Consider the following 115,343-nt stretch of genomic DNA (forward strand, 5'->3'; position numbering starts at 1 on the left):
ATAGGCTACACTGGAGTTGCCACAGTTCAGAACATTAACTACATAATCACCTGAAAGCGGGTCTTTGCCCAACAAACGCCGGGTAGTATTCACCAGGGAGTCCGGTTGAAAAGTAAGCTCATTCTCAAACCTGATTTGGTATTCATTTTCGGCTATCTTTTTTACCGGGAGCACCCTTGATGTACTGTCGCCCGACTGTAAGAGCAACTCATGCCCTATCCTGCGGAGCAAAACTTCCCTTCTGGAAATATCAAAATCGTCATTACCCGTCATACTGAAAGCTGCGCAGATCACAGAAATAAACAAAAGCAGCATCCCTCCGAACAGGTACTTGCGTTCCCCAGACAGGATATTTCGGCTATCTAGCATAGTGTCAATATTTTATTTACAAAGTTTACATTTTTATTTACAATACAAGCTCTCTGCGTTGAAAAATATCAAAGTAATTTTGTTGAATCAAATTTGATAAGATATGAAAAATAAAAATACGTCTTATGCAATCTGATTTATCAGTAGAATCTCTATGTTATTTAATAAACCCAAAAAAATATGAAAAAAGTAATTTATGCGCTGATGTTACCACTGGTTGTGGTGAGCGGACTAGTATTTACAAATCCTGAAATCAAAAATGAAACTACCAAGAAGTCACCCCAAAAACCACTTTCAGTTGCTGAAAGGAAAGCCGAAAGGAAAAAATGGGAGGCTACACCTGACGGTATAAAGTACAAAAAATGGGAGGCTTCTCCAGAAGGTAAAAAAGTGCTTACCGGTGCTGCTAAAATAAGGAAGCATATAACTGCTTTTACCAATATGGAGGCTGTTGTAACCTCTCTTTCTCTTCCGCCAGGATCAAGATTAGGTTTCGGTGTTATGGCCAGGATTAATGGTGACGATTATATTGTAAAATTTGAGCCGGAAAAGTCTCAACTTGAGCAATTGCATAGCCTGAAAGTTAACGACAAAATAATTATAAGAAGCCATAGCGTATCGCACGCGCCTAAGTATTCATATCCAATAGTATCGTGCGAATATGTAGAACGAGATAGTAAAGTAATTTTTAAACGTGTCCCCCGAAAAGGCGGTTGCTGAGTAAATAAATTATGAAATACATACACTTATATATTTTGTTGTTGATGTTCGTTTTTTGCACTTCTTGTGGACAAAATCAAACAAGCGTACCAAAACAAAATAACAGGAGCCATAGATCAGGATTATCCGAGTCTCAACTTAAAGAGGCGGCCGCTTCGAAGGTACCTATGAGTATGGTTCGGAATGTAAGGCAAGCAAAAAACGGGGACATTTTAATTGCTTCTTATGTAGGTGTTTATCGATACGATGGAGCATCTTTTACCAATATGACAAGTACAATAGAGTGGCCGACCTTCTGGGATGTGTTGGAAGATAGAAAAGGAAACCTTTGGTTGGCTTCCCAAGATTCGGGTGTTTACTTCCAGCCTGCCGAACAGAACGGCTTTATGCATTTTAAAGCAAAGGATGGGACTGGCATTAGTTCAGCGCTTCATATTTATGAAGACAGAGCCGGTAATATTTGGTTCGGAGCAAGCCGTTACGATGGGAAATCTTTTCGGACCTTTACCACAAAAGGTGGATTTCCCAGTAACAATATTCGTTTACTCCTTGAAGACAAAACCGGCAAGCTTTGGTTTGGCGCACAAGGAGAAAATATGTTCGTTTATGATGGAAAAACATTTACCGTTTTAAAGAACAACGATGGCAAAGCATTTAAAAACGTTTGGTCAATAATCGAAGATAAAAAAGGAAATATTTGGTTCGGTGATGTTGATGGTCTTTGGCGCTATGACGGCAGAACCTTTACGAAGGTATCACAGAAGGGTGCTTATGTTATAATCGAAGATAAGAAAGGAAACATCTGGACTACTGGTGAAGTCAAACTCTATGGGAACGTCTGGGCACTTTCCCGTTATGATGCAAAGTCCTTGTACAATGAAAAGCCCACTGTAACCGAAATAATGTTAATAAAAGAAGGGGCGCTTTTGGGGCTTCTGGAAGCTAACGATGGAAGTATTTGGGTTGGATCTATGAACGGAGTGTATCGGTATGATGGAAAGACCATTTCGGACTTTAAAAGTAAAGAGGGTCAGAAATAAATGCATAGAGCAACTAACTTGAAGATGTAGTTGTGTTCATAATAGAATTGGAAAGATAAAAAACTACTTCCAGAACATAAGCTTAAAACCAAGTCGGATGGATGAGCACTTGACAGATATTCAGATTTAATGCTCGTAGAGTAAAATGGAATGAATGAGGTAATTATAACGGCCTTAAAATAATGTAGTATCTGTATACGGTAATGGCACGATATATTTCAGTTCTGACCCACTGTTTCGACTTTAATCCTGTTTTGATAATTCAGAAAGTGGTTTTCAAGTCAATAAAGTGGCAATTTTCTTTAAATCTTCAATAAAATGGTTCGATAATAATCCTGTTTGGAATACTAAAAAGCCGGATTGAGTTCTAATTTAGTTCTCATTCCGGTTTTTTTGCGCCATAAATCGCTGTTAATCCAATAGATAAGCAAGGCATCTTGATTAACTTTTCCGGTTCGATGTTCTCCATTTTGAAAAACCCATTTTTCAGGAAAGACTGAACCAATAATTTCTCTTTTGCCCTTAATATTTGCTCTGACATACGATGGTTATTAATCCTGGCTCCTGTTCAGAAAATCATCAAAAGGTTTTAGTGCTTTAAAAACGTCCGCCGAATACGTTACAAATTCTTTTGATAAAACAGTTTTATCATCGAGTTTATGAACGGCCAGGTAACTTTTATATTTAAGCAGTTCAATATCGGGGTGATCTTTAGGAACCCCCTTAGGTGCCTTTACCAGCTTCTCTCCTTCGATTTCTTTGAAATATTTTTTAAAAGCAGCACTTGTAATTATTTTCTTTAATTCCTCCCCATGATAATCAATTTCAGCACGTATGTTTTTCAACCATGGTGCCGGAGGAAGATAAGCGCCACCTGCCAGCATGGAATCACCGACAGCGAGATGAATATAATAACCAGCTTTTGTATGGATTTCTGACTTGCTTTTTGCTGAAGTAATGTGCGCGCCGAAGTTGGTTTTGTACGGAGACTTATCTTTTGAAAATCGTACGTCACGGTAAATCCTGAATATGCAATCCTTAGCCTGCAAATGACTTATGCCTTTATCATACTTGGAAATTTGCGAGATCAGGGAATTAATATATTCTTCAAAATCTGCTTTTGCTTCTTCAAAGCGTGATTTATTATCCATGAACCAGTCTCGATTGTTGTTCTTTTTCAGATCTTTCAGAAACTGGAAAGTAGCTTTTGATATCATATCATTATAGTTTGTGGAAAATTATAAAGAAGGGAGAAAAAATTCTCCCTTCAGATTTTAGCTCATTGAATGCAGTGCCACCCGGTTGCCTTCGGTATCGGTAAAATGAGCCATGAATCCATTTTCGCCGATCGACGTTTTCGGCATCAGAATTTTTCCGCCGGCATTCTCTACCTTCGATAGGGGGACGCTTAAATCTTCACCTCCGTTCAGATAAACTACACTTCCTTTACCGGAAGGTTCGTATCCTTCACCTTGTACTACTGCTCCTCCTACCTCATCGGGTGAAAAGCCGGGAAGGAAACCGTAGTTAAGACCGCGAGGAGAATCCATTTTGTGTACGTCTCCTCCCAATACCTGCCCATAAAATGCGCAGGCTCTCTCGAAATTTTTTGCTGGTATTTCAAACCAATTGATAACGTTTGCCATAATGTGATTTTTTTGGTAAATAATTTTTCTTTGCCTGAACAAAGATATGAGCACAGGTTTTACCGTCCTAGCTTAAAAATTTAAAAAACGTAGACTTCTAAAATATATAATAGTTAGATATTGTATTAAATTCTATCTTTATTTAAATAAATACGTGAAATTCAATGATCAAAAAAGGCAACTTGTTTTTACTTATCAAATCCCTTTCAAAAAGTGAAAAACGGTATTTCAAGATTTATGCGGGAATGAGTGGAAGAGATACCAATTACCTCCAGTTATTTGACGCAATTGACGCACAAAAAGAATATGATGAAGAGGAAATACGAAAGAAACTCAAAGGAAAAAAATTCTTATCACAGCTTCATGTTACCAAGATCTATTTAACAGAGCTTATTCTGAAAGCACTGAAAAATTATCATTCCGATACTTCCGTGCATTCCAAGCTTCTCGATCTATTAAAGGATATTGAACTGCTCTTCGACAAAGAGCTGTATGATCTCTGTTATTATAAAATACAGAAAGCGGAAGATCTCGCAGGCAACTATGAAAAGTTATCCCTGCTTACTGAAGTCTCTTTCTGGAAGAGAAAACTCGCCTTGGCGGTTTCAGGCGACCTGAAAGACATTCATTCTTTGTTGGTAAAAGAAAGGGAGGCGATTGAGCAAATGAGCGTCCTTAATACCTACTGGCAACATACCATTAATATAAGCAATCTTATTAATGATGATCATTTTATAAGAAAACTTACGGAAACAAAAAGCAATATTGCTTACGCGCTTCAATCGCAGGTATTACATTACCATATATTATATGGTCTCCATTTTATGAAAGGAGATATTAAAAAAGCCGAAAAGCATATTTCCGAACTCATTAAACTCTTAGAAGAATCTCCTGATCACATAAAAGAAGATCCCCATTCCTATGTCACAGCCATCGGGAATAAAATCGGATTATATCTTTCAAGTAAACAATGGGATGAGATTCCGGCTTTGATCCATAAGATCCGTGAAGTGCCCCTGAAATATAAACCGAAAAATGAAAGCAGGTTTACCGTTCGTCTATGGCTGAGAACGTTTAATGTTGAGCTTGAAATGTATCGAGATTCCAGGCAACTAGAAAAAGGGATTGCGCTGATGGATGAAATTCAGCAATTTATAGAAAAGCGGCGGAAAGCGATACCCGCTGATTACATACTATTATTCTACTATCAATTTGCGAATATATTTTTTCTTAAAAAAGAATACGCAAAGTCGTTGCGCTGGTTGAATGAAATACTAAATTCCAACTTTGTAAACATAAGAGAAGACATTCAATCCTATGCCCGCATCCTTAACATTATCGTACATTTTGAACTAAACAACATTATTGTATTAAGGTATGCTGTAGACAGTTGCCGTAGATTTCTAAAGAAAAAAAGTACAGAAATCAGTTCTGGTAAAAAATTATTGAATTTATTTTCAAAGCTTAGCCATGCTTATCCGGAAGAATATCAGGCAATTTTCAAGAAAGCACATACTGAACTTTTCCCGCCTCATTTCAGGCAAACTCAGGATTATATTGATATAAAAGGCTGGTTGGAAGAGAAAATAAAAATCTGAACTGTTCTGTCTTAAAAAGTACAATGAAACCGACATGATTAAAATAATCATTATTCACATTCCTGTCTATTTTTAACTGCGTTCATGAATACTTCTCAGTTAAACCCACAGGGGTCCGCCAGCTGGCGGATTAATCATCAAAGGTTCCATCCCGCTAGGCGGGACAGGTACTGACCATTGAACCGAGCTTGCGAGCTCATTGATGCCTTGAAAAGTCAAATAATGACATCAATAAAATTAAAAATAAACAGATGAAATCAATGAACTTACACCCTATAGTAAATCGTTAAAAAATATTATCGAAACACTCCGGGTATGGGGTGTTGAGCACAAAAACCACATCATTAAACTCCCCATGGTCTCTCGCCTCAAAATGGTTGCTTTTTTTAGGCAATGTGGCCAGCACTGTTACACCACTGCAAACAATATGCTGGCAACAATCATCCAAATGCCCACAACCAAGCCCAAGACACCAAGCTTCCCTTGCTTAGGCGCTATTTTGGCACGTAGCTGCTCGGCCTTATTTTTAGCCTCTTGGCTTCCCGATAACAATAACTTGTTAATCAGCCCATATCCGAGCATAAAGCCCAACGCGGCTTGGATAGCACTGCCCACAAAAAGTGTTGTCCACCATATGGGGGCCGATGTAAGCCATCCGAGGTTTAATACGGCACTAATGATACCCCATATCCCCCATAAGCAAAACACAAGGCCGATCCACCCTTGATACGGTTCGATTTTAGCCAATAGGTCTTTTGCATCAGGTTTCTTTGATAGTATCAATGACGGTACAGCTAAGATACTCAACAGGATAAGTGTAATTCCCCAAATCATAATGTTATATTTTAATACGTTAATTAATAAGACCAAAACTACTTGTTTCAGCAATGGCGGTCAATCCCAGTTTTCAGGGGTTTTTAGCCCAAATCGGCTTGGTCTGCACATTCGATAGTAATGCTTGTTCCAATCCCTTTCTCGGCGTGTATATCGATACTGCCATTCAGGAATTCCACCCTTGCTTGAACGTTAATAAGACCGGCACCTTTCTTCTCGTTCAATCTATCCATATCCAACCCATTTCCATCATCTTCAACCGTTAAAAAAATCATGCGGTCTACTTGCTGTAATTGAATAAGTATTTTTGAAGCTTGAGCATGCTTGATGGCGTTGTTTACCAGTTCTTGCATAATCCGGTATAAGACAACCTGCCGGGAATGAGGCATCTCATCCACATAATGGAATACTTGGCTTTCGATATTAATGGCAGGTGTGTTGAGCTTTTGGCAATATTCCCGAATGGCTTCGGCAAGACCAAATCTCATCAAGATTTCGGGCATCATGCTATGGGCAATATGCCGCAATTCATTCACCGCATCGTCTAGCCCTTTCATGGTTTTCTCAATCAATTGGCGATGAAGGGAATCCTTCAGCATAACCATGATACCCGACAATTCCATTTTGATGCCCGAAAGCAGGCCCCCCAATCCATCGTGCAGATCCTTGGCCAGCCGACTTCTTTCCTCTTCCTGTCCTTCAAGCATGGCAGATAATAGGGAAATGCGATGTTCTTGTTTCATCTTATCTATTTCCATCTGATGCAGCTGTTCCTGTTGTTTCATCGCCTTTACCCTATTTTTATAGGCATAAACGAGAAACAATGCGGCTAATAGAAAAGCTGCCACCAAAGCCACATACACTTGGCTAAGCTTCCGATTATAGGCTACCTTTTCCTGCAGCACCGCTAGTTCTCTTTCCTTTTTGCTTGCTTCATACTGCGCCTCAAGTTGTTTAGAAAGGTTCATTTTTTCGATGTCAAACAGATTGGTATATGCATCGACGTACTCTTTATAATAGTGCAACGCTTCCCCCAAGTTTCCCTGTTTCTCCCGCATGACAGAAAACGACTTTGAAATTTTCAACGCTGTTTTATTGTCAATGATTGGTTCTTGATATAGGGTAAACACCGCATTGGCAAGGCACAATTCAGCATGTTGGTAGTCAGCTTCCGCTATGGCATCATCCCCCAGCCGGATATAACAATTGGCTAACGTAATGTGTGCGTTGGTTCGTTTCGCCTCATCCATGGCCATATCCAAATAGTGGGATACGGTATCCCTAGGCGTGGCAGGTATGTAGTCACTGTATACCTCAGCAATTCGGTAAGCTGTAGCGGCCAGTTCGGTGAGGTGCACCAAACGATCGCGATACCGTTGCATCACAGGGATAGCGCGTTTATAATAAGAAAGTGCCGAGTCTATCCCAAACCGTTGGGTGCTGTCATTGCGGTAGCCATTCATGAAACTATTGGCCATGGTATGGTAGGCAGCAACAAGCACATCCGCATTATTGCTCCTCATTGCCGATGATAGCGCCATCCGTGCATATTTTTCCTGATTGAGTAGGTCATTCCACTGTCCGAAAAGGCCCGACAGCTCTCCGTATATACTACTTTCATAAGCGTAGGCTTCCGTTCCTTCCAGCAGGCGCGCACCTTCCAGAAAGCTCGCAATGGCTCCTTGTGGTTCATTCTGCCGGATTTCCATCCAGCCCTTGTTATATTGCACATAGCCTTTTATGGCCTTGTCGTCAGTAAGTGCATCATAGTGCAAAGCGCTGTCCAAACATTGTTGGGCCAATACGGGGTTCTCACTCTCACTGTATTGGCTGGCGAGCAACGAATAAAGATAAGCCTTATGCTGGGGTTCCCCGTGGATATCCGCTCGTTTCAACGCATCTTCCAATAGGGTGCGTGCTTCTTCAGGGTTTTTTCTATAGTATACAATGTGGGCCAGTTTGCCCATTGCCATAATTCGTTCACCCTGTGGCAAATCAGGCTTTGAAAGCACCAGTTTCAATGAATCCGCTGTGATGTGTGCCTTTACCGCTAGGCAACTAATGAAAACGAAAATCCCAACCAAGATAGTTTTCAATAAACCGCATGGATTATGCGATTTGACGTCGGTATATTCATTATTCATCTTCAAACAGTTTGGTATATAAAACAGGGACAATATGACATTAAGGCCTCCGCAAAAATAAAGAAACACTTGACGATGGACAATCCCTGAAAACAGCCAAAATCTACTCGATTGTGAATGGAGTCAAATCGATAGGTTCTCTTACGGTAAACGTCTGTGTACGCAATACGATGGTTTGTTGCTTGATTTTCTTCTCCGAAGCGAGGACAATTGCGCCTGGCCCAGCATGCATGTTTTCGGCAGGTAATTCATTGAAACCCCATTGCCGCCCTTCAGACCACAAGGTCACCGTCCTCCCATCTTCGTATTCCCAGGTTGTACATGGATGTCCGAGTACTTGAGCTGCTTTCGGACCATGGATGCCTGTTTGGGTGAGTTTATGCAGCTCTTCGGGGGTGGGGCGGCCCGACAAGGAAGCGAATTGCAACGCAAAGGCTTCCGGTATGCCAGCTTCTTGTTCAGCCACGGTACTATCGCCAAGGTTGTACGTCACCGTATTACCCGGAGTCTTGATTTCCAATGTCCCCGCATAGGTTATGGCAAACCGGCATTCGCCTGGATGATGGTATGGACCACTCATGGTAAAACCCCATGATTCACGCCTGAGGGCAACCCGATCTCGGGTAATAGCCAATTGATAGCGTTGGGTTCCCAACGTTTCCAATTCATCGCTTGTAAGTTCTTGCACCAAAAGGCCGGAAGATTTAGCTGATTCAACAGCACGTAAGTAGCTCGACTGCATGCTATTCACTCCGTCCATCAATGCTTGTACCGTTTGGTCGACATAAATGTCGGGATGCGCGTTGCCCTTATCGGACTGGCATCCGCCCAATAGAAGCATCAATCCAAAAACGCACACGAAACACGTTGCTGTCCAATGACCGATCATGGGCCAAAGTTATCCTTTTCCAGTTATATAATCAACGGAATAAGCATAGCGCCTTGACGCCCATCACCTGCCATCCCCCTTGCTAGCACATTATTCAATCGGTGTGCAGGTCGTATCCTCGCCAAAAAATCAATTGCTGTAAATCTTTAAGATGATATTGTCATATAAATGTCATTACCACGCTATCTATTTTTAACCGGTCTAAATAACTCTATTTTTGCGGCGTTTCAAATTAACACCATTTATCAGGATGAAGCTACGCTACACTTTTGTCGGTATCCTAACCCTCCTTTCCGCCTTACTGCTTGCACAAACTCCCCAGAGCAAACTGGTGGGCCACATTGCAGATATCAATGGATCCGCCTTGGCAGGAGCAACGGTTCAACTCAACGGTACTACAGGCAGCAGCGGATTAAAGGTCGAAACCAACGCCAACGGCGATTTTTTACTTGAATTATCTCCCGACGAATACAGTGTGAAGTGCAGTCATATCGGTTACCGGTCAACCCATGAGGACATCCGCCTAATTGCTGACAGTACCATACATATGGAGGTAACGCTGGCACAGGATGTGACACTCGATGAAGTGGTCGTTACCGCTGGCCGCATCGCGGAAAGTATCGATGAAGTCCCATCATCTATCAGCATACTGAATGCGAAGCAAGTCCAGGAGCAGGCCAACATCAACCCCTCGGTTGCTTCCATCCTCGGAAATACCATCCCCGGACTTGGGACAGGCACCAACAAAGCCACCAATAGCGGGCAGACACTTCGGGGCCGACAGGTATTGGTGCTCATCGACGGCGTTCCGCAATCGACCCCTTTAATGAACGGCAGCAGGGACATCCGAACGCTTGATCCCGCGGTAATTGAACGCGTGGAAGTCATCAAGGGTGCAACCTCCATTTATGGTAATGGATCTGGCGGAGGCATCATCAACTTCATTACGAAACAACCGGATTCGGGCAAGTCTTTCGGGGGAACAAGTAGTATCGGCACCGGTGGTAACCTCGCCCATCCGTCGAATACCATGGGTTACCGGTTTTCTCAATTGTTTACCGGTACGGTCAATAAGTTTTCCTATGTATTCAGTGGCACCTATAACTATACTGGTGTATTAAAAGATGCCAAGGGCAACGTAAATGCACAGGCAGATGGCCTGGGCGAAAATTCATTGTATAATATTTTCACTAAACTGGGGTACAGGCCAAACGACAAGAGCGCGTTTATGGTTTCTTACAACCTGTTTCGGAGCGTCCAGCACAGTGATTACATCAATACGGTTGGCAAATATGGCGAAGACCCCTCCATCGGCGTAAAGGGTGAAAATCTGGGTGAGTCCGCCGGAACACCGTACAATCATAACATATTGGTGTCATATCAGCACAGTGCCCTCCCCTACAACACCGTGCTTGATGCGACGGCTTACTATAATCGATTTGTTTCCATGAATCGCTATGTAGAAAACGGTACGGCGTGGTACGGACCGGGGCAAACAAAGATCCAGTCGTTTAAAAAAGGCATTCGTGTAAACCTCCATACCCCCTGGAAAATGAGCGATCGATTCGGCGTTGAATTCACCTATGGGTTGGACTTATTAAATGACCTTACGAACCAAATATTGACCGATGGACGTGTGTACATACCAGACATGGACATGGTTAACCTCGCGCCCTATGCGCAACTAAAATTCGATCTATGGGACAATTTGGTGCTCAAGGGCGGCTTACGCTATGAAAATGCCAGCGTAAAGGTGCAGGATTTCAGCACCATCGCAACAGGACCGAATGGCGAAGGTAGCGTGGCCATCAAAGGTGGAACGATACCGTACCATGCTACCATGTTCAATGCAGGCCTGCGTTATAATAGGTATGCCGTTTTTAACCCCTTCGTTAGCTTTTCGCAAGGGTTTGCCATCAACGAACTGGGACGTATCCTGCGACGTGCGCAAGAAAACACGCTGGATCAAATTGAAACCGATCCGATTATCACCAACAACTATGAAGTGGGCTTCAGCAGCCGTATCCGCATGTTCCATTTTACAGCGGCTTACTACATTAGCACATCAAAATTCGGCGCCAACCTGGTGGACGTAGGCGGTTATTTGACGGCACAGCGCGAACCTGAACATGTTCAGGGCTATGAAGTAACCGCCGATGCGTATCTCGATGAAAAATGGACGACCGGCGCCAGCTATTCGTTTGTAGAGGGCAAAGCCGAACAGGATGACGGCACCAAGGTATACCTAAACGGTATCCGTATCGCTCCGCTAAAGGCAACGGCGTACCTGGCTTTCCGCCCGTCGTCGATTACCGAGCTGAAACTCAACTGGGTCTATACCGGAAGCAGGGACCGGTTTGAGCCCCGTGCGAATGGTACCTATGCCAATAGCGAAGGTCCGATAACATCCGTAAACCTGCTCAATTTCTCGGCCATGTACCGCATCAGCAGCAAGATCCTGATTGGATTGGGTGTCGAAAACCTGCTGAATACAGCGTATTACCCCGTGGTGAGCCAATACCGGGGCATCGATGCGGAATACGTGCGTGGCAACGGCGCATCTGTGAACGTGAACCTATCTTACAGTTTCTGAAGCCATGGCCCGTAAGCTCTTCCGCTACCTACACAGATGGCTGGGCTTAACCACCGGGCTCATTGTCTTTATTGTCAGTGTCACTGGATGCATTTATGTTTTTTCCGATGAGCTAAAGGGGCTATTTTACGGCAAGCGCCTGTTCATCGTCGAACAGGAGGCTGCCTTCCTACCGCTGAGCGTCCTAAAAGACAATGCACAGCGCGCATTGGATCCATCGCATCCGATTACCAGGTGCGATGTCTTCCCCAAGGGAAACCGCTCGTGGATATTCCGCGCAGCGAAAACCAAGCCAGGGGCCATAGGCTATTGGAATTACTACCCATATTACTATCGAGTTTACGTCAACCCCTACAACGGAGAGATCGTCCATATCGAAAATAGCAAATGGGAGTTTTTCCAAGTGGTACTAAGCCTACACATGAACCTGTTGCTGGGTGAGCGTATAGGCAAACCCCTCGTGGGCTACGCTGTTGTCGGTTTCCTATTCATCCTCATCAGCGGGGTAGTGCTTTGGTGGCCTAGGAAATGGAAAAAAAAGAAACTGAGGCAACGCTTTGCCATCAAATGGAAGGGATCCGTGAAACGCGTCACTTACGACTTACATAACGTGCCGGGGTTCTATATCCTTATACCTGTGTTCATCATCGCGACGACAGGGTTGGTTTTCTCCTTCAATTGGGCGGACCAAGCGGTGCAATACCTCTTTAACGGAGGCACGCCTGCAATGAAAAGAACCCTACCCGTTTCAGCTCCCTCCGCCCAATACGCCGACAGCGCGCTGGACACTGCGGTGAGATCCGTCATGCATGCGCATACCGGCGCCGATATGCTTTCCATCCGGTTCAGGGCGGGGGAAACCTCGCCCATCGATATCCAAACCCGTTTGCGGAAAAGCCGGACCAGCACTTTCGTATGGTATTATTTCGACCGTAATGACGGTCGACTGCTCACCAAATATGGCCACCGGGATATTACGGGAGGCGAAAAGGTGCGAAGCATGAACTATGACTTACATGTGGGCTCCATTGGAGGTACCGCCACCAAGATATTAGCCTGCTTTTGCTCACTCATCTGTGCGAGCCTGCCGGTAACTGGTTTTCTGATCTGGTATAACAAAAGACGCAAGCGTGGTATTGCCAGGGTCGGCGCCTAAAAACAATGACTACCCCTTAGCAAGCTGTTCTTTCTTGAGAATATCTTGATGTTTGACAACATAGGCAATGGCCTCTTTTACCAAATCGTTGAGTGACATTTGGCGTGTAGCAGCCACCATAGCCGCATCTTTGTGGAGGTCGCTTGGGATACGCACGTTGAAGCTGCCTTTAAACGTTTTTTGCGGCGATTTACCAATCGCTTCGCAGGTAGCGATATAGTCGTCAACAGCTTCATGAAATGCATTTTTCAATGCTGGTGTGGATGTCGCTTCATAGGTTACCAGATCATCAATTCCCAAAATTTTTCCATGCAACACCTCGTCCTCCGCTTGATAAGAAACGGTTCCGCGATAGTCTTTATAGGTCAATATATCGTTCATAATCTGTGTAATTTCTTTAATATAACGATAGTTTCTTCAATGGCATACCGCTTTACAATATTCCGCGGATGCGGCTTGTGTAGGCTGATGATATGCTTTTCATCATCAACAAATTTTCTACGGGAACCACCCGTTTTGCCGGTCTTCAATTCCTTAAAACCAAAATAAGCTATTACATTAATAAACTCTTCCCAAGTAAAATCCTTGGGTACTTCGATAAAACGCTTAACTAATTTCTCTGATCGACTCAAGGGCAGATGCAACTATAATATAGTTGCAAACTTAGATAAATTTGCTTTCTTCTGCAAATATATTTGGTTGCGTAAAAAAGCAAAGTTATCGGCCTGCTCGGCTGCCACTAAGAAGCCTTAATGTTTTCAAAGGTAATTAAAATGCCCCCTACCGTCTATACCGGAAATCATCTTTGAGGATGACGAGTGGGCACTGCTACCCATGTAAGGACAACCTTTCCAAAATGTTTCCCTTCATCAAAATAAGTCAATGCCTCGGACAATTCCGATAATGGAAAAACCCTGTCTATCACAGGCGTCATGTTATTAACTTCTATTGCCCTATTCATATCCTCAAATGCGGTTTTTGAACCAACCTGGACACCAACAATGGACAGGCATTTTTGTATTATATCAAATACAGATAAATTTGTACTTGCACCACCCAACAAGCCAACAACCGCAATTCTGCCACCGAGTTTCATCGCTTCTATGGTTTTTCCTATTTCTGCCCAAGACATTTCCAAAGCTAAATCGACACCCTTCCCTCCTGTCAGTTCCAACACCATTTTCCCCCAATCCGGATTAGTTACATAATTGATGGTTTTATCAGCCCCTAACTGTTTCGCTTTTTCCAGTTTCTCGTCTGAACTTGAAATAATAATGACTTTCGCGCCGATTGTTTTAGCAAATTGCAATGCAAAAATGGAAACCCCACCTGTCCCTTGTAGCAAAACGGTTTGCCCTGGCTTCAATTGTCCCGCATTAACAATAGCTTCCCACGCCGTAAGCCCGGCAATTGGTAAGGAAGATGCCTCTTCGGCGGTCAGGTTAGATGGAATTTTCACCAGTGAGCTTTCCGGTAAAGTAATGTATTCCGAAAACACGCCTTGTACCGCTGTGCCCAAACGACTTTTCAAATCAACTGGCTTCAGACCTCCCGATTGCCATGATTGGATAAAATGTGTCGCAACCAAATCTCCAACGTTAAGTGTTAAAACATCGCTTCCTATTTGCTCAACAATACCAACGGCGTCAGAACCTAAGATATGTGGCAATTTAGTCCCAAAAGCCCCTTTTGCAATCATTAAATCTAATTGGTTGAACGATATTGCGTTAACTTTTACCAAAACTTCATTTTCCCGAATGCTTGGAATCGCCTGCTCTTCTATGGTTACATTTCCCAAACCATATTCGTTTTTAATAAGTACTGCCTTCATAATTCTTTAGTTAAACATGAAATGCAAAAGTAGTTTTACACTATCTTTGTGTCAAGTATGCACTTTTTTGTATGCTAAGAACCAAAAACATACTATTGTTGATTATCAATGCTATAAAAATTCACAATGAGGAAAATAAATTTGGATGAGCCTATTTGTTCTGTTGATTATGCCTTCAAAAGAATAGGTGGGAAATACAAAGGGCGTATTATTTGGTATTTAAACGCACATGTTGTAATGCGATATGGAGAACTTAGAAGAGCGATAAGGGACATAACTCCAAAAATGTTGACGCAGACCTTGCGTGAGTTAGAAGATGATAAACTCATCACACGAAAGGTATATCATGAAGTACCTCCAAAAGTGGAATACTCGCTGACGGAAACAGGAGCGGAACTCATTCCGTTCATAGACCACTTACGGCAATGGGGCGACCGACAAATTGAGAAAGAAAAATTAAATCCCATACTATGCTGAAAAGTACGAATACCCAACATCGGCCAGTTCAAGCAGGAGATGTCAATTAATTCAACTATCTTTCGCACCACTATTTTTCAGTTGTTATGCCGTTCCATTACGTTATTATATATTGCTTTGTATCTATCGTTCTTCTTGCTTTTTGCCCTATCGCCGTAGCCCAGCTCCCTACCAAACCATCCAATGAGCAAGCAGCTACGATTGACAGCTTTTATCATGAAGGCAGCCAGCTGTTGTTAAGCGGAGACCTGGATGCGGCTCATCAGCGGTTCAGCGAAGGATTATCGGTCGCTAAAACGCAAGGGGATTCCCTAAACATCGGTCGGTTTTACCACGGATTAGGCACCGTGCTGCAGCACCAGCAGGCCTATGAAGAGGCCTTGCTCCATTATCACAAAAGTATAGCGTTTATCCAGGAGGACCAATATCCTGACGAAGTGGGAAAGACCTATGGAAACCTCGGCGCGCTCTATGCCCAGCAAAAGGATTTTCAGCATGCAAGGCAGTACCTTGAGCGTGCATTGGCTACGATAAAAGAAGAAAATGTCAGGCGGCTCCATATCATGGCCAACCTTGCTGCACTATACCTTGACCAAGGCGATTTGGAACAAGCTGAATCCCTAACCCTTGAAGCGATTACATCGGCAAAAACACTTAACCAGGCGTATATTGAAGCCACTCTATACACCAACCTAAGTAAATTATACACGGAAACAAACCAGTGGAAACGGGCCATTCCGGCCGGCGAGCGGGCTTTGCACATCAAGGATAGTATTAAACAGGGCAGTTTGGTGGCACCCCGTGTTAATATCGGGTATGCGTATGAAAACCTAGGAGCACTTGACACGGCCATGAAGTACTACCACGATGCGCTGGGAGATGCCTCTGGAACGGAACTGTTGGGGGTATTGCAGAACCTGAAACGCATTGCTAAAAAAGTCGGGAATCTACGCGAATCACTGCGCTATTATGATCGCTATGACCAGGTAAAAGACTCCATCGCAGAACTGAATCGCCAGGCGCAGGTAGCCGAACTCACGGAAAAATACGAATCGAAACAAAAGCAGGGCGAAATCGACCATCTACAAGCTGAAAGTAAATTGCAAGGAAAATTGATTGCCCGGCAACGGGTTTTAGTTGGTATTTCGTTGGCTTTGCTCCTGCTGTTCGCTGTATTGGTGTATGTATGGCTCAAACAAAACAAGACGCGGCAGGCATTGGAAAAATCCAAGATGCAACAGCGGTTTCTCCTTACCCAGCTCAATCCCCATTTCATTTTCAATGCGCTGCAGAGTGTACAAAGCTACATTTTCAAAAACAAACCGGAAACTTCCATGGAATACTTGAACAGCTTTGCCAAGTTGATCCGGTCTGTTCTGGAGCATTCAGACCACGACACCATTTCCCTGGAAGAAGAAATGGAAATGATCCGCAATTTTTTGCACCTGCAGCAACTCAACCATCAAAATGACTTTACGTATGAAATTACACCTGGTGAACCCCCTGCGGAGCTAGATGGCCTCCATATACCGGCTATGTTAGTCCAGCCCTTTGTAGAAAATGCGGTAATCCATGGGATGCGAGACGTGCCTGAAGGAAAAATATCCGTTAATTTTAAACAAGAGGAAGGCCTATTAAAGATCACGATCTGCGATAATGGCAAGGGCATACAGCTGCAAAAAAGACAAAAGGCCAATGCCCTACACCGTTCCATGGGGACGGAGATCATCCATAAAAGAATACGTGAATTCAACAAGGTGAATGAACGGAAAATAAACGTGCAGATAACGCCGTTTAGGGAGCATCCGGAGTTTCCTGGCACGAAGGTGGTGCTGGATATACCGGTTCTAACCTATAAAAATACATGATGAATAACCCAAGGCCAGATAAACCGTTATCCTGTCTCCTCGTAGAGGATGATCCACAATCCATGGAATACATGGTTGGTATTCTACAAGCCCATGCTCATAGCTTAGCTTGCTATCAAGCCAAAACCCTTAAAGAAGCCGAAGCATTGTATGCCGCTCATGATCCGAGGCTACTTATATTGGATATCAATCTTCCGGACGGGGATTCCTTTGAACTGCTAGCCAATATCACTGAGCAACAAGAAGCGCCCATTCCTTTTAAAGTCATCTTCACTACCGCCTTTGCCAACTATGCTGTAGAGGCGTTTAAAATCAGCGCACTCGATTACCTACTGAAACCGTTTACCCCCCATGAATTGACAACAGCCGTAGACAAGGCGTTGATTGACTTGGACATGGAACAATACCGACAACAACTCGATGCTTTTTTCCACAACCAGCAACAAGAAGACCCACAACATAAGAAAATCGTACTCAAAAGTGTGGACAATATCCATGTGGTAAAGATTCCTGAAATCAGTCAGGCGGTGGCCGACAATAATTATACGGTGTTCCATTTGATTGACGGTCGCACCATAACCGTTTCCCTGCCCTTGAAATCATACGAACAAAAACTTTCACCTTGCGGCTTTATGCGTGTCCACCAATCGCATTTGGTCAACCTCAGCCATATCAAAACCTTCCAACGAAAAAACAACATGTTGATTTTGGAAAACGGCATCGCCATACCGGTTTCCCTTAATAAAAGACCATTGCTACTGGATTACCTAAACACCTTATAACCTATCGGCAAATTCTCATCAAGTATAGGCAAATCCTAAAAGCACAGCCATAATCAATGCTGTTCAGCAATAGCTTTTGTAATTTTATGGGCCGGTTTATGCGGTTTTATAATCTTAGTAATCTTTTAAAAATAACATAACATGATGAAAACATCCCATATTTTTACAATAGTTTGCATAGCTGGAGGCCTATTAACGTTCACGATCGCCGAAGCACAGCTACTGAAAAAAATCGGAAAGAGTATCACGAAAAAGGTGGAAGACAGGTTTGAAAAAGAAGCCGACAAGGCAATGGATAAAATACTCGGCGAAGATACCGGCGTGCCCGGCTCAGGCGCATCGGACGATCCGCTGCGGGAACTCCCTCCCACGGTGTATGACTTTACACCGGGCACTACAGTTATTTTTGAGGACGATTTCAATAACGATGCCGTGGGTAGCATGGCCAGGAAATGGCGAAGCAATGGCAGTGGCACGATAGCGGCCGCTGAGCATGGAGGAGCAGAGCAATGGTTTCAGCTTACATCGGGAAATATCTACAGAATCGCAAACCTTGAAGAGCTACCGGAAAACTTCACCGTAGAATTCGATTTGATTACCCGTTGCGAAGACGCGGATAAGATCTATGGTGGTTCCTTTGGGTTAACACGAGACAATCAGACATCGGGCGATGGGTGGAACCAATCCATTGCTGCGGTCGGTTTTGGGTGGTGGTCAGGGAATCCTGTAAAGTTCAGTAGTGAATCAGGAGATAAAAAGAGCCTTGGTTTTCCCATGAAAAATTATGCCAGGCGCACCATGCGGGTTGAAATCCAGATTACCAATGGCAACTGGATGAAGGTCTATTTCGACAAATATAAAATCCTTGATACGGACATGATGTACGCTGATTCACCGAAGTATTTTTACATAACTGCTCCAAAACCTGACGGTAAATACGACCGGACATATATCGACAATGTGCGTATTTCAGCATTATAATTGGTGATCCCTCCCATATCCGGGTTTGGTATTCGAGCAGGGGTAATTGATATTCGTAAGCTATCGGTTTTTAGAAGCGCTCGGATATGCTATATCACCGTACCGGTGATCACGTTGGTATAGGTGATGGCCGGCTCCGTCCCGATATACGCCGCGCGGAACCCGTATTCCCTGAAACAAAAATCACACCAAATCGTACACCGATGTGTACCTACGGGCTACCAGTGGACGGGCCACAGCACAAAGACTTCAGAAAAAGTAGTACATTCGTATGGCCGAACATGGAAATATACCAACATATCCCCAAACATCCCTTATCAGGTTTCATCCAGCATATTGTTTATGTAAATGGCGCATTGCCCATCCCCTACATCACGGAACTGCCGGAGAGTGGAATAAACTTGGTGATTGAATTGAATGAAAACACCGTCAATACCGTTTTTCCTGAGAAGACCCTGGGAATCAAGATCGATATGAAAAACGCATGGATTTCAGGCATACAGAAACAAGCCATCACCTATAAAAACAATCCGGATTCCACCATTATAAGCGTCCGTTTCACAGCCGGGGGCTTTTTTTCGCTAACCAAAATCCCGGTTACGGCAATAGGCCACGTGGGTATTGAGGCAGAGACCCTCTTGGGGAATTCGTTTAAACACCTATACCAGCAACTGCTCAACACGGCCACCGTGCCAGGGAAGTTTGCGCTTATTGAACGGTATTTTTTACAATATGCCATTGAAGAAACCATGGAGCAGGATATCGTGCGGTTCGTCAACCAGCATATCGACAAGCCCATCGACTGGTTGATCCACAAATCCGGCTATTCCCAAAAACATGTTATCCACTTGCTCAAAAAACATACGGGCTTTTCCCCCAAGTACCTGCAGCGGATCCATCGGTTCCATCAAGCGGTGAAGGAAATCCAGCACCATAAACACCATGTCAATTGGTTTTCGATCATCCATCGGTATGGGTATTACGACCAGGCCCACTTCATCAAAGATTTTTCGCATTTCGCTGGCATAAAGCCCATGGAGTATTTGCAATCCCAGTTGGCGTTAGCGGAGAATAGCTTGGTCCCGGATATGATCTTGAATCCCACAGAAACCGCGTCAAAGCAAAGGTAAATTTTTTACAATGGTGGGATTCCCGTACCAGCTACCTTTGTCTTAAACAAAAAATAACAGCTATGACACCCTTTCAAATTGAAGTACCGCAGAACGTATTGGATGATTTATCAATGCGATTGAAACAATCCAGGTGGACGGATGAACCGGAAAACGCCGGGTGGAACTTTGGCACCAATCCGCACTATTTACGGGAACTGGTAAACCACTGGCAGACCGAATACGATTGGAGAACCCACGAAGCAGCAATTAACGAACTACCCCAATACAAGACTGAAATCGATGGCATCACCATTCATTTCATTTATGTAAAAGGAAATGCAGAAAATGCTTCCCCGATCATGTTGAGCCACGGGTGGCCAGACTCGTTCTACCGCTTTCTCAAGATCATTCCTACATTGACCAACGGTACAGACAAGCGTCCGGCTTTCGATCTGGTGATCCCTTCCATACCCGGATTTGGCTTCTCCCAGCAAACGGCTATAGATAGTGATAAAACGGCGGCATTGTTTAATAAGCTCATGACCGAAACGTTAGGCTATTCATCCTACTTTGCCGCAGGAGGTGATATGGGCACGTTGATCACCAAGTCGCTGGCGGTTCAGTTTCCGGATGTTGTAGAAGCCATTCATTTAACCGATGTGGGCTATCCCAATGGTAGTGAAGACTGGAGCACGATGACACCCGCTGAGCAGGAGTTTGGGCAACAGATCCAGCATTGGTTCTTCACCGAGGGAGGATTCAACATGATCCAATCCACCAAGCCACAAACATTGGGCTATGCCCTCAACGATAGCCCGGTAGGCTTGGCCTCTTGGATCATCGAGAAATTTTACGCTTGGAGTGACAATGATGGCGACCTGGAAACCTGTTTCACCAAAGATGAATTGATCACAAACATCATGATTTATTGGGTAAGCCAATCCATCAACTCGTCCATTAGAACCTATGCCGAAAATGCACGCGCCGCTTATATGGGTGGCTTGCAGTCATCCCAACGTGTCGCCGTGCCTACGGGTATATCACTTTTTCCCAAAGAAGCGCAGTTTCCCAGAGAATGGGCTGAAAGGATGGCCAACGTCACCAGTTTCAACAAAATGGACAAAGGCGGTCATTTTGCGGCCATGGAGCTGCCAGAGCTATATGCCAAAGAACTTGCCGACTATTTTGGCTAGCCATGTTCATAAGCGGGCCAACGAATAGGAAGAGGTAGGTACGCCTACCCTTCCTATTTACTACCAACAGCCAAGGTATCCGCCACAAATTTCTTCGGACTTTTCCCATAGACTCTTGTAAATGACCGCGTAAAGTTTGCCGGTTCAGTAAACCCGACGCTATAAGCAACCTCAGCCACCGTAAGGTCGCCAGCAATCAGTAGGGTTGCGGCCTGGCGCATGCGAATACCGATCACGTATTCCTGGGGCGTATAACCAGCTACTGCCTTTAATTTACGGGAAAGCTGACGACGGTTCATCTTGAGCGTTTCGGCTAAACTGTCGATATCAAACCGCGAGTCTGAGAGGTGATGTAATACGGCCTCTTCGGCACGCCTCATAAATTCCTGATCCATCACCGCCAAATTGGACAAATTGGCTTCAAAGTGATAGGCCTTTGCTTCGTTCGCATACCATTCACGAAGTGTTTTACGAGAGGCCAATAGACTCTTCACCTGGGCCGCCAGCACATCCGAGTTGAATGGTTTGGTGATATAGGCATCGGCACCACTGCCATATCCTGCAATTTTGTGTTCATCCCGCTGTTTTGCTGTCAGCAATATCACCGGTATATGGCTTGTTTTCTCGTCAGCCTTTAGACGACTGCAAAGTTCCATACCATCCATCTTAGCCATCATAATATCACTGATGATCAGATCGGGCACAAGGGACATCGCTTGCTCAAGGCCATCCAGGCCATTGGACGCCTCTTTCACAACATATTTTCCGGTCAGATTTTCACGGAGATAAGCCCGCAGGTCTTCGTTATCTTCGACCAGCAGCAGAATAGGGCAATCCGCGCTACCGTCTTCGAAATCACTAGGCTCAATCGGTTCACTATTCTCCATTGCCGACAATTCCGGTTTTTGATCGTCGGGATAATCATCTATATCGGCTTCTATCTCCACTTTGGCTGGTAAGGAGACAACGAACCTGGCGCCTTGTCCCTCACGCCCATCCTCGAAAACCTCTCCTTTCAGCAATAACGTCAGCTCCTTAACCACCGCCAGACCTATCCCTGTCGAATCCATATCAAATTGCCCCAATTTATCGACCTGAAAAAAAGCTTCGAAAATCCGGTCTTTATACATCCGCGGTATCCCAGGTCCCGAATCCTCAATCTGTATTTTCAAAAAAGCTCCACGCTGATGGTCATTACCTGTCTGCGTCAGCACCACGATCTCCCCATGCTCGGGTGTGAATTTTATCGCATTGGACAGCAGATTACTGAGTATTTTATCCAATTTATCCAAGTCGGTAAATACGACCGGAAAACTGGTCTGAAACCGGAATGACAAGCTTATTTTCCGTTCGTCGACTCTATTTTGGAAACGTTCCGCAAGTTCACCCACAAATTCGATAATGTTGAACGAACTGATATGTACCTTCAAATTACCTTCCGACTTGCGAAAGTCTAATAATTGGTTGACCAGATTGAGCAACCGCGTTGCATTTCTATAGGCCAATGCCCCTAATGATTTTGCCTGCGTTTGTGATAGATCGTTGCTGACAATTTGCCTCAACGGATCCAGTATCAGCGACAGCGGTGTACGAAGCTCATGGGATATATTCGTGAAAAAGTTAATTTTAAGCTCATTTAACTCCGCAATCTCCTTGCTGGCCAGTTTCTGGTAAAAAATATCGCCCTTTAGCCGTTCGCGTATACGTATTTCTCGAAACAAAAAATACAATCCGGAGGTCAACAAAATGGCATAAACAACATAAGCATAACCGGATTTCCATATCGGTGGTTTGATGATAATTTTGAGGGATACGCCCTCTTCATCCCAAGTTTCCCGGTTATCCGACACCTTAACCCGGAATATATATTCCCCAGCATCCAGGTTGGTATAGGTTGCTTCCGTCCTATTCCCGTTGAATATCCAATCCTTATCAAACCCTTCCAGCTTATAAGCATATTGGTTGCGCTGCGCAGAAGTATAGCTCAATGCGGCAAACTCGATGGTAAAGACAGTTTGATCGGGGTCGAGTGTTATTTCATGCGCAACGCTGATATTTCCCACCCGTTTATGCAGCACCCCATTGCCAACATCACTATTGGGTAAACGGAAATCGGTGATTACTACCGGAGGCGGGTTGCTACGCACATGTATGTTATCTGGGTCAAACATATTGAATCCATCCACTCCACCAAACAGAAGGTCCCAAAAGGGGCCGACCACCCCTGCACCCTGCACAAACTCATTCCCTTGGAGACCATCTTCAACGCCGTAATTTCTTATTTCCAAGGTATTGCCATCGAGGAAACTTATTCCCCTCACTGTGCTCACCCATAGATTGCCATTGCGATCCTCCAGGATATGGTTCACAATGTTGTTTACTAAGCCGTCGGTTTCTGTGAAAACCGTAAAATTACGCTGTTTCGAATTGTACAGATAGAGCCCTCCACCCATGGTACCCACCCAAATACGCCCCTTTGAGTCCTGATGGATAGCATAGACGACATTGGAACCGAGGTTTGAATTTCCTTTATTCAGGTACGTGAAACGTTCGGTATCTGGGTGGTAAATGTTTACGCCATAGTAGGTGCCAATCCAGATATTTCCGTCTGCATCTTCCATCAATGCCCTGATCGTCTCATTGTTCAAGCGTTGCGTATCTACCCCATAGCCGAAATGCTTGGCCACACGACCATTGGGATCCAGTACAGTTACCCCTCCGCCATTGGTGCCGACCCATAAATTGCCCTTCTTGTCTTCCAATAAAGCATAAACTGCGTTGTTCCGTAGTTTGCCGTTTTCTTTATGATAAACATCCAGGGTATGCCGGGAGGTGTTTAACCGGACAAGGCCTTCGTCGTACGTGCCTACCCATAACGATTCCTGACTGCTGCTCATCAACAGGGAAAGGATGACGTCACTTGGGAATGAAGCCGCCCCCGATTGCTTATTATAAGGCGTATAACGATTTGACACCATGTCCCATAAATGTAAGCCGCCGCCATCTGAACCCATCCAGATTTTCTCATCTTTATCCACAGCAAATGAGGAAACCACGTTGGTATTGGTGTTGATATCTACTGGATTGCGGATTTGGTACTTACGGAAAAACAACTGATTCTTGGCAAAGACGTTTACGCCACCAGCGAATGTGCCTACCCATAGGACCCCTTGCCTATCATAATATAACGAGTAGATGGAATTGTGGCTCAACGACTGGACGTCATTGGCATTTCGTTGGAACAAGGTCGACTTTCCACTTCGCCGATTCAACAGCACTAAGCCTTGCTCCGTTCCCACCCACAAACTATCACTGCCGCTTTGGCATAGCGTATGGATGGCTGTATTACCAAGCGAAACGGGGAGATTGGGCGACGCCGTTCGGGGAATACCCTCCTTATCCATCATAAACAGTCCATTTCGGGTACCTACCCAAATGCTTCCTTCGGAGTCTTCTAATAATGTCGTCACTTCAACGGCTCCGCCCAGCATTCCGTTTGCGGCTGTCAATGGAATGGCGGACAACTGTCCCGCTCCCTTTTTCAACATGAACCCTCCTTGTGACGTCCCTATCCAAAGCGTCCCCTCGGAGTCTTCACATATCGCACTAACTGATAGATGCGCTATCTCTTTAAATCGTTCATCATTATGGGAGGCAGCAACCACCCGATTTTCCTCTCTATCAAGCACATATACTCCGGCAAAGGTACCTATCCACAAGACGCCCATGCTATCCTCATACAGTGTATTGACGGCTCCGCCTCCGTAGGTAACGAACGAGTCATCCTTGCGGTTATATCGAGCAATACCTTCGCCGCGCGTTGCGACCCATAAGGTACCCGACCGATCTTCGAGCAGGCTACTAATATGGTTGTAGGAAATTGATGTACTGTCTGCTGGATTGTGCTTATAGACCTTAAATTGGTAACCGTCGTATCGATTGAGCCCATCCTGCGTGGCAAACCACATAAAACCCATCCTGTCTTTTAGGATAGACGCTACCATACTTTGCGACAACCCATCCTTCGTACCGATATGCTGGAAGTGGATGGGGAGCCCAGCTTGGCTGAACGCCAAACCTATAACGCTAAATACCGATATCAGAAATGTCCAAATACGCTTCATACGCCTCCCACGTTAATGACAAACTTAGATAAATCCGCTTTTATATGCAATTTAATCGCGTTGCATATAAAAGTGGATTTATCGGTCTCTCCTCTGCCATTGAAAGACAACTTTTATAGAGGAAATATAGATAATATGCCTTCACATATCGCACAATTGTCATTCCCGTATCTTCACAATCCTGAAGTTGTCCCAAGCCAAATCGACGTCAGCGGTTTGTGTTCCTTCCCCATTGTCATAAAAAATATTGAACCCCAAGCCTTTGATGCTTTGGTAAGTGCCAGGGTTATTGTTCAATTTAGACAGTGATATCGCTACCGTTTTCCACCCGTTCGTTTGCAAGGTTTCATTTTCGGCTGGCTCCCAAAACATGGCAAACTGCCAGTTGAAATTAAACTCCACGTTACCATCCTTTAAGCCTTCCCCTGGCACATTTATTTCAAATTTCAGCGCCAGGTTTGTAATCGGTTCACCGTCCGCAATATCATCCGGATATTGCAGTTTAGCCCCATCCGTCGGCGTAGCTAAATCTTGGCACCACCATGTACCCGGTGTGACGTTGGGCATATTCCAGTATAGGTATTTGTCTGCATATGGAGGTATCGCCGCGTATGAATCGGTAATGATTGGCTTCGGTCCCCAAGGTGCGAACCCGTTCTTATCGTCGAAATTCAAGAATACCTGTGAGTCGTCATGCCAAGTCGCCATGGGCGCGCTGCTGCTGGATCCCCCTTCGTTGACCAACGTAAGCGCACCAGCTTGCGTAGCCCCCGGTGGAACCTTCACTGTCGCCAATAGCCCGTCATCCGATCCTGCAAATTCCGTGGCTTCAATACCCCCGGGAAAGGTAATTGAACGAAGCAGGTAAAGGTATTGCCCTTGCAGGAGGATGGTTTCTCCGGGCATTCCAAACTCGTTGCTGATGGCAGAAACAATCGGTTCAGGTGGCACAACGGGGAAATTTACCTCAGCCAAACCATTTTTAGTAACCACTCGAACCGTGTTGAGATCTTCTGGATTCAATATACCAAACGGCATGTTTCCCGGAATCGTCACCACCAAGGTTCGGTCGGTAGCGAGTGCTGGATTAAACACCGTCTCATATCCGTTAAAAAACACGCCGGTTGCATGGCTGAAACCAGTCCCCATAATTACCACCGTTTCACCGGGCAATGCCCGGGTAAGCAAGCTGTCGTTAGGGGCCGGGCTAATGGCCCGGAGGCCGGTAATAGTAGGCCTTATGGATTGGTCTTGCTTTTCGCAGGCCATCATCAGAAAAAGGCCAAAAACGACACCGATAACAACGGTGCTAAAAATCATTCTATCGCGTAACATAGCAGTCGATATGGTTTAAAAATTAATCGTTTAGTTTGCTAAAATCAAAAGGCTCCGGGTCTAAAGACAGGTTAGGCGCCGCCAGCTTTTCAGCTTCCGGAATGGGCAGATAAATGCTCTGTTCCGAAGCAGCATAATAGGCGGGCTCATAGGTCACATCATACAACCGTGGGTTTTTCGAACCCGACACGTATGAAATCGTATACGACCCTTTATCCTGTTTGGCAATGTAATCCAATGCGCCGGCCTTATCAAAATAATACCACCGCATCACGTCATACCAGTGGATGCCTTCCATCACCGTTTCGACGCGTTTTTCCTGGAGGATATCCATAAAATCAATCGATGATTTTGGCAGCATTTTAGCGCGTTCGCGGACGACATTAAAGTATGTCAGCGCTTCGGCGTCTGACGTGGATGATGCATTTCCCAATATGGCGTCGGCGGCAATCAGAAATACCTCCGGCAATCGCATCATATAGGTGTTGACATAGGCCGTCATAAATGCTCCTTTACCCCCATTATCCTCCGGTGTGCCGATGATGTACTTTTTGACATTGGCAATGGAAGTAGACTCATAGGTCAATCCTCCTGATTGCTGGTTGATTTCCGGGTAATGATCCTGGTTGAACATAAACGTGGCTTTCCGCCGTATCGAATCCTGTGGATTGTCCATGTAGTAACGGATTAGGTTTGCCGATGCGCCATGGGCCGCTCCCCATCCATCGCCCGTTCCGGTTACTTGTGGATCGAACGCCATATAGGCTTGATAGGAGTTATTGACACCCCAAGGGGTAGAAACGGCCATCCATTGAATGGCAAACAGACCTTCTTGGTTGTTGTTCGAGCTATTATTGTTTTTGGATAGGAAAAGATCGGCGTAATTACTCTGCATGGCATAGTTACTTTGATGGATGACCGTACGTGCATAATATGCAGCGCTATCCAGATCATCCTGCGTTCTGTTGCCGGTTGCCTTGCCCAGTCCTGATCGGGTCAGATACATCCTGGCCAGCATTCCCGCTGCTGAATACTTGGTTAGCCGACCTTGTTCACGGGGTATTGGCGGGAGATGTTCTTCTGCAAACCGAAAATCCCTGATGATGAACTCCCATATACTTTCCTTTGTATTTCTCCTGATTTCCGAATCAGCCATTTGTTTCTCACTGTCATAGATAATGGGTATCTCTCCCCAGTTCATAACCAAGTAGTAGTATGCCAGTCCGCGCATAAACCTCGCCTCACCGATGCCCTCGTTCCGCTCCGCTTCTGACACGCTGACCGCACGGGTCCTAATATTGTGCATAACAATATTGCTTTGGGCCACAATCTTATAAAAGGATTTATAAGCAGGAAGCAACGTATTTTGGTCCGTTGCAGGTACGGCAAATCGATAAAACATTTCGCGGTCGTTGGAAATCATATTTCCCGCCCGGGCATCACCAATGGCCAATGCCGCTTTATCGTTATAGTCAAACCAAACAATGTTGTATAACGGACCTGTGGCGGCTCTTAGCTCTTCGGCCGTATTGTAAAAGTTCGCTTCCGTAATTTGGTCTAGCGGCGGCCGGTCCAAAAAACCCTTTCCGCAGGATTGCAATAGCAGAAATGAGATAAGGAAGGCACCTGTATTTTTTATTCGTATCATCGTGTTAGCTATTTTTTATCTGAAAATGCTTATGAACAATTATCCTTAGTTATTGGCCGACTAGAAGTCGACGCTCAGGTTGAATGAATACATCCGGGTGGGCGGATACCTACCATTATCAATACCGGCCACCAAAGACCCTCCATAGGAAAACATTCCCACTTCCGGATCGTATCCTTTGTATTTTGTAATCGTAAAGACGTTCTGTACATTGATTCCCGCCTTGATATTGCCAATGAAAGCGATATTGCGGTAAAAGCTTTTGGGAAACACATAGCTTAGTGCGGCATTTTTCAGGCGTATATAGGAACCGTCTTCTATGTGGGCATCGTTAATCCGCCCATTGCCGTTGGGGTCGCCGACGACAATACGCGTGATGTTATGTCCCGGATTGGTCAGATAACCATCGGTGGAACCCGCGTCGAGCGTGCTCGGACGCGCAAAATTGGCTACTTCCTTGAAGTAATTGTTAAATACGCCGCCGGAGCCCGGGCGTCCATACGTGGCGCGTGTAAAGTTATAGACATCATTGCCATATGCCCCTGTAAAGAAAATGTTCAACTCAAACCCTTTATAGGCCAATGCATTGTTAAACCCGAAGGTAAACTTCGGCCATGGATTTCCAATAACTACCCGATCTAATTCATCCACTACACCGTCGTTATTGACATCCCTGAATTTGATATCCCCTATCCAACTAGCCTGTTCAGGATGTGCTTTTACCGGGTTCGTCGTTTGCGCAGCGTGGTTTTGTATCTCCTCAATACTTCCGAATAATCCGTCATGAATATAACCGGTAATCAGTGCCGCGGTATGTCCAACCCGAGTTTGCGTAATCACGCCCTCATAATTGATTAGCATGCCATTTTCGTCACGCAACATGGTTATTTTGTTCCTGTCAACCGAAATATTGGCACTGGTACGCCATTCGAAATTGTTTTTCCGGATATTCACTGAATTTAATGTAACGCCGAAGCCTCTATTCCGCATGGATCCAACATTCGTTGTTGGGAACTGGATATATCCCGGCGAGTAGGCGATATCTCCACCAGAATAATAAGGATATTGATTGGTTGTCAGCAAATCGCTTATATTTTTAACGTAGGCATCTGCAATCACTTCGAGCCGGTTATTGAACATATGCAAGTCAAAACCGACGTTGAAGGTTTTCGCCGTTTCCCAACCGAGCGTCGGATTGGCAAAATTCTGCGCGAGCAAGCCTGTTCCCCAAGGGGTAGGCACGGTCTGCAAGCGTGCAAAATACCCACTACCCTGTGAATTGCCGGAGAGCCCGTATTCGACACGAAGTTTCAGTTCATCAATGCGCTTCACTTCGCTCATGAAGTTTTCATTGGAGACCCGCCAGGCCACCGAACCGGAAGGGAAATATCCCCAGCGATTATCCGGACCGAAATCAGACGACCCGTCGGCCCGGTAGGTAAGCTGAGCGATGTACCTGTCATTAAACACATAGTTCAACCGTCCGAAAAACGATTCCCTTGCACCATCACTCCGACTACTTCCATTGGTTGCAGTACTGGCGTCGCCATACCCGAGTTCAGGAATCAGGTTACTCACAAATTGTTCCCGCGCAGCGGAAAGTCCTTCGCTACCCCATTCCTGCGCCTCGTGGGCTACCATCGCATTTAAACTGTGCTGCCCAAACTGTTTATCGTATTGCACACGGTTGTGCACGTTGTACCAATACGAGTTCCCGCTATCTCTGGACGCTTTCGTAACATCATTTACATAGCCCCCAAACTGGTAAGAGGGATTAAAGGAATAGCTGTTCGTATACTCAATCCGACCATTCACTTCACTGTGCCATACGAGTCCGCTGATGATATTGACATCGGCATATGCCCCTCCCCAAAAAGCCCTTGACCGATTTCTGTTGTCATTGATACTGGCCAATGCGATGGGGTTGCTCGATTGGAACTGCGTACTGATGGGCCCGCCCCAAGAGCCATCGGGATTTCTGACCGGGATGGAAGGATTCTGTGAAATCGCCGTATGCAACAGGCGTCCGCTTGACACATTGATCACCTCCTTAGCCTGGTTTACATTCATGTTGGTTCCGATTTTCAACCATTGCCGGGTTTGGTTATCCAGGTTCAAGCGAACGGAAGCACGATCAAATCCGGATCCAAGCACAACACCTTCCTGTTTGAAATACTCCGTTGAGAAATAGAAGGTAGTCTTATCGTTCCCTCCGCTCAGGTTAAGCGAATGCTTTTGCAGCAGTGTTTTACGGAATAATTCACGCTGCCAATTGGTGCCTTCGCCCAAGACCGACGGATCAGATAACTCCACATCGGCAGCAGCAGCACCGGCAGCGGCATAAGCATTTCTAAACTCGGCCCATTCGCGAAGGTTCATCACTGGCATATATGCCGGCACGTCCTGCATGGTCATCAGCGTTGAAGCGTTAATCTTGGTCTCACCCGATTTCCCGCGCTTCGTGGTAATCATGACAACGCCACTTGCGCCGGCAGACCCAAAAATCGATGTGGCTGAAGGCCCCTGTAATACGTTGATCGACTCGATATCATCGGGATTTATCCCGGCCAGCGAATTAAACCCCGATGTTTCGCCAGGGTTGCTAGGCTTGATCTGCACACCATCGATGACATATAAGGGCTGGTTATTCCCCGTCACTGAATTGAGCCCTCTGATAATGACCGATGGTGCGGCTCCGGGTTGACCGCTTGATGTGACCAAGACATTAGCGGCGCGGCCCTGCAGAGCCTGTTCAAGCGTGGTGTTTACCGTCCGCTGAATTTGCTCCGCACTGATGGATACCTGCGAACTGGACAAGTCGGTCTTCTTCATCCGTCCGTACCCTACAATGGTGACTTCGTCCAATGCGCGGAGGTCTTCCGTCAGTTCAACTTCGACGTACCCTTCCGCCCCAATACTTACTTCTTGTGTTGCGAAGCCAAGGCGCCGAAACTGCAACTGGTTGCCCTGTCTGGCCATGATGGAAAACAAACCGTCGCCACTGGTATGCGTCGAGCGGTTCGTCCCTACGACCACTACCGTCACGTCCGGCATGGGTTCGCGCCCCACGCTATTGACAACCTTCCCCCGCACCTCACGCATATCTTGCGCATGAAGATTGCTGAAAGGCAGCACCATCATCAGCACCCAAAAAAACAGCCTAGCATCGAGGGGAAAATAAACCCGAGTTCTTCCCGCGAAAAACAAATTTGTACAAATTTTCGTCATAAAATAAGTTCATTAAATAGTTGTTAATAAAGGTCTGTATTACCATTGGTCCATTATTTAATGTTAGCTTTATTAGATTCCATGATGTTATGTGCGGAATTGAAAAAAGCTATAATTGGTTATTCAGGGCAATATTAAGCTAAAACAAGAAAAACGACTTATCATTTTTCCGCAAAAGCTTATCATATTAGGCACCAAAGAAAAACTCGTATGGTACCTGCATAAAACTGGCAGGATTGAGCAATCAGATAAAGGAATACCGGGCTGTATTTAATGCATGCGTGGAGGCCTTTATCGCCAGCATCCCCGAAGCGCCTTCAGGTCATTAACCCCAAGGGGTTCGGTAATCGCGCACATGCGATTGATCCCGGTGTGGCCATGGCCACACCGGGATTTTTTGTTAGCGTCCGTCCGTGATGCACGTGCCTAGGCCGGTACCTCTTCCCCCAGATTCAGTGTTTGCTGGCGGCAAAGTTCGTAATATGCCCCTTTCGCTTTCAGCAAGTCCGCATGCGTCCCCTCTTCGATTACCGCTCCGGCCTGCATGACCACGATGTTGTCGGCTAATGCCACTGTGCTCAGTCGATGGGCAATGAGGACGATGGTTTTCCCCCCGTTGCGCATGGTGGCTATGGCCTGTTGGATGTATTGCTCGGCAGCCGGGTCGAGCGCTGAGGTTGCCTCATCCAAGATCAGTATCTCAGGGTTGCGGTACATAGCCCGTGCAATAGCCAGGCGCTGTCGCTGCCCGCCCGATAAGGTTGCGCCGTTCTCCCCGATGTAGGTATGGAAACCGGCCGGCAACTTTTCGATGAAATCCATCATGCCCAGCGCGGCACACACTGACATCACGCGGTTCATATCGGGTTCGAAATCACCCACGGCGATATTTTCGACAACATTACCTGCGAAAAGGTCGATTTGCTGCGGCACCACGCTCACCACACGGCGCAAGCTCTCGTGGCTGAGGTAGCGGATATCCAAATTCCCGATGGTGATACTTCCCGCTTTTATGGGGTAAATCCCCTGCAAGATCGACAGGAGTGTGGTCTTCCCCGATCCGCTTTCGCCTACCACGGCGGTGATCTTGCCCTGGGGGATCAGCAGGTTGAGCTGCTCGAAAACGCTCACCTGCGAACCGTAGCGGAAGCTCACCTCTTTAAAACGGATATCGCCCACCAGTTCCCGGCTCAGTTCGGCCTTTTTCCCCGTCTCCTCCCGCTCCAGGTCCATGATCTCGAACAAACGGTCGGCGGCGATCAATGCATCCTGTATCGTCCGGTTCATACCGATCAAGCTACTGACCGGGGTGGTAAAATAGCCGATGATGGCGTAAAAGGATAACAGCTCGCCCGGGGTAATGCGGGTATCCAGCACAAATCCCGCGCCCACCCACAGCAGGATGATGGTGAACAAACCGGTGGCGAAGCTACCCGAATTGCCGATCCAAAGGGCATTCACCGACGAACGGTACACCGTACCCAGAAAGCGTATGAAGCGGTTTTCCGTCTTCATGTTGGCATAGTCTTCCAGTCCGAAACGCTTCACCGTCCCCACGGCATTCACCGACTCCACCAGTTGCGACTCCAATGCAGCCGAGTGTTCCATGACCTTGCGCTGGGTCTTCCTGTTCACCTTATTGGAAAAGAAGTAAATCAGCGCATACAACGGTACCACCAGGAGCATCACCAGCGCCAGCTTCCAGTAATAGCTGAACATCAATGCGAATGAAAAGACGATGATGAAGATATTCACAGCGAACGTAATCAGCACATCATTGATGAAGAGCCTGATCTTCATCGCGTCATTGATCCGGGAAATGATCTCGCCTGTACGCATCGTATCAAAAAAGCGCTGGGGCAGCCTGAGCAGGTGTTTGTAATAGCCGAGAATGAGCCGTGCATCTATCTGCTGGCCGGTCTTGATGGTAAGGAGCGTCTTTGCATGATTGATAAAGGTCTGCAGAAACAACAGGGCTATCATCACTACCCCCATCAGGTTCAACAAATTGCGGTTGGCGCCCGGGATAACCTGGTCCACAATTTTCTGCAGGAATATCGACGTGGCCAACCCCAGCACCGTATAGCATACCGCCCCCACCAGCACCTGCACCAACACACTGCGGTGGGGACGCAGCAAAAACCAAAGCCTGCTCGCAATGGGTATTTTTTCGTTCCCCGCCTTGAATTGCTCATTTGGCGCCAACAAGAGCAGTACGCCGGTCCACCGTTCCTTGAAATCCGCATGCCTGAGTTGATGCATGCGTCCATCTGCCGGATCCATCACCTCGATGGCAGTTTTCGTCACCCGGTAAACCACCACGAAATGATGCAACCCTTCTCCCACCACCACATGGGCGATGGCCGGTAGTGGCACTTGGGACAGGCTTTCCCACGGGCATTTCACCCCTTTGGCAGCGAAGCCCAACTGCTCGGCCGCCTCGATCAGTCCCAGTACGTTCGTTCCCTTTTTGTCGGTCGATGCATACTGGCGGATACGGGCGATGGGCAGCTTTAGCCGGTAATGGCCGGCCACTGACGCCAGACAGGCTGCCCCGCAATCGGTCATATCGTGTTGCTTAACGTTAATCTTTGCCATAAACACAAATCATTTACAGGTTAGGGTTGAGCCAGTCATCCGCCTTGTCATATAAGAGTTGGAAAAGCGTACGCTCGGCCACTTCGAAACGCGCCCGGAAACTCATCCCCTTCTTGAGCTTACCGGCGTATCCGTTGGGTAAATACAGCACATGCTTATCCAGTTGGCACCGCACCAGAAAGGCAGGTGCTTGATGCTGGCTTACCGCGACATCGTCCGAGATATCGATGATATGTCCATCTACCATTCCCCATTGGTTGTAGTTGAAGGCATCGATCTGGAACCGCACCGGCATGCCCTTGGCCAGCAAGCCGATATCCTTGGGCGACACCCTCACTTCGGCCACCAAACCCGAGTCGGGTGAAATTTCCGCAAGGGTTTCCCCTATGGCCGCGAAACTGCCCGGCAGCACACCATTGAAGTTTTGTATCGTTCCGTCCACCGGCGCCCGTACCGAATAAAGTTCCTTCTCCTTGTCGAGCTGCTGTTTTTGGGCAACAGACTCCCGGAGTTCCAGCTGCAGCCGGTTCAGCTCGGTTTGCCATTGGCTCATCTGCTTATCGTACAACAGGTGCCGTTGCTTCCTGGTCTTTTCCAGCTCATACACCTCCCGGTCAAACTCGGCATTGGATATCATCTTTTTATCATACATGCTTTTCTGGCGGTCGTGGCGCGTTTGTACCTGCGCTAGTTCCAGCTGCGCTTCGGCCAGCTGCTGCTTGAACAGGTGGTATTGTTGCTCGTAAAGCGGGGTGGCCAGCGACACCGGCGGAGGCTCCTCGGCCATGGGAACGGCGACCAGCTGCTGCAAATCACCCAGCCGCTGCCTGAGCTCGCGTTGCCGGTCGCTGGCATACCCTCCCTGATTTTCCAAGATATCCGCTTCGAGCGTAAACAGCAGCGTCCCGGCCTTGACATGTTGGTTTTCGGTCACTAATACGTTTTCAAGCCTCCCGCTGACGGGCGACTTCACCATGTTGCGCTCGTGGATGGGCCTTACGATGCCTTCGCCGCCCACACTCACCGCCACCCGGATAAAAAACAAGGAAACGAAGCCCAGGATCAGGAACAGCAATACCGCCTGGTAGACCACCTTTGTCCGTGTATGGTGCTGCTGGAAATGGTTTTCGACCGTGAACTCCATGATTTCGGTCGGGAAAATTCGGTTCATTCGCAAATAATTTAATCCTCAGTTGCCTCATGGAACCTGCATTTTCATCGGCACTTTTTGCTTTCATCGGTGATGAAGCTTGCGTTCGCCTCCGGCTTCCGCAGGTTTCATCCCGCTAAAATAGGTGCCGTTAGGGCTTCCATAAAAATCTTCCCCCAATCCGTCTGCATCGGGTTACTTTCCGTCCGGCGTAAAAAAGTATCCGTTTATCCGCAGTTCTTGGCTTCAACGGCAGTGGTCGGAACGGATACTAACCCGATGCATGCGGATATGGGTTCCTCCATGCAATCCGCTGTTACAAGCCCTATGTTAGAACTGTTGTACAACAATGTGTTTATTTTTTAACCTTTAAAATTCAAAAACTATGAATTTAGAAAATTTAAATGTCCAGGCGCTCACAGAACGTGAGGCCATGGAAACGACAGGAGGCAATTTAACGTCCTGGATTGTTACCCCTGACATGATGTGGGCGATTATCGATGCCTGGATCGAGACCCTTCCTGAAGCTCCCAGGTAGTTGATGACGGGGTAGTCAGAGAAAGCCCTTGTCCATACGGCACAAGGGCTTTTCTGTAAGCTTACGTTTGGCAGCCGCATCATCTCCTCAAGTAGTGTGCGGCAAAATACATCAAATTCTAAATGGTTAGCCGCCATGTTTATAATAGCTTCCAGGCATTTGCTACCCCTCACCTCGCCCGTTCGTTTTCCTGCGCGCCCGTCGACCGGCTTCGGTAGGTGGATGTGGTAAGTTTACCGAAATTGTAAGTGACGATTACGCCAAAATTATTCTGGGTATAATCCCTCCGGTAATAGATATCCGTTTGCAGCCGATGGGGAATGGCAGACTGTTCTTACCCATAAAAGCAGCCATCAGAAAGCAAATAGGCAAACAGGCGGGTGATTTCGTGAATGTGGTTTTATTCAAAGACAGCGCGCCTTTGGAAATCCCGGATGAGCTTGTCATGTGCTTATCCGACGAGCCAACTGCTTACGAGAAATTCAAGCAACTAACGGAAGGCGAGCAAAAAGCGTTTATCGATTGGATTTATTCCGCGAAAACTGACGAGACAAAAGTCAATCGGATTGCAACTACAATAAACAACCTGCTAAACGGGCAAAAATAACAAAGCAGCCAAAGTCAGGATAGCTGGCAGACCTTGCAGAAATAAGATTTTCTTGCTTGCGGTAACCGCACCATAAATCGCCGCAACGGCAACACAGGAAACAAAGAAAATGGCAATGTGCCGGCTCCACATGGGGTCATCTATCAGTAGCGACCAAATAAGCCCTGCCGCCAAAAAACCGTTGTACAGCCCTTGGTTGGCTGCCAACGTCTTGGTTGGTGTAAAAAGATGGTCGGGCAGGCTCCCTTTAAATGTCTTCTTGCCCACCGTCTCCCATGCAAACATCTCGATCCACAAAATATACAAATGCTCAATAGCCACTAACGCCACCAGTATTTTTGCTATAAGCGTCATATGCGTATCCATTTTAATTCATGAAGATGGGTTTTCATTTTCAAACTTAGATAAATTTGCTGTATATGCAATATAATTGGTTTGCAAAAGCAAATTATTTGTTGTTGTTTGTTTTTAGCAGTACTCATGAATACTTCGCAGTCTATCGATCTACTACAACCCAAATACGGTTCAGGTATATTCCATTGCTACGTAACATCACGTGGGAACGGTATACTTCCGCATCGGGACGGTTTACTTTGTGGTACACGTGGTGAAACGGCATGGCAAAATCGTATTCCGGGTGGCATAAACAGGCTTAAGATGCATGAAAATAGGCTTTTAATGCGCCGACCGCAAATGGTTCGGCGCCCGATAGGCATCGTTGTACGTCAAACGGGTCTGGGTTTTCGTGGAAGGGACATGCCGTGGGGTCGCACCTTTTTTCACTTGTTCGATATGTATTGTCCTTTTGATAAAAACCGGTTTGGTGTTAACTGACCTAATATACTTTTTCGCTGGCAGGGAAAAGACGTGCCGTGGAACCGTATCTTCAGTAGTGCAAATAGACCCCAGATGTGCGTGCATTATTTCGTATGAGATATCTATTGCATCATAGATAAGTCGCGTGTGATCTAAATATGTGTGCATTGTTTTTGCATGAGCCGCAGGTACTCCCCTTTTGATTCATGCTGCATCGTTATGCTCGGATCCAATGCGCTTCGGATTGGGTACCGGATGCTGTCGCGGTGGCCCTATATTGCCTTTTCTGGGTATCGGGCGCTGCCGCTTGGAAATAGCTATCGGCTTTATCGGAGGTGCTTACTTTTTATGAGAATAGATACGGTTACACGCAAACCCGGTATTGTTTTCCAGCAACCCAGGATTGTTCCATTACGGCAACGGATAGGTTTTGTTGGAGACAATACCGTTCCGCCGCAGAATCGTATTTCGTCACAGTGTTTGTTTTTTCCTATAAAGAATGTTGCGTAGCATTTACACGGAAGTGCTCACTTCCTGCACTGCATGGGCCATGTCACCGGGCGAGATGTGCCGGGGCCAAGAGTAAACGAGTATGGCTGGGCTACCATCGGGCCGGTTAGCCGGAAAACAATCCTGTTTGCCATATTTGCGGTATACCCTGCTTTAGCAAATTGATATTCCATGTCTTCCCGGTACGACTTCGTGCGTCGACCGCCCTTCCACGCGTTACCGCTATTCAACCAGCCGACACCGGTATATTCGTTACGGGGATGGCGAGTTGCCGGTCACTGCCGGACGGATTGCCAAGGCCATGAAAGAATCCGCAGCGTACGTACACCCGAAGCCTACTCTTGAAGGGATGGAAGCCGCTTATGCGGATTACCAACCGAAAGCTGTCGAGGCAGCCATGGGAGGCCGTGTCTACACCACTGCCGAGCGGGAAAGTAAACGTAGGCCGGCAGGCCTGTCGGTTGTTGTGGGCGCATGACAAGGTGTGCTTTGGCATGGAAATGGTCCAGTACCTGTATGCCATGGGCGGCAAAAAAATAGTTATCAAACGTTGTCCAATTTTGAAAACTCGATTGTCATTAGACTTTAACAACAAAAAATTCAAAAAAATGGAACAAAGACTAAATTTCAACGAAACAGGAGTAGATGCTATGAAAGCGCTGTACAACATTGCAGTGCACTTGGGTAAATCGACTATCGAGAAAAACCTATTAGAACTGATTTATTTCAGGGTATCACAAATCAATGGCTGTGCGTTTTGCTTAGATATGCACTCGAAGGATCTACGGGCCAAAGGCGAAACAGAGCAACGCCTATATGCGCTAAGCAGTTGGCGGGAAACACCCTTCTATTCCGAAAAAGAACAGTCGGCATTAGCTTGGGCAGAAACCCTTACACAACTTAATAACGGGCTTTTACCTGATGACATCTATGCCGAAGCAGGCAAACATTTTACCGAAAAAGAATTAGTAGATTTGACCTTGGCCGTTACGACGATCAACACCTACAATCGATTCAATATTGCCTTTGGTGCACCGGTGGGCACTTACAGGGTTGGACAATTTGGAGGTTAGGAAAGCGATAGTAAAAGATTAACAATTAGAATTAATAAAATGACTGAGTTCTTATTAGTGTTCCGTAGGGACAATACAACAAAGGAAGAGCAACCCTCCCCAGAACAAATGCAAGCAGCAATAAAACCTTGGCAGGACTGGATAGGAGGAATTGCAGCTCAAAACAAATTAGTTAGGCCTCCGCAAAGATGGAGCGCGGAAGGCAAAGTTGTAAGGGCAAACAACCTGGTCACAGACGGACCCTATGCCGAGATCAAAGAATCAATAGGCGGCTTAATTTTTGTGAGGGCAGCTGATTTTGACGAAGCGGTAGAAATCGCAAAAGGTTGCCCAGTTTTAGCATGGGGAGGAAATGTTGAAGTGAGGATGGCCGTTTCACCTGCGGAAAACAGTTAAAATAGCGGATGCCTTTGCGCTTATGCAAAGGCATCCGTTTCAAGTTATGGAAGAGGAAGCGCTTTTACCGCATTTATTCAGGACCGAGTATCGAAAAATGGTTTCGGTACTTTGTTATCTGTTTGGCATTAAACACCTAGAAATTGCTGAAGATATCGTCAGCGATACATTTCTTTCGGCAACGGAATTATGGGGCATGGATAAACCCCCTGAAAACCCAACTGCCTGGCTTTATACCGTTGCTAAAAATAAGACCAAAAACTACCTGAAACGAAATGCTCTTTTTGAGCAAAAGCTTGCGAAAGAAATAACATACACGGCAAACGAAGCTGATGAAATTGAGATTGACTTATCGGAAAAAAATATTAACGATAGTCAACTGGCTATGATGTTTACGGTTTGTAATCCATGTATATCGGTCGAAGCGCAAGTTGCCCTTGCCTTAAATTTGCTTTGCGGTTTTGGCATACAGGAGATCGCAGACGCATTTTTAACCAACAAGGAAGTAGTTTATAAAAGGATAAGTCGGGCGAAAGAAAAATTAAAATCGGCAAACATAAAAATCGCACAACCTTCGATTTCTGCGATCGACGAACGGCTGGAAAGCGTCTTGACAACCTTATACCTATTGTTCAACGGGGGCTATTATTCTGTTTCACAAAACACCACACTGCGCAAGGACCTTTGTGCCGAGGCGATGCGACTAACCTATTTGCTGGTAGAAAACGAACAGACAAATACCCCTGCCGTAAATGCCTTGCTAGCTTTGATGTGTTTTCATTCCTCACGATTTGACGCACGACTCACTGATAATGGGGAAATCATTCTATATGAAGATCAGGACGAAACACGTTGGAATAGCGCACTCATTGAAAAGGGCACCTATTTTTTAAACCAAGCTGCTACAGGAAATCGAGTATCAAAATACCATTTAGAGGCAGGGATTGCTTATTGGCATACACACAAAGAAGACACCAATGAGAAGTGGGAAAATATCCTGCAACTTTACAATCAATTGCTGCAAATCGAATATTCACCTATAGCTGCATTGAACAGAACTTTTGCGCTTTCAAAAGCCAATGGAAAAAAGACAGCCATTAGGGAGGCGGAAAAGCTTAAGCTTACAGATAATCACTTCTATTATTCACTATTGGGTAGTCTCTACATCAACTTGGATAGTGCACAAGCCTTGCAACATTTTCAAACCGCTTTTAAGCTTGCAAATTCAATCGCTGACAAGGCGACCATCAGAAAAAACATCGACTGGTTGATTACCGAGAAAACTGTTGCTAACAATAAATAGAAAACTAAAAATCGTGACAAAGGTGCATATTTTATACGGTCACACTATCCACGTTTACGCTGTGTGCTTTCCGTTTCAACAATAACGCGCTGATCAATGAAATTACCAATCCCAGTGGGAATACCTCAGAATAAGTGATCAGTACCACCATCACCGGATTTTTGTACAGGTCCTTGAACTTGGCCATTTCTTCAGTCTTTTTGGCCAATTCGGTGGGATTGGCACCATCAGATTCGGCGTTGCGAAGCACATAGTCTGTATACTTATCCATGAAATCAGGGATAAAGCCATAGTAGTAAACTAACCACACCAGCACATAGATGGTGGAGGCCACCAAGGTGATGTATAGCCCTGTTTTGAAGGCTTTGCCAAAGGAAATGATACCATTGAGGTACTTGTTCCGGTAGTTTCGTATACCAACGAAAATGAACGAGAATGCGACGATCATCGCCGCATAGCCTGCGATATCGTTGCCTTTGAAATCTTCACTATGGTAGCATAAATTGACGGAATACACCATCATTCCGGTGATAATCAATCCCGATATCAGTCCGAATACAATTACATTTTTCTTCATCTTTAAAGGCTGTTATTTGGTGTAAAGATGAGCGATTCGTTCCATGTTTTATTCATACTTTTGGGTGATTTCAGCAATTAGCTAGTTATTCACCCTTAAGGATGACCCATCGTTAGGGAATGATACCTAGCTTCTTACCCATATCTACCGCTTGAGTCCGACGTTTCACGTCCATCTTTTCAAAAATCCGCGAATTATGTGTTTTCACGGTATTCAATGAGACAAATAGCCTGGCTGCGATTTCTTGGTTGCTCAATCCTTCCGCCATTAACCTCAATACTTCCAATTCCCGAACGCTCAAACCGAGCTGTACAAGTGCTTTTTCATTTAAGGTGAAAGTCTCTTGGTTCTGTACATGGATTTCCTTTTCTATGATGACAATTCGCTCCTTAGGTTTGGTCAATTTCAAGGCAAGCCATATCCCTAGTACCGTAAAGATAATGGCAATGGCGCCCACATAGATTTCGAAATAGTGGTCAATAATGACGAGACGTAGCTTAATCCATTGCAATAAAAACAACAGCATTGCCAGCGAAATGCCGTAAAGTAAGGGTATCTTATATTTGGTAATGAATTTTGTAGGCATCTTTTCAACAGCTACCGAAAACAAACTTATGAAAATATGTGGACTTACAAAGATACTGAGGTTTTTGTCAGCAGTCATTAATCAATTTTTACTATCTTCCCGCATGTTTCTGTCCCAACCCATTGTCCAGGCCTTGGAAGCCGCCATTAAAGGGGTGGTGCCAAATGATTACCAGATCAAGTCCATAGTGTCAGTTTCCGGTGGTGATATCAATCGTGCATACCACATCAAAACCCAATCGGGCCAATATTTCGTAAAGGTCAATGATGCTAATCGGGCCATCCAACTATTTTTGGCCGAATCAAAAGGGTTAATGTTGCTACGGGAATCGTCGTCCAGCGTCAATGCCCCGCATACATTCACCGTAGGTCAAGCCCATGGCGACACTTTCATTCTCATGGAATGGATAGACATGGGAAGCAAAAATGATGCAGGCAGCCAAGCGTTATTGGGCCGCATGGTGGCTGCACTGCACCGTCATCATGCGAACGACTTCGGCCTCGATCACGACAACTTTATTGGTAGCTTGCTACAAATCAATACCCAATCGGCTGATTGGACAGATTTTTTTATCCAACAGCGACTGCAAAAGCAATTGGATATAGCACAAAAGCAGTTACTCAATACCAGTTTGCAGCGGCAGTTCGATCAATTGTTCGCCCGCTTGGATACGCTTTATCCCCAAGAACCCCCATCCTTACTGCATGGTGACCTATGGGGTGGCAACTACCTAATAGGCACAAATGGCCAACCTGTATTAATCGATCCGGCGGTATATTATGGGCACCGTGAAATGGATATCGCCATGACCAAGCTATTCGGCGGCTTTTCACAACGGTTTTATGCGGCTTATCATGAGGATTATCCTTTGCAGGATGACTGGGAAACACGTATTGACCTTTGGAACCTCTATCCCTTACTGGTGCATTTCAACCTGTTTGGCGGCGGTTACCTTAGTCAGTTAAAAAATTGCCTGAAGCAGTATATATAAAAGGTTTTTTAAAATAACCTGGTCAACCAGCTTTCTTCCAGACCGATAAACCATCCTTCAGGCCTTTGCTCAAGTGGGTACACGTGTATGTAATCGCCCTGCCCCTCGTCGCCTTTGCCACTTTCCAAATCAAAGGCGTGCCGATGGTATGGACAAATTAGCCTACCCTTTTCACACCATCCTCCGGAAAGATCGGCTCCAGCATGCGGGCAACGTACTGAAGTCGCATATAACTTATCGTCATGGCGGATGATGCAGACATTCTTGCTGTCTATCCTTGCTTTCCGGATACCATCTGTTTGGGGGATGGATGAGTTTTCTATTTTTACCCATTTCATGGTATTCCAAAAATAAGAGTTCTTGTCTCATTATTATTATAAACCTTCTATCGCCTCTTTTTAAGCCAATTACTCACCACAGTTTTTATTCAAATGTCGTTCGTGAATACCATGCATTTTATCTAAGTTTGCACCGTTTTATAAAAATCCAGACTTCATGGCATTACAATGCGGCATCGTAGGCCTACCCAATGTAGGTAAATCCACGTTATTCAACTGCCTTTCCAACGCAAAAGCGCAGGCAGCCAATTTTCCCTTTTGTACCATCGAACCCAATGTGGGGGTCATTACTGTACCGGATGAACGGTTGAATAAGCTGGCAGAATTGGTAATCCCACAGCGGGTGGTACCCAATACGATTGAAATCGTTGACATCGCCGGCTTGGTGAAAGGTGCGAGCAAAGGCGAAGGCTTGGGAAACCAATTCCTTGGGAATATCCGCAATACAGATGCCATCATCCATGTATTGCGTTGTTTTGATGATGGCAATGTGGTACACGTTGATGGATCTGTAGATCCCGTGCGTGACAAGGAAATCATCGATACGGAATTACAATTGAAAGACCTGGATTCGGTGACCAAACGCCTCCAAAAGGTAGAAAAGCAGGCTAAAACCGGGGGAGATAAGGAAGCGAAGCGGAGCTACGAAATCTTATCTGTAGTGAAAAACCATTTGGAATCTGGCAAATCAGCCCGTACAGCGCCTATTTCAAAGGAGGATTTTGAATTTATCGATGACTTGGCGTTACTTACCGTAAAACCCATCCTATACGTCTGCAACGTGGATGAGGCATCAGTCAATACAGGCAACACCTATGTGGACCGGGTGCGTGAAGCCATCAAAGACGAGGATGCTGAATTACTGGTCATTTCCGCGCAGATTGAATCGGAAATCGCACAACTGGAAAGCTATGAGGAGCGCCAGCTTTTCTTGGAAGACCTTGGCCTCAACGAATCGGGTGTGAACAAGCTCATCCGTGTAGCTTATAAACTGCTGAAACTCGCCACCTACTTTACGGCTGGCGTACAGGAAGTACGTGCGTGGACCATCGAAAATGGGTTTACCGCCCCTCAAGCTGCGGGTGTAATCCATACGGATTTTGAAAAGGGGTTTATTCGTGCCGAAGTTATCAAATATGAGGATTTCATCAAATACGGCTCAGAAGCCGCGGTAAAGGAAGCAGGCAAGATGGGTGTAGAAGGTAAGGGCTATATTGTGCAAGATGGGGATATCATGCATTTCCGATTCAATGTATAGCTTTGTATAGCTCTGCATACAGCTTGATGTAAATATACCTATCCAAACAAGAGTTTAATCCCGAGCATCCATACCAAAATAGCTGAGCCAACTAGGCCTAGCACTTTTGCCAATGCCGTAGTGAGGCCAATAACGGCTTTTTTACGACTATTAATAGGCCATACCCCTATAGGATTTACTTGTTCCTGAAATGTTTTAAGTACAGTTTCATTAGTGGGTTTGCCAAAAGTCATACCAACAACCATACCGACCAAACTGGCCAACGATGTATAGATAAGTTGTGCTTCAAATGGAATATCAAGGAAAAATACGACTAGCAATGCGGTAATCAACCCAAATCCCATACTTGCCAGCTCGGCCGTGGCGTTGACTCTCCACCAAAGCCAACGCAATGCTGTAGGAATACCCAATGCTGCACCAATGAACGCTACCCACCGCCATGCCTGTTCAATGGTATTAATTTGAAAACTCACCAAGATAGCCATACAAGCAAATCCCAGCACAGCCAATCGGGCTGCCCAGAATTTTTGGCGTTCGGTTGCCTTTGGATGTAACCGCAGGAAGATATCGTTTACCACGTATGAAGCGCCCCAGTTAAAATGTGTATCTACCGTACTCATAAAGGCTCCTAAAAGGCTGACAATAACCAACCCCAATACTCCTGAAGGCAACAATTCACCCATTAGCACGGAATAGGCCAGCTCTCGGTCAGCCGTCCCGTCTTTTACCATTAATGGATAGGCACTTTCCTCACCGAGTGGTATAAGCACCAATGCGGCAATAGCTACAATAAACCAGGGCCATACACGTACAAAATATTGCCAAAATATAAAAAGCAAAGCTGCCTTCTTTGCATGTTTTTCGTCTTTGGTGGTGCTGAGCCGTTGCATGGTGAACCCTCCCCCGTCGGAAGGCACATTAGCATACGACTGCACCAATAGGTACATGCCAAACATAAAGGCTCCCATTCCAATCGCTTGTAACCATCCGTCACCGGCGGCGGGAAAAAATGTTAAGAACTCATGATCCTCACCATATAGGGAAGTCAACCCTGATTGGATGCCTGATTTTCCGCCTACCGCCTTCCATGCGGTAACAGCAAACCATATACTCCCAATTATTCCGATGGCAAACTGAATTAAATCGGTAAAGATAACCCCTCGTATACCACCAAGGGAAGCATAAAAAGTAACGATGGCGATGAGGGCAAAAATGGTCAATACATCGCTTGGGGAACCTAACGCCGATTCCCCGGGCATAAAATTTCCAACGATAGCCACCAATCCAGGCGTCCATTCCTCCCAGTGGAAAAATGGCTCTACAATCTTGCCCATGGCACGCAACACCCAGCCCAAAATGATGGCATTATAGACAAACCCATACAGGGTGGCCCGAAACCACCGTAACATGGAAGCCGTCTTCCCTGAATACCGCAATGCGATGAATTGGGCATCTGTTATTACCCCGCTACTGCGCCACATGCGAGCAAAGATGATTGCCACGGCCGCGTGCACTGCAATCCACGACATCCACACCCAGTTGCCCGATAATCCCCTGGCGGCCACGATACCGGTAATCGCCAGCGGTGTGTCTGCTGCAAATGTGGTGGCTGCGATGGATGTACCGGCCCACCACCAAGGGAGAGACCTATCGGCAAGGAAATAGCTTTCCATACTGGTGCCAGCCTTTTCCTTTACCCAAAAACCCACCCCTATTGCGAACAATAAATAACATGCTATGAGCAACCAATCAATAAATTGAAGCGACATCATTAAATAACTGGATTTATGCGATGAAAACCAATCGCAGCGAAGTAGGCAAATTTATAAATAATAATTTAATCAAAAACCTCATCGGTTTATCGCGGACGCACGGCAAACCTAAGAAGCATCGCTTGCGACGTGAGCTTTAGCGGTTTTGCGCCTTCGCGAGAAAACAGAAAACTGCCATGCATCCATAGGAATCACTTAATAAAGCCCGGTCTGTCAGTAAGCCTCGATATATACTTTGATGGAATCGGCGTCCAAGCGTGAGCGGAACCATTGTTCCAATTTTTGTTTTTCAGCATTGGTCTTGCGGGAATTCGTTGATCCCACAATCAACGCTTGGTAAATGCTCGATCGGAGGGAGTCGCCAAAAATAACCTGCTCGCTCGCGCCACAGGTTCTGATTTCCGGAAAAATCGGTTGCAGCTCAGCCAACAACTGCTTCCCCAGCTCCTTCTGTCTGGCAATGCTATCTTGTCGTTGGAGGTGTTTGGCAAGTTCGCCCCTCAATCGGCTGATTTCTGATTGGCTCCTTCCCATCGCCTGCAACTCATCCTGCCCGTCGGATATGGAAAAACCCTGTTGGATGATCAATGTTGTCCCCTCCAGTGGATAATTATTGATTTTGCTTTCTAGTCTGCTTTTCTCCTCATCCGTGATTGGCTTTCCCCCGTATACCAATCGAATGCTTCGTTGAGAAGGGTCTACTTCTGATGAGAGCAGGTAATCATCTTCGATATAGGTTTCGTTGCGGATGAATGTATTCGCATGTTGGTTAAAACGCTCTTGCTGAACCAAGATATAACCAAAATAAAGACTCGGGATCATGGTGATGGTCACGATAAAACTCACCCACCTATTAGCCGATTTCTTTAAACCCTCTTCGGTTTCATGCCAGATCGGGTACTTTAGGAAACGGACAATCACCAGTGTCGCCGCGGCAATGAAAACGGTGTTGATGGTGAAAAGGTAAAAAGCGCCGAAGAAATATGGCCAATTAGCTGTAGCAAGGCCATAACCAGCGGTACACAATGGAGGCATCAATGCAGTGGCGATAGCTACTCCGGGAATCACATTCCCCTTCTGCTTACTCGAAAGCGCTACAATACCCGCAAGCCCACCAAACAGCGCAATCAGTACATCATATATATTCGGTTGGGTACGGGCCAAGAGTTCAGAATGTGCCTCATTGATGGGGGTGACAAAAAAATAGCAAGTGGAGGCCACCAAGCTGGAAGCCACAGCGAAGCCGAAATTGGTCAACGCTTTCTTCAATAAGCTAAATTCATAGGTGGCCAAGCTATAGCCGATACCCAATATCGGGCCCATTAAGGGAGAAATAAGCATCGCACCAATAATCACAGCTGTGGAATTGACATTAAGCCCCACACAGGCAATGATGATTGCAAAAATCAATATCCAAAGGTTTGTTCCCCTGAAATAAATCCCTTTCTCTACCGTGTCATGGATGATGTCGTAATCCTCCCGTTCGGAAGCAATGTTGAATTTCTTGATGATGGTAATGATATTCATAAACGGCATTTTATTCGGTGCGCCATCACCATCAGGTATATGGCATGCACCAAATATAAGCGAAAATAATAAAGCTATTATCTGCCAATGGGTGATTATTTGGAAAAAACCATCACTATAGGTGAACGATATGGGCCATCATGATTAAAAATTTCAAGATGCAGTTCAAATAAATAAACCAAATCAATATCTTTGCACTCCCGTTCCCGTAGTTCAATGGATAGAATTTCAGATTCCGGTTCTGAAGATAGGGGTTCGAATCCCTTCGGGAACACAAAAGACCACCAAAGACGGTCGGTCAGATTCAAAAGCAGCCTTTAAGACATCTTAAAGGCTGTTCTTAATTTATTGCAATTCAACCAAAACCACCCGAATTCGACAAAAAGAATCCCCAAAAGAACCCCGAAACCCTTGTTTATCTCAATGGTATTTGCTACCTTGCATTATTGTTAAAGCTGTTAAAAACCAATTGATTATGAGCAGGACGATCAAAATCGAATGCGGCATCAATTTCCGGTTGAGGGAAGCAAACGCCACCAAACCCACACCCATCACGTGTTTTGTGGAGTACAACGGCAAGCCAGTGGTAAAAATACCCACCGGAGCAAAGGTACTCCCCGCCAAGTGGAACACGGAAAAGGAACGGCCCATCGGCGGTATGAAAGGATTGGAAAAGGCCGAGGCAAACACCATCGTCGAAAAACTGACCTCGGTAAAGGCCGCTGTGGAAACCGAGTACCGGACATATGTAAACCGGCACCACGCCTATCCGGACAAAGCGCTATTCAAGCAACAGGTCATGCAATCGCTTAGCGGGGGTTCCATTGATAATGCATCCGAACCCACCCAATCGCTACTTTCCTTTTTCGACCGACAGATAGAACTAAGCCGCCAAGGCAAGCGCGTCATCCTGAAAGGAAAACGCAGGGGGCAGCGATATCGGACGGGTACGATAGGTTCGTACGAGGGGAGCCACCAGCTACTGCTCGAATACGTAGATGACAGGAAACTGAAAGGGCTGAACTTCATGGACATTACGATGGACTTCTATTACGACCTACAGGACTACATGTTTTCTGTCAAGGAGGTTTCGCTGAACTATTTCGGCAAGATCATCAAGCACGTCAAGCTGTTCATGGGTGAGGCCGAGGAATTGGGGTGGCATTCCAACGCGGCATACAGGTCCAAGGCCTTCATCAAGATGCAGGAGGAAACCGATGCCATCTACCTGAACATCCAGCAACTGGAAAAGATACGGGCGCTTGACCTCGCGGGGCATCCCGGACTTGCCAACGCACGCGACCTGTTCCTGCTTGGCGCATGGACGGGCCTGCGCTTCCAGGACTATTCGGTGATGGCCAAGAAGGCGCGTGTAATGGGCGACTTCATCCATATCGAAACAGAGAAAGTTGGCGTATCAGTCGCTATCCCGATATTACCGGCCACGCGGGAGATACTGGAAAAATACCGCTTGGAGGATGGCACATACGCATATCCCAACCCCATCAGTAACCAGAAGCTGAACGACTACATCAAAACCATCGCGAAGATGGCGAAACTCGACCATGCCATTATCCTTTCAGTGCCGGAGGCTGGCAAACGGGTACAGGTGACCATACCGTTTTACCAAGCCGTGGACACGCACACGGCAAGGCGTTCGTTCGCGACCAATATGTACAAACATTACAGGCTTCCCGCCCTTACCATCATGAAGATAACGGGGCACTCCACCGAAGCCAATTTCTTCAAGTATATCCGGATGACACCGGAGGAAAACGCGCAGCTGATACTGGATGCGGTAATGGCAAAAGCAGAGTTAGAACCGGTCGGATGACCAAAACACAGCATAGATGGACTTACAGGACTTCAAACGCCTAAACAGCCTACTTAACGATTACACTTGGTACGGCTGGACATTCCTGCAAACGGGCATGGGGCTGGAATGGGATGCCATGCCCGGACGCGACTATTTTGCAACCCGTTGGATGGAATTTTTCAGGGGCATCAACGATGGCACCTACCACCGTTTGGCCGGAGCCATCACCGATACGGCATACCTACCCCGTTTCAGGGAGGAAGTGCGCACGAGACTGGCCCCGTTGCTTGCGGAGCTGGAGGCGGCAACCCCGGAACGCGGCATGCGGAAGATACGGGTGCGTATCGACGTGGACAAATTCAGGCGTTACGAAACGGGGTTGAAGCAGATGAGCAGTGATAACATCATCTTCGATATGATACAGGACGACGACGATATAAGGGATACCTATTTCATAGACGGCGACCCCGACCAGATCCGATCCTACCTCATTCAGGGCATTAGGGGCGTCCTCGACCAATACAACTCCGCGGAGCGCGAAAGGATAAGGGAACTTGAAAACGCGCTAAAGGAAATGGAAATCGCGATGGTGGAAAGGAATATGCTATTGGCTGTCAAGCAGACGCAGCAGCAAGACCTTGCCCTCAAAGTCAACGAGCAGCAGGCTGAAATAGCCACCCTCGCGGAACGTAACCGCGCCTTGGAGGAAATACTAACGAAATACCAGCAGGAAGAAGAAGCGGACGGCGCCGGAGCCGACCAATCCGGCCCCATCAAGGACGGTAAACTCCGGATGTACTACCTTTACAAACTGGGCTTCCTCGACAATGCCATCTGGAACGACCAGATCAAGTATGGCCAACGCGCCATAATACTACGGAAAATCCTTGGCGGCGGCCCCATCGAACAGGGCACCGCCCTGCGGTACTACAAACTGTTCAACAGCATGGGGAGCACCGAACTGCGGAGTTACGAGGCCGACAATGAACACAAAGTGCTTGACTACCTGAAAAGCATCTGCCCCGGCGTGAAATTTACCAAGGGAAAATTCGTCAATAGCATCAGGAAAGCATAGTGCCAATGTAGCGTTATGCTCCGCAATCCCGTTCATCGTGTATATACCAACAAACTTTATTCTTTATAAACCATGAAGCATATTTATTTACTCTTTGCCATCCTTGTCCTTGCCGCTTGCTCCAAAGAGGAAGTCCACGGACCTTGGAACCTTAAAAATGGGCAGGAAGTGGAAGTGCTGGTCAGCCATCGCTACGGTGCGATAGGTGACCAATTGCTGCTACTTCCCCGAAATGAACCCGGAAGCATGCACCTCTCCGGCTTTACCGAACGGGAACCCGGCTATAACTACCGGGTGAAAGCAAGGATGGTCGCACCGGAAGTCCCGGCGATGGACGGCCCCGCTTACCATCTTGAATTCATCGGGGTCGTCAGCGAAGAGAAATACGAGGGCAATGAGCCTTTCGAAATAGCGCTTATCCAGTCCCATGTGCCTGGAGGCCCGGTAATCATGCTCCGGAAACAGGATGGCCACTACCATTTTATCCCCGAAAGGCTAACCCTCACCCATGCCAATGAGGAAGTGGGGAGCCAACTGGAAGAAATATGGCAGCACAACAATGAACTGCTTGAAAACTATCAAACACACGGAACGCCCCCTGTGATAAAATGGAGGGCAATCAAAGCCACCGTGACCCACGACCCGGAAAACTTTGGAAAATCCTATTTGGTGTCACATATCGAGTTTACCGAATAGCAGCCCACAATCTGGTCTAATCAGTTCCCTGTCCGGCCTGCGGTGTATTCCCCAAAAGGACGGAGTATCGTGCAAACCTGACAAATATGAAATAGTGACCAATCCCCCTTTGAATCCCCACGAACATTGCTCCATACAAATACGTTTGATATGGCGCAGATATTCACAAGCTATTCGGACAGGGAGTTCAAGGAAATCCTATCCGAGCAGGTAAAGGGGGCCGTCAGGGAGGCACTCCACGGGGAAACAGCAGAAAAGCAGACCGCACCCACGCCCAATCTCGGGTACAGGTCAAGGGCAGAGACAAGGCGGCTGCTTGGCGTGGCCTATTCCACCATGCACTATTGGGAAAAGTCAGGCATCCTCGTGCCCGACCGTATCGGCCGCAAGGTCTACTATTCGGACGAAGCCATTGCGGGCGCCCTAAGCAGGAAAGGGGGGCAATCCAAATGAGGACACCCTTCGTATCGGCACATCTGTCTATACATATATCCGGCTATATGGAAAGCCCCGGAACGCCGGCCTACCCTATCCCCACCGACCGCACCCCTATTAGCAGACTTGTAGGGAGCGAGTTTATTTTTTTGCAATGCAAAAAACCCGATTGCCACGCCCATGCGGTGGCAATCGGGCCGATGCTCCCGTTGGTCGCAATCTTCAGAATTGGAAGGAGGAGACCATGACAGGGCCGGCGAAAGAAGAAAGAAACGGGACAAAATCACGTAAACGCGGACGGCCGAAAAAGGCCATCACGCGCAGCGGTTCGCTGGTGGTGCGGCTGACCCCGATAGAGCGGTTGGCCATCGCGGGAAGGGCAAGGGATGCGGGCATGCGGATAAGCGACTGGTTCAGGCAGGCGGCGAAAAACGCGGTGGTGAAACCACGGCTATCCAAAGAGGAAGCCGGATACCTGCGCATGCTGTCCGGTATGGCCAACAACCTCAACCAGCTTACCAAGCTGGCCCATACCGCCGGGCTGGTATCCATCATGGGAAACTGCCGTGAACTGCTCACGGCCGTTGAGGGGTTAATCAAAAAGATTGGCAGCGATGATAGGTAAGCAGATAACGGGGAAAAGCTTCGGCGGGTGCATCCGCTACCTGCTGCAAAAGGAAAAGTCGGCCGTACTGGATGCTAAGGGCATACGCGACTACGACACCAAGGCGATCATCAATGACTTCAACGCGCAGCGCAGATTAAGGCCGTCATTGGGCAAGGCCGTGGGCCACGCCGTATTGAGTTGGAGTAATGAAGACCGGCCAAAACTCACGGTGGAAAAGATGGCGGCGCACGCAAGGGAATACATGGAAAAGATGGGCATCACCGATACGCAGTACCTTGTGGTGCTTCATACAGACCGGAACCACCCACACCTGCATATCGTGTACAACCGCGTGGACAATTCAGGCAACACCGTAAGCAATTACAACCTATGGGAGAAGAACCACAGGGTGTGCAGGGAGATGACCGAGCGCTATGGTTACCACATGGGCAAGGGTAAGGAACAGGTAAACAGGCAGGCATTGCGAGGCAGGGAAAAGGTACGCTACGTGATTTACGATGCACTGAAGCCGGCCGTAGCCAAGGCTACTTCATGGAAGCAACTTGAAAAGCTGCTTGCAGCCAGAGGCATCGGCATCCAGTACAAATACCGTAGCGGCACCAAAGAGGTGCAGGGTATTTCCTTTGAAAAAGACGGTGTGAAATTCAAGGGGTCGGCCATTGACCGGCAATTCAGCTTTGTGGGTCTTAACAAGCAGTTACAAAGGAATAGGGGTTTGGAACACTCCACGGCCGAAAACCTTATGAGCAGGCGTACATTGGGCGAGCAGATCAGGGAGGTGCTGGATACGCACCACGGGCGGCAGCAATCCCATGAGCCATCGCACGGCGCGGGCCTGCTCGATATACTATTTGCCCCGGTATACATCGCTCCGGAACCCGACCCCGTAGGCGATGCGGAGAAACGCAGGCGGAAACGGAAAAAACAAGAAGCGGAACAATCACGGGGAATCAGCAGGTAAAACCATAACAGGCATGAAAGAAATACAGGAACTCGAAAACAGATTAAAGGACACCGCCGATTTGCAGTTGCAGCAGGAGCGGCGCATCACGGAACTGGAAAACCGGAAGGTGGAGGTGCCGGACTACGGGGACCAACTGGCCGAAATCCAAAGTGCGTTGCAGCAGATACGGGCGGCACTGCCCGATCACGCCGTGACGCATGAACTCGGACAGCGCATGGAGCGGCTTGCGGCCAAAATGCCCGACACCATGAAGGTGACCCACCAGCATGATTTCTCTGACCGATCAAGGGGTACCATCATCGGTGTCTTTCTTCTTTTGGCAGCATTTGCCGCCACGCTTGCCGTAGCCTTCCACCTATGGCAGCGGAACGGTGAGCTACAGGCCAACGATGTCAAATACCGCATGGTACGCCAGTATTACCCAACGGCCGCTGCATGGGCGGAGCGCGCCTACACGGCCAATCCCGATTCGGCACGGATGGACGTTGAGCGGCTGGAAGCGGTGCAGGAGGCGTTTCGGCTGGCCGAGAAAGCGGCTTTAAAAAAAGAAAAAGAGGCCGAAAAGGCACGGAATAAAGTAGATAGGATGAGGGAAAAGTAAGCTGCGACGCCATAAGACCGGAGACTTTCGCCTCGGTTTTACGCTGTCGTTATTTGGAAAGAAGGGGCGGTATCACTATCTTTGTACTTAGGTTTAGGTTGATAGCCCCTAATCCCATTGGGGCGAGTCCCTGTTCCGGTAAGGAACAGGGATTTTTTGCGTCAATTAATGCGGCTATGGATCAGATCGTGCCATGGCGAGAAAGAGCGGACAGCCATGCCGGTAATCAAGGTTACAGAAGTTTGGTCAGCATCCTGTCCCACTCATCGAAAAATTCAGGCGGGCGGTGGCTAAGTTTTCCTTTGTCCTTCAAGATTACGGAATCGACCATTGGCAGGATTCCGTTGTTCGATCTGATATTCCTGATATGGATAAACTTTATTTGCCCATCCACCAAGATATTTTCCCTGAAGGAGAGCCTCACGCTGTTCAGGATATGGTCACTATGGGATTCGATGATGATCTGTACCCCATTGGCAGCCGCCAACGACAGCAGGCGGCCTATTTTCACTTGGGCAGATGGATGCAGGTGCGCTTCGGGATTTTCCACGATGACCAGATCGCCTTTTTTCGCCCGCAAAGCGGCCAATATCACCGGCATGCTAAACGTGAACCCAAACCCGACCTGCAAGGCTGAATATGCCATACCTTTGGCTCCTTCGAATTGGTAGGATAGCTTCACGCGCGATTCATCCAATTCCGTTACCCTTGTCTTTACGGGCAACGACATGATATCGGATAACCAGGCATTCAGGTTTTCATACAAGTCCGGCGACGAGAGCGAAGGATGCATCAGCTGTTCCATGCCGATCTGCTCATTGTTCAGCAACGCATCATTGATATAGGCGGGTGCAAGTTCGCCCTGAATACCGAGCTTCGTGTTATAGGCCCGTTTTTCCTTCTTGTAATACGTCTCCCTCGGCCCCCAGCGCTCCGCATCGAGAAACATGAAATCTTCTTGGAATAATGCTAGCTTTTCCAAAGGGCCAGTTCCCGTGTGGGTACAATTAAGCACTTTCGATTTTGGATTCGTCGCGTCAATATCCCACACATGCTTATCCCCATCAATGGTTTCCAGCCCAATGGCAACATTCGTCGCATCAGTCGTTTCCAACGCATACAAGAGGGCTTCGGCACTTTCAAGGTTCACATAGTCGTTCGATAGGTCCACCTTGCTTTGGGAGGTAAGGTAACCGATTTCGTAACTCTGTTTCAGGAGAAGGAGCGATTGGATGATGCTGGATTTACCCAGGCCGTTTAACCCTGATATCAAGGTAAGCGGCGCTAGTTCAAACTCTTCTTCTCTGAATATCTTGAAATTTTTTAGGTGTAGTTTGGTTAACATGGTATAGTTCTGTTTGCCTAGTATTGACGTAGATAGTTGATCTGCATGATACTACTTCAGCAATTTTCTGATCTCGTTGGCTTCAGGCAAGACCTTTTTTAAATTCTTTGGTAATTTTTTAGTCAAACTGTATTCAGCTACCCCAATCGGCTTATTGGATATTCGCAAAGCATATTCTACTTCTAAGTTGTCCTTTTCCGCGCACAGCAATATACCGATCGAAGGGTTTTCATGGGGTTGTTTTACCGTATCATCCAAAACCTCTAAATAATAGTTCAGTTGGGCTGCATGTGATGGCTCAAATTTTCCGGCTTTGAGTTCGACAGCAACCATGCATTGGAGATGGCGGTGATAAAAAAGCAAATCAATGAAATATTCATTGCGGCCAAGTTTGATTTTGTATTGGTTCCCCATATAGGCAAACCCATACCCAAGTGCGAGCAACACATCCCTGATGTTCTCAATCATTTTGTTTTCCAATTCTCGTTCTTTGACGGGTTTCGTGATGCCGAGAAAGTCCAAACTATATTCACTCCGAATGGTTTCTTCCGCTTGTTCTGCTAGGTGTTCGGGCAATGTCACTGCGAAGTTGTGTTGTTTCTTTTCAACTAAGCTTGCGTTATAGGTGTCAGCTTTGATAAAGTTGAGCAAAACATTCCGGCTCCATCCATTCAGAGTGGTTTGTTTTATGTAAAACTCGGCTTCTTCTATTGAATTGGCTTTACTCATAATCAATAGGTTATGCCCCCATGGAATTTCTGCAACAAGCTGTTGCAGATTTGGATGAGCCGAATACTGTTCATAGAATCGGCGCATATTCCACAAGTTCCGGGTCGAAAAGCCGCTATCATTCGGAAATTGTTTCTGCAGATCCGAAGCTAACCTTTCCACAATTGACTTGCCCCAACCATATTGCTCTTGCCGCTCAATGATTTTCTGGCCCACCGAAAAATAACGTGCTATTTGTTCCCTATTAATAGCTCTTATGGCCGTGATACGCCCGGCTAGGAATTCATGTTTTACTTCCTCAAACAGTTTCTGGTATTCTTTTTCGTGAATGGGTTTCATGTATCTTACTAATATAGACCGTCAGTAAATTCTGCAACAAGCTGTTGCAGAATTTAATTTCCTGTTCTTTACCGGCAGTTGGCCCTTGTCATCCACACCGATCAACATCCTGCCCCCCTTGCTGTTGGCAAAAGCCGTCAGCGATTCGATCATGGCATCGGTAAACGAACTTTTAAATTCGGTATGTATATCCTCTTTGTGTTTTGACTTAGGCATTACTAATTGTTACGATTTATCTCCTTACCCGATTCTCGTATCGCCGATACGACAATTTGCTCATTTGAAAATATCGGCCTTGTTATTCACTGGCTTCGCCATCGTCACATTCACCGAGTATGCGATAGAAATCATCCTCATCCGGCAGATATTGCGCAATCTCTTTTGGCAGTTGTCGATAATGATAAGTAGATACCCCCATCGGCTTATTGACCAATTCGAGCGCATATTCTACGGTTAGCGTGCTTTTGCTCTTGCAAAGTAGAATCCCGATACTTGGGTTATCCTCCGGGTATTTTATGATTTTATCCAATAAATGGAGGTACCAATTTAACTGTTGGCTGTGTTCCGGTTTGAATTCCGTTGCTTTCAGTTCCAAAGCAATCATGCATCTTAGTTTACGGTGATAAAACAAAATATCGATAAAATATTCTTTGCCATCCAATTCCAAGCGGAATTGGCGGCCCATGAATGCGAAATTGTTTCCGAATTGGCCTAAGGTTTTCGTGACGTTATCTATCAGTGCGTTTTCAAGTTGCTTTTCAGTGTGGGTGTCTTCCAATCCTAAGAAAGAGAGATTGTATTCATCCTTGAATTCCAATCGATAGGTGCTAAGGTCGGATTCTTTCAATGCTACGGAAAAATTGTTTTGGAATTGTAGGCGTTTACTGTACGCGTCAAAGCGTATCTCCTCCTCTAAAACGCTTCGACTCCACCCCCTTTCTCCACACATTTGGAGGTAAAATGTGCGTTGGTCGGAATCTTTTACCTTTTCAAATATCAGGCTGGTGTGCCCCCATGGGATTTTGGCCACAAGCTGTGGCCAAAATTCGCTTTGGCGTGTCTCCTCAAAAATAAGTTTCATCCTCCGCAGGTTCCGCGCCGACAAACCTTTCACACCCGGATAGGCTGCCTGTAAGTCTATTGACAATGTATCGATAACACTCATTCCCCACCCACCTTTTACACGTTCAGACAGCACATGGCCAAAATCGAGATACATCAAGATAAGCTCTTGGTTTACCAACGAATAGCTTTTGTACTGTGCCGTTGCTATCCGTTCTTTCAGGGTAGCTAATGTCTGATGATAGTTTGATGGTACCATTAAGTATTTGTCTCTTTCTGAAAATAGCTAATCAGCGATTACTCCTCGCTCTTACCAGCACTTTTCTTACGCGTTCTTTTAGGTTTTTGAGCCAATCGGCTTACGAGATAGTTACATCAGCCATAACAAAATGCGTTATGATTTATCCCCTTGCTCCACCTTTTTCTCCGGCCACACGATATCAGGTTTAATGGCTGAAATCAGATCTTTTACTAGTTCGGCTAGGCCTCTATCGGCGTTGTATACAACCTCCTTGATATAACCATGATTGCTGTTACTATAAGTGCCAGAGCCAATATTAAGATGTGTGGCAGAATCTCCTTCTCTCAGAAACTCCCCAAAGGGGATGTCATATGCTTTGGACAATTTCTCGGCGTCTTCAAAGCTTGGGGGCGTTACGCCGGTGAAAATAGACATATAATGATCCAATTCCATATTTGCCTTTTCTGCAGCAAGTGGTAAATCCCATTTCAGCTCACTGTTCTTTGCTTCTAGGATATGAGGTGTAATCATAAGTCAAAGTTTTTTGTTGTTGATCAGTTTTTCAATTAGAGTAGTGAATATTTTTCGCTCTTCTTTTGCACTTTTTAATTCCTCACGCAGCAAATCTACCAATTCTTTGGGTACGTTGTTGTTTTCATACTTCTCAATTGTTCCGTTATTCGAATTACTGTAACTCCCGCTACTGTAGTTGTTGTGGACAACCGACGCTTCAGTCGAATAAAAGTACTCCGGATCTATATCGTATATTTTGGCAAGTTGCTTCGCGCGATCCACGCTAAGTCTAATTTGCTGAACTTCAATTTTATGATAAGCTGCCTGACTAATACCAAGTTCCGTGGCGACATATTCCTGACTGAAACCGTATTGTTCCCTTAACTTCCTTAATTTTGGTCCTATTTCCATGACAGTAATAAAAGGTTATTATTTAATAACAATATGTTGTTGCCTATATTTATTAATTATCAGAGCTTTACAGCATTAAATGACTGATTAAACAAAAGCAAATATATACATAAAAGAAAACAAACACGATATTTTTGTTATAAACGTGAATATTGTTTGAAAGTAAAGTGAAAATTAAATAGTTCTTTTTATCTTGTGGCTCTTTTAAAGATAATTTAGAGCCTTTACGAGCCTCGTTCAGCGAATCTGGTAATTCACACCTACGAGCGTAAGTAAAGTGTCCGGCCCCTATATTGCTATAGGGCCGGTGCTTGCTTAGTTCTTTTGTAGGTGGCCAACTCTTCGGAGTTGGTAGGCTTTACCAGAGCCTGCTGACATTAGACTTTGTAAGTTACCGGCCCTATAGCTAATTACCGATAATGTAAAGAAGTTCGAGGCTCATTGTTGAAAAACGATAATGAGCGATACCCAAAAGACACGAAAATTTTCTGTCTGCTTACCAAACGGCAAGCGGCAGGGATTTTTTTGTTTTTGCCCGCTTCCCATCCAGTCATTTTCGGCCAAAAACCAATATAAAAATATCATCAAAAGCCCTGTTTAGTGCATCTCGTACCTCTGAATTTCTCGGACTAACTTACTTATTATCCAATGACTTACCTAACAGGAAATGCACGTTTTTACACGTACCGGGCAAGCCATGCCCAAAAATATCCAAACCAATAGCACCCACATAAAAGAAACGGGCGGTGCTGCACCGCACCGCCGAAAAAATCATGTGTTTGGAAGCCGTGCAGGGTTCCGCGTAAGCGGGGCCTCATTGCACGGCGATACCCATGCATCCTCACTATCGGGCCCAATCCTGAACCACACCAAGAGGCCTATACCAAGCCTCTCGTTTTTTGCTGCCTTACTTATAGGAGTGACACACGCATCAGCCAACGTGCATCCGACCGACACCACAAAAATCGGCATCCAAGCCCTGCAAATCGGTGACCCCATACCGGAAGAAGTGTGGAATATGCCGCTGCAAGTGGTGAACCACCCAGAGGGCAAGGAAACCATTACGCTTGCTGATTATAAAGGCAAATTGATCCTACTGGATTTTTGGGCCACATGGTGTTCTTCCTGCGTTGCACAGTTTCCAAAACTCGAACAACTGCAACAAAAACACGCCGACAGCTTCAATGTCCTTTTGGTTTCGAATCAAAGGGAAAAGGAAGTGCTTCCCTATTTTGAAAGATATAAAAGCCGGAACAACGTCAAATTAGCACTCACTTCCGCAATTGACGCTAAGAACATCGAAACCTATTTCCCGTTCATATCCGTACCGCATTACGCTTGGATAGGCTCAAATGGGACGGTCTTGGCAATTACAGGGGCTGCCGAAATCGGAACTGCCCAATTCTCCCAACTGCTGAGAAACCGAGTCCCGAACATTCCGACCAAAAAGGATATTGATACAGGAAAGCCGCTGTTTATGGGTGATGACCTGCCGTTGGACCAGCTTCAGCAATATTCGATTTTCATAAAGGGCTACCATTCCGGTGTTGGCACCGGAATAGGTCCACGCAAAACCAACGGAATTGTTCATGGCAAATACCTTTCAAATTACAGCATTTATAACCTATATGCCGTTACGGTAAAGGAAATATTCCCTGACTTCAACAAGGCAAGATGCGTTCTCGAAGTGGAAGATACCGCGTCCATCGTGATCAGCCAATCCGAGCCGTTTAACCGCGACAAATACCACTCCTATGAACTGATCGTTCCTGTCGGGATTGCAGATTCACTCCATCATATTATGCTCTCGGAGCTTAACCGTTACACGGGCTACAATGGAAGAATCGAAAAAAGGAAAATCAGATGCCTGGTCATCGAAAGGAATGGCACCAATACCTTGGCATCAATCGAAACGGGCGGGGGACAGCCAATTGAATCCTTAATAAAACACTGGAACTGGGCGAAAGACAACGGTACCGAATGCTACCCCGAGGCCATTCCCCTCATTGACGAAAGCCACTATACCGGACTATTGCCCAAAGAAATAGTCCGCATAACGGAAACGGAGCGACTGAATGCCGCTTTGATACCATACGGTTTAAAAATAACGGAAGCGGAACGCGAACTTGATATGTTCGTCCTAAGCGATAAAAACCACCGATAACCAAACATCCATACTTTTTCATTCTCAATGTTATGAAGTACTTTATATTGTATTCTTCTTTACTGGTTTCACTATTCCTTGTCCACACAAATCCGCTGTCAGCACAAAAGCTGCTCCGCGGAACCGTGCTTTCACAGGAAACTAAGCAACCTTTGCCGGGCGCTTCGATTACGAATATCAATACCAAAGAAACGGTTTCCACTGACATGCAGGGGCGATTTTCCATCCGCTTGTCCGGCAACACGCCCTCACTTACCGTGAGTTTCGTGGGATACCGGGAGCATACGCAATCCTTACCATCCCCCTTTCCCGACACATTGCTGGTCTACCTGACAGCCGCAGAAAATTTAATCGAAGAAGTGACCGTCTCAACGGGGTTCCAGCAATTGCCACGTGAGCGGGCCACGGGCTCCTTCAGCCACATCAATGGAAACAAGCTCCAGCAACAGGTCAGCACAGACATACTAAGCAGGCTTGAAGCCGTTGCGAACGGTTACATGGTAGACAGGAACAATAACACAAGCGGGAGGGCATTGGTCCGTGGTGTAGGAACGTTCAGCGGCCCGACCGACCCCTTGGTTGTTGTCGATAATTTCCCTTACGAGGGCGATATAAACAACATTAACCCAAATGATGTGGAAGGCATCACCATACTGAAAGACGCATCGGCAGCATCGATATGGGGCGCACGTGCCGCAAACGGTGTCATTGTCATCACCACAAAAAAAGGGAGTTTCAACCAACCCCTGCGGATCAATTTCAATGCAAACGCAACGCTGGGTAACAAACCGGACCTTTATTACCTGTCCCAAATGACCTCGTCGGATTATATCGAGGTGGAAACGATGCTTTTCGATGCGGGATATTACAATCGGCATATTAACAATGCCAACAAACCGCCACTCACCCCGGTCGTGGAGCTTCTCATCAAACGGCAAACCGCAAATGCCACGGAACTGGCCGCCATTGACCAACGGATCGATGCCCTGCGGCAAATCGATGTGCGGAGGGACTTTTTGGACCATTTGTACCAACAGGAGTTCAACCAGCAATACGCGCTTACATTACAGGGTGGAAGTGATCGGTTGGCGTGGAACGCATTGGCGGGATATGACCGCAACACAGATAACCTCGATGCCACTTTCCAAAGACTCAATCTCAAATTGGCAAATACATACCGCCCGTCCGACAATCTGCAAATAAGCACGTCATTGCAGTATACACAGAACAATGCGACCAACGGCAGGCCGGGTTATGGGCAGATAACCTACTACGGATCGTTGTACCCTTATGCGGAATTGGCCGACCAAGCGGGCAATCCTTTATCCCTTACCAAGAATTACCGGCAAACCTTCATTGACGAAACCAATGAAACGGGCAGATTACTCGACTGGAGTTACATACCATTGGAAGACTACAAACATTCCGGGCTGTCGACCGTCACACAGGACATTCTCATAAATACCGGAATAAACTATTCTTTCCTTAAAAGCCTTGATCTGGACGTAAAATACCAATATGAAAGGCAAGATAACAAGGGCCGTAACCGGCAGGGATCAGGAAGTTTTTTTACCCGTGACATCATCAATTATTATACACAGATAGACCAGGAAAACAACGTTGCCAGACCTGTGCCGATAGGCGACATACTTGATCTATCCAACGAAACGCTGCAAGCCCACCAAGCCCGGATACAAACCAATTTCAACGAGTCTTTCGGTCCGCACAATATTACTGCGTTGATTGGGGGCGAGGTACGCCATGCTAACGTAAACCGCAACAATTACCGCATTTATGGCTATGACGATGCGGTCCTTACATTCGGCAATGTCGATTATACCCGACAGTACCCGAACTTTGTAAACGGAAGTTTGAGCTTTATCCCAAACAGCCAGAACATGGAAAGCGGGACAACACGCTTCGCTTCTTTTTTCGCAAACGGCGCTTATGAATACGATCAAAGGTACACGGTATCTTTCAGTGCGCGGAGGGACGCTTCAAACCTTTTCGGCTTGAATACAAACGACCAATGGAACGCCTTCTGGTCCGCAGGAGTGGCGTGGGAAATATCAAATGAACAATTCTACAAAATCGATAATCTGCCCTATTTGCGGCTTAGGGCTACTTACGGGGCGTCCGGCAACATTGACCCAAGTATGGTTGCCGCGACCACCATTGCCTATAACGCTGGTGTAAGCGCAGGTACGGCAACGCCTTGGGCTTCTTTCAGGAATTACTACAATCCGGACCTGCAATGGGAAACTTCACGGATGCTGAACATAGGGATTGACTTCCGGTCAGCACGCCAACGGATCACAGGCAGTATCGAGTACTTTCAGAAAAACTCGGTCAACCTTTTTGGAACGGCAGAAATAGACTATACAGGCGGGATAGGCTATTCGATAACGAAAAATGTTGGCAGTATGGTCGGGAAAGGCATGGATACCGAAATCGTTACGAAAAACCTGACGGGGAAATTTTCATGGCAGACCAACCTCAATTTAAGCCATTATACAAGCGAAGTTGTCGAGAACAATATCCTTGACCGCGTGTCATCGATTGTTGGCGGCCAGTTCGGCACAAGGGCAAACACAAGTATCCCCGGAAGGCCAGTCAATGCCCTATTTGCCTACCGTTGGGCAGGGCTATCAGGCGATGGGGGGCATCCGTTGGGCTATTTAGACGGGGAACCGAGCAATGACTACAGGCAGCTTACCGGAAATGCAAGGACCGTCGGGGACCTCGTTTATATTGGCCCATCCACGCCTACGTGGTTTGGTAATCTCGGCAACAACTTTTCCTATGGAAATTTCAATTTACAGGTGGCATTTAGTTTCCGCTTGGGCTACTACTTCCGTAAGCCGTCCATCCAATACACAGGTCTCTTTAACAATGGCTCCAATCAACATTCGGATATAGCCCTGCGATGGAAACAACCCGGAGACGAAATGAGGACTCACGTCCCGTCAATGGTCTATCCGGCCAATACCGCACGCGATAACTTTTACACAGGTTCAGAGGTGCTTGTAGAACGGGGAGACCAGATAAGATTCCAATACGTCAATTTTTCATACAATTTCAGCCCGCTGGTACCGGCGAGGTTTTCAAACTTAGAGGCTTTTGTGTATGTCACCAATTTAGGTGTCATTTGGAAGGCCAGTAACAGTGGGATCGATCCGGACTTTTTCAGGGAGGGAATGATACCTAACGCAACAACATATAGTTTTGGAATACGAGCATCGATCAAATAGACAACCATGAAAACAGTAAATAATTCATTAAAAACAATTCTTCTTTATCCATTTTTTGCAGCGCCCTTCTTGCTTTCAGGGTGCGGGGATTTCTTTGACGAGAAGTCCGATAAGAAACTCGTACTTATGGATAAATTGGAACATCTACAGGCACTCTTGGATAACCCTGCATATGTTAATTCCAATTATTGCACCGCAGGGGAAGCGAGTTCTGATAACTTCTATCTTACCGACGGAAATTTCCTGACGTTAAGGGAAGACGAACAGAATCAATACACTTGGAACGCAAGCCATGTATTCAGTGAGGCGGCGTTATCCGCAAATACTTGGAGGGGAACATACAGTTCCATATATACCTGCACTTCCATTCTTGATGCAATCGAAAAGATTGAGAAAAATAGCATAAACGAAGCGCAATGGAGCTCAATAAAAGGGCAAGCCTTGGCTATCCGGGCATACCGTTACCTCGACGCGGTTTTGATATGGTCACCGGCTTATGACCGGCAAACCTCGTCAACTGATTTGGGGATACCCTTACGGCTTGACCCGGACTTCAACCTTCCGTCCATCAGGGCCTCAGTCGAGGAAACATATAACCAAATAATCAGGGATGCAAAGACCAGCATCCCATTGCTTCCCGTTGCCAACATCAATGCGTACCGCGCCAGCAAACCTTTCGCCTATGGATTATTGGCACGGACATATTTGGCGATGCGCGAATACGAGCAGGCAGGATTGTATGCAGACTCCTGCCTGCAATTGCGGAATACGTTGCTGGATTTTAATACGATAAACCAATCCACACCGTATCCGTTCGCTGAACTCAATGAAGAAACGATTTTCATGGGCGTTGCCTTTTATGATATGATCACTATGGATTTCAATGCCAGGATCGATCCATCGTTGTACGATTCCTACAGCAATAATGATTTAAGGAAAACCTTGTTCTTTGCACCGAATGATGACAGCTCGATCAGGTTCAGGGGTAGCTATATAGGCGCGCCTACCCTTTTCATGGGGTTTTCGACCAGTGAGCAATACCTGGTCCGTGCCGAATGCCTTGCACGTTCCGGCAGGATCGACGAAGCGATGGAAACCCTCAATGCCTTGTTGGATACAAGGTGGTCAGGTGACACATTCACCCCACTTGGGGCCAATTCGAGCGGGGAAGCCTTGCAGATCATTTTGCAGGAACGCAGGAAAGAGTTGGTAATGCGCGGCCTTAGGTGGATGGACCTGAAGCGGTTGAATAAAGAGGGAGCGGATATAACGCTCACCCGTACAGTGGATGGACAGACCTATCAGCTATTACCCAACGATCCCCGTTATGCCCTTACCATACCGGAGGATGTTATTGCCCTTTCAGGGATGCCCCAAAACCCGCGCTGACTAAAGAAAAAAGGGGGTGCAAAACCATTTCGCACCCCCTTTTCCGTTTACCGCAAAGTTGGACAACACCATTAATTGGTCGCCCGCATTCCGGCATCTTCCAATAATGCGGTTTCGTCTTCCCCGTAGGAATCAAGGACGTCCTGCAGGTCCTCGGTTGGACCGATGGAAAGATGGCAGGGACGTGGCACGGCAATGGCACAGTTGCCACCTTCGTTAGTGGTATCCCAATTGCCGGCTTCAAAGAAATCTTCCGCTGTCGTACCATTGTAATACCAGTCCTGATTTTGAACGCCACCTATCCATGAGGACATTCCTACCAGTAAAATGAAAGACGTAACTATTGATAAACTGAATTTTAATGCGTTTCGCATGACAGTTTGTTTTAGTTGTTAACACCTGTATTTATTATCCTCTTATCCGTTTCATGGTTGATTTCCGGATAAATAAACCCCACCTTGTGAGATCTATGGTAATTTGATATCAAGTTTTCTTTTTCCGTATCCTCCTTTCCTTAAGAATAATTATCAGCGCCATTAACGCTATAAAAAGTAACACCGCATTGGTGATAAACACCCCAAGCCATCCTTGATTTTCCAACCAACCGATACATGAACATGGGGAACGTCCAAGTAGATTAAACAATGCCAATTCAGAATATCCTGTATATACCGCTAATACCAGAACAGCCAGACCAAGGCCATAGATCAGGAAAGTTTTCCTGAAGAAGCCAAGGGTTAATAGCACTCCTATTGCGAAATGTGAAGCAATATTAACAATTGTTAAAATGGGAACCCACCTGTCCCGAAATACCTGGTCACGCATCTTTCCCAACGATTCCGAATAATCAGTTGCGCCCAGATAAGCAATCCAAAGGAATATTCCAGCCAGGAAAATCGAGGTAACATAATACGTCGCCCTATTCCAACTGATGTTGGACGTAAACAAAAGACGTTTCCCAGACGGTATGTAAGCAGTTGATTTCATCACCTTAAATTTTTCATCGCTTATAATTTATCTTATACACGCAAAGTAGCCTATATTCATTCCGCAGGTATGACACAATATGTCCCATTTTGGGTCAAAATTGGAAAACCCTTTGTGCTTTCACTACAAATCTCGGCATCATTCCTCCCCTATTGCAGAACTAAAAGGACAAAATTCAAGGGGCTTTCGCCAAAAAGTGTCCTTTTAGTTCCGGTTTTGCCGGATCATGAAAAAAAATGGTATTTGGTGTGCACAGGATATCTATCCACGGCGGGGTGGATGGCCGAATAACTTCACGAACTCCTTGCGGAAACTGCGCTCGTCCCGGTAACCTACCATCGGGTATACCTCCTTTACTTGCAGGTCAGTGGATTGGAATATATCCCTCGCATTCCACAGCCTGACTTCCATGAGGTATTGGTGCGGTGTCTGGCCGAATTCGTTTACGAAATTGCGGGTAAGGGTTTTGGGGATGGTATGGCAGGTATCGGCCAGCAGCGGAATGGACAGGCGGTTGTCCCCGAAGTTGCTGCTGATGTGGTGCATCGCCTTATAAGCTGGAGTACCCAGCTTATATCCGGCCAGCCTGTCATAGTAGGCAAGGATGTAGCTTATAAAGGCCATCATCTGGCTGCCCTGCACCCAGGGGATTTCATGGTACTGCCCATACAATGCCTCCAGCCACTCATGCACGGGCTTTCCCATCCGGCAATTGGGCATGACGCCATAAGGTTCCACACCATTGAGGTAGCGGCTTATGGTACCTTCAAGATGGGGGCACATCGTCGTATCGATGTCCGCAAGCCATGCGGGTGAAAGTGTGACAGCCAATGCGATGTGCCTACCGGAGTCACAGCGCGCAAGGTAGGTGCCCGCCGCATTGTGCGTCACATAAAACCGGTTGCCGCGCGGGCGGGATATGGGCCTGCCTTGCTCCGTAGCAAAATCCACGCCCCCCTGAAGCATGAAGTACAGGAAAAAGTGGTTATCGGCAAGACCGTAGGAGAAATCGAACGGCGATCCGGTATCCAGTTGCAGGAGGATGGCATGGAACAATTCACTGGCAAAGGATTGCCGGAGCAATGAGGCATCGCTGAAATTGAGCTGCCGCTTATCCGCGTACGGCAGGTGGAATTGCCCCCATGCGGGGAACTCATCCATGCCGAGGGTTTTCGTGGAAATGACCTCCGAATGGAAATGGAATGTATAGGGATCTACCATCATAGCTGTCTGTTTTAGTGGGTAGCGCATGGCTGTACCGCAAAATTACGGGGTATGTTGCGGAAAAAGGTGTGACGGCCGTCACACTTTTCGATGAAATGGCCGATCGGGGGAAAAAGCGAAGAGACTTTTATTTCATCAGCCCAGCCCTGTATGCATTGATCACATCCCGCTTGTACCTGTTCACGGTCTCCCGGCTCAGGCCGCCGAGGTAGTCACCGATGATCCGGTCGCTGAAGACCGTGAAGCAGTCGGGCCATTTATGCATGAACCACAGCAAACGGTCGAACGCGGATTTGCGGAGGGCCACTTCGGCTTGGTCTGCCATCCATCCCTGCTCCACCCTATCACGCCATCGGTTGGTGAGCTCCACGGCCTGCGGATATTTCCGCAGCATCCGGCCATATTGCTCCGCACTGATGGACAGCAGCCGGCAATCCTGTGCAAGCTCGATACTCAACGGGTTGGGATCCTCCGAAAACAGGTTTGGCGGTAGGATAAACGAACGGTCGCGTAGGATGTACCGTGCCATCCGTACCGGGATACCATCCTGCATAAGCTCAAGGAAATATACCGCGGAGCCTTCGACGATGAAATAAACCCTGTCGGGCTGCCTTCCCGGTCCGAGCAAAATGTGCCGCCTTCTGAGTTCTTGCTCCCGCAGTTTCCGGTTGAGCTGCGCCCCGAATCCGGTGTGGAGCTCAAACCCGTTGGCATAAAGGCCTTGCAATGCCAGATGGAAAGCATCAAGGCTATGCTGGCTTGGGGGCAGCAATCGGGGTTCTCGGTATTGCACGGGTTTCATGGGCAAATGGTCATGGGCCAGCGGGATTTCCGGTACCGGATATCCCACGATTTGGTTGGCCTTGGTTCGCTGGCGCCAATATACGGAAAAACGGGCAAAGTGGGTTTTTAAGGGGATTTTGATGTAATGCCCTGTAAGAAAGGAGGCCGATAACTTGCTTTCAAATCCGCTTTGTAACTTGTATATAAGCAGCAATTTAGCTAAGTTTGTTATTGGGACGCACAAGCTCCCATCAGGATAGGGTGAACACAGACCTTCCCCATTACATGCCGTAGCCCACCGTCCCTATCCTGGATGGAATACACTTGCAGCAATCCGTATCGTGCCATGAAAAAGAAAAGCAGGAAAAATACGAACGGCAATGACATGAGGGCAAGGCAGCGGAAGGGCTTCTACCGGCGGCTGGGCACCATCTGCGAAAAGATGGTTGGAGCCGGGTATTTCGAACTGTTCCCCGAAAGCAGCCTGCGGCTGATGTTTGCCCATCGCTATCCGCCCATCAGGGTGGTGCTCGGTGGCAATCGGGTAATGACCGAAGAAGAGGCAGTAAGCTACAGGCGGTCGTTGGTAAACCTGTTTACCGGCCACCATGTGGAAACACTGACCGGCGAACGGATAAGCTACGCCCGTTTCCTCACTGATGCACTGGTACTCATCCACCACGTCCAGTTCGGCATAGCGGACCGGTTCAGGGCCGCGTCCATATTGATACGGACATTTGCCCCATATTTCACCGATGGCGAATGGTATGGCCGGTCGAAGGCCGGGGCACTGAAGCTGATGGGCGTTGCGGATATACAGCTATATGATTTCTACAAGGGTACGTTGAGGTGCCGTGCGGATGGCATGGCAGTGGTCAACCCCGGCGAAAGGAATGTGATACGGGTGTACAGGTTGGGCCACCAAACCATGTTGCAGGACATAGACGGCAAGAAACGGGTGATTGCCAAACTCGGTGTACCCAGCCAAAAGGAAATAAAGGTATTTGACTGGCCGTTGCTTCGCCCCAGCCAATTGGGTTTCGTGGATATGGACGACAACCTTGCGATGCCGCTGTATGCGCAGCAGCATGCGCTCAACCGCTTCGAGGAACGCACTTCTTTCCCATCGGGCTATGTGCAGGCATACCTTGCGGATTTGTTCACCAAGGACACGCCGCGTTTCCAATACTATGGGGGTCGTTCCCTGCTGGAATGCTATATCGGGAAGCACAAGGTGGGCTATTTCGTTATCACCCCGCATGACGGCAAATGGGTGGTGCGCACGTTCCTGTTCCTCACCAACGACGGCACCCCGGAGGGGCGCAGGCTTGCAGAACTCACCGACTGGCAGAAGCTGGACAGGAAATACCTGATGGTGGATAGGATGGATGCATTCTTCGCCTACGACATTTCAGGCGATGCAGGGCTGCGCAAGCTGTTCGTCAAGGCGGGCTGCGGCTCACTTCTGCGGTTTGCGGACGAGGTGGGATCCATTGCGGGCATACAGCCGGAAAGCGCAGATTTCATCTACAGGTATCTGGCCAAGGTCAGGTGACTTCCCCGTATGGCGGGTCGCTGGAAGTTTGCGGCCTTTGGCTGGCTCGTATGGTGGATGCAAATACATCTCGTTCTCGCCACGCGGCGGGCATCGCCTGCATCGGTGCAATGACGAGTGTGTGTTGTTACCGGCAATTGGCCACCGCGCATTTGCGGCCCGCGGAACCCCTCCGCTCATGGCTACAACAGTTCCCGCTCTTTGCTTCTACAGTAATGAAAAGGAAATCAACACCTTCACTCCCTTTCTCCGCACCCTTCAAGCGGCGCCTTTTCGTCCACGAAACAAAATGGCTTTCAGCGATCGTGTTTGCGATAGCGCATTCTTTTGCAAGAAACAACGAACCAGTAGACAGATGACACGGAATATCGATTATTGGAAATCAACAGGACTACACTGCGCAAATGGTATTTGCGCGGTGATTCCAAATTTATGATCCTTAAAAAAGGATTTCATTAGGGTCTCAAACGTCTGAGCGGTCGATTCGTCGATTTGACTAGATAAGAAATTATAAACATAGTATTCAACGTTTCCATGTTTATCGACATAGAATCTATTAAATATCCGTGTAGGATTCTTCCACTCAAATCCTTTGCCACTTAAGTACAAACCTATTTCCTTAACAAATGATTGATAGGCTTCAATAAATTTTGCTTGTTCCTCCTCTGTTTTAAAAACCGCCAGAGAGGTATCGGTGTGAACGGCACTTTTATACCGTGCGTCCAAATCCGTCATTGATAAACCATTGGCTTTACCTTTAGCGAAGGAAATCACTTTCGTTTGCGCCTGAAGAAACGGGAACAATGAAATGTTCAGAATTATAAATGCTATGATAGTTCTCATAAATTCAAATTTATGAACTATTTTTTTAGTTTACAAATAAGTGAAAGCCACACTCAACCGTGGTAGGACTATTATCCTCACAACCATATCGGCATGTTGCGGGCTAGTACCATTCCTTATTGACGGTCCAAAGGAAGTTTTTTGGTTTTCCTTGGCGGTTGGGACCATAGGCGGGTTGGTGGTATCCATGTTCGCAGTTTTCATCGTATTGCCAGTTTTGTTATGGCGGAAGTAATTAAACGCAATTTCGTTCAGTATGATATTTATGATATTTAATATTTCTGCTTAATTTAGGTTTTTTAAAGAATGTGGCCGATTTTTCAATAAGTGAAAAAGAAACGATATCATTTATATTCCATCACAAACACTCGTTTTTCATCTGTTACCAGATGATATCCAGACGATACTTGCTGCCTTAGCCTCCAATTCCTGTTCTAATTATTCCTATTCTTTGCCTTTCCCATTCTTTATTTCTGCCGTGAAAGATGTGATGCTTTGGCTGTTCTTACTTTCCTCAGAGAATCTCCTTGTCGGCCCGATACACGAGACAGTAAAAAAGAACCACGAAAAGAACCCCATATTTCCAAAAAACTGCATTAATATCATAATAAAGCAATATTATCAATCCCCTTCGGGAACACCAAAAAGGCCTTAATTGGCCTTTTTTCGTTATATCGTTGTCGGTTTCGTTGTCGGTTTGAATATAGAAGGTCAATTTTGGCAATAATTCCGTACCTTTGAATCGTAGCCGTGAGGCTGTAAATTTTAACCGAAAAAAGATAACCCTCAAGATTTCTGTCTGGGGGTTATTTTCTTTATAACGGTTTATACAGTGAGATTTACTGTACTTAAGGATTCCTGCTCTCTCTCTTCCTTATAGTCATTCAGTATTGACCGCAATTCGTCGTTATTTATGTTTTCTCGAGCGTACTTACCAGTCTTAGGAAATACGTAAAGAAATGTAACAACAAACGTCTTCGAATTTGCAACCAGTATTAGTCTAAACCCGGCACTCTTTCCTTTAATACCATCAGAAACTCTTACCTTAATAATCTTTGCTACCCCGGAATTCTGTATGACGTAACTTTTATTGAATACGTCCTCAAATGTTAAGCCTCTAAATTCGCGTTTAATGCATTCTTCGATTTCAGGATATGGCTTTTTAAGTTTTTTGACAGCAGCTCGATACGAAGAAGTAGCGTTACAGGCAAAAGACACTATTAGGCAAGGTTAATTATCGAAAAAGTCATCGGAAACAACTTTATTTCCAGAAATGACATAATTGTTTAAATCGCTTATGTACTCGTTGAGTTGGGAGTTTTCAACCTCCAGTTGGTCTATACATCCCTTAAAGGAGTTAAATATCAATTTGTTGTTTCGTACTTTTCCAATGAATGTAGTAAGGGAACTGTGCAACAATTGCATTATAGGCTTAATATCTTCGGCAATTTCCTTGCTACGAGGAAAGTGATTTTCCATGTCATCGTTGGTTTTCGCTATCAAGGTAATCAGCTTTTTAAGCTCCTGTGTCTCCCTGGAAATCATATCGAGGTGTTCATCGGAGCCAATAATTATCTCTTGAAGAGGTTTCTTATTAAATTCCTCACTGAGGTCATAAGCCTTCCTTACTTTGCGCTTTGCTGATTTTTCCCCAGAATTCTTATTGTTCGTCGCTATCATAAAACCGATGTTTTTAAACTTTTGAGTAAGCGGTCACTCATTTTTATTGTAAAAAAAACAGCTTTAAATCTTTGTTTTCAATCCTATTCTCACAAATATTAGAAAATTTTTCTTAAAATTGGTTAAAAATATTTTCACAAATACTTTGCCAATAAATACGCCCATTAAACTGGTTGCCAACCACAGATTTTAAAAATTTGGCTATTTTTAATACATACAATTGATTAACTATCCCTAAACGACCCCTCACTATCAGGAACCCAACAAAGCTTTTACAGCCAGCTATATCCAATAATAACTAAACATCGGACGGTAGCTTTAATGACAAAATAATGACAATTTATTTAGCCTTACAATGGTGTTTCTCCATAATTCAAGGTTTATCCAAAATTGAACGGATCTAAACCACACCTTTCTCCTCAAGGATTTCTAAATAACGTTCTTTGCTCAAAGGGCAATTCACCAGATCCATAAATTCTTTCTTGGAGAGTTTACATTGTACTGCCATTTGGGTAATCAATGGCAGGCCCAAATCTTTTTTACTGCCATGACTAAGCTTTGTGTAAAAATGGATTTTTCCGTCATGTTCAAACTCAAGATACTTGTGATCATCGCTTTTTGAAAACGAGTCAGAAAAGCCCTTCTTTTTTAGGCTTTGGTAGGCTTTCTTTCCATTAGCAACCATTATTCGTTATTCTTTTCCTTTACGGTTAGGTTTAAAATATTCTTTATGGCCAAGAGCCTCAATGATAATTTAGATTCATTAATCCCGTTCAACCAATCATACAGATGGTCAAACTCTTCCTGAAAGCTATCCCTTGCCTCGTCTTCAGAATCTCCGGTGCCAACAAGGTCAAACATATCATACTTGATGATGTGAACCCCATCTTCTATTTGATAAGAACAAAGTAGATTATGATTCAAGTTATACACAACGGCGTTAAATGATATTTCACTAAACGTGACGGATAAAGCATGTGTGTCTCCTGTATAAACTTTCTTAATTGTTGTCCTTGGCTTCTTGTCTTTCCTTTTAGTGACTTGAACGGTTGCAATTGCTGTTTCCTTTGTTGGCTCTTCGATAACATGATCGGCAACCGTCACTAAAAGATTTTTTTTGATTTTGTCTGTAAGCTTACGAACCCTATACCTGTTTTCAAATTGCCCCTGACCTCTATAAACCCCTACGCGGACAGGAGAATTACCAAAAGAGTTTGTAAAGGCGTGCAGCTTCATGACCATGTCATTTCTCCTTTCGGCATCGGGATACATATCCTTTATTTTTCCGAAATCACCCGAACCTGTTATCTGAAATATGCCATCGAGCTTCTCTGATAACTCTTTCCTTTGCTCATTTACATCATGAATGGTAGGACTTATCCTTGGGGTCAGTGCAAATACTGGCACGGCACTGCTTTTGATGAAATCGGTGATTTCGATCTTGAAATTATCGTAATGGATAAGGTCCTTTGCTGTAATATCATACTTTGCAACCGCTAAAACCAACTCCTGCAATGTTTGGGCGATATTGATGAGGTTTTCAATAGGCAAAGTTTGAAACTTCCCTATTTCGCCTTCTACCTCTAATGATATACCTTGCTCTATATTAAGATCCATTGGTCGGTTGCATAACTACGTTGCAAACATAATCAAATACTTTCCAAACAGAAAGCCCCGCGCCGGGGAGACGCAGGGCTTTCTAACTAACCAATTATAAACTAAATTATGAAAAGACTATTCTACGCCTAAAGATGACCAAACGCCATGCCGTACTAAGGCCGAAACCGTTAAGAATTGTTAAACCTCAACGCAAATAACCCCGATGTAGAACCGAGGTGGCCCGCTGGTAGTACAGGCACTTTGTAACATATTCAATAAAACCGCCGTCATCATCGCGGGACTGCCTTTTGCGGTGATTATTTTGCTCATGTGCTACAGTCTGCACAAAGGGCTGCGTGAGGAATATCGTAAAAAGAAAACGATATAGGAAAACGTACATCAATACCCTTGGTTCTGCACCAGATAGCCCTGCACATTAGATGCCCCGTCGATGGCCGATTGCGGAATCGGGAACAGACGATGGTTTACATCGGTGTCGGTCTTTTCGGTCCAAGAGTCTTCGTAATGGCCGAATCGGATCATGTCCGTCCGTCTGGACATCTCCCAGTAGAACTCAAAACCACGTTCGCGATACATGATATCCAAGTCGATGGCGTTAAGCGCTGCGGGAATCGGCGCCCGGGCCGTTCTGGAGGTCCGCACCGTGTTGACATCGGCCAGCGCGCCAGCGTTGTCGCCGTTCCGCAGTTTCGCTTCTGCACGCATCTGGTAAATTTCGGCGTAGCGCAGGAGGACAAGGTCCACACTGCTGGCGTTATTGCCGTCCGGTGAGGTGTGGCTGAACTGGTATTTCGAAACCCGGTAACCGCTCGCATACCCGTTGTTGGCGGTGAAGTCGATATCCAGGGTATGGTCTACATAATATTCCATGTTGGCTTCCCTTCTTTCGCCGACGGCGTAAATCCGATACCCGCCATCGCAGCGGTAGAAATTGCCTGCTGCGTCTTTGCGGGGCCCCCATGGTGTACCCCGCAGAATTCCCCGGTCAATCTCGAAATCCTCGGCCGCCACACAGATGTAGCGCTCCTGGTCGTTTTGCGGGGTAAATCCGGCAAGGTCTTCAAACGCCTCGGGAACATTGACATTTTTCTGATAGAACCTCGCATCCGCATCGGCAGGATCGGTATCGCCGTAGGCATCTACCCAGGTTTGATAAAATTCCGGAGTGATCGCCGGACCGTCGGTGCCGTCGGCGTTCGGAAATTCAGGCCGCGGGAACAACGAGCCGGACATGGACCAGTAGGCCCAGCGGCTATGGTCGTTTCGCAGGACACCGCGCAAGTCCAAGGCAAAGATCAATTCCGGATTGTCGTGGTTATTATCGTTGAACAGGTCGAAGTATTCAGGCGACAGGGAGAAAGCGCCGGAATTGATGATGTTGTCGGTGTATGCAATGACCCGGTTCATGTCTTCCGTGGTGAAGTTCGGCGTTCCGTATGGATCGCGGTAAACCGCGGCATTTAAGTGCAATTTAGCCAAAAACCCCCAAACAGCGGCCTGTGTCATTCTGCCCGGACCCCGGTCGGTATTGATCACATCCACTACCGACAGAAATTCACTGTCGATATAGTCAATGGCTTCCTGCCCGCGCAGGACTTCCGACGTCTCCGCCGCCGATTCTTTTTTGAAAACAAGTCCCCAGCTATCCAGCATCAGCATGTTCAAATACGCGCGCAACGCCTTCATCTCATAAAGCGCCGCGGCTGCTTCCGCATTTGTTTCCACCAAGGGCTTCAGCGCTTCGATGGCTGTTAATGTTCGGGAGATATTGGTGGTCAGGTAGTTCCAGGAATCCCTTACCAGCGCGTTGCTGGGCGTCATATTATGCGTATGCGCATCGAGATACATGCCACCGTCATACCACTGGTCACCGCCCCGGGCCGGCAAAATCGCCTCATCCGAAGGGATCAGCTGAAGGCCAAAGTACCGGGTATGCCGGAAGGTGGAAGGAAGCATTCCATAGGCCGGTGCGATCGCACCGCTGATGGCCTCCGCCTGTCCGCTGCCGGTCAGCGACTCGTCCAGCACCTGCTCTTCCAGATCGGTACAGCTCCAGCTTAATGAAAGGGTCAATAGACCTATCGTGATTTTATTTTTCATGTCCATGGTATTAGAATGATACGTTTACACTGAATACAAACGTCCGGACCTTTGGATAAGTAAAGTAGTCGATGCCAAAAGTCTGGATTCCACCCGACGTGACACCCGTGTTCAATTCGGGGTCAAAACCGCTGTAGTCGGTCAGGACAAACAGGTTTTGGCCGGTTACGCCGAATCGGATGCGCTGCACTTTGCCCGCCAGGCCGATTGCCGCCGGATTCAGATTATACCCCAACGTGGCATTGTTCAGCCGGAGGAAATCCCCATTTTCGAGGTACCGCGTAGACACCTCATTGGTATTGTTGATTACTTCCGCCGGGTACTCAATCGCCTTATCGGTCGTGTTGAACGACAACGCCAGGTTTCCTTTGGTGAAATTCGACATGGCCGTGTGGTTGTATAGCTGGTTACCCACCACACCGTTGAAATTCAGGCCCAGGTCGAAATTCCTGTAAAAGAAATTCAGGTGGAATGCATAGATGGCATCCGGCAGGGCGCTGCCAACAACAGCCCGGTCGTTATCCAGAATCTGTCCGTCGCCATTCACGTCCCTGAATTGGCTGAACCCGGCCTCATCGATACCGATAAACTCCCGCATATAGAAAGCGCCGATGGGTGCGCCGTTGATGTACCCGTTTATGGTAGAGCCGGTTTGTCCGGCGCCCTGGGCCGCTCCGGTGGTCAATACCGCATACGGGGAGTTGACGACCTCATTTTTGGTGAAGGATATGTTACCGCCCACGTTATAGCCGAATGCGTGCGCTGCCCGGTCGCTCGTGTATTCCAGCGCTACTTCCACGCCGCGGTTTTTGATTTCCATACCGGGGATATTGGTCCAGTAAGTGGTGGTAGGCTGTATGGGATCGGCGGGAACCACCTCCAACAGGACGTTTCCCGATATTTTATTGAAATAGTCCACCGTACCGGTCAACCGGTGGTTAAGCAGACTGAAATCTACGCCCACGTCGGTCTGTGTGGAAACTTCCCACTGGATATCGGGATTGGCCAGGCGCGTGTACACAATGCCGTACGGATAGTCTTCCAAGCTGCTTACACCTTCATCGAGGGGATAGGTGTCGTCGTCCGCCCGGCTATCAATGTAACTGGCCTGCGTGACCTTGGACGGAATTTCCTGATTTCCCGTCCGCCCCCAACTGGCCCTGATCTTCAGCTCGTCAAAAGGGGAATTTTGCATGAAGTCTTCCCTGCCGATATTCCAGCCTGCTGACACCGAAGGGAAATAGCCGTATTTATTGTTTCCGCCGAACTTTGACGAGCCGTCGGCGCGCATCGTGGCGGTCAGTAAATATTTGTCCGCATAACTGTAGTTGATCCGGCCGAAGAACGACTGCAGTTCATTTTTGATCGCCTCCGTACCGGTACCGTTCGTCAATATTCTGGTCGCCGCTTCGGTTTGGTACCGGGGCTCGATCCCGTTGGTCGGAAAACCTTCGTAAGCCCAGGTTCTCCGTTTATAGTATGTTTCCTGATACGTATGGCCCGCCAGCAACGTCCCCTGGTGGTTCCCCTCGTTCAACTCATAGGTCAGGTAGTTTTCAACCAAGGTATTGGTATTGCCGGTATAATTCAGGTTCAACGACCCGATCTCATCTTCCCGAGCGGCATAAGGCAGGTTTTGCACATCGCGGTCGGTCGTTGAATAATCCACACCCAGATTCAGCTTATAGGTGAGTCCCTTGATGATTTCGACCGACGGCGCAATGTTGGCCAGGATACGGTTGTTGTCGGCGTAGTCGCTGTATAGTTGTTCCCGTACCAGGGAATTGAACTGATCTCCGCTTAAGACCGGTGTGGGCTGGCCATCGGTATACGCCGGAAAGGTGGGGTTTGAGCGCACCATGTCCGACACGATCGTGGTGATCAACGGCCTTTCATTTTCAGTCCGTACGCCCGCCAAATTCAGCGACACCTTAAAGCGATCGTTCCAGGCATTCTGCGTCAGGTTCAGACGCGCGGAATAGCGTTTCAGTGCACTGTTATTCAATATGCCCTCCTGGTCATCCACCCCGGCCGATCCGAAATAAGAGAACCGGTCAGTCCCCCCGTTGACGGAGAGGTTGATGTTGTTGGAAAACGCATTCCGGGTAAACTCATCTTGCCAATCCGTATTGGCGCCACCGTCGCGTAAGGTGCCGCCGACCGCGGCGACCTGCGAACGGAATTCGTCGGCGCCGAATACATTCAGTTTTTTCGCCAGCGAAGAGACGGAAGCCGAACCGGACACGTTCACCTGCGTGATGCCGCTTTTCCCTTTTTTCGTAGTGATCACCACCACGCCATTCGCCGCACGGGCACCATAGATGGCCGCAGCGGAGGCGTCTTTCAGCACATCGATTTTTTCGATATCATTCGGGTTGATGAAGTTGAGCGGGTTTGTGGCCACGCCGGTTGCCGTATTGTCGAGGGCGAACCCATCCACGACATAGAGCGGGGTGGTGCCGGAGCGCAGGCTGCCTACGCCACGGATGATCACATCCTGCGAAGCACCCGGCTCACCGCTGTCGATCGAAACATTCAGGCCCGCTACCTTTCCCTGTAGAAGCTGGCCGGGGTTGGTGACAATCCCCCTGTTGAAATCTTCGCTGTTTACCGAGCTGATCGATCCCGTCACGTCGGCCCTTCGCTGGTTGCCGTAACCCACCACAACGATCTCATCCAAAGCGTTGCTGGCATCGGTCAGTATGATACGAAGGTCGGTACCGGTAACCTGCACCTGCTGTTCAGCATAACCGACATACGAAACCGACAGCGTGTCGCCGGTGGACGCTTGCAAGGTAAATTCTCCGCGCTCATCAGTGGCAGTAACCCGGTCGGTAGTGTGCGACCGCACCGTTGCTCCGGCTATCGGCGTACCGTCGACGGCTGTGACCATTCCCCGGACGGTCTGCTGCACCGCGGAGCCGACCGGCAGGTTACTATTGTCAAAGGATATGCCGGCATGGGTAACACCGGTACACGAAAGCCATACAGCCAACGCAAGTAGTGTCTGTTTTCTCATGAAGTTGGGTTGTTGTCCAATGAGCACAATATTACAGCGCCTATACCAACTTGCCGTTAAATTAAGGTTATGTTTGTCTTACCGTGGCTGACATTGCGGTAAATGCTCTAAGACGCCCGAAAACAACAGGAAAGTTTAAAACGCAGATTTTTGGAAAAATATGGAATTTGATTCCATATTTCCATATTATTGTACATGATTCGACGTATTGCAACAACGAAACTCATGCAGTTGGCCACACACTTCAAGGCCATTGCCGTTGTAGACCCAAAGGCAGTCAGGCAAAACCACACTGGTGCGAATAGGGGCTGAAATTCGGGAGGTTATGGAAAAACATGGTTCACTGATTTTTGGAGGTAATGCGATGAGTCGCGTCCGCACCGGTTCAGCCCGGTGTCCTTATGACGGAAAAGCATTACCGGAAGCTGCCTCACCTCCGTCCGCTACGGGTGTGGTTTTCCTTCTTCCCCCTGTACGTTTCCTTACCGCTTCGGGTTGTTGACCTGTGATCTTTGTAGGCCGTCCGACCCGTTTATGGAGGTACTGCCATTGGTGACGAGAAAATAACGGACGCCTGGCTGCCCGTAGAGCCGGAGGGCAAAGCCCTCTGAAACCGCAAAACAGTAGCCGGCCTGAAAGAACGCACTGGCACCCAGGAAAAACGGTGGCATGTCATATTCCCGCTGGCGTTCGATTTCAGCACTGGAGCTTGTAGCAAGCCAGTTGAAGTCCAGCACTTCCAGCCGGATGCCGGTGAACAATCCGTTATCCGGGAACGGGTAGATGGCCGCGTCCCCAAATATCCCCAGAGATGTCGCCTCGAGGTTTTCGACGCCATCAAAGGATAGCGGGTAGTTGCGCGTAACGATACCCGCCTTGAACTCTGCGTCCTTTCGGATCAGGCTGATCGGTTTGCGGACGTATATTTCACCCCCAAATCGATTGTAGCTGCCGTAGTTGCCGGATAACCCGACGGACATGCGCCGCTGTGCGGTTGCTTCGGGCAGAAAGCATGTGGCCAATATCAAAAGTGCCAGTAATTTTCCCATCTGTTGCTTTTTTGTAGTTTAGTTTACGAAAGGATTGGTACTATCCGGCTTGGGCTCGAATTCCACGAAACGGTAGACTTCATTTATCGCTTCCGTTTTGCCTTTCCGGTTATCCCTGCGCGAGGTCATTACAAATTCGGTGTCGCTGGTAATGGTTCCCTTCCATGTGAATGTGGGGAATCCACCTCCCGAAGGGGGAACCCACCGTTCATACGTAATTTCGTTTCCCCTGATGGTAAAGGCCCCCCAGCAATATTTGCACTTCTTGGTTACGGCCTGCCATTCCGTGGTTTGCATTTTAGCCGCTCTGGACTCTAATTCATCGGCGTAAAAGCTATCGCCGACTAATAATATCCCATTGTCGTAAAGCACATAAATGCTTAAAATTGTATTTCCCTTCACATAATATCCGTCAATCCTTAGCTGATCGCCCGAATAACTTTCCCTTGCGATGCTCAATTGGTCATCTTCCCAATGCTTTTTGCATCCTGACAGCAAGGTGAGCCCAAGTAAAACTAGGGCAAAAAGTGTTGTGCTTCTCATTTTTATGCTTACCATAATCTGCCCAATGAAGTAGGGCAATTCACGCAAACCCATGTGCGCGTGGTCTGGTTACCAGCGGCATCAAATGCGAAAGTGAGCTTTGGGGTTTGGGCAATGGCAATAGAGACGAACGGAACGCTCAGGATCAGCGTAATAGATGTTTTCATGGCAGATGGTTGAATTTTAATAACTTCTTAAAGCCTAAAAATTTCACTGGATAAATTTATCAAATATCTTTGTAATCGACAATACACCAAAATGGGTATTTTCCTTGGCGGTATTGGCGCTGGTTGTAAAAACGGCAGCATATAATCTCTGTACCGATGGTTTGTGGTAATATTCGTTAAGGACTCCTATAATTTAATTGCAATAAGCCTCATACCGTCCTTTTTGTCGCTAATCATCTTCATCCGATATTAATTTGCGTAGCAGACCTTAATTTCTGGAATATAACAAATACCGGACTCCTAACTATTTTCACCAACAGCTTGACATTACCATGCCCCTTAGTTTCTGATGTTGCTTGAACACCTCCTTTAAAACTATATTCTACCAGATCAGCCATAATACTTATAACAATGAGAAAATCATGTAATTAAACACATTTCTTATGGGCTTACTGCTGAAAATGCTTATATTTGCTATATAGCAATTGCAGCTAAAACGTGCGTCAAACCAGTGAGTGATTCGGTGAGTTGGGAAACGAAGGGTTTGTAAACTATTGATAAAGAGATAGATTTCCCGATAGGTTCGAATCCTTCGGGAACACTAAAAAGGCCTTGAATGGCCTTTTTTCGTTATATCGTTGTCGGTTTGATTCAGGGCACCTATTTTTCAGCGATAAATCCGTATCTTCGAATCATAGCCGTGAGGCTGTAGATTTTAACCACTCCAACCCTATCCGGCTGGGGTTTTGTTTTTACTTACCAAGCCTGTCCTTGTTTAAATAAATTGTATTACGTATTTTGTATACAATACAGTTAAATGATAAAATCATTCAAACATAAAGGTCTCGAACGATATTGGACAACCTTCGAAACGAAGCTGTTGACGCAGACACCCTTCCGGCATTGTTATAACAAAGCCCGTCATCAGGTTGATGGAGTTGCATTTCTTTGGCTATAACTATGGCTCTATGACGGATAGTGTGGGTAATCTAATTTAGCCTCTCCACGGTTGGGGATGGGTTGGAGACGGCTTCGGATATAAACCGGATGGGTACCGGGCAAGCGACGACCCTTGATCGGCCTGCACCCGTACCAGCCCCGTTGTAGTCTCGAAGAAATCCCGTTGCAGTCCCGAAGGAGCTCCGAAAATGTCTACACGTTGTCTGGTTTTGTCAAACCACTGGTCGGTATTCCTCATCGAACCAATCCCCTCAAAGGTTTTGCCTCCAGCTGGCGTCCGCTGCGTAGGCAGGTTAAGTGAATCCGTTTAGCCATACAAAGCGTCATAGAACCATAACTATACGATACACTTGGATGGATGAAGCCGGTAGAAGTAATCTCTTCAATAAGGAAGGATTTCCGGCTGCATCGTTCTGCACAGATAATTGGCAGGGTATTACGGCAAGCCGCGAAGTAATCAGCAGCCTTAGCAGGAATGTTACTTTCCTTTCCCCTGCGCCATCACCTTCACCGTTTGCAGGATGATGTCCAGGTCCGTTTGGAGGCCAATCCGTGATAGGTACCCCAAATCATAGGCCATGCGATCACACATTTGATCCACATTTTCGGCATACCCATAGGTTACCTGCCCAATGGATGTGATGCCGGGTTTCACGCGCAGCAGCTGCTTATATTCGGGTGCTTTTTTAGTGATTTCGTTTATGAAATGTTGACGTTCCGGACGTGGCCCCACAATGGCCATATCGCCCCTCAGCACATTCCAAAATTGTGGCAGTTCGTCTAAATGCGTTTTACGCATAAACTTTCCCCACTTGGTTATACGGGGATCGTCGTCAGAGGCCAGTTGCGGGCCGGCATGTTCGGCATCGACACGCATGCTCCTGAATTTATAGATAAGAAAGGGTTCCTCGTCCTTACCAATACGCTCTTGTTTATAGAAAACGGGGCCGCGCGAAGTAAGTGCCGTGATGAGCGTCAGTAAGAGGAAAACTGGCAAACCCACTATCATTACCGACAAAGAAAATACAATATCAAATACCCGCTTGATGAAAATGGTTTCTTGGTAAACCAGCAACCTCCTTTTAAAGAACTGCAGGTTAATCCGAAAGGTGGGATAGTATGTGATGAAATCATCAAAGGTTCCCTGAAAAGAAGCGCCTCCTTGTAAGTATATGTTGCGATCACTGTTTAACGCAATTTCCTGTATTTGATTTTCTCTGACCATAATATTTTCACTAATTTCCTTTAACATAAATACCAATTAAGTGCCACGATGGTGAAAACGTACGAATATGCCCATAGTTGAACGTAGCGGGCATTTTATAAAAAGAATAGGATTGGAGAAGTGGGGAAAAATTCCACAAATGGGGTGGTATGATGGACGAATGTGAGCGGCGTAAGTTATTTAGAGCCTGTCCCAATAGCCCTTATACATGGAAAAGGCCCTCCGAAAGTCCTTGGGCAATATTCGGTATACCAATCCAAGTTTATATCCCAGCCATTTAGCGATGAAGGAGCAAAAAATTTTTGGCAATAAAAAGGGATTACGGCGACCTACATATCCGATTTCCGATTTGGCATATCGGAATCCTTCGCCATCAGCACGGCCAAACGATTCGAATATCCATCGATTGTCGCTATGGAATACACCAATATCGAAATAGCGTTCAAATTCTTCCCGAATGGTATAATCATGTGAGTGATAAACGCAGGCATCCCCTACGTAAGCCATCTTCCACCCTTTCAGCAAGAGTTTCCCTGCCATAATCACATCTTCACCCATAATGGTGCCCAACGGAAAACCACCCGCTTCTAGGAAGCAACTGCTGCGGTAAGCCGCAAAGGAATTGGAACAGGAAATCGTTTTTATACCGTATTTACCTGCATCTTCCAAGCTTCTCACCTGGGTGCGCACAGGGTAGTTAAATAAGCGTGCGTGGGTTTCCATCAGCGTAGCTCCTGCACGCGGCAACTGCCTTCCATAGGCCATGCCTATTTGCGGGTCGTTAAACTGGACCATGATATTCATCAACATGGATTCATCGGCTGGAATGGCATCCTGCGTAAGAAAAACATAAACTTCTGCTTGGGGATAGGTCTCGATGGCCAGCTGGCGGGTACCCCCATGGTCAAAGCTGGCTTTGGCAATTTTAATAACCTCAAATCCCGCTGCGATTGCCCGCTCCACCGTTTCATCCGTGGAGCCCGAATCGATGACCACCCGGCGATTGACGGGATAAGTCTGACGGTTAAGTGCACGCAGCAATTCTGGCCACTTATCGCCTGCGTTCAGTGTAGGTATGTATAGGTTCACATTCATCATGGCGCTGTAGTCTCCACGTGTTCCTGAATTTGATTGTTGCCTATTTTGATATCGGGCGATCCAAAATCATGTAGCCAAGTGCCGCCGGATGTAACGAAATTACTATCAATGAATATGTTGTAAGCCGTTTTCCTGATTGTAATCGCCGCATTTTTTGTGTTATTAATGTGGTTACCTATCAAGGAAGCGCTGTTGACATTCACGATCAGTAACGCCCCCACATCATGCGCGCTTTTCAGCCGATTGCCCTCAAATTTTAGATTTCCCTGCATATTGATGTTTACCGGCCCGCTGCCGATCTTATTTTCGATCACATATAAGGAGTCTATCCGTATACCGTTCGGCAACATCACTTGGCCAACTTCGTTTTGCCGCAGGTCCAATACATTTCCCTCCGCGTTGGCCAAGATCCTCAAGGCGCGAAACGCATTATTGTGCATCTTTACCTGATCCCAATTGCCCACCATTTCAAACTCACCATCGGTCACATTTCGGTTCGCAACGAGTATGCCGCATCCCTCTGCATAAAGGGCGGGGCGGTTATTGGCGAAAGCCCGGTTTCCGCTCATGATCACATCCGAAACGCCAATAAGCGTGGCAATACCCGAACCATCGGGTGTAGGCTCTTCATTGACGAAACCATTGCCATGACTATAATTACCTGCAATTAGGGCATTGATAGCCACAACCCGACCATGTGCACGATTATTGATATCCACGGCATCGGCAGCATTGTGTTCCAGGCGATTGTTTGTGATCCGGTAGTTTGCAACTTTCTCAGCGGCATTGAATCCGATTTGGATGCCACTCATTCCATTGCGATAAATCCGGTTCCCGTCTATTTCAACATCGCCGCTATCATGGATAAAAATACCGTTTTCGCCATTGTCTCTCAGCTCATTACCCGAGATGGTAATACCGCGACTCGAAAGCACCCGGATCGCCGTTCCGGGGTTGTAAGTTTTCGGCGAGCTACGCCTCACTCCATAGTAACCGATGGTGCTCCCTGTTATTCGAGATGAAGAACAATCATACCACAATACCGCGGAAAAGGAGCGACTGTTTGTTGAGTCTCCCGTAAGCTGGCTATTTGCAACGGTAATATTTCTACATTGCGAAGCATACAATGCCTCATTGACTGTCTCTGCGCGGAATGACAGGTAGACATTGGATATTCGGTGTGCGCGGAAAAGTGGTGCATCGGAGTTTTGCTTGGCTATGGCGAATTTTCCCGCCAATTCTGGCGGTTGCTTTATCATACCGTCTGCCACAAAAGCTACATTGGCCACAAGCCGTAGCGTCCGAATCAAATAAGTCCCTTTCGGCAAATAAACGGTATCACCCACTACAGCGCTATCCAAGACGGCTTGAATGGCCTTGGTATCATCGGTTTTGCCATCACCTTTGGCTCCGTATTGCCGAACATCAATCTTGCGCCCAACATCCGTCCCTTTGTTATCCGCATGTATGGGATCGCCGTTGCATGCCAACATCATAACTGTTCCGCACATCGATAGGATGTGAAATAAATTAACCATCTTCATCGCGTTGCTTGTTTGTCCAATATCAGTTTCCAGGTTTGCGCGGCCGTAGTGTCCCACGTAAATTGGGCCGCACGCAATTCACCTTCTTTTTTAAACCGGTTATAACCGTCTGTATCATTTACCAACGTCTCGATGCCATTGGCAATTGCCTCAATATCCCTCGGGTCTACACAGCGTGCGGCAGCACCGGCAACTTCGGGCAAGGAACCCGCCGTTGCGGTAAGCACCGGCGTTCCAGAGGCCATAGACTCAATAATCGGCAATCCAAATCCTTCCATCAATGACACAAACAGGGTGGCAAATGCTCCTTTGTAAAGCGCCGGCAATTCAGCCTCTGGGATAAAACCCAAAAACCGGACGCGATGGCTAATATGTAGTTCATTAATCAAATCAGTCAGCGCTTGGTCTGGGTTGCCGGAAAGGAAAAATTGATAATCCTTCGGAATGGATGCCTGAGCAAACGCGGTCAACATGGCGGGCACATTCTTGTTCTTGCGCCTGTTCCCCACATAGAGGAAGTAGGGCCTATCGGAATGGAAGACATCCTTATTCAAGCGGTAGGCCTCATCGACCCCGTTGTAAACAACCGATATCTGTTTTTCATCGATACCGAGCAACTCCACCAACTGACTTTTGCTAAAATGCGAAACCGTAATGATTCCCATCGCCCGTCGGGCCAATCGAGCAATTACCTGCTTATAATATAAACGGTGCAATGGGGTATAATAAAACAGATGCATGAGGTCGTGGATGGTAAACACAAACGGAATACGACTGCTCACCGGTGGCATGAATGAAGGGCTATAGAAGACCATTGCATCCGATTTTCGGATTTCACGCGACAACATGAATGGTGTAAGCAGGTTTCCTAATCCCATCTGGCTTTGTACAAACACAGGCGAAACCTCGGGAGGCATGCGGGTCATCACTTCACGGTACAGCTTGCCGATACCTGTATCGCCATCCCACCGCTTATCTATCAATACTCGGATACCCATCAAGCCGCCCTCCATTTGAGTTGTTTGAAATCAATGGGGTGGGCGCTCCCCAACAAGAAAACGAGCACCAGGTAAAGGATGATGTCGTTGTCATACCCTGAATATAAAATCATCATGATGGCCAACAAAGGTATTCCTGCTACCCACCAAAATACCCGGTTAGCCTGTTTTTGTAGGCAAAAACGATAGAAATAAAAGAGGAACAACACATAACTAAGGAAACCAATGATACCAAAATCGAGGTAACAACTCATAAACGTATCATGAATATGGGGCTCGCCATGGTAAAATGCGGCGTGTTGGCCAAGGAAATCCCTTCCGCTCATAAAACCGTTGCCCAACGGGGAAATCTCCTTAAAATGGGCAAAGAATGCCTTCCAATATACTAACCTTACGCCCATACCGTCATTGGAGGCTGTGATGGTGTCTATCCGGATTACTTTTTGCGCCACAAATGGAAGAGCCGCCGCCACGATCACACCAAGCACGATGCGCCACCGCATGTTAAAAGACACCCATAGCAGGGAGAAGACACCAATGAACAACGCCACCATGGGGGTGCGCGAAAGTGATAACCAGGCCAGCGCCAATACCAGGGCAATGCGCCACCAAACGATAGCACGCACCCGCACTACGGGAAGCAATACATAGGCAAAACCAAGCAAGGCAATACGTGCACCAAACATATTTTTGTCTGCCAAACCCCAAAAATAAAGTGATGGCTTATACAGCGCACTACCCTTGGCCGAAGAGGGGCTACCATTGATCCATTGGAAAGCGGCGGCTTCATGGTATATCAGCAATTGGGCTAAGGTAAGGCCTAGGGCTATATGCAGGGTAATGTCTACCCAGTGGAGCAGCTTGCTATTATCACGTTGGGCAAGCCATCCGACCGCCGCATACAGAAATGTAAAATTGATGGGTAATTTGAGGAAATTTGTCATTTCAATACGGTCGGCCGGCAAATCGACAAGAAATATCAATGCGGCGTAACCTGTGAAAATCACTAGGAATAGCGCCCAAAAAGAACGAAGCAGTTTTGGTGTATCCCAAAAAAAGAACAAGGATGCCAAGAGAAACACCAACGGATATACCTTGATGGGCAAAAAAACAGCAAGCAGGGCGAGGCAAAACAGCACCTCGCATACGGTAGTCTTCTTGCTATCCATAGTTCTAAGCCTTTGTATCATCCGTTATTACTGCTCGCAACACTTCTTCATATTCGTCGACCATACGTTCCACGCGAATGTACGCACTTACAGATTGCCTTGCCGCTTCGGCCAACCCATTATAAACGGCTACATCGCGCCATAAGGTCGTCAATGCATGTCCAAGGGAATCGGGCCTGTCAGGTTCACAAAGAATGCCATTTCTTCCATCGGCAACAGTTTCCCGCAGACCGCCGCGGTTGCTCGCTATGATTGGCAAATTGTTTGCCAAACCTTCGATGGCCACCATACCCAGCGGCTCTTCCCATAACGAGGGTACCACCAGTACATCAATAATGGGGTAAAAATCCTTGGAGTCTACATAACCTTCAAATACAATGCGACTGTCATCTTGGGCGAGTTTTTCCAAATGCTGCACATCTTCAGACCTTCCCCGTCCCGCGATGTGTAGCCTACCATCGATGCCCGATGCTTTAAATTGGTTGATGAGCCACTCTACTCCTTTGATTGCAGACAATGTGCCAATATAGCCCACATTTAATGGTTCCCCTTCCTTGCGTACGCGTAGCGGCCGTGCGATCGGAATATGACGGGCATTGTGCACAACATACCGCGGGACATTGGCAAAATACCCATATGCTTCAAAGCGATTTAATATGCTGCGGCTGATACCCACCACCGCGCTTATCTTATTGGAACGTGCTCGGTGCCCCATGCGCAATACATGGCAACTGAAACATTGGCGAACGCAGGGTTGTCCATTTTTATACATGTTGCTATTGGGGCATAGTAGGTACAAATCGTGCAAAACCTGTACAATGGGAATCTGCATGCGCTCGATTTCATCCCAAATTGAAACCGACCAACCCACTAAGTTATGACATGATACGACATCTGGTTTTTCAAGCAGTAGCACCTCATGCACATAGGTACGCATAGCAAGGTTTCGGCGGTCACGGAGGTGCCAAGCCAGCCTGCGGTATGTGCTCGGTCGCTCTTTGGTGAACGGCCAATACCTGTTTTTCAGTCCAGCCCGATATACCTTCACACCATCCACCCACTCACTGCGCAGTCCTGCCTCCGGCACCATGCTCAGTACAGCCACCTCATGGCCTTTGGCTTGCATCCCTTCTACGATAAGCTTGAGTGATAGTTCCGCACCTCCTTCTACATACGGACTATATAGTGCATTGATGTAAAGGATTTTCATTTTTTATAATTAAACAACGTTAGCTCCTTGAATGCGAGCAAAGACCTATGAGGTTTTTATTTCCAATAGGTGTAAATATACCGCATTCAATCGCTCCCCTACCAAACGCTGGTTATGAGTGATCGACATATATTCATATAATCGGTTGCCCATCCCTTCCAATGCGATTGAATCTGCTTGTTTTAACCCCATGGCCAGTTCAATTTGCCCTCGCAATGCATTCCGATGTTCTTCCACGGTACCATACCGATAATGAAATACATCCTGTTGATGGTCACCTAAGTCCATAATGGTGCCGATTTCAGGACAAATTACCGTTTTTTTATAGGAAAATGCCAAGATCGCCGTTCCGGAATTGAGGCTGCTGGATAAATCATACGGCAGCACCAACACATCGGCTTTAGCCAGAAGCGAAGCAACTTCACCATTAGGGATGAAATAGGGCAACAACACTACATTACCAGCCTTTTCTGATACATCTTCGATTTGCCGTTGGTACCGTCCATCAATCGCTTTGCCAGCTATGGTCAATTGTATATTGTTCCCAAACCCATCCACCACATCGATAAGCAGCTCAAGGTTTTTATACGGTTTCACCATGCCGGTAAATAACAGGTGTAGTCTGCTCTTATCGCTTTCCAGATCAGTGTGTACCTCTCCATACTCCCCGATGAAATTGGGATGGGGTAAATAAACCGCTTTCTGCGCGATCTGGGCACCATGCTTGGCAAGGATATCTTCCGACTCCCGTGCGTGGATGACGATGCGGTGCGACCAACGCATCAACAGGCGGGTGATGGTACGGCTGAAAAAGGCCAACCCCTTCTCATGCGAAGCTCGATTGTGCATGGTCCATACTAAAGGTTTTCCACTCAAGCGGATAACGGTCAATACGACCAATTTACGCAAGAAGCTTCGTAACGCTACTAAAAAACTGCTGTCATCTATGTTTTCAAACCAATTGAGATGTACCAGCTTGATGGATTTGAAGTGTTTGAAACTCGAAAAAACATCATCCAACGCATGTATCCGGTAACCCTTGGCACGCAACTCCCCTGCCAATATTTGAATATATTGGTTTTCTTCATTCACAGGTGGATTGAAAACGATATCCATATGTGATTTAGTTGGGTTTTCTTTTCCGCAATCCACGCGACTTTATCGCTGCAGTGGCGATATCGATGAACTTAAGATCAAATTCCTTGCGGTGCCGAAGCCACATCCATAACTTGCTTATCATACGGCTACGCATAGATAGTGCCATGGTATACCGCTTACGTAGCCGCATGAGATGGTCTTGCTGTTTAAGTAGGTTATCATAAACAACCTTTTCCGTTTTATGCGGAGCATGTTCTTCTAAAAAAAAGCCAAGCCACTGGGCATATGCAGTATTAGCATGCATTTTTTCCAAATCGTTGCCGGATGAAGTGATGGACAAGCTGTTGCTTCGGTAGTTAAATACAGGGTTGTTGGTATGGGCAATGCCCTTTTCGGCACTGGCAATATAGGCCGTGATATCATCTGACCCCCATGCCAGGGGCAACTTATAAAATCCTCCCTGCTGCCTAAGCGCATCGGCACGGTACACAAAGTCAGAAATGTATTGCGACCGCAACTGTCGCAGGCGATGCCAAATATTGTCGCATACCCGTTCATAGGATGGGTAAGCGGGCGTAAGCTGGAGTGCTTTACCACCATCATCAATGATGAGGCTCCTACAGTGAAACACATGCAAATCGGGGTATTCAGCAATCAACTTTGAAAATTCTTCCAAGTAATCGGGCTCCAAGCGATCATCATCACCCATCACCATGATGTATTCGCCTTGGGCTAATGACAAGCATTTATTCCAATTGTCAGTAAGCCTCCCAGCGCCGACATTGCTTTCATTCTCATGATAACGGATGCGAGAATCTATAAACCCAGATACGATTTGCCCAACCGGCTCCGGCGAACAATCGTTTAGCACAATCAGCTCGAAATCGGTGACCGACTGCCCGAGGATACTCCGGATACACTCCTCCAAGAAGTGGCTCTTATATGCAGGTATACAAATCGAAAATTTAGGCATTGCCCTTTCCTTTTCCCATAAGTGTTTCTTTCAGGTAACGGATATCCGGTGGTTTGATGACAAAAACCAACAGGTATACCAAGTAAACCAACACAAATATAGCCGAATTGACCATTACCGTGCCATAACCGCCAGGCATAGCAAGTATTTGGGCTACATAGCTGCTGATGAACCACGCCAGCACGCCCCCAATGGCAGCCGGCAGGAATGCCCGTGTGAAAAGCCGGAAACCATCCAGCCCTAGCACTTTTGGAATGTAATAACTATAATAAAACCCGATTTGCAGCACCATATACACCATATAACCTACGACGGCCGCGCCTACCTGTAAGGTTTTGGCAAAAACAACCGTAATGGGCAATGATACAATACAGGCGATGGCCGATGAATAGACAAGGAAACGTGTTTTGCCCGTTGAAAGTACCAAGCTGGCCACTGGTGTGTTGTGCATGGAAAGCAACACTGTGAGTAACCAAAGTGACAGCCAATGCGATAAATTTTCATATCCTGCTCCCATATATAGCAACAAGATGTCGTCCGCATTCAGAATCAACACAAAAACCATGAAAGCCAAGAAAATGGATATGTATTTGGTCGCCTCGAAAATCATACGTTCAATGCGTCGTTGGTCACCTTCTGCATACGCTTTGGAGGCCGAAGGAAGCAGCACCTGCATAAACACACCTCCGAAAGCCACAATGAGCATGGCGATGGTTTGGATAACCCGATAGTCAGTGAGGACTTCGATACCCTCGGCAAATTTGCCCAAAAGCAGTGGCCGCAGGTTGTTGGCGGTCAGCTGGAACAGTCCCATAGCGAAAATCGCCAAGCTGTAAACCAATATTTCCCTGAAGGCTTTTCCATGCCACCGCGGTGTCAGCAAAAAACCAATGGGCAATTGGAAAACGCGAAGCTTCCATATATAAAAGGGTATCGGCACCAGTGTAGATAGCGTATACCAGATAAAATAAGTAATGAGTGTCCATTGCAATTGGATGGCTATGAAGGCCACGGCGAAATTCAACACGCTACTGATCACGGTCACCCGATTCACAAAACCCAATTCATCCTTAGCACTCAGCAACTGGACAACCACATTAGAAAGCCAGCTCAATACGGTTGAGAAAGCCAAGATGTACATCATCTGCCTATATAATGGCAACTGTGCATCGGCCAGATTGAAAAGCTGTTGTCCATACGCAGACATGGCCAAAAACAGCAAGGCATTGGCCAATCCGATTATCCCATAAAAAATAATGCTTGAACGGGAAACTTCCCCTATTTTATCCCATTCGCCTTTCTCCGTCCACATGGAGAAAAAACGCACTGCCCCTATGTTGAATCCCAAATCCATGAGACGCAAATAGGCATTGAGGGAAAATGCGAGTGCAATCAGGCCATAATCTGTCTTGCCATAGAAACTCACCAGCAACGGGATGGTGATGAACTTGGCTAACGCATCCAGGATTTTAGCCAAGATGCCCCAAACAGAACCGGAGAAAACACGTTTGGCCCGGTTTGGGGTTCCCGTCTGTGGTACATTAGATTTTGAATGCATATTCAGCCGGCCAATATCGGCAAAAATGCTGATTGGGCAAAGCTATTCTCCGCTAGTCCTCCACAATCCGCTCAACAATGGTGACATCGCCATATGGACATGCTGCGTCTTTAACTGGGCAGTAACCCGTGGCGCCACGGAGGATCAAGAAACTTCCTATGGCTACTTCGGCCAAAGAAGAAAGCGGTGTTTTAAACATGCGGGTTATTCCGGTATACAGCACGAAAGCACCAGCGCCCACGGATAGTATGCGTTCGGATTTGGCTATATTACGGTTTTCATTGGCTTCTTTAAGCCGAGCCTTCACGTCATCAAAAATTTCTTTGGTCTTGGCGTTCATGATGTATGTTATCTTAAAACCTTTCCTTAATTGCTAATACAAACAACTAGCCGTCCATTTAGTTTTTGGAAGATTCATTTTCAAGCCAACGATCTGCGGACATTGTTCGTGTATTTTTCGCCTAGCTTGGTAAAATTGCTAAATTACCCGTACTTTGCCGTGACCTCCAACTCATAAAATACCGTTGATGGAAATATTAGGCTATATCCTGTCCGTTTTTATCGGCATTTCCCTAGGCCTGATAGGTGGTGGTGGATCTATCCTCACCGTACCTGTATTTGTATACTTGTTTCACCTCGAACCGACATTGGCTACTTCCTATTCCCTGTTTATTGTAGGATTGACCAGCCTTACCGGTACGGTGTATCAATACAGTAAGGGATATGTCAATGTGAAGGCAGCCCTCTCGTTTGGCCTTACTTCGGTAGTGACTGTTTTTCTAGTACGCAAATACCTATTGCCGGAAATCCCCGATATACTGCTGCAAGTAGGAGCCATCACAGTCACCAAATCCACTGCTATCATGGTTTTCTTTGCCGCCCTGATGTTGGCCGCATCAGTATCCATGATTCTCGGACACCGAGAAAAAGAACTCATCGGTGGGCAGACCAATTTGGTGAAATTGCTGGGTTATGGCGTTGGCATTGGCTTGGTCACAGGGCTCTTGGGTGCGGGAGGTGGTTTTCTGATTATTCCCGCACTGGTGTTGCTGGTCAAAATTCCAATAAAGAAAGCAATCGGCACTTCACTTTTCATTATCACCATCAATTCATTGGTGGGGTTTGCTGGCGACCTGGGGCATGTCTACATCGATTGGCAATTCCTATTCAAGATATTGGCCATCACGGTGCTTGGTGTTATCATTGGCAGCATCTTCGGTCGCCGGATATCGGGGGATAGATTGCGTTCCGGCTTTGGTTGGTTTGTCCTTACCATGGGGATTTATATTTTGAGTAGGGAATTGTTCTGAAGCGGAACACGGATGACGCTGATCATACTGATGGCCGCAGATTTTTTAACAGCAATGCTATAGAACAATCCATGGACATCAGCCCCATCCGTGTTATCTGCGTTCTATCTATTTTTGATTATCTTTGTAAGTTTGTAAGAAGGATGAAGATTGCTATCAAAAACATGGTATGCCCGCGCTGTATCCAAGCGGTGTCACAGGCTTTCGTAGCTATGGACATTACGCCGTTGGATGTGCGGCTTGGTGAGGCTGTATTGACCGAGCCGCTGACGAATGGACAGCGTATGGACTTACAGGAGAGACTGAATGTCATAGGATTCGAGTTACTGGATGACCAACAGCAGCAATTGGTCGAACGGATCAAGGCCATTATTATCCACCATGTGCATCAGTTGGAAGACAACCACTTTGTCTTTACTGATGTATTGCAAAAAGAGCTCAACAAAGAATATTCCCAACTGAGCAAACTATTTTCCGAAAAGGAAGGGATTACCATCGAACAATATGTCATTCTCCAACGTATGGAGAAAGTAAAGGAATTGCTTTCCTACAATGAATTGACATTAAGCGAGATTGCTTACCGATTGGGCTATAGCAGTGTGGCATACCTTTCGGCACAGTTTAAAAAAGTTACCGGCCTCACCCCTTCCCTATTTAAAAAACTCGGCATCAATCTGCGCAAACCGCTTGACCAATTACAATAATCATTCATGATCAAACAACTCGTTATGGTAGGAATAGGTGGAGGTGTCGGCAGCATCTTTCGTTTCCTCGTATCCGTCTTGACCAGTAAATATTTCCAAGGTACATTCCCTTTGGCCACATTTATCGTCAACTTGTCTGGCTGCTTTTTCATCGGCTTACTGGTAGGTTTCTTTAGCCAACCGCCCATTGCAAACACTAATCTACGGTTGTTGCTCATTACAGGGTTCTGCGGTGGCTACACGACCTTTTCCGCCTTTGCCAGCGAAAACTTACTACTCATGCAAAACAACCAATCTATAACGAGCATCGTCTATACCGTGACGAGCGTATCGTTGGGTATATTCTTTGTATGGGTAGGCGTGTGGGTGACCAAGATGGTTTGATTAAAATAATGTCGCACTACCCCCACTAACTTGTCCTTTTTACAACCTACTATCTAATAATTGGCTGTGTAAATTTGTACCGTACAATACGGTTATTATAATACACAGCATAATGTTATTAAAAAATAAGCATGCCATTGTCTATGGGGCCGGAGGGGCTGTCGCCCGGGCGTTTGCAAATGGATTGAATGCTGATGTTATAACGATCCCATTCAATCAATAGCACAAAACAGGGAATAAAAAAATATTAACAAACATATCCATCAACTTAGTTGTTAATTTTTCAAAATAGAATTATGAGCAATCGAGGAATGATTCAAAAAATGGTCGATGATATTGCTGTGGTAGAAGGGCAAATCAAATTCAAGGAGTCAAAAGGCGAGGTCAGGAAAATAATATCATATACAGTAAATAAATAATAACACACTTAACATTATGGAAATCTCAATCAATAGCGATATGCTAAAAATCAGCCTCCAATTATATCGCATGCATACACAACTCTTTAACAATGCCATTGTGGACATCCGTGCTGATGATGCCAAGCAACGTTTATTCGAACGTACCAATCACATCATATGGATGGTGGGCAACTTGGTGAATAACCGCTTTTGGCTTGCCAATGCGCTCGGCGTCTCGGACAAAGATCCTTTTGGCTCGTTGTTTGACGAAGCAAAGGCATTGGATGAAAGCTATGACTACCCTTCTTTGGAACAGCTCAAATCATCATGGCATCATATCTCTCCCTTATTATTCCACAAACTATGCGACATGACAACCGCGGAGCTGCTTTCCGCCTATGACATGGGAATGGGTGACATGGCATTTATGGAATCAAATTACCTCAGTGCCATTGCAATGAGCATTGATCGGGAAGAATACCTCATCGGGCAGCTGGGTTTAATGCGAAAGGCCTTAGGCTATCCCGCTATGGATTATCAGTTGGATGCAACAATACCCTATTGATTTCTATAAATCCGGGCAGGACCAGGAAAGCTATTTTTATTTGAAAAACATAAGTATCTGCTTGAATTCTTTAAATAAGTTCTCAACGTTGACTTTATCTTTGTTGTAGAAAAAATCATTGATATTATGCATTACAGAACTCTTGGAAAAACAGAAGAAAAGCTTTCAGCTATTGGCTTAGGCTGCATGGGGATGAGCTTTGCGTATGGTACATCGGATGACAAGGAAAACCTTGCTACCCTTCACAGGGCATTGGATCTTGGTATCAATTTTTGGGACACGGCAGACATGTACGGAAATGGTGCAAATGAAGAATTGTTATCACAGGTACTCGTATCCAATCGTGATAAAATCTTTATTGCCACAAAATTCGGTTTCAGGTTCAAGGGTGATGTCGCGGGGCACAGCGCTGCCTCCGGAACCTATTTCGATGGATCACCCGACTGGGTCAAAACGGCTGTGGAAAAAAGTTTGAAAAGGCTCAAGATCGAAACCATAGACCTTTACTACGCACATCGTGTAGACCCTAACGTCCCAGTGGAAGAAACCGTTGGCGCTATGGCCGAATTGGTGAAAGAAGGTAAGGTACGTTATTTGGGTTTGAGTGAGGCCTCTGCAAAATCACTAAGGAAAGCAAATGCCGTACATCCCATTGCGGCGCTCCAATCCGAGTATTCGCTATTGGAGCGAGGTGTGGAAGGCGAAATACTGGATACCGCCCGTGAATTGGGTATCACCCTCGTTCCCTATTCGCCATTGGGGCGTGGGCTAATTACCAATACACAACAGGTGGATCAATTAGAGGAACGTGATTTCAGAAAAACACTCCCGCGGTATAATGGAGAACATTGGGAAAACAACCTCAAGTTAGTCTCCGAATTCGCCGCATTGGCCGAACAAAAAAATTGCACTGCCGCACAACTGGCCCTTGCCTGGGTGTTGGCCCAAGGGGAAGACATCATTCCCATCCCCGGAACCCGCCGGATAAAATATCTGGAACAAAACGCGCAGGCCGTGGATATCGCATTGTCTGCCGATGACCTTGCCACTATCGAAGCGATGGTTGCAAAATACCCCAATATAGGTGCCCGTTATTCCGAAGGTGCGCTGAAATTGGTTAATAATTGAAAGGTTTCAAGACAAATAAGGGCTAAACAATAGCCCAGAAGCATACGACAGTGCCCCAATGTCGTATGCTTTTGCTTTATTTTAATCAAATGATTAAAAGATTTGGTTAAATCAAAACAACCTATTATCTTTGCAGCGTACAACGATGGAAATGACCAAAAAGAAGGAAATAAAAACAGACCTCAGCACGGAGGAAAAAATTAAGGAGGCTGCACGTAAGGTATTCACACAGAAAGGATACGCGGCCACACGCACCCGAGATATCGCCGAAGAAGCAGGCATTAACCTGGCATTACTCAACTACTACTTTCGCAGCAAGGAAAAGCTCTTCGAGTTGGTGATTATGGAGAAAATGCATTTATTGCTAGGTAAAATTGCCCCTATCCTGATGGATGAAGAAACCAGTATTGAGCAAAAGGTTGAACAGGTGGCAGCGCATTATATAGACACCTTATTGGCCAATCCAGATATTCCCTTGTTTGTATTAGGTGAAATCAAAAACAATCCTGACAAATTTGCGAACTTGATCAGTACCAAAACAAAGATTGTCGATTCGGCTTTCTTCAGGCAACTTGGGGAAAGACGCCCCGATGTGAATCCGCTGCATTTCATTTTCAATATGTTGGGCCTGATTGTGTTTCCGTTCATTGGCAAGCCTTTGCTGCAATTGATTACTGGTGTGAGCTCCGAGGAAGTCATTGTCATCATGAACGAACGAAAGAAATTGACCAAAATATGGTTTAAAGCCATGCTGGAAGCGGAGTAACTGCACAACATTATCGCTAAGTACTGTTATGATATAAGTAAATTTTTTTAACCCTACATTAATCAAATGATTAATTCAAAATGATAAATAAAATGATTAACCCTTATCTCACCCTGTTATGTATCTGTTGCCTGGCTATTCCGCATGCAACCATACAGGCACAAACCAGGTTTCTCACTTTGGCTGAGAGCTATACATTGGCCATTGAAAACTATCCCATGGCCAAACAGCGGAACCTCATCGCCCGCAGTGCAGTGTATTCCATTGAACAAGCCAACACGGGTTACTTACCCCAAATCAACATCAACGGACAAGCTACCTACCAATCCGCGGTCACGCAAATCCCCATACAGGTTCCCGGCATTGACATGCCCTCACTGAGTAAAGACCAATATAAACTGTACGGGGAAATGAACCAAAGTCTTTATGATGCTGGCGTTACCAAGCTGCAAAAGCAAGCCACAGTGGCCAATGCCAGCGTAGAAGAGCAGGCATTAGAAGTGGAATTACATGGCATCAAGGAACGCATCAATCAGCTTTTTTTTGGTGTCCTGCTATTGGATGCCCAGCTTGAGCAAAACAGCCTACTTGAAAAGGATATCCGTGCTGGCCTAGAGAAGACCAATACGGCCATCGCCAACGGTACGGCATTGAAAAGTAGCGGCAGTCTACTCGAGGCCGAATTGCTCAAAGCTCGGCAACGAACCGTTGAACTACAGACCACCCGCAAGGCGTATGTGCAGATGTTAGGATTATTCATTAATCGGCAACTGGACGAAAACACTGTATTCGAAAGGCCCGAGTCCTTGCTTGTTTCGCAGGAAATCAACCGCCCCGAGCTAGGCTTGTATACAGCACAGCAAAATAACATCGACGTGGAAAACAAAATGCTCACTGCCAAGAATCTTCCTAAACTAGGCTTCTTTCTACAAGGTGGATTTGGCCGCCCCGCATTGAACATGCTGAGTAATGCTTTTGAGGCCTATTATTACGGCGGTATCCGATTGAGCATCCCACTCTCTGGTTTTTATACCCTGAAGAAAGAAAGGGCTTTGCTGGGCATCAGGCAGGAAGCCATAGCGGTGCAAGAGGAGACGTTCCTGTTCAATACCGACCTCTCACTCAAGCAGCAAAACACGGAGTTGACCAAGTACGAAACCCTATTGGAAACCGACAATGAAATCATTGCGCTTCGCACATCCGTAAAGGACGCAGCGCTCGCGCAACTGGAAAATGGGGTCATCAATACGGCCGATTATGTTCGCGAAGTACATGCTGAGGATAATGCCAAGCTGACAAAAATCCTCCACGAAATCCAGTTATTGATGATTCAATATGATATACAACAAACAACCGGTAATTAACAACAATATTTACAGCAATGAATAACGTAAGAACAATCGCATTTGCCATCCTCCTATTGGCATCATGCACCAGCAAACAGAATGACTACGATGCCTCTGGGACATTTGAAGCAGTGGAAACCATTATTTCCGCAGAGGCGAATGGTGCCATCAAGACCCTAGATATCCAGGAAGGCCAACAGCTCCAAGCCGGACAGGTTATCGGTTATGTGGATACCACGCAGCTCTATCTGAAAAAGAGGCAGCTCCAATCGCAGATAGGTGCCGTGCTCAGCAAAAAACCCAACGTGGCCATACAGGTAGCTGCTTTGCAGGAACAACTCAGTCAGGCCATCCGCGAACAGCAACGGATAGCCAACATGGCAAAGGCGGATGCCGCTACCCCCAAACAGTTGGATGATGCCAATGCGCAGGTAGCTGTCATCAAAAAACAAATCGCGGCGCAGCAATCAACCTTGGGCATCACGTCAACCAGTATCACACAAGAAGCATCACCGTTGGAAATACAGATTGCTCAATTGGAAGACCAACTGGCCAAAAGCTATATCATCAATCCCGTGGATGGAACCGTATTGGTGAAGTATGCCGAAGCCAATGAAATGGCCGCTGTGGGTAAACCGCTGTACAAAATAGCGAACCTATCTTCCATCATCCTCCGGGCGTATGTGACCGGACCACAATTTGCGCAGCTCGAGATCAATCAACAGGTAACCGTTCTGGTGGATGGCGAAGACGGGAAATATCGTGAATATGAGGGAATAGTGGAATGGATCAGCGACAAGGCCGAATTCACCCCGAAGACCATCCAAACTAAGGACGAAAGGGAGAACCTAGTGTATGCCGTTAAAATCAAGGTGAAGAATGATGGTTTGCTGAAAATCGGTATGTATGGGGAAGTAAGGTTTGATTCACGCTGATGCGCGGATACGCACTTCGTAGATGCTCTATTCGCGAATAAACGAATGAGCGATTACGCAAATCAACAACAAACGAAATGGTCACATTAAACAACATCACAAAAACATACAACAAGGGTGCGCTAAAAGCGGTGGACAACGTTTCGTTTACCGTAGAGAAAGGCGAACTGTTTGGTCTCATTGGGCCGGATGGTGCGGGCAAGAGCAGCATATTCCGCATGCTTACCACCCTCCTCCTCCCCGATGGGGGCACCGCCACGGTGGATGGACACGACATCGTAAAGGACTATAAGCAAATCCGTAGCAGTGTGGGCTACATGCCGGGTAGGTTTTCGCTCTATCAAGATCTGAGTATCGAGGAAAACCTCCATTTCTTCGCTACCGTATTCAATACCACTGTGGAAGAAAATTACCACCTTATCGAAGACATCTATGTGCAGATAGCGCCATTCAAAAAACGCAGGGCAGGGAAATTGTCTGGTGGGATGAAGCAAAAGCTGGCCCTTTGTTGTGCACTAATCCACAAACCTACCGTGCTTTTCCTGGATGAACCCACCACCGGAGTAGATCCTGTATCACGCAAAGAATTCTGGGAAATGCTTAAACGCCTGAAACAGCAGGGCATCACCATACTGGTGTCTACCCCTTATATGGACGAGGCTTCATTGTGCGATCGCATTGCATTGATGCAAAACGGGCGAGTCCTATCCATAGATACTCCGCAAGGTATCATAGCGGGTTATCCAAGCAGTTTATACGCAGTGAAAGCTACGGATATGCCACGTCTTATCCACGTATTACCCACCTATGAGCCACCTTTTAATAGCTATATATTCGGTGAGTATATCCACATCGACATGCGGGTCATGGATGACCAACCCCCAATCGAAAACCTGACACACTTCCTGACTAACGCAGGTTTTGAAGACATTGAGGTAGTATCCATCACGCCCACCATTGAAGATTGCTTTATTAAAATGTTGACCAAATGAACCCACAGGAACCAGTAATCAAAACGGAAAAATTGACCAAGCGATTCGGTGATTTCATTGCTGTCAATGAGATTACCTTTGAAGTATACAAAGGCGAGATATTCGGCTTTCTTGGGGCAAACGGAGCAGGTAAAACCACCGCCATGCGCATGCTGTGCGGGCTCTCCACCCCTTCGGCTGGCCATGCTACCATCGCAGGCTTCGATATCTATCGGCAAACTGAGCAAATCAAACGGAACATTGGCTACATGAGCCAAAAATTTTCTCTGTATGAAGATCTCACGGTACTGGAAAATATCCGCTTCTTTGGTGGCATCTATGGCTTGGGCGATAGGCAACTCAAGTCAAAAAGCCAAGAACTTATTGAGCGGTTGGGTCTGCAAGCTGAAGCAAAAAAACTCGTAGGGGAATTGCCCCTAGGCTGGAAACAGAAACTCGCCTTTTCGGTGTCGGTACTGCATGAGCCGAGCATTGTGTTCCTCGATGAACCTACCGGCGGCGTGGATCCTGTAACACGCAGGCAATTCTGGGCACTCATTTATGAGGCCGCAAGCAACGGCATCACGGTATTTGTGACCACACACTACATGGATGAAGCTGAGTACTGCAACCGTATCTCCATCATGGTAGATGGTAGCATCGAAGCCCTGGGAACACCGAAGCAATTGAAGAGCCAAATGAACGAAACTTCCATGGACGGCGTGTTTTACCAGTTGGCGCGCGGAGCGAAAAGAGGAGAATAAAATGAAACAGTTTATCACATTCGTAAAAAAGGAGTTCTACCACGTGTTGCGTGATCGCAGAACCCTACTCATTCTGTTTGGTATGCCCGTAGCTCAAATACTCATCTTCGGGTTTGCGCTTACCAATGAGGTGAAAAATGCCAAAATAGTGGTAGTGGATCATGCCAAAGACGAAGCTTCTCGGCACATTACCGAGCGCATTGCTGCCAGCCAGTATTTCGATATCCAGGAAGGTTTGATGGACAGGGATCGTATGGAGGCGGCGTTCAAGGAAGGCCAAATCAAGCTGGCCATCGTTTTCCCGCGCAACTTCCGCAACGATCTACTGCATCAAAACCACGCCCAAATACAGGTAGTGGCCGATGCTTCCGACCCGAACAATGCAACGACGCTGACCAATTATGTGTCATCTATCATACAGGACTATCAGATGGGACTGAATGAGAACGCTACCCTACCCTACCAAATCGTTCCGCAAATTCGGATGTTATACAACCCTCAGCTGAAAGGCGCACCCAATTTTGTGCCGGGCGTGATGGCATTGGTGCTGATGCTGGTTTCCGTGATGATGACCGCCATCTCCATCGTCAAGGAAAAGGAAACAGGCACCATGGAGATACTGCTCGTATCACCGTTCAAACCCGTATGGGTTATTCTTTCCAAAGCCGTGCCCTACCTGTTCCTTTCGCTCATTAATGTGCTTTCTATCTTGTTGATGAGCGTATTCGTACTGCAGCTCCCCGTAATGGGCAGTTGGCTGTTGCTCTTTGCCGAAAGCACCTTGTTCATCATCACCTGCCTCACCTTGGGGATATTCATTTCCATCAAGACGCAGTCGCAACAAGTGGCCATGCTCATTTCACTAATGGGCATGCTGCTACCTACGATGATGTTCAGTGGGTTTATGTTTCCCATTGAAAACATGCCCGTACCCTTACAAATCATCTCCAACATCGTTCCCGCGAAATGGTTTTATATCATCGTGAAATCCATCATGATCAAGGGTGTGGGGTTTGAAGGGATTTGGAAGGAAACCCTGATCCTATGTGGGATCACGCTGTTTTTCTTCGTGGTTAGTTTGAGGAGTTTTAAAATACGGTTGGAATAATGACTATTGGAACACAGAGGAAACGGATTCGACAGATAAAATGGATTATCAGCTTACCACAGATGGGACAGCAAAACAGACCAGCGCGCATCCGTCAAATCTGTGTAATCAGCGTTCAGTTATAACAAATGAGAACAATTAGATTTTTATTACAAAAAGAGTTCCGGCAGATTTTCCGGAACAAGGCCATTCTAGCATTGATCATGGTGATGCCAATTATCCAATTGATCATTTTACCCCTTGCCGCTGACTATGAGATAAAAAACATCAATCTTTCTGTAGTGGACCATGACCATTCGCCCTATTCAAGACATTTGATTTCAACGATCACGGCATCGGGTTATTTCAGGCTACAGGGCTACCATTCTTCCATGCGTGAGGCATACGACCTTATTGAACAGGATAAATCAGATCTGGCGTTGGAAATACCAAGTGGCTTCGAACGAAACCTCATCCGCCAACAGGTGGACAAACAGCAGTTGTTCATTGCCGTCAATGCCATCAACGGAACCAAGGCCGGCTTAGGAGGTGCGTACCTTTCCAGCATCATCCGTGATTACAACCAGCATATCCGTATGGAATGGATTACACCTGCGCGCATCCAGCCCATACCTACCATCGAAGTAGTGCCGTCCAACCGGTTCAACCCCCTGCTTAAATACCAATTTTTCATGGTACCCGGTATCTTGGCCATTTTATTGACCATGGTAGGTGGATTCCTTTCTGCCTTGAACATTGTAAAAGAAAAGGAAATCGGTACGATTGAGCAAATCAATGTAACTCCTATCAAAAAGCACCACTTCATCCTGGGCAAACTTATTCCGTTTTGGGTATTAGGCAATGTGGTCTTCACATTGGGTCTATTGGTATCATGGCTTATCTATGGCATCTTTCCACAAGGCAATATATTGGCCATGTATGGTTTCATCTGGGTTTTCCTGTTGGCTGTGCTTGGATTCGGTCTTCTCATATCCACCTATACCGATACGCAGCAACAGGCCATGTTCATCATGTTTTTTTTCATGATGATATTCATCCTGATGGGAGGACTATTTACATCGATAGACAGCATGCCCGCCTGGGCCAAGGTGGTATCCAGGCTGAACCCTGTGAGTTACCTGGTGGAAGTGATGCGGATGATTATTCTCAAGGGAAGCGGCTGGAGCGATATTCTGCCACATTTAGGCACGATGTTGGGGTTTGCCGCGGCATTAAATGGCTGGGCAATATGGAACTATCGGAAAACCAGTTAATTATAAATTAATGACAGCTGTCTTTTGGCAAGACTTTTGGTATACATTAATTTAACATTCGGGGTAAAAAACCTTTTATACGGCCAGGTTTCTTTGCGTTCTATTCAAATTGTTAATTAATTGTCAAAGTTAGGTTAACCGACATTTTGACCAATTTGAACGAAAAGTCAACCTTGTTATCACATGCATTTGAAAGTTCCTTTGTATTATGATTTAATACACCCTTAAAATATTGATAACATTAAAACGTCAGCCGAATAAAAAAACATCAAACTCAAAAATATGTTGAAGCGAAATGAGCAAAAAGTTACAAAATAGGGTATCTTCATTTAAGGACGCCCAAATCGTCAAACAGAGCGGACTATATACTTATTTCCGCGCAATTCAATCCGGTCAGGACACGGAAGTGACCATACAGGGCAAACGTGTACTGATGTTTGGATCGAATTCATACCTCGGTCTTACTAACCATCCGAAGATCATCGAAGCTACGCAAAAGGCCACGGCCAAATACGGCACAGGGTGCGCAGGATCACGGTTCCTCAATGGCACATTGGATATCCATGAGGAATTGGAACACCAATTAGCGACCTATACTGGAAAGGAAGCGGCTTTGCTTTTCAGCACAGGCTTCCAAGCTAATTTAGGAGCACTTTCCTGTCTCACGGGGCGGAACGATTACATCTTGCTAGACGAACGCAATCATGCTTCACTGATTGATGGAAGCCGTTTATCCTTTTCAAAGGTCATCAAATATGCGCATAACGACATGCAGGATCTCCACCGCAAGCTGGAGCAGCTACCCGAGGATGCACTAAAGCTTATTGCTACGGATGGAATTTTCAGCATGGAGGGTGACATTGTCAAATTACCTGAATTAAATGAGCTTGCTATGATGTATGATGCCGCGGTCATGGTCGACGATGCCCATAGCCTTGGCGTCATTGGCAGCCTTGGTGCAGGTACGGCAGACCATTTTGGTCTTACTGAACAAACCGACCTCATCATGGGAACCTTCAGCAAGTCGTTGGCGTCCTTGGGAGGCTTCATTGCTAGTGACGTAACCACCATCGAATACCTGAAACACCGTGCCCGGTCACTAATGTTCAGTGCCAGCATGACACCGGCCTCCGCGGCCAGCACATTGGCTGCATTGGAAATCATCCGTTCGGAACCTGAACACATGCAACGATTGTGGGAAAACACTCTTTATGCAAAGCAATTGCTGATAGAAAATGGTTTTGATTTGGGTAAAACAGAAAGCCCCATTCTCCCGGTATACATCCGTGACAATGAGAAAACCTTCCGAATTACCCAGCTACTGCATGATGACGGCGTATTTGTCAATCCGATTGTATCTCCTGCCGTACCCACCGAAGAATCATTGATTAGGTTTTCACTCATGGCCACCCATACATTTTCCCAAATAGAGGAAGCAATTGAGAAATTGGTAAAGGCATATCGTTTTGTCAATCCTGAAATTATAGACGTAACGTTATGATAGCATTGGTTACCATCAAGGACAAGCGCGGGGTGAAGCGTTTCATCGACTTTCCCCATAAGCTTTATGAAGCTGATGCGCATTACGTGCCGGAATTGTTCGTCAGCCAGCAGGAAATGCTCTGGCCAGGCAGCCATCCATTTTATGAACATTCCAGCGCCCAGCTATTCCTGGTCTGTAATGGGGATAAGATTATGGGAAGGATCGCGGCAATCTTAAATAATAATCATAATGCCTATACCGGCAACAAAGAGGGCTTCTTTGGCTTTTTTGACTGCATAAACCAGCAGGAAATCGCAGACATGCTGTTAAATGCGGCATCCGCATGGCTCCGGTCAAAGGGCATGGAGAACATGATTGGCCCCATTAACTTAACGACCAATGATACCTGCGGACTGTTGGTGGAGGGTTTTGACTGCCCACCTGTGATCATGATGCCATACAACAAACCATACTATGAGCATTTGTTAGTTCAGTACGGATTGCGAAAGAAAACGGATCTTTTTGCCTACCGGGTTAGCAAAGCGACAGCCAATCAAAAGGCAGTAAAATTAGTGGGGAAACTGGAAGAAAGGCTGCAAACCAAAGGAATTGTTATTCGGGAAATCAATATGCGTGATTTCAAAAACGAAATCATAAAAGTGCGGGAAGTATATAACAAAGCATGGGATAAAAATCTGGGATTCGTGCCCATGACAGCAGCAGAGTTTACCCATGCTGCCAATAGCATGAAATTGATCCTCGACCACCGGTTTTGCATTGTAGCGGAAAAGGAAGGGAAACTGGTTGGGTTTGCGCTTGGCATTCCCGACATCAACCAGATACAGATCAACATAAAAAAGGGTCGTCTTTTCCCAACCGGTATCTTCAAGTTGCTGCTCAACAAAAAAAGGACTGACACACTACGCGTGCTCATGCTTGGTGTAATCGAAGGTTACCGAAAGATGGGCATTGAAGCCTGCCTATATGGCCGGATTATCAATAATGCGGCGCATACTCGAATTAGGCAAGCAGAGTGTTCTTGGATGCTTGAGGATAATTATCTGATGAATCATGCTATTGAGCAAATCAACGGCGAATTGTACAAACGTTACCGGATTTTTGAAAAAAAACTATGAGCGCGAAGATCGCGAAAATATTGATAACAGGAGCAAGTGGCTTTATAGGATATCACCTGCTGAAAGCAGCGAAATCCAGGGGCTTTGAAACGCATGCTGGGATACGGAAAGGCAGTGAAATTTCCCACTTGCAAGGGTTGGTGGATGATTTTGTCTACCTGCAATACGATTCAGTAGAAAATCTTGTAAGCACCTTGAGCGAACAGCAATATCAATATATTATTCATACAGCGGCACTGACACGGTCGAACAGTAAAAGCACACTATTCCGTGTCAACGTTGAATACACGAAAAATCTGGCTTTGGCTGCACAAGCCTCAAAAATTCCCTTACGTGCTTTTGTTTTTGTGAGCAGCTTAGCGGCGGTAGGCCCCCTTGAATACGATGCCGTAAAACCCATCAATGAGCACTCGCCGCTCCATCCGGTGACTGCCTATGGACAAAGCAAATGCATTGCCGAGCAGCAATTGTTGGCCATAAAAGGCCTGCCACTGACGATCATACGGCCAACAGCGGTATACGGCCCGCGCGAACGTGATTTACTGGTGCTGTTTAATACTATAGCCAGCGGGTGGGACTTTTATATCGGCCGTATCCGACAAAAACTGAGTTTTGTCTATGTGGAAGATTTAGCAGGAGTGATTATTGATGCTGCCATCCAACGCGAATCAGCACAGGAGCCAAAGACTTATACTATCTCGGACGGAAATATATATGGCAGGTATGAGGTAGCTGATCTCGTAAAGACGCTACTTCCACGGAAGGCATTCCGATTGCACCTTCCCCTAGGGATTGTCAAAGCAGCCGCCAATGTCCTGGAGTGGTCGTATCGCCAATCGGTGAAGCCGCCAGTTATCTATCGCGAGCGCATCAATGAATTAACAGCCCCCAATTGGGAATGCGACATCGCCGCCGCTAAACAGGATTTGGCCTTTGCACCGCAATATGATTTGAAAAAAGGGCTTGCAAAAACCATCTCTTGGTATAAAGCAAATAAGTGGATGAGTCAATAAACAATAAAAATTTAAAAAAACAGCATTTAAAATTAGATATATGGAAAATCAAGTAAAAAAAGCGGAAGGGAAGCTAGGAATTTTGATCCCGGGACTCGGTGCCGTTGCATCGACGTTAATTGCCGGATTGGCAACCATCAATAAAGGACTTGCCAAACCCATTGGATCAATTTCTCAAATGAGCACGATACGATTGGGCAAGCGAACGGAGAATCGCAACCCGTTGATCAAAGACTTTGTCCCGTTAGCAAATCTAAAGGATATCGTCTTTGGCGGATGGGATATCTATGAAGACAACGTGTATGAGGCAGCCTCCAACGCAAGGGTATTGGAACAGACTCAACTTGATTTGGTAAGGGAGGAACTGGAATCGATAAAACCAATGAAAGCGGTTTTTGACAGGGATTTTGTAAAGAACTTGGATGGCACGCATGTCAAAACCGGAACCCGTCGGGAACTTGCCTATGCCGTTATCGAAGACATACAAAACTTCAAACAAGTGAACGGATGTGACCGCATCGTCGTACTTTGGTGCGGATCAACGGAAAAATATATCGAAGAATGCGAAGTGTTTTCCAGCCTAATTAACTTTGAACGGGGTCTTGATGAAGACGACAAACGGATTTCCCCCAGTATGGTATATGCCTATGCGGCCATTAAATCTGGAGTCCCCTTTGTAAACGGGGCACCCAATCTCACCTGTGACATCCCAGCCTTGATCGAGCTATCCATTTTGGCAGAAGTGCCCATTGCCGGCAAGGATTTTAAAACCGGGCAAACCCTAATGAAAACCATTATAGCTCCTGGCTTACAGGCACGTGCATTAGGGGTATCCGGCTGGTTCTCTACCAACATCTTGGGCAATAGGGATGGCTATGTGCTGGATCGTCCCGAAAACTTCAAGAGCAAGGAAGTCACCAAACTGGGTGTGTTGGAAGAGATTTTCGATGCAGAGAAGAACCCGGATTTGTACAGCGACCTGTACCACAAAATCCGCATCAATTATTATCCTCCGCACGGCGACAGCAAGGAAAGCTGGGACAACATCGACATCTTCGGGTGGTTGGGCTATAAAATGCAGATCAAGGTCAATTTCCTTTGCAGAGATTCCATATTGGCTGCTCCGGTTGCGTTGGATTTGGCTTTGTTTATCGATTTGGCCAAGCGGGCAGGAATGTACGGCATTCAGGAATGGTTATCCTTTTACCTCAAATCTCCTCAAACAGCACCGGGGTTACCCCCAGAGCATGATATCTTCAAGCAGCTCATTAAGCTTCAGAATACGCTGAGACATATTATGGGTGAAGATTTGATTACGCATTTGGGACTGGATTACTACCAGGAATTGGTGGATAGCATGTAATGCCCGTGAACCCACTTTAGGTGTTCCGTATGTATGTTATGTATCCAATCCAAATTGGGGTGCATAACATACCATACGAATACTCAAACCAGGTATGGATGATATACCTGGCGTTCAATGACCTTGAACAGGTTTCAGCCAACTTTAAGGTTTGTTGAACAGGCTATTATTGTCCGTTGTATGCTATCCTCTCAACGGTGATGCCATTATCCACAGTGATATTGCAAAACGATACCATGACATTTAAAACAACATATTTCGCTATAAAAACGGGAATAGGATTGCTAGCCTTTATCCTTCTTTGCAACAATATTTTGGCGCAAACAACCACCATCAAGGGGGTAATCAAGGATAAGAACAGTAAAGAGACGCTGCCATATGTTTCAGTGGCCATTGTCGGTGGCCTAGTGGGAAGCGGCACATCAGCGGACGAAGATGGACGATACCAAATTACCGTATCTGGCAATCTTACCACGCTGCGTTTTAGCTACATTGGTTATCTACCCATAGACACGACCATCACACCGGGGCAAGACCAAACCATTGACATTGCTATGGAGGTAGATGCTACCATGATGGAAGAAGTGGTGATATCCGGTAGGCGTCGCTATCGAAACCGCGACAATCCCGCCGTACAGCTCATACGCAAGGTCATCGAGCATAAAGAAGAGAACCAGCTCGAAGCACAGGAATATGTGCAATATGAGCAGTATGAGAAGGTATCATTTGCATTAAGCAATTTGTCCGAAAAATTCAAGAATAGGCGTATTTTCAAGAACTACCAATTTTTGTTTAATGAGCAGGATTCCAGCACGCTGGGAGGGAAATATACCCTGCCCGCTTATATGCATGAAAAATTATCGCAGATTTATTTCAGAAAAAGTCCGCAGAAGCGCAAGCAATATATATTGGCAGAAAAACGGGCAGAATTTGATTCAAAATTCATCGACAACGATGGGTTGACCGAATATTTCAATCGCCTATATGAAGACATCAATATCTACGACAACAACATTTCCTTGTTGACCAATCTCCTATTGAGTCCAATCGCCAATAGTTCGCCCACGTTTTATAAATTTTTCATCACGGATACCATCAAGACCAATGACCCCTGGCTAGTAGAATTGAGTTTTGTGCCGCGAAACAAAACAGACCTCCTGTTTACCGGCAAGCTCTATGTCACCCTCGATGGGAATTATGCGGTGCAGGAGGCGTACTTCACGGTAGCCGAGGATATTAACCTCAATTTTGTGCGGGATATGGAAGTAACACTGGAATTTGAAAAGGATCCAAATGGCCGGTATTATCTTGACAAGAGTGTCTTAGCCATGGAATTCGGACTTGGGGAAAAAGGAGGTGGCGTATACGGGAGACGGATGGTCAACTACAAGGACTTCCAGGTGGACATCAAACAACCGGATAGCATATACGATGGTCCAGCCGAGGAAATTGCCTATAAAGAAGAAGAGGTCCAGCAAGAAGCATATTGGAGGGGAGCTAGGCATATTCCCCTTGAAAAAAAAGAAGACGACATATATAAGAACATAGACACCTTGCAGACCATTCGGTCGTTCAGGCGGTTTATGGATATCAGCACCGTGCTAATTGCCGGCTATAAGTCATTCGGACCCGTGGAGGTAGGACCCGTGAATACGTTTTATAGTTTCAATCCCGTTGAAGGATTCAGGTTGCGTATTGGGGGGCGCACTACCTCGGAAATGAGCAAGCGGTTTTATGCGGAGACGTATGCGGCTTATGGATTCAATGATGAAAAGTGGAAATATTTCCTTAGCGGTACTTATTCCTTAAACAATAAGTCCATTTATACATTCCCCCAGCATTACCTGCGAGCAAGCTATCAAAAGGACACGAAGATACCGGGCCAAGACCTCCAGTTCGTACAGGAAGACAATTTTCTCCTGTCATTCAAACGGGGCGATAATTATCGTTGGTTATACAATGATATCTATCGGTTGGAATACCTTCATGAACTCGCCAATAATTTTTCTTACGGATTGGAACTTACCAAATGGAGGCAACAACCCGCAGGTATACTCACCTACCAGCTAGAGGAACAGGGCAACTTACGAAATTATTCCGAATTGAATACAACAGAGATCTCCCTCAGGTTGAGATACGCACCCAACGAACAATTCTATCAAGGAAAAGCTTACCGGGTACCTATCTTTAACAAATATCCCATCCTTACCCTCAACTATACGGCAGGGCTGAAGGGCTTCCTCGATGGAGAGTACGACTACCACAACGTATCCGCAGGTATATTTAAACGGGTATACTTATCGCAGTTGGGTTATGCAGATGTCAATTTGGAAGGCACATATATTTTTGGCGATGGGTTACCTTTCCCGCTGCTATCCATCCACCGGGCCAACCAAACATATGCCTACCAGCTCAATGCATACAACCTGATGAATTTTTTGGAGTTTGTCAGCGATCATCATGCAGCGGTGAATGTACAGTACTATATGAACGGGTTCCTGTTCAACAAAATCCCACTGTTGAAACGCCTGAAATTACGAGAAGTATTTAGCTTCAAAGGGATATGGGGTGCCTTGCGCGCTAAAAACAATCCCGCACACAACAATGAGGTATTTCAGTTTCAGCAAAATGAGGACGGCATTCCTATTTCCTATACGCTCCACCGTGGACCTTATATTGAAGCCAGCGCAGGAGTGGCTAATGTTTTTAAGTTTCTGCGGATTGATGCGGTCAGGAGATTTACATACCTGAATAATCCCGATGTCCCCAAATGGGGGATTAGAGCGCGGTTTAAATTTGATTTTTAATTCATGCAAACACAACGTCACAACTCATGGAATATGCAATTATAGCAGCAGGTGAAGGCTCCAGGCTCAAAATGGATGGTGTCGACCATCCAAAACCAATGGTGACCTTGCAAGGTGTCAAGCTGATTGACCTGTTGATCAGGCAATTCATCGAGGCTAGCGCCTCAGCCATTCATATCATCATTAACGAACAATCACCGGAACTCGACAAGCACCTTGCCTTAGCTAAATTTCCCGTACCGGTAGATGTCATCCGCAAGACCACACCTAGTTCACTACATAGTTTTCATGAACTGCTGCTGCAACACCCTACTTTACACGAATGTTGCCTCGCGACCACAGACACTGTGTTCCTTGCCGGGGAATTCAAACGGTTCATTGAGGCTTTTCAGACAAATCCAGCAATTGATGCCATGATGGCTGTGACCACTTATATAGATGACGAAAGCCCATTGTATGTGTCCGTGGATGCCGAAAATACCATCCATGCATTTTCAGGAATCCCTATTGGTAATCCTGAATACGTATCTGGAGGTATTTATTGCCTGCGGAGGAACGCTATTGATAGCGTACACAGCGCCTTAAACAAGGGAATGTCGCGCATGCGCAATTTCCAGCAGCACTTAATTGATCAAGGACTTGCTGTAGCTGCATTCCCGTTCAGTAAAATCATTGATATCGATCATTTAAAGGACATCAAAACAGCAGAAAGCTTCCTAATGGAACACCAGCATAAGGCCCTTTTTGAAACAACACATGGAAAATAAAGCAATAGGCATCAGGCGTGAGAGTCAGTTTTCGCCCAATCATATCGGCAATGACCGCATCATTTTCGATTTAGTCACTGCAGGACTGATATCCCATGGGATAGATATAATGGTATACGACGAGCATGCATTCCTGACGGAAAAAAGCATAGAGCATGACCATATATTCACCATGGGGCGCAACAAAGCATTAGTTAATCAATTGAAGGTCTATGAAGAACAAGGCAAAAAAATATTCAATTCCGGATTTGGCATTGAAAAATGTTACCGGATTAATATGGTTACAGGACTCATCAATGGCGGCGTCCCTTACCCTAAGAGTATCATCACGGCTACGGGGACTGATATAGCGCAAGCATATGAGCTGCTGGATAGCCAGGGTGTGTGGATTAAACGAGGCGATTTCCATGCCATACACAGGGAAGACGTTTCCTTTGTTTCTTCACGGGAGGAAGCACAGCATATCGTGAATGAATACGCATTTCGTGGGATACAAAGCGCCGTATTATCTGAGCACCTTGCCGGGGACCTCGTTAAATTTTACGGTGTCCGTGATACGGATTTCTTCCATTGGTTTTATCCATATGATCATAACCACCATAAATACGCACTTTATGAAGACATCAATGGCAAGTCTGCCCATTACCCATTCAATACGTCTGACCTTCAGAAAACAGCGGAAACCGCCGCAAAGCTATTGGAAGTCTTTATTTATGGCGGGGATGCCATCATCGATAGGAATGGCAACTTCCATATCATTGACCTCAATGACTGGCCCAGCTTTGCACCATGCCGGGAAGAGGCAACGGCCGCAATTACACAATTATTGCTGAAAAAATTCGCGGATAACCAACCTAGTACAATGCTAAAACAGTAGTTATGGAAGACACATTGATGGATATAAAAGAAAAGCAGGCCCAATCGTTTGAAAACTCCCTGAAATCAAACGATACGGAAGAACGGATTGACATTTGGTTTTATCGCCCGGTGGGCTATCGCATAGCCTTAGGTTGTGCAAAAATCGGCATCACACCTAATGCCGTTACTATCATCAGCATCTTTTTCGGGGTTGCAGCAGGCATCTTGTTTTATTTTCCCACGCTTTGGGTTAATGTGATAGGAATGCTCCTGCTTGTTTTTGCTAATGCATTGGACAGCGCTGACGGTCAATTGGCAAGGATCACAAACACCAAGAGCCGTCTCGGCCGCATCCTGGATGGGTTTGCGGGAGATTTCTGGTTTGCTTCCATCCATATTGCGCTTTGCCTTCGATTAATGGATCAAGGCTGGTCGGCGCTGATATGGATACCGGGCATATTGGCCGGGGTATCGCATGTTTTCCAATCTGCAATGGCCGACTACTATCGCAATGTCCACCTTTATTTTATCAAAGGCAAGGCAGGCAGTGAACTGGATAATAGCAAGGACTTGCAACAGGAATATGATAAACTGACCTGGTCGGGCAATTTCTTCAATAAATTCGTACTGAATGGATATCTTGGATATACCCGCTTACAGGAAAGGCTATCTCCTTACTTGCAACAATTACTCCGCCTTATCAAAAATCGCTACCAAGAAGAGCTCCCTACCACGTTGGTCACCGGATTCCGAGCAATGAACAAACCGTTGATGAAATATACGAACATCGTACAGTTCAATACACGGGTACTTTTTCTTTTCCTGTGGATTTTTATCGACCAAGTCTGGATTTATTTCCTCTTCGATATTTTCATACTCAATCCCATACTTATTTACATGTGCAGGAGGCAGGAAAAAGTAAGCAAGCATTTTTACGAACAATTAATAACAACCTCCACTGACAATGAACACGAAGGCATATAAAATAATATTTTTCACCATCGGGGTGGGTACATTGGCCTATATGCTATATACTTTGGGCTTGAATGAAATATGGCTCAATATCAAGAAAACGAGGGAGTGGTTTATTCCCATTATCGCCAGCTGGCTGGTCATCTATATGATGAATGCACTTGCTTTCAAGGCAATTATCCATGAGCCTCGACAGCCAGCTACTCACTTGCCGTTCTTCACTGTACTACGGTTGACCATCAGCGGCTATGCCATTAACTACATCACTCCGTTTGTAGCGCTTGGCGGCGAGCCGTATCGTATCATAGAACTCAAACCTATATTGGGCACTGCCAAGGCTTCTTCTTCCGTGGTACTTTACAGTTTAATGCACATGTTTTCGCATGTGGTCTTTTGGTTGTTATCTATCCTACTGATATTGTTCGTTGTGCCACTCAGCCCGCTGATGGTAGCATTTTGTGTCGCCATGTTTGTGGTGGGCGGACTATTGTGTTGGTGGTTTTCAAAAGTGTACAGACATGGGTTTACGATAAGCCTTGCGGCCTTGTTGGGAAGAGTTCCATTGTTGGGTGGCAAGGTGCAGCGGTTTGCGGCACATAAACGTGAAATGCTTGAAGAGATCGACGAGCATATCAAGCA

The 115,343-nt window shown here is 46.4% G+C and carries 103 protein-coding genes, 1 tRNA gene and 1 pseudogene (1 of these 105 running past the window's edge); 53 read left to right on the top strand and 52 right to left on the bottom strand.

All coding sequences use genetic code 11. From position 1 onward, the window contains the following. Positions 1–369: pseudogene (locus NF543_RS19935) on the bottom strand (winged helix-turn-helix domain-containing protein); the annotation flags it as partial. 180 nt (positions 370–549) lie between these two features. On the opposite strand from NF543_RS19935, the gene NF543_RS19940 reads away from it, so the two are divergent. Continuing rightward, the gene (locus NF543_RS19940) at positions 550–1,089 is read left to right on the top strand and encodes a hypothetical protein (protein ID WP_257669956.1); all 540 of its coding nucleotides are present in this window, start codon (positions 550–552) and stop codon (positions 1,087–1,089) included. Between the two features lie 11 nt (positions 1,090–1,100). Next, a complete protein-coding gene (locus tag NF543_RS19945) occupies positions 1,101–2,129 on the top strand; it encodes a ligand-binding sensor domain-containing protein (protein WP_257669957.1) in 1,029 nt (342 codons plus the stop codon). 379 nt (positions 2,130–2,508) lie between these two features. Here NF543_RS19945 and NF543_RS19950 read toward each other — a convergent pair whose 3' ends face one another. Genes NF543_RS19950 through NF543_RS19960 form a run of 3 tightly spaced genes read right to left on the bottom strand, consistent with a single transcriptional unit; the run spans position 2,509 to position 3,775 of the window. Beyond that, a complete protein-coding gene (locus NF543_RS19950; protein WP_257669958.1) occupies positions 2,509–2,670 on the bottom strand; it encodes a hypothetical protein in 162 nt (53 codons plus the stop codon). Between the two features lie 10 nt (positions 2,671–2,680). Continuing rightward, positions 2,681–3,346 (bottom strand): DUF2461 domain-containing protein, encoded by a 666-nt coding sequence (locus NF543_RS19955; protein ID WP_257669959.1) that lies wholly within the window; start codon positions 3,344–3,346, stop codon positions 2,681–2,683. 57 nt (positions 3,347–3,403) lie between these two features. Continuing rightward, positions 3,404–3,775 (bottom strand): VOC family protein, encoded by a 372-nt coding sequence (locus NF543_RS19960; protein ID WP_257669960.1) that lies wholly within the window; start codon positions 3,773–3,775, stop codon positions 3,404–3,406. A gap of 164 nt (positions 3,776–3,939) precedes the next feature. On the opposite strand from NF543_RS19960, the gene NF543_RS19965 reads away from it, so the two are divergent. Beyond that, positions 3,940–5,373, top strand: a complete 1,434-nt coding sequence (locus NF543_RS19965; RefSeq protein WP_257669961.1) for a hypothetical protein — start codon at positions 3,940–3,942, stop codon at positions 5,371–5,373. Between the two features lie 408 nt (positions 5,374–5,781). Here NF543_RS19965 and NF543_RS19970 read toward each other — a convergent pair whose 3' ends face one another. From NF543_RS19970 to NF543_RS19980, 3 genes are all read right to left on the bottom strand, one after another. After that, complete coding sequence (locus tag NF543_RS19970; protein ID WP_257669962.1) at positions 5,782–6,207, bottom strand: hypothetical protein; 426 nt, start codon at positions 6,205–6,207, stop codon at positions 5,782–5,784. Between the two features lie 83 nt (positions 6,208–6,290). After that, entirely contained in the window at positions 6,291–8,351 is a 2,061-nt protein-coding gene (locus tag NF543_RS19975; protein ID WP_257669963.1) for a sensor histidine kinase, read from the bottom strand. Positions 8,352–8,454: 103 nt separating this feature from the next. After that, positions 8,455–9,240, bottom strand: coding sequence for a LamG domain-containing protein (locus NF543_RS19980; protein ID WP_257669964.1), 786 nt, complete (start codon positions 9,238–9,240; stop codon positions 8,455–8,457). A gap of 250 nt (positions 9,241–9,490) precedes the next feature. Between NF543_RS19980 and NF543_RS19985 the strand changes: the two genes are divergently transcribed. After that, positions 9,491–11,833: a TonB-dependent receptor gene (locus NF543_RS19985; RefSeq protein WP_257669965.1), complete on the top strand. Its 2,343-nt coding sequence runs from the start codon at positions 9,491–9,493 to the stop codon at positions 11,831–11,833. Between the two features lie 4 nt (positions 11,834–11,837). Next, positions 11,838–12,989: a PepSY-associated TM helix domain-containing protein gene (locus tag NF543_RS19990; RefSeq protein WP_257669966.1), complete on the top strand. Its 1,152-nt coding sequence runs from the start codon at positions 11,838–11,840 to the stop codon at positions 12,987–12,989. Between the two features lie 9 nt (positions 12,990–12,998). Here NF543_RS19990 and NF543_RS19995 read toward each other — a convergent pair whose 3' ends face one another. The 3 genes from NF543_RS19995 to NF543_RS20000 all read right to left on the bottom strand — a co-directional run bounded on the left by NF543_RS19995 (position 12,999) and on the right by NF543_RS20000 (position 14,820). Further along, entirely contained in the window at positions 12,999–13,370 is a 372-nt protein-coding gene (locus NF543_RS19995) for a type II toxin-antitoxin system HicB family antitoxin (protein ID WP_257669967.1), read from the bottom strand. Beyond that, a complete protein-coding gene (locus tag NF543_RS25585; protein ID WP_373275020.1) occupies positions 13,367–13,633 on the bottom strand; it encodes a type II toxin-antitoxin system HicA family toxin in 267 nt (88 codons plus the stop codon). Before NF543_RS25585 ends, NF543_RS19995 begins: the two co-directional genes overlap by 4 nt. A 155-nt stretch (positions 13,634–13,788) precedes the next feature. Next, positions 13,789–14,820 (bottom strand): zinc-dependent alcohol dehydrogenase family protein, encoded by a 1,032-nt coding sequence (locus NF543_RS20000; protein WP_257669968.1) that lies wholly within the window; start codon positions 14,818–14,820, stop codon positions 13,789–13,791. Between the two features lie 237 nt (positions 14,821–15,057). On the opposite strand from NF543_RS20000, the gene NF543_RS20005 reads away from it, so the two are divergent. From NF543_RS20005 to NF543_RS20030, 6 genes are all read left to right on the top strand, one after another. Beyond that, the gene (locus NF543_RS20005; RefSeq protein ID WP_257669969.1) at positions 15,058–15,297 is read left to right on the top strand and encodes a winged helix-turn-helix transcriptional regulator; all 240 of its coding nucleotides are present in this window, start codon (positions 15,058–15,060) and stop codon (positions 15,295–15,297) included. 86 nt (positions 15,298–15,383) lie between these two features. Next, a complete protein-coding gene (locus NF543_RS20010; RefSeq protein ID WP_257669970.1) occupies positions 15,384–17,165 on the top strand; it encodes a tetratricopeptide repeat-containing sensor histidine kinase in 1,782 nt (593 codons plus the stop codon). Then, positions 17,162–17,947, top strand: a complete 786-nt coding sequence (locus NF543_RS20015; RefSeq protein WP_257669971.1) for a LytR/AlgR family response regulator transcription factor — start codon at positions 17,162–17,164, stop codon at positions 17,945–17,947. Before NF543_RS20010 ends, NF543_RS20015 begins: the two co-directional genes overlap by 4 nt. Positions 17,948–18,088: 141 nt before the next feature. Continuing rightward, on the top strand, positions 18,089–18,928 hold the full coding sequence (locus NF543_RS20020; protein WP_257669972.1) for a hypothetical protein: 840 nt from the start codon (positions 18,089–18,091) through the stop codon (positions 18,926–18,928). An 86-nt stretch (positions 18,929–19,014) separates the two neighbouring features. Next, a complete protein-coding gene (locus NF543_RS20025) occupies positions 19,015–20,058 on the top strand; it encodes a helix-turn-helix domain-containing protein (protein WP_257669973.1) in 1,044 nt (347 codons plus the stop codon). A gap of 62 nt (positions 20,059–20,120) precedes the next feature. Then, positions 20,121–21,233: an epoxide hydrolase family protein gene (locus NF543_RS20030; protein ID WP_257669974.1), complete on the top strand. Its 1,113-nt coding sequence runs from the start codon at positions 20,121–20,123 to the stop codon at positions 21,231–21,233. 53 nt (positions 21,234–21,286) lie between these two features. Here NF543_RS20030 and NF543_RS20035 read toward each other — a convergent pair whose 3' ends face one another. The 6 genes from NF543_RS20035 to NF543_RS20060 all read right to left on the bottom strand — a co-directional run bounded on the left by NF543_RS20035 (position 21,287) and on the right by NF543_RS20060 (position 35,337). Further along, positions 21,287–25,357, bottom strand: a complete 4,071-nt coding sequence (locus NF543_RS20035; protein WP_257669975.1) for a hybrid sensor histidine kinase/response regulator transcription factor — start codon at positions 25,355–25,357, stop codon at positions 21,287–21,289. Between the two features lie 159 nt (positions 25,358–25,516). Next, on the bottom strand, positions 25,517–26,692 hold the full coding sequence (locus NF543_RS20040; protein WP_257669976.1) for a glycan-binding surface protein: 1,176 nt from the start codon (positions 26,690–26,692) through the stop codon (positions 25,517–25,519). Positions 26,693–26,714: 22 nt separating this feature from the next. Then, entirely contained in the window at positions 26,715–28,340 is a 1,626-nt protein-coding gene (locus NF543_RS20045; protein WP_257669977.1) for a RagB/SusD family nutrient uptake outer membrane protein, read from the bottom strand. A gap of 60 nt (positions 28,341–28,400) precedes the next feature. Then, the gene (locus NF543_RS20050; protein ID WP_257669978.1) at positions 28,401–31,568 is read right to left on the bottom strand and encodes a SusC/RagA family TonB-linked outer membrane protein; all 3,168 of its coding nucleotides are present in this window, start codon (positions 31,566–31,568) and stop codon (positions 28,401–28,403) included. A gap of 426 nt (positions 31,569–31,994) precedes the next feature. After that, positions 31,995–34,166: a peptidase domain-containing ABC transporter gene (locus tag NF543_RS20055; RefSeq protein WP_257669979.1), complete on the bottom strand. Its 2,172-nt coding sequence runs from the start codon at positions 34,164–34,166 to the stop codon at positions 31,995–31,997. A gap of 13 nt (positions 34,167–34,179) precedes the next feature. Beyond that, positions 34,180–35,337 carry an HlyD family secretion protein gene (locus tag NF543_RS20060; RefSeq protein ID WP_257669980.1) on the bottom strand — a complete coding sequence of 386 codons (1,158 nt, stop codon included), beginning with the start codon at positions 35,335–35,337 and terminating at the stop codon, positions 34,180–34,182. Positions 35,338–35,409: 72 nt separating this feature from the next. Here NF543_RS20060 and NF543_RS20065 point away from each other — a divergent pair, with 72 nt between their 5' ends. The 3 genes from NF543_RS20065 (at position 35,410) to NF543_RS20075 (ending at position 36,461) form a co-directional block, all read left to right on the top strand. After that, positions 35,410–35,682, top strand: coding sequence for a hypothetical protein (locus NF543_RS20065; protein ID WP_257669981.1), 273 nt, complete (start codon positions 35,410–35,412; stop codon positions 35,680–35,682). A 19-nt stretch (positions 35,683–35,701) separates the two neighbouring features. After that, a complete protein-coding gene (locus NF543_RS20070; RefSeq protein WP_257669982.1) occupies positions 35,702–35,854 on the top strand; it encodes a hypothetical protein in 153 nt (50 codons plus the stop codon). A gap of 304 nt (positions 35,855–36,158) precedes the next feature. After that, entirely contained in the window at positions 36,159–36,461 is a 303-nt protein-coding gene (locus NF543_RS20075; protein ID WP_257669983.1) for a YdeI/OmpD-associated family protein, read from the top strand. Here the strand turns inward: NF543_RS20075 and NF543_RS20080 are convergent. After that, positions 36,444–36,815, bottom strand: coding sequence for a DUF1304 domain-containing protein (locus NF543_RS20080; protein WP_257669984.1), 372 nt, complete (start codon positions 36,813–36,815; stop codon positions 36,444–36,446). The genes NF543_RS20075 and NF543_RS20080 overlap by 18 nt on opposite strands. 1,273 nt (positions 36,816–38,088) lie before the next feature. Between NF543_RS20080 and NF543_RS20085 the strand changes: the two genes are divergently transcribed. The 4 genes from NF543_RS20085 to NF543_RS20100 all read left to right on the top strand — a co-directional run bounded on the left by NF543_RS20085 (position 38,089) and on the right by NF543_RS20100 (position 40,559). After that, positions 38,089–38,265, top strand: coding sequence for a hypothetical protein (locus tag NF543_RS20085; protein ID WP_257957535.1), 177 nt, complete (start codon positions 38,089–38,091; stop codon positions 38,263–38,265). Between the two features lie 130 nt (positions 38,266–38,395). Then, the gene (locus NF543_RS20090; protein ID WP_257669986.1) at positions 38,396–38,860 is read left to right on the top strand and encodes a carboxymuconolactone decarboxylase family protein; all 465 of its coding nucleotides are present in this window, start codon (positions 38,396–38,398) and stop codon (positions 38,858–38,860) included. A 39-nt stretch (positions 38,861–38,899) separates the two neighbouring features. Continuing rightward, positions 38,900–39,256 (top strand): YciI family protein, encoded by a 357-nt coding sequence (locus NF543_RS20095; protein ID WP_257669987.1) that lies wholly within the window; start codon positions 38,900–38,902, stop codon positions 39,254–39,256. A 46-nt stretch (positions 39,257–39,302) separates the two neighbouring features. Further along, positions 39,303–40,559, top strand: a complete 1,257-nt coding sequence (locus NF543_RS20100) for an RNA polymerase sigma factor (protein ID WP_257669988.1) — start codon at positions 39,303–39,305, stop codon at positions 40,557–40,559. Between the two features lie 31 nt (positions 40,560–40,590). On the opposite strand, the gene NF543_RS20105 is transcribed toward NF543_RS20100, so the two are convergent. Next, a complete protein-coding gene (locus tag NF543_RS20105; protein WP_257669989.1) occupies positions 40,591–41,136 on the bottom strand; it encodes a DUF4199 domain-containing protein in 546 nt (181 codons plus the stop codon). A gap of 112 nt (positions 41,137–41,248) precedes the next feature. Then, positions 41,249–41,800, bottom strand: a complete 552-nt coding sequence (locus tag NF543_RS20110; protein WP_257669990.1) for a response regulator transcription factor — start codon at positions 41,798–41,800, stop codon at positions 41,249–41,251. Positions 41,801–41,825: 25 nt separating this feature from the next. On the opposite strand from NF543_RS20110, the gene NF543_RS20115 reads away from it, so the two are divergent. After that, positions 41,826–42,713 carry a fructosamine kinase family protein gene (locus tag NF543_RS20115; RefSeq protein ID WP_257669991.1) on the top strand — a complete coding sequence of 296 codons (888 nt, stop codon included), beginning with the start codon at positions 41,826–41,828 and terminating at the stop codon, positions 42,711–42,713. Positions 42,714–42,721: 8 nt separating this feature from the next. Here the strand turns inward: NF543_RS20115 and NF543_RS20120 are convergent, their stop codons facing one another. Beyond that, entirely contained in the window at positions 42,722–43,051 is a 330-nt protein-coding gene (locus NF543_RS20120) for a Rieske (2Fe-2S) protein (protein WP_257669992.1), read from the bottom strand. Positions 43,052–43,208: 157 nt separating this feature from the next. On the opposite strand from NF543_RS20120, the gene ychF reads away from it, so the two are divergent. Then, complete coding sequence (gene ychF, locus NF543_RS20125; RefSeq protein ID WP_257669993.1) at positions 43,209–44,309, top strand: redox-regulated ATPase YchF; 1,101 nt, start codon at positions 43,209–43,211, stop codon at positions 44,307–44,309. A 38-nt stretch (positions 44,310–44,347) separates the two neighbouring features. On the opposite strand, the gene NF543_RS20130 is transcribed toward ychF, so the two are convergent. After that, entirely contained in the window at positions 44,348–46,081 is a 1,734-nt protein-coding gene (locus tag NF543_RS20130; RefSeq protein ID WP_257669994.1) for a sodium:solute symporter family protein, read from the bottom strand. 213 nt (positions 46,082–46,294) lie between these two features. After that, positions 46,295–47,608, bottom strand: coding sequence for a DUF389 domain-containing protein (locus NF543_RS20135; protein WP_257669995.1), 1,314 nt, complete (start codon positions 47,606–47,608; stop codon positions 46,295–46,297). Between the two features lie 202 nt (positions 47,609–47,810). Between NF543_RS20135 and NF543_RS20140 the strand changes: the two genes are divergently transcribed. From NF543_RS20140 to NF543_RS20175, 8 genes are all read left to right on the top strand, one after another. Then, positions 47,811–47,882 (top strand) — tRNA-Arg (locus NF543_RS20140). Positions 47,883–48,083: 201 nt separating this feature from the next. Then, positions 48,084–49,442 carry a site-specific integrase gene (locus NF543_RS20145; RefSeq protein WP_257669996.1) on the top strand — a complete coding sequence of 453 codons (1,359 nt, stop codon included), beginning with the start codon at positions 48,084–48,086 and terminating at the stop codon, positions 49,440–49,442. 16 nt (positions 49,443–49,458) lie between these two features. Then, positions 49,459–50,499: a coiled-coil domain-containing protein gene (locus NF543_RS20150; protein WP_257669997.1), complete on the top strand. Its 1,041-nt coding sequence runs from the start codon at positions 49,459–49,461 to the stop codon at positions 50,497–50,499. Positions 50,500–50,571: 72 nt separating this feature from the next. Continuing rightward, entirely contained in the window at positions 50,572–51,195 is a 624-nt protein-coding gene (locus NF543_RS20155; RefSeq protein WP_257669998.1) for a hypothetical protein, read from the top strand. 150 nt (positions 51,196–51,345) lie between these two features. Then, positions 51,346–51,648: a MerR family transcriptional regulator gene (locus NF543_RS20160; protein WP_257669999.1), complete on the top strand. Its 303-nt coding sequence runs from the start codon at positions 51,346–51,348 to the stop codon at positions 51,646–51,648. A gap of 136 nt (positions 51,649–51,784) precedes the next feature. Continuing rightward, positions 51,785–52,255: a MobC family plasmid mobilization relaxosome protein gene (locus NF543_RS20165; protein WP_257670000.1), complete on the top strand. Its 471-nt coding sequence runs from the start codon at positions 51,785–51,787 to the stop codon at positions 52,253–52,255. Then, entirely contained in the window at positions 52,245–53,219 is a 975-nt protein-coding gene (locus NF543_RS20170) for a relaxase/mobilization nuclease domain-containing protein (RefSeq protein ID WP_257670001.1), read from the top strand. The genes NF543_RS20165 and NF543_RS20170 overlap by 11 nt, the downstream gene beginning before the upstream one ends. Before the next feature lie 13 nt (positions 53,220–53,232). After that, positions 53,233–53,823, top strand: a complete 591-nt coding sequence (locus tag NF543_RS20175) for a hypothetical protein (protein WP_257670002.1) — start codon at positions 53,233–53,235, stop codon at positions 53,821–53,823. Positions 53,824–54,055: 232 nt separating this feature from the next. Here the strand turns inward: NF543_RS20175 and NF543_RS20180 are convergent, their stop codons facing one another. The 6 genes from NF543_RS20180 to NF543_RS20205 all read right to left on the bottom strand — a co-directional run bounded on the left by NF543_RS20180 (position 54,056) and on the right by NF543_RS20205 (position 58,463). Further along, positions 54,056–55,168, bottom strand: coding sequence for an AAA family ATPase (locus tag NF543_RS20180; RefSeq protein WP_257670003.1), 1,113 nt, complete (start codon positions 55,166–55,168; stop codon positions 54,056–54,058). A 51-nt stretch (positions 55,169–55,219) separates the two neighbouring features. Beyond that, positions 55,220–56,236: a PDDEXK nuclease domain-containing protein gene (locus NF543_RS20185; protein ID WP_257670004.1), complete on the bottom strand. Its 1,017-nt coding sequence runs from the start codon at positions 56,234–56,236 to the stop codon at positions 55,220–55,222. A 21-nt stretch (positions 56,237–56,257) separates the two neighbouring features. Further along, entirely contained in the window at positions 56,258–56,452 is a 195-nt protein-coding gene (locus tag NF543_RS20190; protein ID WP_257670005.1) for an AlbA family DNA-binding domain-containing protein, read from the bottom strand. Between the two features lie 82 nt (positions 56,453–56,534). Further along, the gene (locus NF543_RS20195; protein WP_257670006.1) at positions 56,535–57,557 is read right to left on the bottom strand and encodes a PDDEXK nuclease domain-containing protein; all 1,023 of its coding nucleotides are present in this window, start codon (positions 57,555–57,557) and stop codon (positions 56,535–56,537) included. A 135-nt stretch (positions 57,558–57,692) separates the two neighbouring features. After that, positions 57,693–58,070: a helix-turn-helix domain-containing protein gene (locus tag NF543_RS20200; RefSeq protein ID WP_257670007.1), complete on the bottom strand. Its 378-nt coding sequence runs from the start codon at positions 58,068–58,070 to the stop codon at positions 57,693–57,695. 3 nt (positions 58,071–58,073) lie between these two features. Next, positions 58,074–58,463: a helix-turn-helix domain-containing protein gene (locus NF543_RS20205; RefSeq protein ID WP_257670008.1), complete on the bottom strand. Its 390-nt coding sequence runs from the start codon at positions 58,461–58,463 to the stop codon at positions 58,074–58,076. Positions 58,464–59,130: 667 nt separating this feature from the next. On the opposite strand from NF543_RS20205, the gene NF543_RS20210 reads away from it, so the two are divergent. Genes NF543_RS20210 through NF543_RS20220 form a run of 3 tightly spaced genes read left to right on the top strand, consistent with a single transcriptional unit; the run spans position 59,131 to position 65,267 of the window. Then, entirely contained in the window at positions 59,131–60,627 is a 1,497-nt protein-coding gene (locus NF543_RS20210; RefSeq protein ID WP_257670009.1) for a TlpA family protein disulfide reductase, read from the top strand. 32 nt (positions 60,628–60,659) lie between these two features. Further along, positions 60,660–63,878 (top strand): SusC/RagA family TonB-linked outer membrane protein, encoded by a 3,219-nt coding sequence (locus NF543_RS20215; protein WP_257670010.1) that lies wholly within the window; start codon positions 60,660–60,662, stop codon positions 63,876–63,878. A 6-nt stretch (positions 63,879–63,884) separates the two neighbouring features. Then, a complete protein-coding gene (locus tag NF543_RS20220) occupies positions 63,885–65,267 on the top strand; it encodes a RagB/SusD family nutrient uptake outer membrane protein (RefSeq protein ID WP_257670011.1) in 1,383 nt (460 codons plus the stop codon). Positions 65,268–65,338: 71 nt separating this feature from the next. On the opposite strand, the gene NF543_RS20225 is transcribed toward NF543_RS20220, so the two are convergent. From NF543_RS20225 to NF543_RS20240, 4 genes are all read right to left on the bottom strand, one after another. After that, positions 65,339–65,641 (bottom strand): hypothetical protein, encoded by a 303-nt coding sequence (locus tag NF543_RS20225; RefSeq protein ID WP_257670012.1) that lies wholly within the window; start codon positions 65,639–65,641, stop codon positions 65,339–65,341. A gap of 109 nt (positions 65,642–65,750) precedes the next feature. Then, positions 65,751–66,254 carry a MauE/DoxX family redox-associated membrane protein gene (locus NF543_RS20230; RefSeq protein WP_257670013.1) on the bottom strand — a complete coding sequence of 168 codons (504 nt, stop codon included), beginning with the start codon at positions 66,252–66,254 and terminating at the stop codon, positions 65,751–65,753. 261 nt (positions 66,255–66,515) lie between these two features. After that, positions 66,516–67,478: an AraC family transcriptional regulator gene (locus NF543_RS20235; RefSeq protein ID WP_257670014.1), complete on the bottom strand. Its 963-nt coding sequence runs from the start codon at positions 67,476–67,478 to the stop codon at positions 66,516–66,518. Between the two features lie 127 nt (positions 67,479–67,605). Then, entirely contained in the window at positions 67,606–68,475 is an 870-nt protein-coding gene (locus NF543_RS20240) for a Crp/Fnr family transcriptional regulator (protein ID WP_257670015.1), read from the bottom strand. 132 nt (positions 68,476–68,607) lie between these two features. Here NF543_RS20240 and NF543_RS20245 point away from each other — a divergent pair, with 132 nt between their 5' ends. Then, positions 68,608–69,816 carry a hypothetical protein gene (locus NF543_RS20245; protein ID WP_257670016.1) on the top strand — a complete coding sequence of 403 codons (1,209 nt, stop codon included), beginning with the start codon at positions 68,608–68,610 and terminating at the stop codon, positions 69,814–69,816. A gap of 372 nt (positions 69,817–70,188) precedes the next feature. Here NF543_RS20245 and NF543_RS20250 read toward each other — a convergent pair whose 3' ends face one another. The 20 genes from NF543_RS20250 to NF543_RS20350 form a co-directional block, all read right to left on the bottom strand. Continuing rightward, complete coding sequence (locus NF543_RS20250; protein WP_257670017.1) at positions 70,189–70,659, bottom strand: hypothetical protein; 471 nt, start codon at positions 70,657–70,659, stop codon at positions 70,189–70,191. 1,230 nt (positions 70,660–71,889) lie between these two features. After that, positions 71,890–72,339 (bottom strand): hypothetical protein, encoded by a 450-nt coding sequence (locus tag NF543_RS20255; protein WP_257670018.1) that lies wholly within the window; start codon positions 72,337–72,339, stop codon positions 71,890–71,892. Between the two features lie 400 nt (positions 72,340–72,739). Further along, complete coding sequence (locus NF543_RS20260) at positions 72,740–73,024, bottom strand: hypothetical protein (RefSeq protein ID WP_257670019.1); 285 nt, start codon at positions 73,022–73,024, stop codon at positions 72,740–72,742. After that, on the bottom strand, positions 73,024–73,956 hold the full coding sequence (locus NF543_RS20265; protein ID WP_257670020.1) for a hypothetical protein: 933 nt from the start codon (positions 73,954–73,956) through the stop codon (positions 73,024–73,026). The genes NF543_RS20260 and NF543_RS20265 overlap by 1 nt, the downstream gene beginning before the upstream one ends. A gap of 381 nt (positions 73,957–74,337) precedes the next feature. Next, on the bottom strand, positions 74,338–76,059 hold the full coding sequence (locus NF543_RS20275) for a RagB/SusD family nutrient uptake outer membrane protein (RefSeq protein WP_257670021.1): 1,722 nt from the start codon (positions 76,057–76,059) through the stop codon (positions 74,338–74,340). A 10-nt stretch (positions 76,060–76,069) separates the two neighbouring features. Next, complete coding sequence (locus NF543_RS20280) at positions 76,070–79,078, bottom strand: SusC/RagA family TonB-linked outer membrane protein (RefSeq protein WP_257670022.1); 3,009 nt, start codon at positions 79,076–79,078, stop codon at positions 76,070–76,072. A 482-nt stretch (positions 79,079–79,560) separates the two neighbouring features. Then, positions 79,561–80,127 carry a hypothetical protein gene (locus tag NF543_RS20285; RefSeq protein WP_257670024.1) on the bottom strand — a complete coding sequence of 189 codons (567 nt, stop codon included), beginning with the start codon at positions 80,125–80,127 and terminating at the stop codon, positions 79,561–79,563. Between the two features lie 18 nt (positions 80,128–80,145). Then, positions 80,146–80,670: a hypothetical protein gene (locus tag NF543_RS20290; RefSeq protein WP_257670025.1), complete on the bottom strand. Its 525-nt coding sequence runs from the start codon at positions 80,668–80,670 to the stop codon at positions 80,146–80,148. Between the two features lie 8 nt (positions 80,671–80,678). After that, on the bottom strand, positions 80,679–80,837 hold the full coding sequence (locus tag NF543_RS20295; protein WP_257670026.1) for a hypothetical protein: 159 nt from the start codon (positions 80,835–80,837) through the stop codon (positions 80,679–80,681). Positions 80,838–81,831: 994 nt separating this feature from the next. Beyond that, positions 81,832–82,035: a hypothetical protein gene (locus NF543_RS20300; protein WP_257670027.1), complete on the bottom strand. Its 204-nt coding sequence runs from the start codon at positions 82,033–82,035 to the stop codon at positions 81,832–81,834. Positions 82,036–82,275: 240 nt separating this feature from the next. Next, entirely contained in the window at positions 82,276–83,022 is a 747-nt protein-coding gene (locus NF543_RS20305) for a sugar transferase (RefSeq protein WP_257670028.1), read from the bottom strand. A gap of 180 nt (positions 83,023–83,202) precedes the next feature. Further along, entirely contained in the window at positions 83,203–84,120 is a 918-nt protein-coding gene (locus tag NF543_RS20310; protein ID WP_257670029.1) for a glycosyltransferase, read from the bottom strand. Then, positions 84,117–85,658 (bottom strand): right-handed parallel beta-helix repeat-containing protein, encoded by a 1,542-nt coding sequence (locus NF543_RS20315; protein WP_257957537.1) that lies wholly within the window; start codon positions 85,656–85,658, stop codon positions 84,117–84,119. The genes NF543_RS20310 and NF543_RS20315 overlap by 4 nt, the downstream gene beginning before the upstream one ends. 2 nt (positions 85,659–85,660) lie before the next feature. Further along, the gene (locus NF543_RS20320) at positions 85,661–86,677 is read right to left on the bottom strand and encodes a glycosyltransferase family 4 protein (protein ID WP_257670031.1); all 1,017 of its coding nucleotides are present in this window, start codon (positions 86,675–86,677) and stop codon (positions 85,661–85,663) included. Continuing rightward, complete coding sequence (locus NF543_RS20325) at positions 86,662–87,831, bottom strand: O-antigen ligase family protein (RefSeq protein WP_257670032.1); 1,170 nt, start codon at positions 87,829–87,831, stop codon at positions 86,662–86,664. Before NF543_RS20325 ends, NF543_RS20320 begins: the two co-directional genes overlap by 16 nt. 4 nt (positions 87,832–87,835) lie before the next feature. Further along, the gene (locus tag NF543_RS20330) at positions 87,836–89,041 is read right to left on the bottom strand and encodes a glycosyltransferase family 4 protein (RefSeq protein WP_257670033.1); all 1,206 of its coding nucleotides are present in this window, start codon (positions 89,039–89,041) and stop codon (positions 87,836–87,838) included. A 45-nt stretch (positions 89,042–89,086) separates the two neighbouring features. Then, complete coding sequence (locus tag NF543_RS20335; protein ID WP_257670034.1) at positions 89,087–90,157, bottom strand: glycosyltransferase family 4 protein; 1,071 nt, start codon at positions 90,155–90,157, stop codon at positions 89,087–89,089. Between the two features lie 7 nt (positions 90,158–90,164). Continuing rightward, positions 90,165–91,112 carry a glycosyltransferase family 2 protein gene (locus tag NF543_RS20340; RefSeq protein WP_257670035.1) on the bottom strand — a complete coding sequence of 316 codons (948 nt, stop codon included), beginning with the start codon at positions 91,110–91,112 and terminating at the stop codon, positions 90,165–90,167. After that, positions 91,105–92,670, bottom strand: coding sequence for a lipopolysaccharide biosynthesis protein (locus tag NF543_RS20345; protein ID WP_257670036.1), 1,566 nt, complete (start codon positions 92,668–92,670; stop codon positions 91,105–91,107). The genes NF543_RS20340 and NF543_RS20345 overlap by 8 nt, the downstream gene beginning before the upstream one ends. 52 nt (positions 92,671–92,722) lie before the next feature. Continuing rightward, a complete protein-coding gene (locus NF543_RS20350; protein WP_257670037.1) occupies positions 92,723–93,010 on the bottom strand; it encodes a YgaP family membrane protein in 288 nt (95 codons plus the stop codon). Between the two features lie 187 nt (positions 93,011–93,197). Here NF543_RS20350 and NF543_RS20355 point away from each other — a divergent pair, with 187 nt between their 5' ends. From NF543_RS20355 to NF543_RS20455, 21 genes are all read left to right on the top strand, one after another. Beyond that, positions 93,198–93,980, top strand: a complete 783-nt coding sequence (locus NF543_RS20355; RefSeq protein WP_257670038.1) for a sulfite exporter TauE/SafE family protein — start codon at positions 93,198–93,200, stop codon at positions 93,978–93,980. A 143-nt stretch (positions 93,981–94,123) separates the two neighbouring features. Next, on the top strand, positions 94,124–94,684 hold the full coding sequence (locus NF543_RS20360; RefSeq protein WP_257670039.1) for a helix-turn-helix domain-containing protein: 561 nt from the start codon (positions 94,124–94,126) through the stop codon (positions 94,682–94,684). Between the two features lie 6 nt (positions 94,685–94,690). Further along, entirely contained in the window at positions 94,691–95,068 is a 378-nt protein-coding gene (gene crcB / locus NF543_RS20365) for a fluoride efflux transporter CrcB (protein WP_257670040.1), read from the top strand. Positions 95,069–95,503: 435 nt separating this feature from the next. After that, on the top strand, positions 95,504–96,034 hold the full coding sequence (locus NF543_RS20370) for a DinB family protein (RefSeq protein WP_257670041.1): 531 nt from the start codon (positions 95,504–95,506) through the stop codon (positions 96,032–96,034). Between the two features lie 126 nt (positions 96,035–96,160). Beyond that, complete coding sequence (locus NF543_RS20375; protein ID WP_257670042.1) at positions 96,161–97,162, top strand: aldo/keto reductase; 1,002 nt, start codon at positions 96,161–96,163, stop codon at positions 97,160–97,162. A 151-nt stretch (positions 97,163–97,313) separates the two neighbouring features. Next, the gene (locus tag NF543_RS20380) at positions 97,314–97,928 is read left to right on the top strand and encodes a TetR/AcrR family transcriptional regulator (RefSeq protein ID WP_257670043.1); all 615 of its coding nucleotides are present in this window, start codon (positions 97,314–97,316) and stop codon (positions 97,926–97,928) included. A gap of 92 nt (positions 97,929–98,020) precedes the next feature. Continuing rightward, complete coding sequence (locus tag NF543_RS20385) at positions 98,021–99,292, top strand: TolC family protein (protein WP_257670044.1); 1,272 nt, start codon at positions 98,021–98,023, stop codon at positions 99,290–99,292. Between the two features lie 17 nt (positions 99,293–99,309). Continuing rightward, positions 99,310–100,209: an HlyD family secretion protein gene (locus NF543_RS20390; protein WP_257670045.1), complete on the top strand. Its 900-nt coding sequence runs from the start codon at positions 99,310–99,312 to the stop codon at positions 100,207–100,209. 77 nt (positions 100,210–100,286) lie between these two features. After that, positions 100,287–101,201: an ABC transporter ATP-binding protein gene (locus tag NF543_RS20395; protein WP_257670046.1), complete on the top strand. Its 915-nt coding sequence runs from the start codon at positions 100,287–100,289 to the stop codon at positions 101,199–101,201. Then, the gene (locus NF543_RS20400) at positions 101,198–101,944 is read left to right on the top strand and encodes an ABC transporter ATP-binding protein (RefSeq protein ID WP_257670047.1); all 747 of its coding nucleotides are present in this window, start codon (positions 101,198–101,200) and stop codon (positions 101,942–101,944) included. The genes NF543_RS20395 and NF543_RS20400 overlap by 4 nt, the downstream gene beginning before the upstream one ends. A gap of 1 nt (position 101,945) precedes the next feature. Next, positions 101,946–103,052 (top strand): ABC transporter permease, encoded by a 1,107-nt coding sequence (locus NF543_RS20405; RefSeq protein WP_257670048.1) that lies wholly within the window; start codon positions 101,946–101,948, stop codon positions 103,050–103,052. A gap of 128 nt (positions 103,053–103,180) precedes the next feature. Continuing rightward, entirely contained in the window at positions 103,181–104,305 is a 1,125-nt protein-coding gene (locus tag NF543_RS20410) for an ABC transporter permease (RefSeq protein ID WP_257670049.1), read from the top strand. A gap of 295 nt (positions 104,306–104,600) precedes the next feature. Beyond that, positions 104,601–105,806 carry a serine palmitoyltransferase gene (spt, locus tag NF543_RS20415; protein ID WP_257670050.1) on the top strand — a complete coding sequence of 402 codons (1,206 nt, stop codon included), beginning with the start codon at positions 104,601–104,603 and terminating at the stop codon, positions 105,804–105,806. Then, on the top strand, positions 105,803–106,924 hold the full coding sequence (locus tag NF543_RS20420) for a hypothetical protein (RefSeq protein ID WP_257670051.1): 1,122 nt from the start codon (positions 105,803–105,805) through the stop codon (positions 106,922–106,924). Before spt ends, NF543_RS20420 begins: the two co-directional genes overlap by 4 nt. After that, on the top strand, positions 106,921–107,937 hold the full coding sequence (locus NF543_RS20425) for an NAD-dependent epimerase/dehydratase family protein (RefSeq protein WP_257670052.1): 1,017 nt from the start codon (positions 106,921–106,923) through the stop codon (positions 107,935–107,937). The genes NF543_RS20420 and NF543_RS20425 overlap by 4 nt, the downstream gene beginning before the upstream one ends. A 40-nt stretch (positions 107,938–107,977) precedes the next feature. After that, positions 107,978–109,300: an inositol-3-phosphate synthase gene (locus tag NF543_RS20430; protein ID WP_257670053.1), complete on the top strand. Its 1,323-nt coding sequence runs from the start codon at positions 107,978–107,980 to the stop codon at positions 109,298–109,300. Between the two features lie 236 nt (positions 109,301–109,536). Beyond that, positions 109,537–112,107: a DUF5686 and carboxypeptidase-like regulatory domain-containing protein gene (locus NF543_RS20435; RefSeq protein ID WP_257670054.1), complete on the top strand. Its 2,571-nt coding sequence runs from the start codon at positions 109,537–109,539 to the stop codon at positions 112,105–112,107. 26 nt (positions 112,108–112,133) lie between these two features. Continuing rightward, entirely contained in the window at positions 112,134–112,874 is a 741-nt protein-coding gene (locus tag NF543_RS20440) for a sugar phosphate nucleotidyltransferase (protein WP_257670055.1), read from the top strand. Then, positions 112,864–113,751 carry an ATP-grasp domain-containing protein gene (locus NF543_RS20445; RefSeq protein ID WP_257670056.1) on the top strand — a complete coding sequence of 296 codons (888 nt, stop codon included), beginning with the start codon at positions 112,864–112,866 and terminating at the stop codon, positions 113,749–113,751. The genes NF543_RS20440 and NF543_RS20445 overlap by 11 nt, the downstream gene beginning before the upstream one ends. A 2-nt stretch (positions 113,752–113,753) precedes the next feature. Then, a complete protein-coding gene (locus NF543_RS20450) occupies positions 113,754–114,716 on the top strand; it encodes a CDP-alcohol phosphatidyltransferase family protein (RefSeq protein ID WP_257670057.1) in 963 nt (320 codons plus the stop codon). Further along, positions 114,697–115,343, top strand: the 5' portion of a protein-coding gene (locus tag NF543_RS20455; protein WP_257670058.1) for a lysylphosphatidylglycerol synthase transmembrane domain-containing protein. 385 nt of this gene lie beyond the right edge of the window; 647 of the gene's 1,032 nt are visible here — the first part of the coding sequence; its start codon is at positions 114,697–114,699; the stop codon falls past the right edge of the window. Before NF543_RS20450 ends, NF543_RS20455 begins: the two co-directional genes overlap by 20 nt.

Source organism: Parapedobacter tibetensis, assembly GCF_024704835.1.
Classification (GTDB): domain Bacteria; phylum Bacteroidota; class Bacteroidia; order Sphingobacteriales; family Sphingobacteriaceae; genus Parapedobacter; species Parapedobacter tibetensis.

Bases quoted from the DNA above. Each gene is read 5' to 3' on its own strand.
- NF543_RS19940 (WP_257669956.1), top strand. From the start codon at position 550: ATGAAAAAAGTAATTTATGCGCTGATGTTACCACTGGTTGTGGTGAGC.
- NF543_RS19945 (WP_257669957.1), top strand. From the start codon at position 1,101: ATGAAATACATACACTTATATATTTTGTTGTTGATGTTCGTTTTTTGC.
- NF543_RS19950 (WP_257669958.1), bottom strand. From the start codon at position 2,670: ATGTCAGAGCAAATATTAAGGGCAAAAGAGAAATTATTGGTTCAGTCT.
- NF543_RS19955 (WP_257669959.1), bottom strand. From the start codon at position 3,346: ATGATATCAAAAGCTACTTTCCAGTTTCTGAAAGATCTGAAAAAGAAC.
- NF543_RS19960 (WP_257669960.1), bottom strand. From the start codon at position 3,775: ATGGCAAACGTTATCAATTGGTTTGAAATACCAGCAAAAAATTTCGAG.
- NF543_RS19965 (WP_257669961.1), top strand. From the start codon at position 3,940: ATGATCAAAAAAGGCAACTTGTTTTTACTTATCAAATCCCTTTCAAAA.
- NF543_RS19970 (WP_257669962.1), bottom strand. From the start codon at position 6,207: ATGATTTGGGGAATTACACTTATCCTGTTGAGTATCTTAGCTGTACCG.
- NF543_RS19975 (WP_257669963.1), bottom strand. From the start codon at position 8,351: ATGAATAATGAATATACCGACGTCAAATCGCATAATCCATGCGGTTTA.
- NF543_RS19980 (WP_257669964.1), bottom strand. From the start codon at position 9,240: ATGATCGGTCATTGGACAGCAACGTGTTTCGTGTGCGTTTTTGGATTG.
- NF543_RS19985 (WP_257669965.1), top strand. From the start codon at position 9,491: ATGAAGCTACGCTACACTTTTGTCGGTATCCTAACCCTCCTTTCCGCC.
- NF543_RS19990 (WP_257669966.1), top strand. From the start codon at position 11,838: ATGGCCCGTAAGCTCTTCCGCTACCTACACAGATGGCTGGGCTTAACC.
- NF543_RS19995 (WP_257669967.1), bottom strand. From the start codon at position 13,370: ATGAACGATATATTGACCTATAAAGACTATCGCGGAACCGTTTCTTAT.
- NF543_RS20000 (WP_257669968.1), bottom strand. From the start codon at position 14,820: ATGAAGGCAGTACTTATTAAAAACGAATATGGTTTGGGAAATGTAACC.
- NF543_RS20005 (WP_257669969.1), top strand. From the start codon at position 15,058: ATGCGATATGGAGAACTTAGAAGAGCGATAAGGGACATAACTCCAAAA.
- NF543_RS20010 (WP_257669970.1), top strand. From the start codon at position 15,384: ATGCCGTTCCATTACGTTATTATATATTGCTTTGTATCTATCGTTCTT.
- NF543_RS20015 (WP_257669971.1), top strand. From the start codon at position 17,162: ATGATGAATAACCCAAGGCCAGATAAACCGTTATCCTGTCTCCTCGTA.
- NF543_RS20020 (WP_257669972.1), top strand. From the start codon at position 18,089: ATGATGAAAACATCCCATATTTTTACAATAGTTTGCATAGCTGGAGGC.
- NF543_RS20025 (WP_257669973.1), top strand. From the start codon at position 19,015: ATGCTATATCACCGTACCGGTGATCACGTTGGTATAGGTGATGGCCGG.
- NF543_RS20030 (WP_257669974.1), top strand. From the start codon at position 20,121: ATGACACCCTTTCAAATTGAAGTACCGCAGAACGTATTGGATGATTTA.
- NF543_RS20035 (WP_257669975.1), bottom strand. From the start codon at position 25,357: ATGAAGCGTATTTGGACATTTCTGATATCGGTATTTAGCGTTATAGGT.
- NF543_RS20040 (WP_257669976.1), bottom strand. From the start codon at position 26,692: ATGTTACGCGATAGAATGATTTTTAGCACCGTTGTTATCGGTGTCGTT.
- NF543_RS20045 (WP_257669977.1), bottom strand. From the start codon at position 28,340: ATGATACGAATAAAAAATACAGGTGCCTTCCTTATCTCATTTCTGCTA.
- NF543_RS20050 (WP_257669978.1), bottom strand. From the start codon at position 31,568: ATGACGAAAATTTGTACAAATTTGTTTTTCGCGGGAAGAACTCGGGTT.
- NF543_RS20055 (WP_257669979.1), bottom strand. From the start codon at position 34,166: ATGGCAAAGATTAACGTTAAGCAACACGATATGACCGATTGCGGGGCA.
- NF543_RS20060 (WP_257669980.1), bottom strand. From the start codon at position 35,337: ATGAACCGAATTTTCCCGACCGAAATCATGGAGTTCACGGTCGAAAAC.
- NF543_RS20065 (WP_257669981.1), top strand. From the start codon at position 35,410: ATGAAGCTTGCGTTCGCCTCCGGCTTCCGCAGGTTTCATCCCGCTAAA.
- NF543_RS20070 (WP_257669982.1), top strand. From the start codon at position 35,702: ATGAATTTAGAAAATTTAAATGTCCAGGCGCTCACAGAACGTGAGGCC.
- NF543_RS20080 (WP_257669984.1), bottom strand. From the start codon at position 36,815: ATGACGCTTATAGCAAAAATACTGGTGGCGTTAGTGGCTATTGAGCAT.
- NF543_RS20085 (WP_257957535.1), top strand. From the start codon at position 38,089: ATGAAAGAATCCGCAGCGTACGTACACCCGAAGCCTACTCTTGAAGGG.
- NF543_RS20090 (WP_257669986.1), top strand. From the start codon at position 38,396: ATGGAACAAAGACTAAATTTCAACGAAACAGGAGTAGATGCTATGAAA.
- NF543_RS20095 (WP_257669987.1), top strand. From the start codon at position 38,900: ATGACTGAGTTCTTATTAGTGTTCCGTAGGGACAATACAACAAAGGAA.
- NF543_RS20100 (WP_257669988.1), top strand. From the start codon at position 39,303: ATGGAAGAGGAAGCGCTTTTACCGCATTTATTCAGGACCGAGTATCGA.
- NF543_RS20105 (WP_257669989.1), bottom strand. From the start codon at position 41,136: ATGAAGAAAAATGTAATTGTATTCGGACTGATATCGGGATTGATTATC.
- NF543_RS20110 (WP_257669990.1), bottom strand. From the start codon at position 41,800: ATGACTGCTGACAAAAACCTCAGTATCTTTGTAAGTCCACATATTTTC.
- NF543_RS20115 (WP_257669991.1), top strand. From the start codon at position 41,826: ATGTTTCTGTCCCAACCCATTGTCCAGGCCTTGGAAGCCGCCATTAAA.
- NF543_RS20120 (WP_257669992.1), bottom strand. From the start codon at position 43,051: ATGAAATGGGTAAAAATAGAAAACTCATCCATCCCCCAAACAGATGGT.
- ychF (WP_257669993.1), top strand. From the start codon at position 43,209: ATGGCATTACAATGCGGCATCGTAGGCCTACCCAATGTAGGTAAATCC.
- NF543_RS20130 (WP_257669994.1), bottom strand. From the start codon at position 46,081: ATGATGTCGCTTCAATTTATTGATTGGTTGCTCATAGCATGTTATTTA.
- NF543_RS20135 (WP_257669995.1), bottom strand. From the start codon at position 47,608: ATGAATATCATTACCATCATCAAGAAATTCAACATTGCTTCCGAACGG.
- NF543_RS20145 (WP_257669996.1), top strand. From the start codon at position 48,084: ATGAGCAGGACGATCAAAATCGAATGCGGCATCAATTTCCGGTTGAGG.
- NF543_RS20150 (WP_257669997.1), top strand. From the start codon at position 49,459: ATGGACTTACAGGACTTCAAACGCCTAAACAGCCTACTTAACGATTAC.
- NF543_RS20155 (WP_257669998.1), top strand. From the start codon at position 50,572: ATGAAGCATATTTATTTACTCTTTGCCATCCTTGTCCTTGCCGCTTGC.
- NF543_RS20160 (WP_257669999.1), top strand. From the start codon at position 51,346: ATGGCGCAGATATTCACAAGCTATTCGGACAGGGAGTTCAAGGAAATC.
- NF543_RS20165 (WP_257670000.1), top strand. From the start codon at position 51,785: ATGCAAAAAACCCGATTGCCACGCCCATGCGGTGGCAATCGGGCCGAT.
- NF543_RS20170 (WP_257670001.1), top strand. From the start codon at position 52,245: ATGATAGGTAAGCAGATAACGGGGAAAAGCTTCGGCGGGTGCATCCGC.
- NF543_RS20175 (WP_257670002.1), top strand. From the start codon at position 53,233: ATGAAAGAAATACAGGAACTCGAAAACAGATTAAAGGACACCGCCGAT.
- NF543_RS20180 (WP_257670003.1), bottom strand. From the start codon at position 55,168: ATGTTAACCAAACTACACCTAAAAAATTTCAAGATATTCAGAGAAGAA.
- NF543_RS20185 (WP_257670004.1), bottom strand. From the start codon at position 56,236: ATGAAACCCATTCACGAAAAAGAATACCAGAAACTGTTTGAGGAAGTA.
- NF543_RS20190 (WP_257670005.1), bottom strand. From the start codon at position 56,452: ATGCCTAAGTCAAAACACAAAGAGGATATACATACCGAATTTAAAAGT.
- NF543_RS20195 (WP_257670006.1), bottom strand. From the start codon at position 57,557: ATGGTACCATCAAACTATCATCAGACATTAGCTACCCTGAAAGAACGG.
- NF543_RS20200 (WP_257670007.1), bottom strand. From the start codon at position 58,070: ATGATTACACCTCATATCCTAGAAGCAAAGAACAGTGAGCTGAAATGG.
- NF543_RS20205 (WP_257670008.1), bottom strand. From the start codon at position 58,463: ATGGAAATAGGACCAAAATTAAGGAAGTTAAGGGAACAATACGGTTTC.
- NF543_RS20210 (WP_257670009.1), top strand. From the start codon at position 59,131: ATGCACGTTTTTACACGTACCGGGCAAGCCATGCCCAAAAATATCCAA.
- NF543_RS20215 (WP_257670010.1), top strand. From the start codon at position 60,660: ATGAAGTACTTTATATTGTATTCTTCTTTACTGGTTTCACTATTCCTT.
- NF543_RS20220 (WP_257670011.1), top strand. From the start codon at position 63,885: ATGAAAACAGTAAATAATTCATTAAAAACAATTCTTCTTTATCCATTT.
- NF543_RS20225 (WP_257670012.1), bottom strand. From the start codon at position 65,641: ATGCGAAACGCATTAAAATTCAGTTTATCAATAGTTACGTCTTTCATT.
- NF543_RS20230 (WP_257670013.1), bottom strand. From the start codon at position 66,254: ATGAAATCAACTGCTTACATACCGTCTGGGAAACGTCTTTTGTTTACG.
- NF543_RS20235 (WP_257670014.1), bottom strand. From the start codon at position 67,478: ATGATGGTAGATCCCTATACATTCCATTTCCATTCGGAGGTCATTTCC.
- NF543_RS20245 (WP_257670016.1), top strand. From the start codon at position 68,608: ATGAAAAAGAAAAGCAGGAAAAATACGAACGGCAATGACATGAGGGCA.
- NF543_RS20250 (WP_257670017.1), bottom strand. From the start codon at position 70,659: ATGAGAACTATCATAGCATTTATAATTCTGAACATTTCATTGTTCCCG.
- NF543_RS20255 (WP_257670018.1), bottom strand. From the start codon at position 72,339: ATGATAGCGACGAACAATAAGAATTCTGGGGAAAAATCAGCAAAGCGC.
- NF543_RS20260 (WP_257670019.1), bottom strand. From the start codon at position 73,024: ATGGTTGCTAATGGAAAGAAAGCCTACCAAAGCCTAAAAAAGAAGGGC.
- NF543_RS20265 (WP_257670020.1), bottom strand. From the start codon at position 73,956: ATGGATCTTAATATAGAGCAAGGTATATCATTAGAGGTAGAAGGCGAA.
- NF543_RS20275 (WP_257670021.1), bottom strand. From the start codon at position 76,059: ATGAAAAATAAAATCACGATAGGTCTATTGACCCTTTCATTAAGCTGG.
- NF543_RS20280 (WP_257670022.1), bottom strand. From the start codon at position 79,078: ATGAGAAAACAGACACTACTTGCGTTGGCTGTATGGCTTTCGTGTACC.
- NF543_RS20285 (WP_257670024.1), bottom strand. From the start codon at position 80,127: ATGGGAAAATTACTGGCACTTTTGATATTGGCCACATGCTTTCTGCCC.
- NF543_RS20290 (WP_257670025.1), bottom strand. From the start codon at position 80,670: ATGAGAAGCACAACACTTTTTGCCCTAGTTTTACTTGGGCTCACCTTG.
- NF543_RS20295 (WP_257670026.1), bottom strand. From the start codon at position 80,837: ATGAAAACATCTATTACGCTGATCCTGAGCGTTCCGTTCGTCTCTATT.
- NF543_RS20300 (WP_257670027.1), bottom strand. From the start codon at position 82,035: ATGAGGAATACCGACCAGTGGTTTGACAAAACCAGACAACGTGTAGAC.
- NF543_RS20305 (WP_257670028.1), bottom strand. From the start codon at position 83,022: ATGGTCAGAGAAAATCAAATACAGGAAATTGCGTTAAACAGTGATCGC.
- NF543_RS20310 (WP_257670029.1), bottom strand. From the start codon at position 84,120: ATGATGAATGTGAACCTATACATACCTACACTGAACGCAGGCGATAAG.
- NF543_RS20315 (WP_257957537.1), bottom strand. From the start codon at position 85,658: ATGGTTAATTTATTTCACATCCTATCGATGTGCGGAACAGTTATGATG.
- NF543_RS20320 (WP_257670031.1), bottom strand. From the start codon at position 86,677: ATGGAGGGCGGCTTGATGGGTATCCGAGTATTGATAGATAAGCGGTGG.
- NF543_RS20325 (WP_257670032.1), bottom strand. From the start codon at position 87,831: ATGGATAGCAAGAAGACTACCGTATGCGAGGTGCTGTTTTGCCTCGCC.
- NF543_RS20330 (WP_257670033.1), bottom strand. From the start codon at position 89,041: ATGAAAATCCTTTACATCAATGCACTATATAGTCCGTATGTAGAAGGA.
- NF543_RS20335 (WP_257670034.1), bottom strand. From the start codon at position 90,157: ATGGATATCGTTTTCAATCCACCTGTGAATGAAGAAAACCAATATATT.
- NF543_RS20340 (WP_257670035.1), bottom strand. From the start codon at position 91,112: ATGCCTAAATTTTCGATTTGTATACCTGCATATAAGAGCCACTTCTTG.
- NF543_RS20345 (WP_257670036.1), bottom strand. From the start codon at position 92,670: ATGCATTCAAAATCTAATGTACCACAGACGGGAACCCCAAACCGGGCC.
- NF543_RS20350 (WP_257670037.1), bottom strand. From the start codon at position 93,010: ATGAACGCCAAGACCAAAGAAATTTTTGATGACGTGAAGGCTCGGCTT.
- NF543_RS20355 (WP_257670038.1), top strand. From the start codon at position 93,198: ATGGAAATATTAGGCTATATCCTGTCCGTTTTTATCGGCATTTCCCTA.
- NF543_RS20360 (WP_257670039.1), top strand. From the start codon at position 94,124: ATGAAGATTGCTATCAAAAACATGGTATGCCCGCGCTGTATCCAAGCG.
- crcB (WP_257670040.1), top strand. From the start codon at position 94,691: ATGATCAAACAACTCGTTATGGTAGGAATAGGTGGAGGTGTCGGCAGC.
- NF543_RS20370 (WP_257670041.1), top strand. From the start codon at position 95,504: ATGGAAATCTCAATCAATAGCGATATGCTAAAAATCAGCCTCCAATTA.
- NF543_RS20375 (WP_257670042.1), top strand. From the start codon at position 96,161: ATGCATTACAGAACTCTTGGAAAAACAGAAGAAAAGCTTTCAGCTATT.
- NF543_RS20380 (WP_257670043.1), top strand. From the start codon at position 97,314: ATGACCAAAAAGAAGGAAATAAAAACAGACCTCAGCACGGAGGAAAAA.
- NF543_RS20385 (WP_257670044.1), top strand. From the start codon at position 98,021: ATGATTAACCCTTATCTCACCCTGTTATGTATCTGTTGCCTGGCTATT.
- NF543_RS20390 (WP_257670045.1), top strand. From the start codon at position 99,310: ATGAATAACGTAAGAACAATCGCATTTGCCATCCTCCTATTGGCATCA.
- NF543_RS20395 (WP_257670046.1), top strand. From the start codon at position 100,287: ATGGTCACATTAAACAACATCACAAAAACATACAACAAGGGTGCGCTA.
- NF543_RS20400 (WP_257670047.1), top strand. From the start codon at position 101,198: ATGAACCCACAGGAACCAGTAATCAAAACGGAAAAATTGACCAAGCGA.
- NF543_RS20405 (WP_257670048.1), top strand. From the start codon at position 101,946: ATGAAACAGTTTATCACATTCGTAAAAAAGGAGTTCTACCACGTGTTG.
- NF543_RS20410 (WP_257670049.1), top strand. From the start codon at position 103,181: ATGAGAACAATTAGATTTTTATTACAAAAAGAGTTCCGGCAGATTTTC.
- spt (WP_257670050.1), top strand. From the start codon at position 104,601: ATGAGCAAAAAGTTACAAAATAGGGTATCTTCATTTAAGGACGCCCAA.
- NF543_RS20420 (WP_257670051.1), top strand. From the start codon at position 105,803: ATGATAGCATTGGTTACCATCAAGGACAAGCGCGGGGTGAAGCGTTTC.
- NF543_RS20425 (WP_257670052.1), top strand. From the start codon at position 106,921: ATGAGCGCGAAGATCGCGAAAATATTGATAACAGGAGCAAGTGGCTTT.
- NF543_RS20430 (WP_257670053.1), top strand. From the start codon at position 107,978: ATGGAAAATCAAGTAAAAAAAGCGGAAGGGAAGCTAGGAATTTTGATC.
- NF543_RS20435 (WP_257670054.1), top strand. From the start codon at position 109,537: ATGACATTTAAAACAACATATTTCGCTATAAAAACGGGAATAGGATTG.
- NF543_RS20440 (WP_257670055.1), top strand. From the start codon at position 112,134: ATGGAATATGCAATTATAGCAGCAGGTGAAGGCTCCAGGCTCAAAATG.
- NF543_RS20445 (WP_257670056.1), top strand. From the start codon at position 112,864: ATGGAAAATAAAGCAATAGGCATCAGGCGTGAGAGTCAGTTTTCGCCC.
- NF543_RS20450 (WP_257670057.1), top strand. From the start codon at position 113,754: ATGGAAGACACATTGATGGATATAAAAGAAAAGCAGGCCCAATCGTTT.